Source organism: Rhizobium sp. BK650 (genome assembly GCF_014195325.1).
GTDB lineage: Bacteria > Pseudomonadota > Alphaproteobacteria > Rhizobiales > Rhizobiaceae > Rhizobium.
In genome coordinates this window covers 218,026-330,751 of sequence record NZ_JACIBK010000003.1, presented here as the reverse complement: position 1 = coordinate 330,751, position 112,726 = coordinate 218,026, and the positions used below count along the sequence as shown (strand labels likewise).

The window sequence follows — 112,726 nt, the reverse complement described above, 5'->3', positions numbered from 1 at the left end:
GCGCATAACGGACGCCTGGCGATGAATCTAAGCATCGATCCTGCGCATCCAAGAGAAAGCCCAAGCGGAAAATGGGAGGCGTGCGGCCATGAGCGTTTTGGACGAGGCGAAAGCTCAGCCCCGAATTGGCGTTTCCGGCGAACCGCGCGCATGGGTGACTGACATCGGCTTGCAGTCGACGATCATGGCGGCGGCAGCGGTACTCGGTCTCGCGGGCGCTTTCTTCCTTTTCCTAATGGATTTCGGTGAGGCGAGCCGGCTTGCCCTAGCGGCAAGCACCGGTGTTGCCCTTGCCTTTCTGTTGCTCGACATCGTTGCCAAGCTCAGAAACGGCGATTTTGGTCTCGACCTGATCGCCGCGCTCGCCATGGGCTCAACCCTCTGGTTCGGCGAATATCTGGCTGGAGCGATTGTCGCTTTGATGTATGCCGGGGGCCAGTTTCTGGAAGCCTATGCTCATCGGCGCGCCGACGAAGGCATGTCGGCGCTCCTGGCGCAGGTGCCGCGAACGGCACTTCGCCTGCTGCAAGACCGGCTGGAGGAAGTTGCCATTCCGGATATTGCAGTGGGTGATGTCCTAATGATCCGCAGGGGCGATGTCGTGCCCGCAGATGGCATGTTGCTGTCGGAAAATGCATCGATCGATCAATCCGTCCTGACCGGCGAAGCCTTCCCGGTTCCCCTGTCGAAGGGCGCGCGGATCGAAAGCGGCGCGACGAATGCAGGAGATGCGGTCGAGATCAAGGTAGAGAGCCGCGCCGAAGACAGCACCTATTCCGGTATCGTCAAGCTAGTCGAGGCGTCCAGGCGCTCCAAGGCGCGCATTGCGCGCCTCGCCGACCGCTATGCGATCATTTTTCTCCTCCTGACGCTGGCAATCGCGGCCAGCGCCGCCATCCTGTCCGGCGACATGGCGCGCATCGTCGCGGTTCTGGTCGTCGCAACCCCCTGCCCCCTGATCCTTGCCGTTCCCGTCGCGCTCGCTGCCGGCACCTCAAAGGCGGCAAAGGCGGGCGTGCTGGTGAAGGGCGCAGGTCCGCTGGAGGTATTGGCGGACGCCTCTGTCGCGGTCTTCGACAAAACCGGCACGCTGACGGCGGGCGATCCGGAAGTCGTCTCGATCGACGCGCCCGAAGGCGCAGACAAGATCCTGCGTTTTGCCGCCTCGCTCGATCAGGCATCGTCGCATGTTGTCGGGCGGGCGATCGTCAAGGAGGCGCAGAGGCGTGGGCTCGCGCTGTCACGCCCCACTGAGGTATCGGAGCTTGCAGGCGCCGGCATTTCCGGGCTTGTCGACGGCATCAGGGTGAGCGTCGGCGGCGACAATTACTTCACGCCGGACGACGAGCCCTCCCGCGCCGCCGGCCAGAAAGGCGGAAAGAAAGGCCGGATGCAGGCAAAGGTCTTCCTCGACGGCCGGCTTGCCGGCGAAATCGGTTTCGAGGATCGGCTGCGCGGCGATGCCGTCGACCTCATCGGAAAGCTGCGCAAGCTCGGTTTCGGCCGGATCGTGCTTGCGAGCGGCGACGAGCGAAGTATCGCCGCCGCCATTGCCGGTTCCCTGTCGCTGGATGCGGTCGAGGCGCGGCTCTCCCCCGTCGAGAAGGTCCAGGTCATCACCAGGGAACGGGCGGCCGGAAGGGTGATGATGGTCGGCGACGGCGTCAACGACGCCCCGGCGCTCGCAGCCGCCGATGTCGGCATTGCCGTCGGCGCCACCAATCTGGCGGCCGCCGCCGAAGCCGCCGATATCGTCCTGATCCGTAGCGATCTGAACAGGATCGCCGTCGCAATCGAAATCGCCAGGCGTTCCCGCGCCATCGCCGTCCAAAGCATTCTCGCCGGCATCGGCCTTTCGCTCGTCGCCATGATCTTCGCCGGCGCCGGCTTCCTGCCGCCGGTCACGGGCGCCCTGCTGCAAGAGGCGATCGATGTGGCCGTGATCGTGAATGCGCTCAGGGCGCTGCGCTAGCCAGTCAACGCTGAACCGATCAAGCTAGGCGGCGTGGACAAATCTAAGCCAGTATCTGGCGGTGGTGAGGTGGACCATGTCGGCATCCGGTGTGCTGGGGTAGGTCGATCAAAACATCATACGCCTTACAATCCGCCGCTTCGCCAATAGTCAGCAGCAAGCCCTTCAAAAATGCGCCATTCTGCTTCGGTGGGATCGCCACGGCTCAAACCTGCCTCCAAAAGGGAGCCTTGAATCAATCCTTTCCGATAGCGTCAAGCCAGCACGTTTCAAAATCTGCCTTGGTGATCGCCTTGGCCTGAAATTGCGGGTCTAGGTTGATCTCATTCAAAGGAGGAACGGGAACCTTACCGAGCCGCGTTCCACTGATCTCTCCTGCGTCGGAAGCATAGCCTACCCGTCCGTCAGACCATATTTCGACCTTCCGAACCTCCTCCCGATCCGCGTCAAGCTCGCTCCAAAGGTCTGCCGGATCATCAGAAGATGAATGAAGCCAACGGACGCGAATGTAGGAATATTGAGACATAACCAGAGATTGGCCTCATGCCGCACCGACCGCAATACCGGCGTAAAAGCAACACTCAAATTTGACCACGCCGCCTAAGCCTTGCCCAGATGTTTCGGCCAGAATGCCTGATGGACCGCGGCGGCTTCCTCTTCGAGGTTCGTCGGTCCGTCAACGGTGACGATGCGCGCGCCGGTTTGCAGCACCGCTCGGCTCGGCACGTTCAATCCGATCCCGGCGATCTCGCCAAGCCGCACTTCGGAGCACGCAAACACCATATGCCCGATGCCCGACCAGTAGATCGCCCCGGAGCACATCGCGCACGGCTCCGTGCTGGTATAAAGCGTACAGTCGGCGAGATCAGCAGTGTCGTAATGCTGCGCCGCCAGTTTGACCAGGTTCAGTTCGGCGTGGTTCGTCATGTCGCGGCCGGTGAAGACAGTGTTTTCGGCGCGCAGGATGACCTCGCCGTCTTTCACCAGCACCGAGCCGAACGGTTCGTCGCCGTTTTCCATCGCAGATTTCGAAAGCGCGATCGCCTCACGCAAAAACGGCTCGTGGTTCTCCATCAACCTCTCCCCCGGAACGGCGCCATCTTGACTTGAACCCGCGGGATTTCCAAGAGGCTGCCAATGCGGTTCAAGCGGGCGGTCCGCGCGCCGCAGCCCGGCCCTCTTCTTTACCGCCCCCGGACCTTGGTCCGTATCGGACGGATGCGTTTGCGTGCATGATCTGGAGTTAGATCGCAACGCTGGGGAGGACACTGTGATCTACGAAGAACGGAATGTTGCCGACAGTCCGAAAGAACGGACGCGCTTGAGAAGGACGCGGCCGACGCCCTCAACAGGTATTACCGACGCCCGATCGCTATCTGGTTTTCCTGGCAGCCAGGTCGGGAGCCCAATACGATCGATCTGCGGGCCACTCCGCAGGTTCTAGCTTAAGCAGAGGACCCAGGACCAAGGCGAGTTCCGTGACTTTCAAAACGGGCTGGGGAGAAAGCAGGCCGCGATCCGTCCGATCGCGGCCTCTGATGTTGACCGCCTCGATCGTCCTGCTCAGTGGGCGAGGAACAACGGCAGCTGGCACTCCTCGATCATCCTTCGGGTGACGCCGCCAAACAGGCTCTGCTGCCATCTCGGATGGTTGTAGGCGCCCATGACGATCAGGTCCGCATTCATATCCACCGCATGCCTGACGATGATCTGGTCGGCGCTCTTGCCCTCGCCGGCAAGGCGATCGACCTGCACGTTGACGCCATGGCGGGCAAGGTAAGCCGCGATATCGGCACCCGGTTCCTCGCCGTTGACGCCCATGCGGGCATCCGGATCGACCATGGTCACATGCACGACCGCGGCCTTTTGCAGGAGATCGAGCGACTCGCGGGCGGCCCGCGCTGCCTCGTCGCTGGAATCCCATGCCAGTATCACGTTCCTTGGCGAGGTGATGCTTGCTTGTCGCCCGCGATTGATCACGATCGGTGTCGGCGTCTGGAAAAGCGCGCCGTCGAAGATCCGCTTCTTGAGGCCCGTATCACCCACCACGTCGGGCCCGAGCAGCACGACATCGGCATAAAGCGCCCGCTCGGCAAAATCCTGGTCGGCCCATGCATATTCCGTGTAGAGATCCTGAACCTCGAAGGAGAGATCGGTCTGCGAAAGCGCCTCCTTGATTTTTGCAGCCGTCTCGATGAGGTCATCGATCTGCCGCTGTCGCTGATCGATCCAGACGCTCGAGAGCGCGGCGTCATATTCCCCCAGCGTCGGCGGCGCGCCGATGGAAACGGCAAGTGCGGTCAGATGAGCGCGCTGGGCCACGCACAAGTCGATCGCGCCCTTCAGATCCTGCTCGAATTTGCTGCTCTTCAGGATGCTCAGAACTGTCTTGATGGCCATGATGGCTGCCTCCGTGATCGATTGCCACAATCCTAGCAGATCGACCCGATGCGGTATTTGACCCGCATCAAGATCGTCCATGCGCGGTCCCGGCGGATGCGCCACCCCCCTGCCTCCACCAGCTCGCGTCACAGTATACCTTTGCTGGCGGTCTGCGAAATACGCAACTGTAAATATATTGAGTCCTGTTGCCGGAACCGTCAGAGCGGCCCCGTATCGGCCTCGAGTTCGAGCAGCTGCTCGATCGACTGGCGCTTGCGGATGAGCGAGAGCTTGCCAGCATCCAGCATGACCTCGGGCGCAAGCGGCCGCGAATTGTAGTTTGACGACATTGTCGCGCCATAGGCGCCGGTGTCGCGCAGGATCGCGAAATCGCCCGTCTCAGGCAGCGGAAGATCGCGGAACTCGACAAAACCGCCGTCCTGCTGGGTGAAAACATCGCCCGCTTCGCAGAGCGGCCCGGCAACAGCGATCGGCGAGACCGGCCCGGCAACCGGCGCTCCCTCAGGCGTGACGAAGACGATATCGTGGTGGCTGCCATAGAGGATGGGGCGGGCGAGATCGTTGAAGCCCGCATCCACGAGCACGAAATGCTTGTCGGCCACTGTTTTGACGGCGCGAACTTCGGCGACGAGTACCCCGGCGTTGCCGACGAGATACCGGCCCGGCTCCAGTTCGAGGCGCAACGGCCCGCCGGTGATCTTTTCGGCCTCCTGGCGCGTCTTGTTCCACGCGTCATAATATTCGGCAATATCGATTTCCGGGTCGCCGTGCCGATAGGGAAGCGAGAGCCCGCCGCCGGCCGAGATTGCCTCGAGCGGCCGATTGGCGCGACGCACGGCATCGAGCATGCTGTGGCAGACGCGATGCAGGTGCCGGTAATCGACGCCCGAGCCGATATGCATGTGAAGGCCGATCAGGGTCAGCTCGTATTCGTCGACGAGACGCAGGCAGTCCTCGAATTCCTCATGCCAGATTCCATGCTTGCTCGATGGTCCGCCCGTATTGGTCTTGCGATTGTGACCATGGCCGAAGCCCGGATTGATGCGAAGCCAGACCGGATGGCCCCGCCCTGCCCGTCCAATCTGCCTGATCATGTCGGGCGATCCGCAATTGACGGGGATCCGCAGCGCGATGACGCGGGCGAGCGTTTCCTCGTCGATGATGTCGGCGGTGAAGACGATCTCATGCGCTTCCGTTCCCGGCACGTAGCCCGCCCGCAGAGCCCGTTCGATCTCGCCAAAGGACACGGCGTCGACTGCAACACCCATCGAGCGCAGGAGACGCAGGATATGCGTGTTGCTATTGGCCTTCTGGGCAAAGCGCACGCATTCGAACATCGACAATTGCCTGACCCGCTCGCGGATCGGCTCGGCCTCATAGAGCCAGAGCGGCGTGCCTACGGCCCGGGCGGAGGTCAGCGCCGCATCGATCAGCTCGGATCGCAGGAATTCTGGTCTCATCGGAAATTGTCTTCTGTCAGGAATAGCTGGCCCAGTGTTTATGACATTCCCGGCTGCCGAGAAACCACAATTTCCTTTGTGACATCTTGATGAATATCAAAGCTCGGAAGCTGTCAGAAAACGGCGCGTATCCTACCGTATAATACGTTGGCGCATTCTGAATTAAGTCTGTGAGCTCCCGCCGAGAGGTGAGCCAGGAGGTTTGGCATGTTTGGCGTGTGGTATCCTTCCAATCTCGCGAAGTTCGATCTTGCGACACAGTTCGGCCCCGCCGGTATGGCCCTCGATTATGTCAGGGACACTGCCCAGCGCAGCGTTCTTTTCTGGGACGTCATGCGAAAGCGCGGCAATCAATATCGGCTCAGTTCCGAAGCGATGGCTCCTCATGTGCTGAGTTTCACGCCCGAAATACTGCTCGACGGGCGCACGCTGGAGCGGCCCGTCAACTATGCGCTGGTGCGCATCGTCCCGCCCAAGGGCGTCGAGATCGACGAGACCCGCCGGCCTTTCGTCGTGGTCGATCCGCGCGCCGGTCACGGGCCTGGTATCGGTGGCTTCAAGGCCGATAGCGAAATCGGCGTGGCGCTTGCCGCCGGCCACCCCTGCTATTTCATCGGCTTCCTTCCGGAGCCGGTCAAAGGCCAGACGATCGAGGATATTGCGCTTGCCGAAGCGATCTTTCTGGAAAAGGTGATCGCGCTGCATCCGGACGCCGATGCCAAACCTTGCGTGATCGGCAACTGCCAGGCCGGCTGGGCCGTCATGATGCTCGCTGCCGTCCGCCCGGAACTCTTCGGCTCGATCATCATTGCCGGCGCACCCCTGTCCTACTGGGCGGGCGAACGCGGCAAATATCCGATGCGCTATACCGGCGGCCTGCTCGGCGGCTCCTGGCTGACGGCGTTAGCCGGCGATCTCGGCCACGGCAAGTTCGACGGAGCCTGGCTGGTGCAGAATTTCGAGAACCAGAACCCCGCCAATACGCTCTGGTCCAAACAGTACAACCCTCTATTCCAGGATCGATACAGAGGCACCGCGCTATCTCGGCTTCGAGCAATGGTGGGGCAACCACGTCAACCTCAATGCCGAGGAAATCCAGTTCATCGTCGACGAGCTTTTCGTCGGCAACAATCTCGCCGCCGGCCGTATAGAGACTTCGAAGGGAGAAGCCATCGATCTCAGGAACATCCGCGCGCCCGTCGTCGTCTTCTGCTCCAAAGGCGACAACATCACCCCGCCCGCCCAGGCGCTCGGCTGGATCACCGATCTCTATGACAGCGTCAACGAAATCCGCTCGCACGGGCAGACGATCGTCTACACGGTGCACGAGAAGGTCGGCCATCTCGGCATCTTCGTCTCCGCCGGCGTCGCCCGCAAGGAACATGGGGAATTCTCCAGCAATATTGACCTGATCGACGCGCTGCCGCCCGGCCTCTATGAAGCGATCTTCGAAGCCAAGACCGACGCGACCGTCGGCGGCGATCTCGTCGAGGGCGACTGGATCATGCGCTGCGAGGAAAGGACGCTCGACGATATCCGCGCGCTCGGCTGCAACAATGCCGCAGATGACAGGCGCTTTGCTACGGTGGCAAAAGTCTCGGAAAATCAACCTGTCGCTCTACCGCACCTTCGTCCAGCCCTGGGTCCGCGCGATGGTGCCGGAACAGGCGGCCGAGCAGATGCGACAACTCCATCCGCTAAGGCTGCAATATGAGCTGCTCTCAGACCTTAACCCCCTGATGGCGCCGATTGCCGATCTTGCCGTCAGCGTAGAGGAAGAGCGCCATCCCGCGGCGGAGAACAATCCGTTCGTCGCCCTGGAGCAGATCGCCTCGCGCCAGATCGTGGCCGGGCTCGACGCATGGCGCGACGCGATCGAAGCGATGAGCGAGGCGACGTTCCTCGCCGTCTATGGATCGCCGTTCCTGCAAGCCGCCGTCGGCATCGATCCGGCGAGCGACAAGCCGCACCGGCGCGCAAGCAAGACCGCGTTGCATGCACAGGTGCTGAAAGCCAGGATCGAGGAACTGAAAGCGGCGATGAACAGGGGCGGCCTGCACGAAGGCATGGCGCGCAGCCTGCTCTATGTCGCCATGGCAAGTGGCGCAGCCGACGAGCGCGGCTTTGCCGCCATCCGCCGCATGCGCCGCTCCGAGGGCGGCATGCCGAAAATGACGCTTGCCGAATTCAAGGCGCTGATCCGCGACCAGTTCCTCATGCTCGTGATCGATGAACAGGCCGCCGTCGATGCGATCCCGCGTTTGCTGCCGGCGGATGAGGAAGAGCGCCGTCGTGCGCTGTCGGCGCTTCAAGGGGTCGTGAGCGCCCGCGGCGCCCTGTCCGGCAAGGCCGAGGAACGCTGGCAGAATATCGTCGGCCTCTTCAACGTTTCCGAAGCGCCGCCCGCAGCGCCTCTAGCGCCAGTCGCAGAGCCGGCAGCGGCGGAAAGCCCAAGCGCCAGCCCCAGGCCGATCAAGGCCATCAGGCGCGTGAAATAGCCTCCTATATCGCCTGACGCGGAGCATTTGAACGCATCGTTGAAGAGGGAGAAAGCACATGCCGGATTGGGAAAACCCGGGCGAAACCGGAAGGCACGAGAAATATGAACGGCTCATCGCCAAGGCCAGGCTGGCGCCCGAGATGACGACCGTCGTCGCCCACCCCTGCGACGAGTCATCGTTGCGCGGCGCGGTCGAAGCGGCCGAAACCGGGCTGATGCGTCCGATCCTCGTCGGCCCGGTTCAAAAGATGCGGACCGTTGCAGCGGCGCATGGCTTCGATATCTCGCCTTTCGAACTGGTCGACGCCCCGCATAGCGATGCCTCGGCCGCAAGGGCCGTCGAGATCATCCGCGAGGGCCGCGCCGAACTCCTGATGAAAGGCAGTCTTCACACGGATGAGCTGATGCGCGCAGTAACCTCTTCGGCGACCGGCCTGCGCACCGCACGGCGCATCAGCCATGTCTTCGTCATGGACGTGCCGCATCATGCCGAAACGCTGTTCATCACCGATGCCGCGATCAACATCGCCCCCGACCTCGATGCTAAGCGCGACATCATCCAGAACGCCATCGATCTCTTCATCGCAGTCGGCCTCGGCACGCCGCGCGTGGCGATCCTTTCGGCGGTCGAAACGGTGACCTCGAAAATCCCCTCGACGATCGAAGCGGCAGCGCTCTGCAAGATGGCCGAGCGCGGCCAGATAACGGGCGGCATTCTCGATGGCCCGCTCGCCTTCGACAATGCGATCGATCCGGAAGCCGCGCGCATCAAGGGCATCAAGTCCGAGGTCGCCGGCCATGCGCAGATCCTCGTCGTTCCCAATCTCGAATCCGGCAATATGCTGGCAAAGAACCTCACCTTTCTGGCGAGGGCCGATGCCGCCGGCCTGGTGCTCGGCGCGCGTGTGCCGATCATCCTGACGTCGCGGGCCGACAGCGTGCGGGCTCGCCTCGCCTCCTGCGCCGTCGGCGTCCTCTTCGCCGAAGCCCGCCGCAATAACGCGCCGATCCAAGGTGGTTAATGCCATGGACACGATCCTCGTCGTCAATGCCGGCTCCTCCAGCCTGAAATTCGAGGTCTTCGCCGCGGCAGACCTGCTGACGCGGCTCGTCAAGGGAAAGATGGAAGGCATCAGCACTGCGCCGCACCTGACCATCAAGAGCGCCGGCGGCGACCGGCTTGCAGATGAAGCCTATCCGCACGAGACCGTCCCGGATCTCCTGGCGGCGATGCGGCTCGTCGGACAATGGCTGCGCGAGAGACACCAGGGGCAGCTGATCGCTGTCGGCCACAGGGTCGTTCATGGCGGCCCCGACCATATGCGCCCTGTACGTATCGACGAAGAGATTCTCCGGGAACTGGAGCGCTACACGCCGCTTGCGCCGCTGCATCAGCCGAACAATCTCGCTCCGATCCGCGCGATCATGGAGCACCAGCCGCAACTCGCCCAGGTCGCCTGTTTCGACACCGCCTTCCATCGCGGCCATGACCCGATGACCGATCACTACGCCATTCCCGCCCATTATTTCGCCGAGGGCGTGCGGCGCTACGGCTTTCATGGCCTGTCCTACGAATATGTCGCCGGCAAGCTCGCCGAGGTCGCACCTATGACCGGCAAGGGGCGGGTCATCGTTGCGCATCTTGGGAGCGGCGCCTCGCTATGCGCACTCCATCAGGGAAAGAGCGTGGAGAGCACATTGGGCTTCACGGCGCTCGATGGCCTGCCGATGGGCACGCGCTGCGGGCAAATCGATCCCGGCGTGCTTCTCTACCTCCTGCAGGAGCGCGGCATGACGCCGGCTGAGCTGCAGGATCTTCTTTACAAGGAATCCGGCCTCAAAGGACTTTCGGGCGTCAGCAACGACGTGCGCGATCTCCTGGCAAGCGAAGCCCCGGGTGCCGCACTCGCGCTCGACCATTTCGTCCACCGCATCGGCTTCAACACCGGCGCGCTGGCCGCGGTGCTGGGCGGGCTCGATGCCTTCGTCTTCACCGCCGGCGTCGGGGAGAATTCGCCCGTCATGCGCGAGCGCATCACCAAGAAGCTTGCCTGGCTGGGCGCCAGGCTCGATCCCAGACGAAACGCTGCCGGCGAGCTGCTGATCTCGAGCGACGACAGCAGGATCGCCCTCTATTCTGTGCCGACCGACGAGGAATTGATGATCGCCCGGCACACATTCGCACTGATTACCGCGTGAGACGGCCCACAGCGCTATTGGGCCGGCAGGATCTTTTGACCGAACAGAGGGCTGACGATGATTCCGGATGTGAAGGCGAAACTTCTCGAAGGCAAGCGCGGGCTGGTGGTCGGCATCGCCAATGACCAGTCGATCGCCTGGGGCTGTGCCAGGGCCTTCCGCGCGCTCGGCGCCGAACTCGCCGTGACCTATCTCAACGACAAGGCCAAGCCCTATGTCCAGCCGCTGGCCGACGAGCTGGAAGCGCCGATCTTCCTGCCACTCGACGTGTCAATGCCTGGCCAGCTGGAGGCGGTCTTCGATCGTATTTCCGAACACTGGGGCGAACTGGATTTCCTCGTCCACTCGATCGCCTTTTCACCGAAGGACACGCTGCAGGGCCGCGTCGTCGATGTGCCGCATGACGGTTTCCTGAAGACGATGGACATTTCCTGCTGGTCATTCATCCGCATGGCCCATCTTGCCGAACCGCTGATGAAACGCGGCGGCACACTCTTCACCATGACCTATTACGGCAGCCAGATGGTAGTGAAGAACTACAACATCATGGGCGTCGCAAAGGCCGCCCTCGAAAGCGCGGTGCGCTACATCGCCGCCGAACTCGGCCCCAAAGGCATCCGCGTCCACGCCATCTCCCCCGGCCCGCTGGCGACACGCGCCGCCTCGGGCATTCCGGAATTCGACGAGCTGTTGAACAAGGCGCAGGAGACGGCGCCGACGCGCAGCCTCGTCTCGATCGACGATGTCGGCATGGCGACGGCGTTCCTGGCGCATGATGCGGCGCGGCTGATTACGGGTGATACGATTTATATCGATGGTGGGTATCACATTATCGATTAGGTCACTGGTGGGTGGCGTCGGGTCGGAGTTCCACCTGTGTCACACCAGGCCGACAGATCCTCAGGCAGGATTAACCATACGGCACGACCTCACTCTGCACGACCTCGCTTGGGGCACCCGCGCCCACACCAAACTCCCGTCATTCCTGTGCTTGTCACAGGAATGACGGAGAATGGAGGGACGCGCCGCCTCTTCAGCACCGCACTCCAGGTAAGCAAGCCTCCGCGAAAAGCGGCCATTAGAAATACGCACATCGGGCCGGCGAACGCCGAAACTCACCACCCTCACTCCTCCACCACCTCGATCTCCGGCCACCCGGCGAGCGTCAGCCGCAGGCGGCCACGGTCGGCGCGTTCGAGCGTGATCGGGCCTGCCTTTTCCTCCAGCCGCCGGCGCAACAGGATCAGCCTCGTTTCCAGATTGTCCTTGAAGTCGGGTAGCTGCAGGCGCCGGTCGCGGCGGATCTCGCGGTTCTGAAAATCCTGTTTGCCGGTGCGCACATAGTCTTCGAGGAAATGCAGGAGCAGCCGCCCCGGCACCCCGCGAATCAGATAGTCGTCATCGATGAAGAGCGAGCCGTCTCGCGGATAGAAGCGCACGGTGATGCGCCGTCCGGCGGGCACGCTGCCGGTCTGGCCGGCGGGAGGCTCCGCCTTTTCCCGCCCGTTCGTCTCCGCCCGCTCGCGTTCCTCGGACAGGAAGGAGAGCGCGGTGGCCAAATGCGCCGCGATGACGATCAGCGCCTCCTCGTCGCGGTGGCGGAAGGTGAACCGCTCGGTCGATTCCGAAAACAGCACGCCAACAAGCCTGCCCCGCGCCACAAGCGGCAGCGCGATCTGACTGAGCGGCTTGTCGAGAGCCGGAAGCGGGATCGGCGCCGCATCCTCGACGCCGGCCATCGCCCGCACCGCCTCAATGTAGCGCTGGCCGCGGCTGAGATCGGTGATCCGCACGTTGCGCCGCCGCTCGGCCGCAAGCCCGATAATGCCGCGCCCGGCCGGAACCTCGGCGCCGAAACCGAACTGGTCGTAGCCTCGGCTGGCGATCGTCGTCAGCCCGCCGCGTTCGCCATCCGGCACCAGCACCATGGAATGGCTGTAGCCGAAGAGCTCGCCCAGGCCTTCGAGCGTGGCGTCGAGCAGCGTTTCGGGATCGCCGCAATCCGACATCCGTGCAGTCAGCCGCGCTACCTTGCCCATCAGGTCGGGCAGGAAGAGCGGCTCTGGCTCGACCAGCGGATGGGCGGCTGGCACGGCCCGGCAGTCCTCCACCCGATAGATATCGACGGCGCGCAGCTTCATGATACCGCTCATCCGGCTTTCCAGGATCGCCAGATGGATCGCCACCCGCTCGAATGTCTCGCCCTCCGTCTCGGACCGCTCGAATACCAGGTCCAGCACGTGCTGCTGACCGCTGTAGCCATCGACCACCATCACGGTCGCAAGCCCGTTACGCGCCACATTGGTAGCGGTCTTGGAGAAAAACTGGTTGGAGAGCGCAACATGCGCCTCGTCGACGTAATGCACGTGCGAGAGATAGGAAATATTGGGCATTCCCTCGGCATCGGTGGTGGCGATGACGGAGGGAATGACGCCTTCGAAACTGTCCCGCAGCCTTTCGAGCGGAATCATGCGGTTGCTTCCGGCGTCAGCCTGCGCCCCGCGCCCGGCCCCGGCGTCTGCTCGAAGATCGCCTGCGGCTCGATCGTCAGGCAGACGAGGTCCTGGTCCGACAGCGTGCTGGAGAGCTGCATGCGGGTGACCCCGAGCGCCATCATGCGGGCGAGCTGTTCTGCGACATAGGCCTCTCCCCGTGCCCGCTGGGCCTCATCGGCCGTCCCTGCCTCCACGATCCGGCCCTTGATCTGGCAGGCCTTGTAATCGGTCGCCCGCACATAAGTCGTGGCAATCGGCCGGCCGGCCCGCGCCTCGCCAACGGCTCTCGGCCACTGGCTGCGGGAGGCGAGAAAATGCAGATGCCCGCTCTGCCGGTCGACGCGCACGCCCGAACCGCGGCCGATCATCGGCCGGCCGGCCTCGTCACGCGTCGCAAACAATATCATGACGGGACTTTCTATGAAGTCTGTGAGTTCCGGCCCGAGCAATGCTTTTCCCCCATGGCGGCCGATGATATTTATTTAGGATATTCTTAGCAATCGTCTCACTTGCTTAGGATGGTTTTAGGAAGCGTCTCGCAAAGGCCTCGGCTATCTCCTGCTCATCAGCCCGGCGCACATAAGGAGGCGCCGGCCGACGAGAGGAAAAACCATCATGAGCCATGAATTCTCGCTTGCCAGCATCCCCGATCTCAACGGCCGTTACGACATTTACGGCGCCATACACAAGGGCCTGCGCAAGGCCGGCTGCGACCTGCTCGGACGCCTCGGCACGGCCGATTTCCAGAATGTCGAAGAGACGGTCTTCCTGATCGACGACCTGCGCCATTATCTGATGCTTGCCGCCTCCCACGTGATGCACGAGGACGACAACATCCATGTGGCGCTCGCAGAAAAGGGCGTGTCGACCGTCACGCTGGACGAGCAGCACGACGACCACCGCACTGCCTTCCGCGAGTTGGAAGAACTTGTTGTCGACTGGGAAAAGGCCTGGCCGCTGCACAAGGCCGCCTGCGGGCGCAAGCTCTATCTCGCCTTTGCCGCCTATATCGCCGATGACTTCGCGCATATGCACGAGGAGGAGGCGGTCACCGGCCCTCTCCTGTGGCGCCACTTCAACGACCAGGAGATCTTCGGCATCGAGATGAACATCATCGGCTCCCTGCCGCCGGAAAAGAGCATGGCCTTCATGCGCATCATGATCCCTGCGATCAATCCGGCGGAGCGTGCCGCACTTCTCGGCGCCATGAAGAAGGATGCGCCGCCGGAAATCTTCCAGGCCGTCATCGACTTCGCCGTCCGTCCGGGGCTGTCGGCCGGCGATTTCGCCAAGCTTGCAGACGCGCTGAAGCTGGCCGCCTGAACGGCAGCAAGTGTGCGCCGGTGAAGACTGCTGCGGGCGGAGGACCGGGGGGCTCCGCCCGCAGCATCGCCGAAAATGTCTGGAAAAAAACCATGTGCAAACCAAACAGCGAGGCCGGCATCGCGGCCGCTTGTCCGCGCCGGGGCGACTGTCGCGGCTGCCCACATTTTACGTTCCGAGATGGCGAGGCAGAGGATCGGAGGGAAACGGCGCCGCAATCTCCCGACGCGAGCAAGGCCCTTCGACGCCCTGCTGCATAACGATCGCAGGCGCGCGGCACAATGCGGCGACGCTCTTGGTCCGAAGATTCCGATCAGAACCTCAGTGCATCCCGCCGATGCATAGCCGCCGTCCACCAGGATGCCTGACCTGTGGCGAATGCCGCCTCCGCACTAGCCAGCCAAGTCACGGCGCCGGCAATATCATCCGGATGGCCGATGCCGGCATGCGGCCCGGCGGTTTGCTGCATCCGGGACATGATGGCGATGCGGCTGACGCCGGATTATTGCACCACCATCGTCGGCTCATCCGTCTATTTCGAAAACAATCCGACGCCGAAGGTGCCGGCCGATCTTGCCGCTCACGGCTACATCTTGACGACGTTCTGGACATTTATCGATTTCATCACGGGAGCAAGGATGACCGACGTCAGCGTGAGGTTCTGCGCAGCTGAGGCGGCTATCCCGCTGTTACTGTGCCCCTACAAATCCCCAGGAGGCTGGATCGAGATATTCATGAGGCGGCTGCATTTCATCCATGTGCACAGGCCGACGCGTTAACGACACGATCCTAAATATCTCGCCGTCACCCCAACCAGACCAATGGTTGTCTATGAGCGGGATACCGTCCGAGGTCAGGCATTGCCACAGGCCCGCGTCGGCCGAGTCGGGCTGCCGGTCAAACCACGCGCAGTCCTCGCCGAGCAGGCGCTCCTGTTTTCCCATGTCGGCCATTCCATAGACCCCATCGAACCTACGGAAGAATTGACCTGGGTTCGCCAAAGAGCGGACGCCTCTGAACTCGCGTTGCCCCTTGGACAAGGAATATTGAAGACCTTGGTCTTCGCGTTCGTTCCAGACTGTGATCAGAATGAATCCATCCTCCCGACTGCGCTGTCGGAGCCACCAGGGATAATGCCGTAAAAGCCTCTCTTCGGATCTGTCGCTGACCAGCCTAGCATCAAAGTCGGGAGCGTTCGGCGTGTAATCCTCATAGCCCGACAACGGCTTCAGCCAGTTGCTGGCTGTGAAGAGCTGTAAGGGCGGTCGTATCGCCGTCTCGGGCACGGGGCCGCGCTGCAGCTCGACCAGCCGCGTCTCGGATGTCACCTCACCTCGGGAGAGGAGCACTTTCGTGGCGACCTCGATCCCATCACCGGTCAGGCAACTCAAATAGAAAGGCCCCGAAAATCCCTTCTGTGGCTTTCCCCGAATGAACTCACGCCAACGACACTGTTCACCGCCCACCGTCTCCACATCGTCGATTTCCTTCACTTCCCTGATGCCATAATAATCTTGGGACGGCTCGACCTGGCGAACCATAAACGACGTGATCTCTCCATCCTTCCTGTTCGCGGTCAAAATCACGTTCTTGAAGAAATGTCCGTAATAGACATCAGTTTCATCGCCTCTTTCCTCTTCGATATGGGTCCAGCCATTGTGATGCTGGACGATCCGCTGGCGCCCCCCCTCCTTCGAATAGTTCTCATGCACGATCATTCTTGCGGTGTAATCGGGCACGTCAGGACTGGTAAAAAACGGAATCTCGCTCGCACGCGCGGAGCCGGCCGCAATCGCAATGACGGAAAAAACAATCAATCTCTTCATCGATGCCCCTCGCCCACATGGCTTCAACAGCTATAGGTGGTAATATGGCAAAACGGGAGATTGAGTTCGAAATATTGGCGCAATGGCCTTTCTGACTCTCGTCAGCATACTGCATCGCCGGCCCGAAAATCGGAATGATTTTCGGAAAATCCAATGCGTAGATTCAAAGAGTTAGAGCGTCCTTTGCGCGCCCGTGGACGCAAGGCGCTCTAGCAGTTCGGGCGCAACTGTGCGGACGAATCCGATTCGGGAAGTCCCGACGCCGCACCGGTGCCGGACATGCCGTTACAATCGGGCGTTCCGCGGCCCATTCCATTGCCGGTGCCGGAGGGACCGCGCACGCCCGGATTGGTCGTATCGGGATCGGGGACCGTGCTGTTGGTGCTGTTCATATCCGGCGACATCGTATTGCCGATGCCTGTTCCGGTATCAGCACCGGCGCCACCGACGCCACTGGGATTGGTCAGACCGCTGCCGGACGCGCCACGAGCACCGCCTGCGCCACCGGCGCCAGGGACGAGCAGAACGCCGCCGGAACCGCTACCCGCGCCGGCTGCGCCGCCTCCGGTACCGCCTGCGCCACCGCCGACGCCTGTTGACTGCGCCATCGCGGAGGTGGCTAGCCCGATGGAAAGAGCGGATACTGTGATGAGCTTCAGAAGCATGAAAACCTCCATGTGCTTCAAGAGTCATCCGGCAAAACTTGGGGCTCGGCTCGAGGTTCCGTTCTCACGCATAAGTTTTGGCTTTGTCGATAAGCGGGTGCTGACGCGCGGAGGCCGCATCTGTCGCTGCCTTATCCGTCCGCCATTTCGCTGAACAGCCAATCCCGAAATGCCTTGACCTTCCTCTGGCGCAGCGCCCCCTCGGGATAAACGACGTAATATTTCCATCTGGACTTCAGGCCGAGGTCGAAGGGGCGTATCAGGCGCCCTGCAGCAAGGTCGGCCGAAACGAGCGCGCTTCTGCCGAGCAGCACGCCCTCGCCCTGCACGGCAGCCTCGACCGCGTAAGCGGCGGAATCGAACCTCAAGCCGCCGCTGGGATCGATATCGTCAAGGCCGGCGGCCTGGAGCCAGGTCGCCCAGTCGATGCGGAAATTGTCATGGATGAGCCGGTGAAACTTCAGATCGGCCGGCGACCGCAGAGGATGTTCGCCCTCGACCAGTTCCGGACTGCAGACGGCAAAGACCTCCTCGTCGGCAAGGAACTCCGAGACGACGCCCTCATAGTCGCCGGCGCCGAAGCGGATCGCGATATCGATCCCGTCCCGCAGGAAATCCGCAAACAGGCCTGAGGTCGAGAGCCGCACGTCGATGTCGCGGTGCGCGCGGTGGAAGCGATTGAGCCGCGGCACGAGCCAGCGGCCGGCAAAACCGTCCGATGTGCTGACATTGAGAATACCGGACGAGCGCGGCGCCGAGGCGACGACCGTCGCTGCGCCGATCCGATCGAGCGCGGCGCCGATATCGGCAGCATAAGCGGCCCCAGTCGGCGTGAGCTGGACAGACCGGGTTCCTCTCTGGAAGAGCCGCGTGCCGAGCTGCTCTTCCAGATTGCGGATCGCCCGGCTGATGGCCCCATGCGTCACATGGAGTTCGGCCGCGGCCTTCGTAAAGCTCAGGTGGCGGGCCGCAGCATCGAAAGCGGGAAGCGTGGTGAGCGGAGGAAGTCGGCGTGCCATCGTTTTACCTGTGAGTACTACTCACAAATACTGCAGGAATATTCGGTTGTCGTCCAGCCTCAATCAGCGCAACTTCGCCTTATCAGACAGGCCATTCGGCCTCTGACAGAACGAATCGAAGCAAGACGGAGGTTCCTGTGACCATCTCTCATACGTACGACGAAGCACGCGGCTGCATCGCGCCGATATCTCTACGCCGGCCCATTGCAGACATGGCAGGATTCATCGCCGCGGTCGGCGGACGAACCGCACGCCTGTTTGCAGCCCTGCGGCAGCAATGGACGATGCGGCAGATTGCCCGTTTTTCCGATCACCGGCTGCGCGACATCGGCTTCGAGCGCGATTGGGACGGGTCCATAAACCGGATGCAGGACCGGCCGGCAGCGGCTCGCTGCGGTTATTGAGGGAGAAGCGAAATGAAGATCTATCCCCATCTATGGTTCGCATCGCAGGCCGAGGAAGCGATGGAGTTTTACACGTCCATCTTCAAGGACTCGAAGGTCGGCGGCCGTATCGAACTTCCCGATCCCGAATTGTCGGTCGTCCGCTTCGAGTTGACCGGCCTGCCGGTCGCCGCTCTCAACGCCCACTCGCGCGTACCCTATAACGAGGCCTTTTCGTTCCTGATCGAGACCGGCGACCAAGCTGAGACCGACTATTACTGGAATGCCCTGACATCAGGTGGCGGCAAGGAACAGCCGTGCGGATGGCTGACGGACAAATTCGGTGTCTACTGGCAAGTCAGTCCGACGGCCTTGCTGCAGATGGTCGCCGATCCGGACAAGGAGAAGGCAGGGCGCGTCCTGCAGGCAATGTACAAGATGAAGAAAATCGTTATCGCCGATCTTGAGCGCGCCTATCGCGGGTAGAGAGTAATTCCAGCAAAAGTGCGTAGCGATTTTGGGAGTTATTCTGAACTCCGATTGGTCGTCAAAGCTCACACTGGCGCCGAGGCAGGAAAAGGCTGTTAGGGAAAACGACATGGTGAGGTGGCTGAGGCTCGCGTCAGTTTGACGCTGCTTCACAGAGGGGCACCGGACGCGGCGGCGGTGCGGGATGATTTTTAGTGTACTGGACGATAATCGGCTCGAGTTTCTCCTTCGCCCAGAAAGCAGGAGAGCCGATGTCCTTCAGGCAGGAAGAGTTCCAATACAGTCCGCTGCGGGCGGGAGATTGACCCGCTGCGACAGATTGCGAGACCGCCCTGATATCGCGGGACTCTGGATAGATGTAGAGTGTCGTCGGATTGTCTTTCACCATCGACAGAACCTGTGGCGTTTCTGCCGGCGACCAGCTGGTGCAGCCATCGCTGCGTCCGCCCGCATAGGTCACTAGCTTTCCAAGCGGAACGAAACCGTCACGATCGGCATAGGTACTTTCGGGCTTTTTCTGCATGCATATCCCCGAAACAAGGGCTGCAGCATGCCCACCAATCGCCCGCTGTCTGGCATTCGCCGTCTCCCCAATGCCGTCGAACTGCACGAATGATCGGGTGAGGACCGCTTCTCGATCGGCGGTTGTTCGGTAGTAGCCTCTGAAGGTCGTCTTGATCTCGCTCGTCAAATACGCTCCTCCGGCGGTAAGGTTGGAATCCAGCGCATTGCCGAAGTTTTTTGCGCATTTCCGGTCGTTCGAAAAGTTCACGACGCCCGGCAGATTGCGACCGCCGCCATGGCCGGCGGAGATCACGCGAAACGAATGTTCTGCCTCGCAGATCATGTAGAACCGCCCGCCCGATTGCCCGTTGCTCAGGTCGTTCGGCCGCGTTGCGTCCATGGCGAAATAGCAGGCGTTCTTCACTTTGCCTTCTGCGATTTGCGAGAGGTAAAGCGCCCGCGCACGCTCCAGCACCGGGCGCGCAATCTCGCCATTTCCTTCGCCGACGTGCTCCACGAGCCAGTCAGGGATCGGCGAGCTATGTTCTGCTGCGGATGCCTGCGCGGAAATCGATACCGCAATCGACAAGGAAAGAAGGCTGGCAAAGCCGGCGAGCGAGCACCCTTTGGGCACGGCACATTCTCCTGAAATCTGCACGACGCCTTTTATCGTCGAGGGAAAGTCATGATAAACTTTACACACGCTCATCCATTGTGGTTGAGAAAGACTTAACAGCGCAGTTCCAGCCGTATCGCGACGTCTTGTCAGCATCAGAAGCCGTCGATGCTATCGGTGCCTCCGAAATGTGCCATCGCGCGCATTTTCTCGCATGCGATGGCACTTCGGATTTTTGGGCGTCGATCAATGAATATGTCCGCCGAGTTCCGCTTCTGTCAGGCTGATAGCGCGTGAGCTCAGTAATTGAGCTTCGGGTACCAGTCCGTGCCGCGGCCGGCCGGCGTCATGTCCAGAATATTCCAGAGTGGTGCGATATCGACTGCGCCCCTGGGATCCTGGCCGGGGTCCGCCGCTTCGGCCGGCATCTCGCCATTGTAGAAGACGCGGACATCTCTCCCGTCCTTCTGGTAGACCGTGAACCCCGGATTTTCAGATCCGTTGTCGTTGAGGAGACCCAGGTCTCGGGCATAGTCGTCGCCAACGGTCTGGATAAAATCAAGGTTACGCCAGCCGCGTTCGATAGCGAAGGCGCGTTGCCGTGCCACCGGGCTGCGACCGATGATCTTGAAAGCGACCCGTTGCTTGATGTCCGCGCCGTTTCCGTTCGCTCCGCCGAGAAAGTTCGTGCACATGGGACACGGCCGTTCGCGCTGCGGGCCGAACATCCAGAAGTACGTTACAAGGGTATCATGATGCCCGAATAGGTCTACCAAGCCGACTTCGCTGCCGTTCTCGTCCCTGAAGCGATAGTTCTTCTCAACAACGGGGCCCGGAGGCAGGCGCCGGCGCTGCTCCGCAAGCCTGGTGAGATGTCGCCTGACTTCGATTTCCTCTGCAAGCAGGGCCGTCCTCGCCTCGGCGTATTGCGGAGTTTCGTTCGTGAACTTGCTCACACGTTTCGCGGCCAGTTCCTTCGCGGGTCTCAATTCGCTCATGTCCATGTGTTCGCTCCCTGGATCTATTCCGACCGTCTCACGATGCGACCGCCATTCGGCCATCTCATGCTTGTTGTCGGAAGTTGACGGGCGCGCATGATGGTTTTCCGCGCCCTCACTTGAAATAGACGTACGAGCCGATCCGTTCTCGACAAGAGCGTAATGTTTTTTTGGTTCAGCTCCGGTTGCCTAAAATTCAACCTTCTACCTGCAGGCATCCAGCTCCTCAACACGCCGTCACTGTCTTAAGTCCAACCTTGATCCTGGAGCCTTCGAGATGGACGACGGCCCTACGCCGTCAATCCGGACAAGGAAAAGGCGGAGCGGTTTTGCAGGCAATGTAAAAGATGAAAAAGATCGGTATCACCGACCTCGAGCGTGCTATCGCGGGTAGAGCAATTCGAGCAAAAGTGCGTAACGGTTTTGCGTCTAAACAAAGAGATAGAGCATTTTCGTAGTTCGGACGGAAATGCTCTGATTCGCGAGAGCGTGATCAATGGCAGTGCGCCGCGGGGCCCACGCGCCTTTCGATCACCGGCAGACGTCGATGGTCGATCGACAGAATATCGATGAGGTCGACGAGTTTGAACTGATGTTCGACGCCGCCGACATCGATACGAACCCGGCCGCCACTGATGTGTAAGCCCACGGCGACAAAGTTTCTTTCTTCACCCTCGTCCAATACGGAGACTATAAACAGAGGACCCTCCCTCTTTCGTTTATACCTATTGATAGAGCAGATCAGTGAATACTTTATTATTAGAAACCGATAATAGATATATTCGATACATTGCTATAATTCAATGCGCAGCCCCTCAGACATGCGCCGTTGTTCGGATGCGCCAATCACGGGACCGCACCCAAAAGCGCTCGCGTCTGGATCGCGGCAATTGCACCGCCCGCTGTTCAAATGCATGGCCATGTCCTACTAAGGGCGGTCACTATTGTCAGGGATAGCGCCGATGACGATACCCACGACACTGGCAGACTGGCTCTCTGCCGACCGAGCCGCTTTGCTGGTCTACGACATGCAGGTCGGGATTTACAGGCAGGTTCCGGGCGCGGAAGAAACCGCCCGCCGCATCGCCGAAATCGTTGCCGCCGCCAGACGCGCCGGAATGCGGATTGCCTTCTGCCGCCATCTTTCGCTGCCCAAACCCTGGATGGGGCTGTTTGCTACGCGCATGGCGATGGCATGGCAGCGCACCGACGATCCGGACGCCGTGAAACCCTGGTTCCTGCGCGACAGCGAAGCGGTCCAGATCATTCCGGAACTCCCCCCGCGGGAGCAGGATTTCGTCTTCGACAAGCTCGGCATGTCGGCTTTCGAGGGAACACCGCTGGAACTCGCGATGCGCGATGCCGGCCTTTCAGCGCTTGCCATCTGCGGCATTGCGATGGAAATCGGCATCGAACCGACCTGCCGCCATGCCGCCGACCTCGGCATCGTGCCGATCCTGATCGAAGACGCGTGCGGCTATGGGGATGCCGAGGCCGCCAAACGCTCCATCGACGGGTTGCGCTTCATGGGTGACGCCATCCTGACGAATACGCAGGAATTCCTGTCGGCAGTCGCTCGTCCGTAGCCGCGCCGGCCCGGACATCTTTGGGGCTTTACTGCGATTGCCGCGGTCGGATCAGCGCTGCCACGGCTATAGCCGTGGCGGTGACGCCACCCGCTGCGCAAAGCCAAAAGGCAAGACGTACGCCGCTCGCCAGATCGCCGGCGGACATCTTGCCCTCTGCGAAACCGGCATGGGCGTTGGCAAAGCCAACAAGGACGGCAAGACCAACTGCGTTGCCTATGTTCATCGTCGTGGACGCCATCCCTGATGCAACGCCCTGTTCGCGATCCGGTACTCCGGAACCGGCGATGATCCACATTGCGGTCCACACGACGCCCTGACCGATCCCCGAGACGAGCAGACCGGGAACGATGGCTGCGTAGCTGCTTTCAGGCCATGCCCCGCTCACCATGATAATGGTGCCCGCCGCCCCTACCAGCATTCCCGCGATCAATGTCGATCGCGCCGAAAAGCGTGACGCATAGCGCTCGCCGATTTGAGTGCCGGCAGCAATGGCAAGCGAGGGAACCAGGAAAGCAAGACCCGTCTCTGAGGCTGTGAAATGGTGGATATCCTGAAACAGCACTGTCAGAAAATACGGCAGCGCCCCAAACGTACCCATGTAGAGAAAGGTGATGGCCATGCTTGCCACCAGCATGCGATTGCCAAACAGCCTGAGAGGCATCAGTGGATCGCGACTTTGCGACTCGATGATCATGAACGCCAGCAGAAGAAGCGCCGATAGAGCGAAGGACCACAGAATCGGTGCGGCATTCCATCCGAACACCGGTCCCTGGACGAGTGCGAACACCAGCAGAGTGGCGCCTCCGGTAACCGCCAGCGCTCCCGGCAAGTCGAAGGAGCGGCCATGAGACACGCGCGGATCTCGCGGGATGACGAAAAAGGCTGCGACGATTGCAATCAAGGCAAGGAAAACATTGACGAAAAACACCGACGGCCAGCCAAAAGCGCTCGTTAGAAAACCGCCGGCAAGCGATCCAATCGTAAGACCGCTGGCACCGGCCCCTCCCCAGACCGCCAGAGCCCGGTTACGCGCCGCGCCCTCCGCAAACAGCCGGTTGACGAGCGAAAGCGTGGCAGGAAAGAGAAAAGCGCCGCCAATGCCTTGGATAGCTCGCGCTGCGATGATGACCGCGGGCACCCGAGCCAATCCCCCCACCAATGAGGATGCCGCATAGAGCCCGAGCGCCGTGATGAACAGCCGGCGTTGGCCGATAAGGTCCGCCGCACGTCCGCCGAATAGCAGAAAACCGCCGCAAAAGACCGTGTAGGCACTGACGACCCACTGCAGCGTCTGACCCGAAAAGTTGAGGCCTTCGCCGATCTTGGGCAAAGCGACGAAGACGATGTTGATATCGAGCGAGATGATCAACTGTGCAAATGCGAGGAGCGCGAGCGCAGCCGCCCGGTTGAAATTTGCCGTGCCGGTTCCGACCGATGATCTTTCTGCAATGTGGTCCATTTATCCTCTCCGTCAATTCTTTGTCGATCAACAAACAATGTGAGGCTTGCGTAGCCGAGTCAAGGCCATTATTTGTTGAGTGACAAAGATTGAGGTCGAAGATGGCAGGAAGGCCGCGGGAATTTGATCGCGACGAGGCGCTGGCCAAAGCCCGCGACCTCTTCTGGGAGCGAGGCTACGAAGGCGTCTCGATGGCCGATCTCGTCGAAGCCATGGGCATCGCTTCGGCGCGCATCTACGCCGCTTTCGAATCGAAAGAGGCATTGTTCCAGGAAGCGGTCACACTGTATGCCTCCGGCGAGGGTGGATTTGCCACTCGTGCGCTGGCTGAAGAACCGAATGTTCTCGATGCCTTCAAGCGGCTTCTGCGGGATGCGGTCCTGCTTTATACGCGTCCAAATCACCCGCATGGCTGCATGATCGTGATGGCGGCCACCAACTATACGATCAATAGCCAAGCCGTTCGCACGCGGCTCGGCCGATACCGGCGGGACCGCGCTGGATCCCTACACGAGCGTCTGAAAAAGGCGTCGGAGACAGGCGAGTTGAAATCTGATGCCGACCCCTGCGCGCTGGCCGAATTCTACGCTGCTTTTCTCCACGGCTTGTCGGTGCAGGCGGCCGACGGGGTGCCAAGAGAGATCCTGCTGTCTACATTGCCTCACGCTCTACTGCCGTTGAAGAGCGCCATGTCCGTGAAGGCTGACAGTCTCTGAACCGATTGCAGCCCGCATCACATATTGTCGATAGTCCGTTTTCCCAGCAAGCGGAGGCTGTTGCCCGCCGGACGCCAGGAGAGATTCTCATTTTTTCTCCTGCGAGGTCGCCATATTGCCGGAGCGCACGCCGCCCGTCGGCCGGCTGTCCAGTAGACGTGACAGCACATTGCGCTTCCTCCTGCGCGGGATGAGATCGATATCGCTCACCAGCTTTGCGCCGCCCTCACGCCGCTCCAATATAATCTTGCGGCTGTGGTAGGCTTCGAGCTCGGCGCGGTGCGCAACGCTGATGATGGTGACTTCGGGCAATTCGCGGATCACCATTTCCATCATCTTGTCCTGGCTCTTTTCATCGAGGGCGGAGGTCGCCTCGTCGAGCACGATGATGTCGGGATGGTGCAGAAGCAGCCGCGCAAAGGCGAGCCGCTGCTTTTCGCCGCCTGACAGGATTTGGTCCCATGGCGCCTCTTCCTCGAGCTTCACGTCGAGATAATTGAGCCCGACCTTGTCGAGCGCCGCCTTGATCTCCTCCAACGGCCAGCCGTCTGCGGCATTGGGATAGGCGACGGCGCGGCGCAGCGTGCCCGACGGAATGTAGGGCCGCTGCGGCAGCATGAACAACCGCCTGTCGGGATGGAAATCGACGCTGCCATGGCCCCAGGGCCAGAGGCCTGAAATGGCGCGCACCAGCGTGCTCTTGCCCGAGCCGGATTCGCCGGCGACGAGCACCCGCTCGCCGGGCTCGATCTCCACCCGGGTCTCCTTGACCACGGCCGTGCCGTCGTCGAGCGACACGGCGAGATCGTTGAGGCTCAGCATCGCCTCGCCTTTCGTTTCGCCATGCTGGATGCGCCCCAGGGCGTCGCTCTGTTCGGCGCGCTCCAGCCCGTCAAGCGACATCATCAGCGAAGCGACGCGCCGCGCACAGGCATTCCAGTCGGCAAGCCGCGGATAATTGTCGACCAGCCATCCGAAAGCGGTCTGAACGATGGCGAAGGCCGACGCTGCCTGCATAACCTCTCCGAGCGACATGTTGCCTTCGAGAAACTTGGGGGCGCAGAGCAGGACGGGCACGACAGGCGCGACCAGCATCGATCCATGCGACACGAAGGTCGTGCGCATATGCTGGCGGGCAAGCAGCGCCCATTGCCTCAAGACATTGCTGAACGTTTTGTCGAGGTCGCTGCGCTCTTCCTCTTCACCGCCGAGCAGCGCAATGCTCTCACCATTTTCGCGCACATGCGTCAACGTATAGCGAAATTCGGCCTCCACCTGGTTCTTGACCTCGGAAACCCGAACGAAATGACGGCCGATGACGGCAATCGTGGTCGAGGTGATGAGGGCGTAGAGCACCGCCGTGACGACCAGGAAGCCTGGAATGGTGACGGTCATGTCGCCGATCGGCAGGCTCAATGCTCCGCCGATCGTCCACAGAACCACGATGAACGTCGAGGCCGACAGGAAGGCCGAGATGACGCCGGCAATGAAATCGACGGGCGATTCCGTGGCGATCCGCATATCCTCGGATATGCGCGCCTCGGGATTCCTGTGATCGCCGCCGATGAGGTTCAGCTGATAATAACGGCCGTTTGCCAACCAGCGAGCAATTAGCGCGGTCGTCAGCCAGCGTCGCCACCGCCGCTGGATCATCATGCGGACATAGACCTGCGTGGTAACGAGGACGACGCTTCCGGCCACGAGCGGCAGAAAGACGGCGCTGAGATAATAGACAGTGCCGGCGTCGTGCCGCTCTATGGCGTCGAAAATTTTGCGGTTCCAGAGATTGATCCCATACTGGAAGCCGACATTGGCGCCGATAAGAACGAGCAGTGCGATGGTGCACGGCCACGCCCAACCATCGCCGCCGCGGCCCCAGTAACCCCGAGCGCTGATCCAAAACCGCCGCAGCAGATATTTCTTGCGCACCCGCTCAGCCTCCTCGGGCGTGAGCGTCGGATCGGGTTCGATAACGTCTGGCGGCGGCGCGGCCTCGGCAGCCGCCACCTTCCCCCTGCGCGTCTCCTCGGCACCATCGGCTTTGGCGCCGTCGACCGATGTCGAATGGGTTTTAGCGTCGGTCATGACAGCGACAACGGATGACAAATCGAAAGGTTTCACAGGCGGGTGGCGCCCTCACCCGCAGCATGAGTGCATGGGCCAATAGCCAGCAGCCCAAGCATAGGGTGTCCATGGCCGCCCCAAAACCGATTGCGATTTAAAACCGGCAAAGCTATGCTGAAACCGATTGCATGATGCAATTAGAACCGGGACTCAGGAGGAAGAGGCCATGGCCAAGCTCGTATTCGGAATGAACCAGTCACTGGACGGCTACGTGGACCATCAGGCATTTGCGCCTGGCCCCGCGCTCTTCCGTCACTTTATCGATCATGTGCGCAATCTCTCGGGCATCGTCTACGGCCGCCGCCTGTATGAAGTGATGCGCTATTGGGACGAAGACCATGCCGACTGGGAACCGGCGGGAGGAGACTTCGCGGCTGCTTGGCGGTACCAGCCGAAATGGGTCGTGTCGCGCTCGCTGAAATCGGTCGGCCCCAATGCCACGCTCGTCGGAGATGACTTCGAGCCGGTGATACGCGAGCTGAAGGCTCGGCTCGTCGGAGAGATTGGCGTCGGCGGACCGGATCTGGCGCGGAGCCTGAGCGACCTTGGCCTTATCGACGAATACCGGCTCTACCTCCACCCTGTTGTGCTCGGCCGCGGAAAACCGCTGTTCGCCGGTCCCCGGCCGCGGCTTCGCCTCGTGGCCAGCGATCGTATCGACGAAGACGTGATCAGGCTGACCTACGTTCCGGCCTGATCACGCAAACGAACTGCAGCGGCCGAAGCAATAGGCCGCTGTTGCAGGGCTATTTCAGCGGCAGGAACAGCTCCGCCACGACCTCATGGATCGGCACACCAGGGAAGAAGGAAAAATGCCGTTGGCAATAGATCGGGAAATCGCGCGCTTCCTCGCCGCTGGCCGGCAGCCAGTCCCGATAGAGGTAGAGTGCCGCGGGCTCCAGATTGTGGGTATCGCTGACGACGCGAATGACGGCGCAACGCCCGCCGGGGATCACGCCTGATTTCATCACCTCGTCATCGGCATCGATCGGCCGGTCCGTCCCCACGCACAGATCCATGCTGTAATCGGCGGGATTCGCAGGCGTCCTCGGGGAACGGAAGATGTTGAAGGTCGGGCTCGTCTCGGGTGACAGGCCGGCCGCCTTGCGCCAGGCTATGAACCGCTCGATGCTGGCGTTAAGCCCCGCCCGGTCGCCCCGATGCTCCAGGATCGCCACCGGCGTTTCAGGCACCTCGCGGATCGTCACGTCACTTTCTTCATAGATAATCTGCATCAGCTTGCTCCTTGCGTTTTCGAGAGGCCTGAAGGCCGCAAGCCACGGAGCCCAGTCTGGCGATTTCCGGAACGACGAAGGCGATTGCCCGAACCTTTGCCGAAAGGCGCGGGCGAAAGCATCCGGCGCACCGTAACCGGCGTCCATCGCGATGTCGGTGACGCTCTCGTTACCGTTCGCAGCCAGCCGGTGCGAAGCGCGCTTCAAACGGGCAAGCTGGACATAGCGATGCACCGACAACCCGAAGGTTGCGGAGAACTGCCGGTGAAAGTGAAATTTCGAGAAGGCTGCGATGCCGCTCAGTGCCTCCAGGTCCAGATCCTCGTCCAGGTGCTGGTCTATGTAATCCAGCACCCGCTGCATCCGGGCATGATAGTTTCGAAGCGCCGCCTTCATTATTCCGTATCCTCCGTGGCGGCACCAACTAAACGCGGGCGGACATGATGCGCTCGACCGATCTTGCGGTTTTACCACGGGTGGCAACCCCGCCGGCGCCGGCAGGGCAGATCAGGCCAGCAGCCCATGCAGAACGAGATCGAGATGCGCCTTCACATAAGCATCTTTGTCCAGCACGCGCCGCTCGTCGAAGAGGAGCTTGAAAAACAGGAAAGTGATGGCGGGAGCCACGACTGCGTCGGAAAACGCGGCCGGCGCCGAGCGGAATTCGCCAAGCCTTACGCCGTCATCGATGACAGACTGCAGTTGCATATCGAGGGGATCGATGAAGGCCTCGTGGTGCCTGTCGACGATCTGGGGGAAGCGCGAACCTTCGGCGATGATGAACCGCATCATCTCGCGCAATCTGCGATCGCTGATCATGAGATCGTAGATCTGCTCGATGGTCTTCTGCAACCGTTCCACTGCGGTGCCCTTCTCTTCGGTTACCCGCGTCAGAAAACCTTCCAGCGGCACCGAAATGTGCCTGATCATCGCTTCGAAGAGCTGCTCTTTCGTCTCGAAGTAGACATAGACCGTTCCCTTCGTGACCCCCACCCTGGCGGCGATGTCTTCGACGCGCGTCGCGATAAAACCGCGCTCGACGAACTCTTCGAACGCCGCCTCCAGGATCTCTACCGGTCGACGGGCCTTTTGCTCGGCGCGTGTCAGTTTTTTCGTATCGGGCATGCCTCACCTTGAGCTTTTTTCGTGGCTGGGCGTCAAGAAATTTTCATTGACTGATTGGTTAGTCAATATTATGCGTCTGCCGAACCAATGCAAGAGGTCAACCATGAAAACTGTCCTTGTTGCCGCCTGGCTGGGTGTGAGCGCAGCCGCGCTCGCCTCATGCGAAGAGCAAAACGCGAGAGAGGCAAGGCCGAAAAATGTGGAAGCCGTCGTGGCCAAGGTCACGCCGGCAGTCGAAACCAACGCCATAACAGGCGAGGTCAGCGCCCGTGTGGAAAGCGACCTGTCCTTCCGGGTCAGCGGGCGCATCGTCGAGCGTCTCGTCGATGTCGGCTCGTCGGTGAAGGCCGGTCAGGTGCTGGCACGCATGGACGCCGAAGAGCAGAAGGCCGATCTCGGCGTCGCCACCGCAAACCTGCAGTCGGCCATTGCCCAGCGAACGCAGGCCCAACTCGCCTTCGACCGACAGCAGAGCCTTTTCAGGACACAGGTTGCCACCCGCGCCGCACTCGATCAGGCCCAGGAAGCCCTTTTGACTGCCGAGGGCGGCGTGAAACTGGCACAGGCGCAATTCGATACGGCGCAGGACGCGCTCTCCTACACGGAACTGCGCGCCGATGCCGATGGCGTCATCACCGCCAGAAATGCAGAAGTCGGCCAGGTCGCTCAGGCAGCACAGCTGATTTTCACGCTTGCGCATGACGGACCGCGCGATGCCGTCTTCAACGTCTTCGAGTCCCTGTACCTCGGCCGCAACCTGGAAAGCACTGTCAGCGTCAGCCCCCTCTCGGCGCCGTCCCGCAAGGTCGAAGCCTCGGTGCGCGAAATCTCGCCGACGATCGATCCGTCGACCGGAACGATCCGGGTCAAGGTGGGTCTCGACCCAACGCCGGACATGCAGCTCGGCGCGCCCGTCGTCGGCTCCTTCCGCACGAAGGCGAAAGATGCGATCGAGCTGCCGTGGTCAGCCATGTCCTCCAGGAGCGGCCAGCCGGCCGTCTGGATCGTCGATCCCGCCTCATCGAGCGTATCCCTCCGCCCGGTCGATGTCTCCAACTATGAGACCGGCCGTTTTGCGGTACGCGCCGGTGTTGCACCCGGAGATATCGTCGTCGTCGACGGCACGAAATTCCTGCGGCCGGGCGAGGTCGTCACCTATGACAAGGAAGCGGTAGAATGAATATCCGTACCACAGCCGGCCTTGCGATCCTCGCATCACTGTTGCTGACCGCCTGCCAGAAGCAGGAAGAAGCCCGCCAAGAGCCGCCCCGCCCTGTTCTCTCCGTCGTCGTCGCGCCGACCGCGGCCTCCGCGCTGACCCTGCCGGGCACTGTCCAGGCGAGAATCGAGACGCAACTGGCCTTTCGCGTGCTCGGGCGGGTCATCGCGCGCAAAGTCAGCGTCGGCGATGTCGTGAAAAAGGGCGATGTCGTTGCCGCCATCGATCCGCTGGCGCTGGAGCTTGCGGTCAAAAGTTCGCAGTCGGAGCTTTCCAACGCCCAGGCGCAGTTGGCGAATGCCGCTTCCACCGAAGAGCGCCAGCGCTCCCTGCTTGAAAGCCGGTCGGGAAGCGAAGCGGCCTACGAAGAGGCCGAACTCGGGCGCAAGAGCGCCAGTGCTGCGGTCGCCAAGGCGCAGGCCAATCTGGACAAGGCCGAAGAGCAGCTGGGATATGCCCAGCTCCGGGCGGAATTCGACGGCGTAGTCACCGCCACGTCGGCCGAAGTGGGCCAGGTCGTTTCCGCCGGCCAGAGCATCGTCACTATCGCCCGCCCCGAACAGAGCGACGCGGTGATCGACATTCCCGTCGCAAGCTTCGACGGCCTCAAGGTCGGCTCGCCCTTCGAGGTCGCCTTGCAGCTCGACCCGACCATCCGCACGAGCGGCACCGTCAGGGAGATCGCCCCAGAAGCCGAATCCACGACGCGCACGCGACGCACAAAGATAGCGCTCATCGCTCCGCCGCCGGCCTTCCGTCTGGGATCCGTCGTCACCGCAACCGCAACCGTAGACGCCCAGCCGACCATCCTGCTGCCTTCCTCCGCCGTCCTCACGAAAGATGGAAAGCCTGTTGTCTGGGTGGTCGATACCGCCGCCGCCAAGGTTTCCATCCGTCCGGTCAGGATAGACGGCGACCTTGCCGAGGGAGGCTCCGTTCGCATCGCCGAGGGCATCAGCGCGGGCGAACGCGTCGTCGTTGCCGGTGTTCACAAACTCGTCGATGGCCAGGCCGTCAGAATAGACTGAGGAAAATTCTCCGTGAAAAAATTCAACCTCTCCGACTGGGCGCTCGAGCATCGTTCGCTCGTCTGGTATTTCATGATCGTCTTCATTCTGGCCGGCGCCTTTTCCTATATCAGCCTCGGCCGCGAGGAAGATCCCAATTTCACCATCAAGACCATGGTCATCCAGGTGCAGTGGCCTGGCGCATCGGCCGAGGAAGTGACCAAGCAGGTCACCGACCGCGTCGAAAAGAAGCTCGAAGAGCTGGAATCGCTCGACTACACCAGGAGCGAAACGGTGGCCGGGCAGACGACCATCTTCGTGGAACTGCTGCCGACGACCAAGGCCAAGGATGTCAACGCCATCTGGATGCGCGTGCGCAATATGATCGGCGACATCAAGGGTGATTTCCCGAGCGGCGTCATCGGGCCGTTCTTCAACGATCGCTTCGGTGACGTCTTCGGCAATATCTACGCCTTTACGAGCGACGGGCTGACGCAGCGCCAGCTTCGCGATCTGGTCGAGGATGCGCGCGCCAAAGTGCTGACCGTGCCTAATGTCGGCAAGGTGGACATTATCGGCGCGCAGGACGAGGCGATCTATCTCGAATTCTCGACACGCAAGATCGCCGCCCTCGGCCTCAACCAGCAATCCGTGATCGAAACGCTGCAGGCGCAGAATGCCGTGACGCAATCGGGCTTCGTCGATGCCGGTCCCGAGCGCATCGCCTTGCGGGTGAGCGGCCAGTTCACCTCAGAGGAAAGCCTGAAATCGATCAATCTTCGCGTCAACGACCGCTTCTTCCCGCTGACCGATGTCGCCACGATCAAGCGCGGCTATGTCGATCCGCCCTCCGCGCTCTTCCGCTATAACGGCCAGCCGGCGATCGGGCTTGCGATCGGCATGAAAACAGGCTCGAACCTGCTCGAATTCGGCGAAGCGCTCGACAAGGAGATCAAGCAGGTCACCGCCGATCTTCCCGTCGGCGTCGATGTCGAACGCGTCTCCGATCAGCCCGCCGTCGTCGACGAGGCTGTCTCCGGCTTCACGCGTGCGCTTTTTGAAGCGATCGTCATTGTGCTTGCGATCAGCTTCATCAGCCTCGGCGTGCGCGCAGGTCTGGTGGTCGCCATCTCCATCCCGCTGGTGCTGGCGATCACCTTCCTCGTCATGGCCTATAGCGGCATCTCGATGCAGCGAATTTCGCTTGGCGCACTGATCATCGCCCTTGGCCTTCTGGTCGACGACGCGATGATCGCGGTGGAAATGATGGTGGCCCGCCTGGAGGTCGGCGACGATCTCCGAAAGGCGGCAACCTATGTCTACACCTCGACCGCCTTCCCCATGTTGACCGGTACGCTGGTGACGGTCGCGGGCTTCATCCCCGTCGGCCTCAACAGCAGCGCCGCTGGCGAATTCACCTTCACGCTTTTCGTGGTCATCGCCGTTTCGCTCCTGGTCTCATGGGTGGTGGCGGTCCTGTTCACGCCGCTGCTTGGCGTGACCATCCTCCCGAAGACCATGAAATCGCATCATGAGCAGAAAGGCCGTTTCGCGCGGATCTTCTCATCGCTGCTCGGCCTGGCCCTGCGCTGGCGCTGGATAACCATCGGCGCGACGCTGGCGGTGTTTGCCCTCTCCATCGGCGGCATGAGCCTCGTGCAGCAGCAGTTCTTCCCCTCCTCCGACCGGCCCGAACTGATCGTCGACTGGAACCTGCCGCAGAACAGCTCGATTTCGGAGACGAACAAGCAGATGGCGAAGTTCGAAAGCGAGATGCTGGCCGGCAACAAGGATATCGACCACTGGACGAGCTATGTCGGCCAGGGCGCTCCACGTTTCATCCTCTCCTTCGACGTGCAGACGCCCGACGTCTCCTTCGGCCAGACCGTCATCGTCACCAAGGGGCTCGACGTTCGCGACAAGGTCAAGGAGGAGCTGCAGGCCTACCTGACGAAAACCTTCCCCGGAACCGACGCCTTCGTCAAGCTGCTCGACATCGGCCCGCCGGTCGGCAAGCCCGTGCAGTATCGCGTCAGCGGGCCTGACATCCAGAAGGTCCGTGAGCTCTCCCACCAGCTCGCAGGCATCGTCGGCCAGCATCCGCTGCTGTCAAACATGACCTTCGACTGGAACGAACCGTCGCGCGTGGTCAAGGTCGATGTGCTCCAGGACAAGGCACGCCAGCTCGGCGTCTCCTCGCAGGATATCGCCACGGCGCTCAACAGCATCGTCGAGGGCTCGGCGGCCACGCAGATCCGCGACGACATCTATCTCGTCAATGTGATCGGCCGGGCCCAGACCTCGGAACGCGGTTCGATCGAGACGCTGCAAAACCTCCAGCTTGGCGGCGCCAACGGCAACTCCGTGCCCCTGTCGGCGGTTGCGAATTTCCACTACGAACTGGAGCAGCCGACGATCTGGCGGCGCACCCGCATACCGACCATCACGCTGAAGGCGGCAGTCGTCGGACCGACGCAGCCAGCGACGATCGTCACCGAGCTGAAGCCGAAAGTCGACGAGTTCCGCAAGGGCCTTCCGAGCGGCTACCGCATCGTCGATGGCGGTTCGGTCGAGGAAAGCGCCAAGGCACAGGGGCCGATCGCTGCTGTCGCGCCGCTGATGCTGTTCATCATGGCGACGATCCTGATGATCCAGCTGCAGAGTTTCAGCAGGCTCTTCCTGGTCTTCGCCGTCGCACCCACCGCGCTGATCGGCGTTGTCGCGGCGCTGCTCTTCAGCAATTCGCCGATGGGCTTCGTCGCGATCCTCGGCATCCTGGCGCTGATCGGCATCCTGATCCGCAACTCGGTGATCCTCATCGTGCAGATCGAGCAGCTTCGAAGCGAGGGCATGCCACCCTGGCAGGCCGTCATCGAAGCGACGGAGCACCGGATGCGCCCGATCATGTTGACGGCGGCTGCGGCCACACTCGCGCTGATCCCGATCTCCAGGGAGATATTCTGGGGCCCGATGGCCTACGCGATGATGGGCGGCATTGTCGTCGGCACGCTGCTGACGCTGCTCTTCCTGCCGGCTCTCTATGTTGCCTGGTTTCGAATACCCCGCGAGGCCTGACAACATCGGGCCCGCCCGGATCATTCCGGGCGGGCCGCGTCCTGCTGACTGCGGTCGATGCAGCCATTGCCGGTACGCCGACGACGCCATCGGTCACCGCGCGGTAACCGATGGCGTCGCTTGCCGAGGGCCTATTTCGCGCCCGCAGCGGATTCGATGACCGCAGCCACCTCTTTGGCATGCGACGCCAGCGAGGAATGGCTGCCGTCGACCGTCGTGACCCTGGCCTTCATCCGTTCGGCAAAGAAGGCTTGAGCGTGCGGATCGAGGAGTTGGTCCTGTGCACTGAGAACGTACCAGCTCGGCTTGACATGCCATGCGGCGATCTTGGTGACCTCGTCGAAGGCGGTGTGATTAAGCGGCATCTGATGGGCTGCGAGATACGCGCCGACATCCTCGGGCAGGTCGGCCGCCACGGCTGCCGGGAAGGCTGCCGGGTTGATGGTCAGATAGCCCTTGTCGTCGGCCCGGATGGCCTTGACGCCCGCGGTCGCCGGTCCGCTTGCCGCGAGCGCCGAAACCGTTTCACCCTTGTCTGGCGCGAAGGCCGAGACATAGACCAGGGACGACACCTTGGCATTGATGCCGGCTTCGCCAATCACCACGCCCGCCCAGGAATGACCGACGAGAACGGTCGGCCCGTCCTGCGCATCGAGTGCCGCATTCGTGGCGGCGACATCGTCGGCAAGCGAGGTCAGCGGATTCTTGACGGCGGTCACCTTGTAGCCCTTGGCCGTCAGAATCGCGGCGACGCCATTCCAGCTCGTCTCGTCGACGAAGGCGCCGTGAACCAGCACGATGTTCTTGACGACGCCGGCGGGAAGCGTCGGCTGGGCGGAAGCCGGCGCAGCACCGAAAACGGCGGTGGACAGCATGAGGGCGGAGAAAATGAGGTTTTTCATCGGGGCTCCATTGGGTTGCACTTGCTGCGGGGTTGATTTCAATCCGGATAATCTGCAATATTCCTGACCATTGGCCGTTTTGGCAGAACCACCCGATTATTCTTCATAAGCATCTGTATGTTCAGTAGTTTGTTCGCTGAACACGGCCAAAACTTAGGATTTGAAACGATGAAACGCCATGACCCGAACCCCGCAAGTCATGCTCCATCGTCCGGAAATGCGGGCATGCTTGCGGCCCGGGTCGATCTCCTGTCGCAGATGCTGACGCTGATCAGGCTTGAGGGAGAGCTGGTGTTCGCGGCGGAGCTGACACAACCTTGGGCGCTGCGCTTCGAGCCCGGATCGGCCTATTTTTTCGTCGTTCTCGAGGGCGAACTGACGGTTCTGGCTGCCGACGGGCCACCGGTCCGCGCCGTGGCCGGAGATCTGGTCATGCTGCTGCGCGGCGCGGGTCATATCCTGAGCGACGGCGGCAATTCACCCGCGGCGGCGGTGAGCCGGCTGATGGGCGAGCAGTTCACGACCGAGCGGCTGAGCATGAGGCACGGCGGCGATGGCGCCCGAACCAAATTGATCGCGGGAGCTTTTCATTTCGAGAACGAGTCCATGCCATGGGTCGTCTCGTCGCTGCCGGCCGTGATCCACATCCCGAAGGCGGGAGGCCAGACGGCAACGTGGGCGGAGGGTCTCGCCCATTTCATGATGGTCGAGGCGCAGGAGGTCCATCCCGGCTCGTCGATCATGATCTCGCGGCTCATCGACGTGCTGGTCATCCGCATCCTGCGCACCTGGGTTCAGATGGAAAAGGCCGGTGATAGCGGCTGGCTGGGGGCGCTGGCCGATCCGCGCATCAGCCGCGCCCTGAAAGCCATTCACGACGAGCCGTTCCGGCGCTGGAGCGTGATCGAGCTTGCGCATGTGGCGGGCATGTCGCGCTCGAGCTTTGCCGAACGCTTCTCCGCGCTGGTCAAGGAGGCGCCGCTTTCCTATCAGAGCCGGTGGCGGCTGACGCTTGCGCTCGACCTGCTGCGCCAGGCCGATTCAAGGGTCAGCGACGTGGCGCGACAGGTCGGCTACGATTCCGACGCGGCATTCAGCAGGGCCTTCAAAGCACAGTTCGGCATTGCTCCGGTGCATGCCAGGCGCGCCACGCCGCCGGAGCGGCAGTCGAGCCTCATTCAATCCGACGGCTAGATTGAGGGCTCATCTGCCAACTCTGATTTAACGAGTCCCGACCCTGGCAGTCGAGCGCGGAGCCAGAGCTCTCAAGCGCCGCGCGGTCAGGCGATATAGGCTGCCAGTTCGTCCGGCGTGCCCATCGGAAAAGCCGCTTTCAGATAGTCGAGAAAGGCCGATACGCGCGTGCTCAGCAGCCGCCGCGAGGGATAAAGCGTCCAGAGCGCGATCTCCGGCACGTCGGCATCTCCCCAATGAACCAGCCTGCCGGCGGCAAGATCGTGACTGACGAGCGAGATGGGAAGGCGCGCGGCGCCCACGCCCATGCGCACCGCGTCACGCACCATGATCAGCGACGACAGTCTGAGCACCGGGTCTATGGCAATGTCCGACCGGCCGTCTGCTTCCCGGACATGCCAGACCAGGGCGGTCTGATCGCCTGTCCCGCGCACGACGGCCGGAACCGCCGAACCATCCGCCCGCCGGACAAGCGCCGGGTTTGCCACGACCACCAGCCGGTCGCGCAGGAAGATCCGCCCGACGAGGCTCTCATCCGGATCCGGATTGACCCGGATCACCAGGTCGTAGCCCTCCTCCACCATATCGACTGCCCAGTCCTCCGTCGTCACCTCGAGCCGGACCTCCGGGTAGGCGAGCGCGAAGCCGGCGGCGAGCCTGCCCATTGCCATCTGCGAAAACAGGAGCGGCGCGCTGATCCGCAGCCTGCCCCGCGGCTTGTCAGCGCCGGAGGCGATCGCAGCCGCCGTCTCGTCGAGCTCGGTCAGCAGGGCTCCGGTGCGCTCGTAAAGCGCCCGCCCCTCCTGCGTCAGCTTGAGGACGCGCGCTCCGCGCTCGAAGAGACGCAGGTCGAGGCTGGCCTCCAGCTCCGCAACCCGGCGCGAGAGCGTCGCCTTCGGACGTCCGGCGGCACGGGCGGCGCGACCGAACCCGCCATGGCGAGCCACAAGATTGAAATCGGCAAGCGCAAGCAGATCCATCTGTTCCACCCATGAGACGAACCGTCCAGATTAACGGTCTACCGGATCATTTCTGAACCATCCATCTTGAGGATGTCAAGCAACCCAACACGGAGTAATTGCCATGACCATCCTCGTTACAGGCGCCACCGGCACTGTCGGACGCAATGTCGTAGAACTGCTCGTAAGGCGCGGCGCCGAGGTGCGCGTTCTCGTCCGCGATCCCGCAAAGGCCAGTTTCTCTGCCGGCGTCGCCGTTGCCCAGGGCGACTTGCTCGATGTCGATTCCCTGCGCCGCGCCCTCTCGGGCATTTCCACCCTTTTCCTCTTGAATGCCGTAGTGCCGGAGGAATTCACGCAGGCCCTCGTCGCGCTCAACCTTGCCCGCGAAGCCGGAATCGACAGGATCGTCTATCTCTCGGTCATTCACAGCGATGTCTATGTGAACGTGCCCCACTTTGCCGGCAAGTTCGGCGTCGAGCGGATGATCGAGCAGATGGGCTTCGGCGCCACCATCCTGCGCCCGGCCTATTTCATCGACAACGACCGCACGATCAAGGACGTCATCGTCAACTACGGCGTCTACCCTATGCCGATCGGCGGCAAAGGCCTCGGCATGGTCGACACCCGCGATATCGCCGAGATCGCCGCAATCGAGCTGGTCCGCCGCGAACGGGCGGCGGCACCGCTGCCGTTGACCCGGCTCAATATCGTCGGTCCCGATGTGCTGACCGGCGCAGGAATCGCCGGCATCTGGTCTGATCTCCTTGGCCGCCCGATCGCCTATGGCGGCGACGAGACAGGCGGCTTCGAGCTGAACCTGCGGGAGTTCATGCCGGCCTGGATGGCCTTCGACATGCGCCTGATGGCAGAACGCTTCCTAACTGACGGCATGTTGCCGGAGGCCGGCGATGTCGAGCGGCTGACCGCGCTGCTCGGCCGCCCGCTGCGCTCCTATCGCGATTTTGCCGCTCAAATAGCCGCCTCCGTCTGACGGCGGCGGCCCTCAACCCAGCAAAGGAATATGACGATGATCTATTCAAGTGCCACTGTTCCGGTCAATCCGGAAGGCGAGACCCCGCTTACCCGCGCTGAGGCATGGCAAGGCCTTGTTCTCAAGGCCCGGGACGCGCGCCTGTTTCTGCCGCCGAACCTCTGCAGGGCTTGCGACGTGGTGGAAGAAAGCGCCACCCATATCGTGCGCGAGGCGACGATCGCCGGACAGGATCTGCGCGAAATCATCACCTTCGAGCCGGAAAGCAAGGTCACCTTCTTCCAGGCCACCGGGCCGCGCGAAGGCGCGATCGTCAACGAACTGTTCGAGGACGAGCAAGGCGCGCTGCAGCTGCGCTTCTACTGCTACCTCGGCCTGCGCGGCAAAGAACCGAACGGGCCTGAGGAACAGGCCGAACAGGCCTGGATGGACGGCGAAAAGGGCTACAGGAGCGCGCTTGTCTCGACGCTGAAGCGGACCCGCGAACTGCTCGCAGCGGGCAATCTGTGATCATCAACCGGAAACGACGGGACGGCCCCATGTCGGGCCTCCCGCCTCGCGAAAAGGAACGAAGCCATGAGCAATATCGAAACCGATCACCCGAAAATCCTGATCCTTGGGGCAACCGGCCCGACCGGCCGCCTGATCGTCTCTGAAGCGCTGGCGCGCGGCTACGATGTCACCGCGCTGGTGCGCTCGCCCGAGAAAGCAGCTGACCTGAAGGGCGCCAAACTCATCGTTGGAGATGCGCGGGACGAAAAGATCCTGCGCCAGGCTCTCCAAGGCCGCGACGCCGTCATCAGCGCGCTCGGCACGCCGGCGAGCCCCTTCCGCGAGGTCACGCTGCTGTCGACCGCAACGCGCGCACTCGTCGATGCCATGAAGGCCGAACGCGTCTTGCGCCTCGTCTGCATCACCGGCATCGGCGCTGGCGACAGCGCCGGACATGGCGGCTTCCTGTTCGACAGGCTGATCTTCCCGCTTCTCCTCAAGAAAGTCTATGCCGACAAGAACCGACAGGAAGCAATCGTAAGAGACAGCGGCCTCGACTGGACCCTGGTGCGCCCCTCGCTTTTGAACAACAAGGCCGGCGATGCACCGGTCCAGGCGGTGACCGACCTTTCCGGTTTTCATGGCGGCAGCATTGCGCGGGCGGCCGTTGCAGCCTTCGTTCTCGACCAGCTGCGTCAGGACCGCTGGCTGCACCAGGCTCCGCTGATCACGCAGTGAACTGATCTTCGCTTCTTTTCCGCTGTCCGCGAAAAGTACGGGAGATGAAGCGGCGGCTATCGCCCGACTGCCGCTCCCAGTTTCTCAAGCGCCTCCCGTACCCGCCCACGAGCGGCCTCCGGAAGGCCAAGCACTGGCCGCGGCGGCGCAAATCGGCCGAGGCCGAGGAGATCGGCAATGGTGTACATGACGCGGAAACTGCCGAATTCCTTGAACAGCACCCAGAGCGGCACGAAGGCATCGTCGATGCGTTTCGCCTCCTTGGTATCGCCCGCCTGCGCGGCTCGCGTCAGCCTCAACGCCTCGGCGGGTAGCAGGCCCGCGACCACGCTGTACCAGCCATCGGCGCCTGCCGTGAGCGCAGCCGCAGCGCCCCAGTCACCGCTGTAGCCGACCGAAAAACCGTCAGGCGTCACCGAGCGGAGACTTGCGATCTCGGTTGCGAAATCGCCACTCGCGGGCAGCGGCATCTTCACCGCTTTGACTGTGCCGAGCTTGGCAAGACGGGCGATCAGTTCGACGCTGAAGGTGAATTTCGTCGTGCCCGGATTGTTGTAGATGCAGAGCGGCAGCTGAGCGGCATCGGCAACGGCGGCGAAATGCTCGTAGACCTCGTCATCGGTGAGCGGCGTATAGGAGACCGGCGCCAGCAGCAGGCCGTCCGCGCCCAGTTCCCGCGCATCCTTTGCGAGCGCCTGCGCCTCATCCGTCCGGAGCGCCCCGACGCCGACGATGACGGGAATCTTGCCGCCGACAGCAGACATTGCCGTTTCCACCGCCCGGCGCCGCTCTCGGCGCGACAGGAAAGCGTAAGCGCCGGTGCTGCCGAGAAGGCCGATGGAATCGGCGCCGGCCGTTTGGATGCGGGCGAGCACTGCGGCGAGCGCACCGGTATCGACGACGCCGGAGGCATCAGCCGGCGTGATCGGAAAGGCGGAAAGGCCATGGAAAAGCGGCATCTGGAGTAGCCTTTATGCGCGTGACAGCAGCAGCTTCATGCCCGCCGCCCCGAAAACGAGCGCCAGCGTGCCCTCGATCCAGCGGCGCGCGTGGCGGTACATGCGGATCATCGGCGCGGTGGAAAAGACCAGCGCATAACCGCAGAAGATGGTGACGCTGAGAATGGCGCAGCCCGCAAGGATGACGGCGACGGTTGCCGGCGTCGCACCCGGCCCGAGGCCGAGCGTCATCGTCGCGATCCAGCCGAGCAGCGCTTTCGGGTTGGTGAGATGCATCAGGAGGCCGCGGCGATAGAGGCCGAAACCCGAGGCCTTGGCGGCATCGATCGCCCCGCCCTGCCTGTCGTCCGAAGTCATGGCGGATTTGGCGGCCTTGAAGGCGAGCAACAGCAGGTAGAGACCGCCTAATATTTTCAAGACAATCAGCGCCTGTGCGTATTGCGCCAGAATGGCGGAAACGCCGGTCGCCGCCATCGAGCCCCAGAAGAGCGAGCCGCTGACGACACCGGCGGCAATCATCAGCGCCGACTGGCGCCCCTGATGCATGGCGACCCCCATGATGCGCATGTTGCTGGGACCGGGGCTGGCTGCGGCGATGATATAGGCGGTGAAGACGAGAGCAAGGTGATGCAGATCGACGAACATTCCGATTTTCCTGAACTGTGCGCAGCCGTCACATGCCGTTCAAAAGCTTGAACGCGATCAGCCACATCACGAAGGCGATGATTGTTTCGAGAATGCGCCAGGAAACCGGCCGTGAAAAGATGGGCCGGAGCCAGGAAGCACCATATCCCAGTGAAAAAAAGAACAGGAACGAGCCCGTTGCGGCGCCGGCGGCAAAAGCCGGCTGATGCCCGGCAAAACGCGTCGAGATCGTTCCGAGCAGGATGACGGTGTCGAGATAGACATGCGGGTTGAGCCAGGTGAGCGCCAGGCACAAGGCCATGGTCTTGCCGAAGCTTGCCCCCGCCCCATTGGCAACCTGCAGCGCGCCCGAAGACCGGACGGCAGAATAGAGGCTTTTCACCCCATACCATATGAGGAATGCCGCCCCGCCATAGCGCATGACCGGATCGAGCCAGGGCATCAGGTTTATCACCTGCGCCAGGCTGGTGACGCCGACGATGATCAGGATCGTATCCGAGAGAGCGCAGGCCAAGCAGACGGCGAAGACATATTCGTTGCGCAGCCCCTGCCGCAGGATGAAAGCATTCTGCGCGCCGATCGCGACGATAAGGCTGAGGCCGACGGTCATGCCAGTTAAGTAGGTCGGGAAGTAAGTCGAGATGTCCATGATATCAGCGGGTTCCGTCGCGTTGTTGACACGCTCCATAGACGGATCGTCCGGATTAGGCTAATTAATCATCCTTACGTCAATTAAGCACAGCTTACCATGATCGATTATCCCGCCCTTCGCGTGCTGCTCGCCGTCGTCCAGACCGGCAGCTTCGAAAAGGCTGCCGCCCTCCTGAACGTCACGCCCTCTGCCGTCTCCCAGCGTATCAAACAGCTGGAAGAGCGAGTGGGTGCGGCCCTCGTCGTGCGCGGCACGCCATGCACGGCAACGGAAAAGGGCGACTGGCTCTGCCGCCACATGGAAAATGTCGGCATGCTGGAAAGCGAATTGCTCGAACATCTGCCTGATCTCACCGACCGCGACAGCCCCGAACAGCGCGTCACGCTGCAGATCGCCACCAGCGCCGATAGCCTCGGCGCCTGGTTTCTGGAGGCCATGGCGGATTTCTCGAAGAACTCGAATTACCTGCTGAACATTTCCATCGAGGATCAGGACCACACGGCCGAGTGGCTGGAGCGCGGCCGCGTCATCGCCGCCGTCACCAGCATGGAAAAGCCGGTCGCCGGCTGCCGCCGCTACTCGCTCGGCGCCCTGCGCTACCACGCGGTCGCCAGCCCCGAATTCGTCCGTCGCTATTTCCCCGACGGGGTCACGCCCGATACGCTCGCCCGCGCCCCTTCCTTCACCTTCAACCAGAAGGACCGCCTGCAGGCGCAATGGATCCGGCGCACGCTCAAGACCGACATCAACGTGCCGACCCACTGGCTGCCGGCCACGCAAGGCTTTCTCGATGCCGCCCTGTTCGGCATGGGCTGGGGCATGAACCCGATCCAACTGACCGAGGCCTACATCAAGGCCGGCCGCCTCGTCGAACTGATCCCAGGCACGCCGCTCGATGTCGTGCTCTACTGGCAGATCAGCCGGCTCGCCGCCGACCGGCTAACGGGCTTGACGCAGAAGGTGATCGAGGTGGCGAGGCGGTCGCTTGTTTGAGGGTGGGTAAGCCCCGCTGCCTTTCTGATGAAAAGCCCTCCACAAAGTCCTGCAGGTCGGCCGGCTCTATTCCCTCAAGATCGTGTCGCTCATCAAACGATGTCCATAGTCCGCGCACGGTCTTGTCACCCGCGGATCAAGCTCCTGAAACCAGCGTGTCGATTTCGGCCGGTCCCGTTCGATTAAGACGGAGTGCCGTCAGCCAGTCGAAGGAGAGACAAGTATGGTTGCCACCAAGCATTTCGAACAAGTCGAACGACAGCCGCCGCACCTCAGCATCGTGCGCACCGTGCAAGCCGTTTGGCTGCTGTTGAAGCGTCAGCGAAGGTACCGCCAAAGCGTGAACGAGCTCTCGCGGTTTGACTCTCGCCTGCTCCGTGACATCGGCTTGGAGCCCCCGGAGATCTCCATTGGAAAGATCGGAGAACGGGTTCCTCCTATCCGCTAGCTCCGGCGCAGAGGTGAATATCCAAGAAGAATGGCGAGCACGCAAAGCGAAGCGAACAAGAGCACTATGAGGCAGTGGTCACGCAGAGCAGCAGGCAGCTCGCAGCAGATAAGCAGAACTGGCAATATTTTTTGCTCTTTGTCGAATAGCGGTGTCCAACTTCGACTAACATCGACAGCACCATGGAGGAACCGGATGCGCTACCTTTGTCTCTTCTACGTCGATCAAACACTTGCTGATGCCGCCAGCAAGGAGGAATGGGCCGAGATCGACAGGGAGTCCTTGGCTTCCAATGAAGAACTCCGACGATCGGGCCACTATCTCGCCTCCAATGCTCTTGCCGACCCAAAGACCGCAAAGACATTGCGCGTTCGCGCCGGCAAGGCGAGTTGGACCGACGGACCCTTCGCAGAGACCAAGGAGCATCTGGGTGGCTTCCTGCTCATCGAAGCGAAGGACCTTGCGGAGGTAATGGAGATCGTGGAGCGGGACTCGCTTGCTCGGATGGGTGCGATCGAGGTGCGCGAGACCGCCGGCTTTTAGATTCGAAGTGCCCCGGCTACTTCCGCCGGCCATGCCGCTGCACGTTATGATGAGATCACACGAATCTTTTTCGCAGGCTTGTCCCCGCTGATGATGAGACACGCCCCAAAGAGCCGCGCTGGCGGCGCGAAGTGTGCTGATTGTCAGGGCCGGGAGAAGCGGGTCTCCCTAAAAATGTGCAGCGCCGCGTACTGGAGGAGCATGATGGTCTTGCCGTCGCGGATGCGCCCATCGGCGACCATCGCCAGCGCCTCCTCGATCGTCGGCTCCAGGCGTTCGATATCTTCACCCTCCTCCGCGTTGCCGCCGCCTTCGGATACCTTATCGGCGGCCGAATAGGTGCCAACGAAGAAGTGCACGCGTTCGGTCACCGATCCGGGGCTCATGAAAGCGTCGAAGACCTGCCTGACATCGGTGACGCGATATCCGGTCTCTTCCTCGACCTCCGCCTTGATGCGCTCCTCGGGTGTCGCCTTGTCGAGAAGCCCGGCGGGCGTCTCGATCAGAAGGTCGTCATATCCGTTGACAAAGGCCGGGTAGCGGAACTGGCGGGTGAGCAGCACTTTCCGTCGGTCCAGATCGCAAAGCAGGATCGTCGCGCCATTGCCGCGGTCGTAGGTCTCCCTGCTCTGCCTCTGCCACTCGCCGTCCGACCGGCGGAAGCTGAACACCGTCTTCTTTAGGACATACCAATCGTCCGAAAGGGTCGTCACCTCTTCGACGCGGATCCGATCTGCCACCGACATTCAAGTTCTCCGAATTGCCTTTGCACGAAAATGCACGAACTCTGCCCAACAACATCTTTCTCGGCATCTCGCCGCTGGACCGGGCATGCACGATGTTGCACGAAACATGAATTCGTGCAATATACGGCGCGTGATTTTTGCAGGAGTTATTATGCTGACAACCGAACGCAAGGCGCTGCTCCTCGATATTCTCGGCAAGGAAGGCCGCGTCGTCGCCAAGGAGGTCAGCCAGAAGCTTGGTCTATCCGAGGATACGATACGCCGCGATCTTCGCGAGCTTGCTGGCGAGGGTCTGCTTCAACGCGTGCATGGCGGCGCCCTTCCGGCATCCAAGGCACTGGGAGATCTTCCCACGCGCAGAAACGTCTCCACCGACGATAAGGCTGAGATCGCCAAGGTGGCGGCCGGCATGATACGGGAAGGACAGATCATTTTCCTCGATGGAGGCACGACCACCGTCAGTCTCGCGCGCGCCTTGCCGAAGGCTCTGAGGGCGACTGTGCTGACCCACAGCCCTGATATCGTTACCGCCCTTCTTGATCATCCGGCCGTGGACGTAGAGCTGATCGGCGGTCGCATCTTCAAGCATTCGAACGTAGCTGTCGGCGCCGTCGCCATCGAAGCGATCTCACAGATCCGCGCAGACCTTTACTTCATGGGCGTGACGGGAATTCACCCCGAGCACGGCCTGACGACGGGCGACCGTGAGGAAGCGGCGGTGAAACGCGCGATTTGCCGGCAGGCCGCCGAGACCATCGTGCTTGCCTCAAGGGAAAAGCTCGGCGCCGTCTCCGCCTACGGCGTTGTTAGCCTGCATGAAGTCGACGGGCTCGTCGTCGGCAGCAAGTGCCCGGAGAACCTTCTTGGTCCTCTGCGCGACTTGGGAATCCACATTATCGACACTTCGGCATGAGCAGGCCGCGCCACCAACCGCATCGAGCCGGATGACAGCGCTCCGGCTCTTAGCCCACCACTCCGCATTTCGACAGGATGTCATTGACGACAGCGGCGAGCGGCCGCGTAGCGTCGATACCAGTCGCATTTGCGGGAATATCCTCCTTCGTCGCGTGCACGCGCAGAACCAGATCCAGCTCGTCCGGCTTTCCGCCGAACTCGTCATCGCCTCTGCCGGCCAGCCGCCTCTTCAATGTATCCGGATCGACATCGAGAACGAAAACCCCATCGAACAGGTCGATGAACTGATGGAAGTTCCTCGACCCGCCGCAGAAGAAGGAGATCGGGTGGCTTCGATCGGCCGCAAGCGATCTGACCTTACCGACATCCCAGATATGATGCTTGTGCTTGAAAGCCACATCCAGACTGTTCATCTGAAGTACGGAACCACTCAATGGCTCGCCCGTCCGGGGATCGCCCTGATAGGCGAGCTCACGGTCGCCATGGACGACGTGGTAACCGCGCTGCTGCAGCTCGGTGGCGACCGAAGTCTTGCCGGTCCCGGAAACGCCTTCGATCAGATAGTTCCTGACACCCATTTCGCTCTCGTTCGATTATGGAGCCGGTGATATCAACTCGACGGTCGGGAAGTAAGCGCGGTAACGGCCGACATCGCGCGTCAGCACCGGCAGCCTCTGAACTGCAGCATGCGCGCCGATGAGAAAATCCGGCAGGACACCGGTCCGCGACCCGCCGGCGCGGCGATACTGCGTGAATACTTTTCCTGCCAGAAACAGCCCAGCGCGCGGGAAAGGCGCCAGGATCAATCCCGCTTCATCGATAAACGCATCAAGTTCTTCGATGCGTTCGTAGCGGACGGCGAGCTCCGCATAGATAATGTCATTGATGAGCAATGACCCCGCAAGACTGGCCGCTTCGAGCTGAGCTATCGACCAGTCGGCCCAGACCGGGTCGTTCGTCACGAGGTCGAGCAGGACGTGGGTATCGATGAGCGTCACGCATCACCACGGGTGAGCGCCATGATCGCATCGGTACTCAGGCCCGTTCCGGCATGCCCGCGAAGTTGCTCGAAGCGGCTGGCCGGCTTTTTCTCGTCAGCCCGCATCAGCACCACGCTGCCATCCGCAGCCCGATGAAAGTCCACCTTGCTTCCAGGCGTGATCCCCAGCAAGTCGCGCACCGCTTTCGGGATCGTCACCTGCCCTTTTGCCGTCACCGTTGTCGTCATGATCGCAAGCCTGTAATACCAGTCCATTATCAGGTATTACTTCCTTTCTCCAATTTCAAGTTCGGATGGTCCATCGCCAATCATCGCACCCACGCCGATTCGCTCCCTTTGAACCAAAGTCGAAAGGCGCGGATTCCCCGTTCGCGACGGCAACAGTCCCCGAAGTTACTGAAACCCTAACATATTGATTTACAAAGCCGTAGCATATGAGGTTTTTGTTGCTGCTCTGCAACAATCCGTCGCCTTCGGCACAGTCGAAGTCGCTTTACGATCAGCCGATCTTGCGACAGAGACCAAAGCGGCGCACAAAAGTACATCCTTAAATCGTATGTTTATATTAGAAACAACTTACAGAGGCGAGCATGGGCTCTGGCATTGTCAGCATGAAAACGTTTGAAAAAGGCTGTCTCTTCGCGAGCGTCAGCCTAGCTGCCCTTGCCATCGGATGCTTTCTCTCCTCGCCCGCATTGGCGGGCAGTTATACCGCCAGCAATGCCACCGAATTTGCCAACGCGGTTACAGCCGCCAATGGTGACCCCGATGGGAGCGCGACGATCACGCTGACGGGCAATATTACGGGAACCATTGCCACGCTGCCGAATGCCACGAAGCCGATCAGCATCAATACCAACGGCTTCACCATGACCGGCCTGCAGATGCTGACGAGCAATGGCAATACACTGACCTTCTCCGGGGCTATCGTCGGCAATACCAATCAACGCGGGTTCTCGTTCAATAACGCCACTACCCCTTCTTCGCTGATCAACAATGGCTCGATCACCGGCGGCGTCAACGGAGGCAGCCTCAACAGCGCAGGCATCCAGTTCGCCGGACCGGGCTCATTCACCAACTACGGAACGGTGACCGGCGGAGCCAGTGCGGGAGCTGCCCTCGGCGGCCATGGAATCGCGGCGACTCGAGCCGTCACCATCACCAATTATGGCCTGATCCAGGGAGGAAGCAGCGTCACAGGTGCTGGCGGCGTGGGCGTCAATCTGGGTGGGTTTGCGACAGTGGCGAATCCGGCCTCCCTGATCAATAGCGGCACGATCCGCGGCGGCAATGGCGCCACCACGACAGGCGAAGGCGTGCATCTTCTAACCGGCGCCACACGCCTTGAGAATAACGGCTTGATCGCGGGTGGCAGCAATTCCCCTGCGATCGGCGTCCAGCTCCCGGACGCTTTGATCGTCAACAGCGGAACCATTCAAGCCGGCGCCGGGGCGGCCGACGCCATCCACATGAACACCGCGGCAGGCTCCATAACCCTGGAGCTTCACGCGGGCTCCAACATCATCGGCAATGTCATCGCCAGCGCCACGCTGACCGATACGCTGCGCCTCGGCGGCACCGGCAGTGACAGCTTCGATGTCTCGAAGATCGGTGCCGCCCAGCAATACCGCAACTTCGACACGTTCGAGAAGACCGGCAGCAGCACCTGGCTTCTGACCGGCAACGGCACGGTGGCGACGAACTGGACGATCTATGACGGCACGCTGCTTGTCGGCGACCATAGCGCGCCAGCAAGCGTCATCGGCAACATCACCAATTTCGGCAGGCTCGGCGGTAGCGGAACCATCATCGGCGATGTCAGCAATTCCGGCATGGTCGCCCCCGGCAATTCGATCGGTACGCTGACAATATCAGGCAACTATACCGGCAATGGCGGTACGCTCGATATCGAGAGCGTGCTCGGCGGCGATGCCTCGCCGACCGACCGCCTCGTCGTCACCGGCAATACGGCAGGCACGACCAATGTGCGCGTCACCAATCTCGGCGGCGGTGGCGCGCAGACCGTCGAGGGCATCAAGATCGTCGATGTCGGCGGCACCTCGGCCGGAACATTTTCACTGCTCGGCGACTATGTCTTCCAGGGCGATCAGGCCGTCGTCGGCGGCGCCTATGCCTACCGGCTGTACCAGAACGGCATATCGACACCTGCCGACGGCGACTGGTATCTTCGCTCGGCGCTTATCGATCCCGCCGGAGCGGTGATCGGACCCGTCTACCAGCCGGGCGTTCCCCTTTACGAAGCCTATCCACAACTGCTGCTCGCCCTCAACGGATTGTCGACGCTGCAGCAGCGCCTCGGCGGCCGCTATTGGCCTGGAGATAGCGCGGCGGCATCGGCCAGAGGACCTGACAATGTCTGGCTGCGCACCGAGGGCATGCATGCCGGCATCGAGCCGGACAAAGGCACGACCGTCGATAGCTACGATTACAACCTGTTCAAGCTGGAGGGCGGTCTCGACGGCGAGCTCTATCAGGACAAGGGCGACCGGCTGATCAGCGGCCTGACCGTCCATTACGGCACGATTTCAGGCAGTATCGACTCCCTCTACGGCAATGGCGATATCGACGCATCAGGTTTCGGACTCGGCGCCACGCTCACCTGGTATGGCGACAACGGCTTCTATGTCGACGCCCAGAGCCAGGCCACCTGGTATGACACCGACCTGAAATCCGATCTCGTCGACGGCGCCATGGAAAGCGGCAACAACGGCTTCGGCTATGCGCTGAGCCTCGAGGCCGGCCGGCGCTTTGCAGCCTCCGGCCCATGGTCGATCACGCCCCAGGCACAGCTCGTCTATTCCTCCGTCGATTTCGACACGTTCAACGATCGGTTCGGCGCACGTGTTTCGCTCCACGACTGCGACAGCCTGCTCGGCCGGCTCGGCGTAGCGCTCGACCGCGAGGAAAACGTCCAGCGCGCCGACGGCCAGACGGCGCGGGCGAAAATCTACGGCATCGCAAATCTCTACGGCGAGTTCCTGGATGGCACTGCAGTCGATGTCTCCGGCTCCGGTTTCGAAAGCAAGAACGATCCGGTCTGGGCTGGCCTGACCCTCGGCGGCAGCTACAGTTGGAGTGAGGAACGGTTCTCTCTCTACGGCGAAGTCGCCGCAAAATCCTCGCTGAAAGACTTCGGCGACAGCTACGCGCTCAGCGGCACTGCCGGCTTGCGCGTGAAGTGGTAAAGGCGGACGCGTGAAGCCCCCTCGTCCGCCCTTCGGGCATTTGACCGGGGTCGAGCCGCGGGTCTCCTTCACCGCATGGCCTCTGCTATCCGCAACAAGGCTGAATAAATGATCTCCGGATCGCTCGGCGCAACGGCGTTTCGGGCCAGCGCTTCGGCATCAGCGACAATCTGGTGAGCCGCGCGCAATGCCGACCGCCCGGCCGGCGTCAGTTCCGTTGTCAGGACTCTTCCATGGACCGGGTGGGCTGTTCGCGTGACGAGACCATCCCGTTCGAGTGTCGCGATGATGGACTGCATCGTCTGCGGTGTCACGAAGGCCCGCCGCGCCAGCTCCGCGCTCGACAAGCCCGCGCTGATCTCGAGTCCCGCCAGGACCGAATATTGCGGAGTCGTCAAGCCGATGCTTCTGAGTTCCGTGTCGAGATGGCCTCGCAGCGCCTGTTGCGCCCGCTTCAGCGCATATCCGAGCGAGCGGTAGGTATCATCAACAGGCGGATCGATCAGGCTGGACATATCAGGGCCCTTACATTATATCAGGGCCCTGACGATACAGCGTCGGGTATAAAAAGGAAAGATAGCTCATGCCTCGCCTCATTGGACCGGATTTCATCGGAATCCAGACGAAGGATCTGGACGCCGCACGGACCTTCTATCAGGACATTGTCGGGCTCACGCCGGCGGCAAAAGCTCCTCCGGGAGCGGTCGTTTTCGAAACGCAGCCTATCCCGTTCGCCGTCCGCACGCCGATCGAGGACCTTGATGATAAGGACAGGCTCGGGGTCGGCATCGCGATCTGGTTTGGCTGCGACGACGCTGACGAACTGCACGCTCATCTCAGCGAGCGCGACGTGCCCATCGCTTTCCCGCCGAAGGACGGTCCGTTCGGGCGATACTTCGCCTTCGTCGATCCGTTTGGCTATACGATAACGGCGCATACCGTTCCGACATCGTAGTTGAAACCGGGCGACACCGGTCACCGCGATGCGGCCGGCCTCACCTCCGCACCGTCAATAACATAGGTCGCGTAGCGATGGTCGCGGATCAGGCTTATCTTTTGATCCCGCCATTCTATCAGCATGAAATAGGAAGGGCCGTTAGACGGTTCGGCCGATACCAGCAATATTTCCCGGCCTTCCAGCCACGCCGGTTCGAGCCTGACCTGCGGATATTCGGCATAATAGGTGAAAAAGCGGCCGACGTCGGCAGCACCTGCGATTTCCGGCCGCCGCGCCTGACGAAGCCTGACATCGTCGGCCAGCAGGCGGCGCAGAGCGTCCCAGTCCCGGGCGTTGAAGAGCGCTGCAAAATTCAGAGCCTCCGGGCTTGGCGGCGGCGCAACCTCGGACCGCACATCGGAGACGGTGCGCAATCTCGCCCGACCGCGCGACAGATGCGCCTTGACGGCATCAACGCTGAGGTCCAACAGCGCTGCAATGTCCGCAAGCGACTCTCCCAGGACATCCTTGAGGATGACGGCGCTGCGTTGCGGCACCGGCAATTCTGCAAAATGGCTGAGCGCGACCCGCACCGTGTCTTGCCGGATCAGCGCGTCCTCCGGGCCGATGGCGCTGATATCGGCGAGATCGAAGGCCGTCTCAAGGGGTTCCGCTCGGCGCGTGCTGCGCTGGCGCAGGGCATCTACGGCTCGGTTATGGACGACGCGAAAGAGCCAGGGGCGCAGCGGCGTGCCCGGCGGGATCGGCTCAGCCCTTGCAAATACTCTGGCGAACGCATCCTGGATCACGTCCTCGCCGTCGATGACCGACCCGACTAGGCGGGAAGCATAGCGATGCAGTTCGGGGCGAAGCGCGTCCGCCTCACTCGCCAGGGCGGCAAGCAGGGTTTTCCTCTCTTCGGCGTCGAGAGCAGCCTCTTTCGTCATTCGATGACCGTCACACCCGTATCCCCGCGCACAGCGTAGATCATGGCGTCGGCGAGATCCGTCCTGCCGATCAGGTCGGCGACCGTATCACCGAAAGCCCGCGGCGTCATGTCGGGCCAGGTGGCGGCCTGCTCGGCAAATGTCCGGCCCGCCTTCTGGGCATAGGCCCTAATGCCGGTATCGCCCACACCGGTTCCGACGAACATCTGCCGGGGAACGATGACCCGGAAGCGCAGGCCAAGGCCGAGTTCCGCCGACAGGCCCTCGGCATATTTTGCAATGAACCACTGCGCGCGCTTGGCGCCTGCATAGCCGCCCGATAGCGGCGACCCCTGCACGGCGGCTCCGCTCGAGACAATGACGACAAGCCCGCCCGCCGTCATCGGCAGGGTCAGGGCGGCCTGTACCCAGTGAAGTGCAGCCTTGACGTCCACATTCCAATTGGTCGTGAAGGCCTCCCAGCCAATCCTGTCGATCCGTTCCATGGGCGGCTCCGCACCGGCATTCATGACGACGATATCAGGCCGCGTCTCTTCCATGATCCGCCATGCCGCGTCGACATCGGTTGCATCGGCCGATATGGCGGTGACCGCCGGTCGCTCAGCCGCCCCTCGCACGGCATCGACGTTTCGGGCGACCACGGTGACGTCGGCCGCGCGTGCCACAAATGCCTCGGCAAGTCCCTTCCCCAAGCCACGGCTCCCGCCGACGACGACAATTCGCTTTCCTTCCAAATCCATCTCTCATTCCTCATTCGGGTCGGACCGCTCGACGACGGTCGCAACAACGACGTTTCAAGGAGGTGAAAAGAGTCATCGGCATCTGCGATTTGTGGGGGTTGACGTTAAAAAAGCCTGGCTCGAACCCGGTTTTGGCTGATCTTGCGGAGGGGAAAAGAGAGCGTGGTCAAAATCCCTCCCCAACCCCTCCCCACAAGGGGGAGGGACTAACCTGGGGGCACCCGCCTCGCTCCCACGGAAACGTCAAATGCAGGGAAAACGCGTGCGGCAGATTGAGCCCCTCCCCCTTGTGGGGAGGGGTTTGGGGCGGGGTCTTTTGAGGTTGGGGAGGGTTCTTAAGAGGTCCTACTCTCGAAAACCTCGGCCAGCACCCGTGTCCCCATATCCGCCTCCGCCTCGGAAAGGCCGGAGAAACCGAACAGCAGCCGCGACCGATCGGTCGATACCACGTTCATGCGCGACAGCGGCATCACCACCACGCCTCTCGCCAGTGCCGCGGCGGAAACCGCCGTATCGTCGTCCCAGCTGCCCGTGCTCCTGACCGTGAGATTGATCCCCTGGTCCGGCAACAGCACCGCGACATGCTCGGCCAGCCGCTCCGCCAGAAACGCTGCCAGCATGTCGCGCGAGGCGCGAAGCCTGTCTCTCAGACGCCGCAGATGCGCCGGAAAATAGCCCTCCTCCAGGAAATCGGCGATCACCCGCTGCTGGAAGCTCGGCGGGCACCGGTCGACGGCGGGGCGCACGGCGCGGAAGGCGGGCACGAGATCGGCGGGGATCACGAGATAGCCGATGCGCAGGCTCGGCAGCAGCGCCTTGCTGAAGGTGCCGGTGTAGAGAACGCGGCTCGCCTTGTCGAGCCCGTGCAGCGAGGCGATCGGGTGGCCCTGATAGCGGAATTCGCTGTCGTAATCGTCCTCGATGATCCAGCAATCGTTTTCCTCGGCATAGGACAGCAGCCCGAGCCGGCGCGAGAGCGAGAGAACGGAGCCGACGGGATACTGGTTGGAAGGCGTCACGTAGAAGGCGGCGGGCGGCGCGATCGTACCGTCGCGCAGCCGCGCCATGTCGATGCCATCAGCGTCGACCGGCAGGCCGATCACCTCGATGCCGTTCAGCACAAGGCATTGGCGAGCCGGCGGATAACAGGGGTCTTCGACGATGGCCTTATCACCTGGCGTCATCAGCACGCGAAAGGCAAGGTCGAGCGCCTGCTGCGTTCCTGCCGTGATGAAGATCTGCTCGGGGCTGCAGCGCACCCCGCGCGAGACGGCAAGATGGGCGCTGACCGCCGCTCTCAGCCGCGGGTCGCCCTGGATATCGCCGTAACCTTCGAAGGCATAGTTCATGTGGCGGACGGCGATGCGGTTCAAAAGCCGCGCCGTGCGCTCGTCATGGGCGATGCGGCCCGTGACGAATGGCAGCGCCTTTTGCGGCTCCAGGCTCGGCCCGCGCGTCAGGATATTGGTGGCAGCGACTGAGACGCCGCGGCGGGCGGGCGGCGCTCCCTTCCCCTCAAAGTCACCGATGCGAGACACGCCCTCCGGGATCGCCGAGGCGATATAGGTGCCGGAGCCATGGCGGGCGACCGCAAAACCCTCCGACATCAGGATTTCATAGGCCTCCGCAATGACGCCGCGCGAAATTCCCCATTCCGTTGCGGCAAGCCGCGTCGAGAGCAGCCGCTGCCCGGCAGCCAGCCGCCCTTCCGCTACGGCATTCCGTAACGAGAGGTAGAGCTGTCGCGGCAAAGGCGCCGATGACGAGGGATCGATATCAGGCCGGAACGCCGCCGATGGCGCTTCGCGTCTTCTCACAACAGTCATCGGCTCTCCCGCAGCCATTCAAGCGGCTTATTCTCATGGTCGATCGCACCACACGCGATCTAAGTGGCCTACAGGATCATGGCAAAGTGGCTCTGTCAAATGGATCATAATTGCTTCTAATATGAGCCACTTTCTAGAAGGATTCGCATTGCAGTGCCTGACGGAGACGACATGAACCAACCCAAACTCGACGTGCCCTATTTCAGCCAGTGGGAGTCACCCGAGATGACCCTGCCCGTCCTGGCGGAAGGCGCGACAGCGCTTCACCGCGATCCGCTGTGGAAGAATTCCGGCGCCGAGACGATTGAGGAATATGCGCGTTGGGCGGTGAATATCTGCGGCATGGCCTGCCTGAAGATGATACTGGCCGCGCGCGGCGAGGCGCATCCGATCCTGTCGCTCGCAAGGGCCTGCACCGCCTATGGCGGCTATGTCGTCAATGAGGCCGACGCCTCGATCAAGGGGCTGATCTATGCGCCCTTCGTGACCTTCGTGCGGGAACGCTTCGGGCTTGTGGCCGACGTGCGGACACAGGTGCAAGCGCAAACCATTCCCGAAATCCTAGCGGAAAACAGCTTCTTCATCGCCTCGGTCAGCAGCACCATCCGCTGGCCGGAGCGCGAGCCGCCGGCCAAGGGCGGCCATTTGGTGCTGGTGACGGCGGCGGATCAAGAGAGCGTGCGCTTCCACAATCCGTCCGGCCATGAGCGCGCCACACAGGCCGATGTCACCCTGCCGCTTCCCACCTTCGACCGCTTCTTCGCCAACCGAGGCATCGTGGTCAGCTTCTGAAATGAGGAGAATAACTTGAGCCCTTCACACACCAGGCTGCGCATCGCCGTGCTCTTCGGCGGCCGTTCCAGCGAGCACGACGTCTCCGTCATGTCGGCCACCAATGTCATGCGCGCCCTCGATCCCGAGCGGTATGACGCCCTGCCCGTCTACGTGGCCAAGGACGGCCGCTGGCTGCAAAGCCGCTTTGCCGACGGCGAACTTGATAAGCCCTCCTCCGGCACCGAACTCTGCCTCGTGCCCGGCGGCCATGGCCGGCTGCTCTCGATCGCGCCGGATGGAAAGGCATCCGAAGCCGGCAGGATCGACATCGTCTTCCCGGTCCTGCATGGCCTGCATGGGGAGGATGGCGCCGTCCAGGGTCTCTGCCAGGTGGCGCGCGTGCCGCTTGCCGGCTGCGGCATTCTCGGCTCGGCAACGGCGCTCGACAAGGATATCGCCAAGCAACTGCTGAAGGCGACCGGCCTGCCGGTGGCGCGCTCGGTGACGCTCGATCAGGAGAGCCCGCCGGCGCTGGAAACGCTGGAAGCCGCGCTCGGCCTGCCGCTCTTCATCAAGCCGGCCCGCCAGGGCTCCTCCGTCGGCGTGCGAAAAGTATCGGGCAGCCAGGAATTCGCCCCTGCCCTTGCCGAAGCCTTCAGCCACGACAGCAAGCTCATCGCCGAGGAATTCATCGCCGGGCGCGAGATCGAATGCAGCGTGCTGGAAGATGTCAAAGGCGGCCTCTTCGTCTCCCGCCCCGGCGAGATCGCGCCCGCCGAAAGCCACGGCTTCTACAGTTACACCGCCAAATATCTCGACGAGAACGGCGCTGCCCTGAAAGTGCCCGCCGAGCTTCCCGCCGACGTCGAAGCCAGGATCCGCGACATGGCCGCCCGCGCCTTCCGCGCACTCGGCTGTGACGGCATGGCCCGCGTCGATTTCTTCCTGATGGAAGACATGCGCTTCGTCGTCAACGAGGTGAACACCATTCCGGGCTTTACCGATATCAGCATGTATTCCAAGGCGATGGCCGCAAGCGGTGTCGCCTATGCCGAGGTCATCGACAAGCTCGTGGAGCATGGTCTGGCGCGGGGGGCATGAGAGAAGAGGTTGCGCCGCAAGCTTCTCCACGCGGGATGTTGTCGTTCTGTCCTTCTGGCCGCGACGACGCAAAGCCAGCTTCCACAGGAAGATGACATGCTCCCTGAATGCCTGGACAGATTGGCAGATATCGCGTGATACTGATAGCACCCTCGTACGATCTGCCGAAGCCACTTCGCCTGCTCGCGAATTGGCCGGTTTCTTAGCCTTCGCAGCCGATCCTTGATCTCTCGCAGCTTTGCTCTCATCCGGTCGCAGCGCGATTTCCGCAGAAGCATGAACTGCCCCCGCCTAGACTTGCCGCAGATGTGGGTAAAGCCGAGAAAGTGCGGCGGTGAATGCCCAGCTTAGGTGCTATTTGAACATTTCTGCACAGAAGGTTCCGTCGCAATCTCAACGAGCGCGTCCGCTTTGCCTCATCCGGCCATCGTTTCCTTCAATAGATGCCGATACGGGCGAGCGGCACCTCTTGCAACCGCCGCATCGGCGAGCGCAGTGTAATGCAACATCTCGCAAGCACTCCAGGTCTCGAACTCGTCGACGAAGTCGGCGCTCAGATGTTCGAGAAAACCATAGCGGTCAGTAGAAAAATCACCCGAATCCCTAAGGCCGCGTAAGACGTTTGCGACATGGGAAGAAGAGGTATCGTAACGCTTCGCCAGCGCGTTGGTTGAGAGCGTGATCGGGCTCCTGCCCTCGAGCCGCCGGTAATGCGCAGCCATCAGTGTTACCAGGAGTAGATAACCGCAGTCCCTCGAGGCAAGGCTGAGAATTGTCGGAAAAGGATGGATGACCGTGCCGTGTACCCTGACGAACCGAGCGCAGTGACAAATGACGTCTGCGAGCAGATCAGGGTCGCGGGCCACCTGCCCTGCCCGCAAGGGCTCCCCCGTCAAAATGCCTTCGGCTTGTATGTAGGCAAGCATGGAGCGCCCGATCTCGCGGATGATTTCAGGCGAAGGCCGCAGAAACTTGACTCGCCTGTCGCTGCCAAGGCTCTCGACCGTTACCAGGCGACCCGCTTTGAGCGCGTTCACGAGGTTGACGGTCTGACGGGGGCTTAGCCCGGATTGCTTCTGCAGTACCGCAGCCGTTGGATGGGCTTCCCCATATTGCTCCCACGCAACGTAATTGTGGATCAGAAGATAAGTGGCGAAGTAGCGGCTAAATTGGTTGAGGAGCTTCCAGATGGGCCAACCTTCGGGCGCCGGCTGGCTCATCGAATCGCAATAATGGGCAACGGCCTGGCGAAACCGCGGATGGTTCTTGTGTTTCGCTGCGGACGCAATCAGCTTCGCAACTTCGTGCGAAACCGCAAACTCGCTCTTCAAGTCGTATCCCATCCCGCTCCGCCGATCCACGATGTTAGTGGAGTATCATCTAGCGCATAGCATCGCGAACCGGAACCGGTACTTTCACCGGAAGACACCTGAATTCAGGGTGTTATCGCCTGACACGCCCTCCAAAAACTGCAGAAACATGCAACTTTTGCGAATGTGCGCGTCGGCCTCCGACGCTAGGGTCCGGCCGAACAAATTACTGACAGCCCCGTATCCCGGAAGCCCATGAAGCTCATCACGCGCCGCACCTACGCCTGCTTGCTTGCAGGCGTTTCCGCACTTGCCGCATCGCGCGCAAGCGCCGACGAAGTCGTCACCGGCAACAAGACCATCTATAACGGCAATGAGCTGAGCGGCTTCACCTGGCTCGATGGCGGCCATCTCAGATACGGCACCGTCGACGTCGAGGACACCTTGCAGGGCGAGCTCATCGTCGGCGATGGTGATACCGGCGCCCTCTCCGTCACGCCGACATCGACCATTCACGTCAACTTCAGGCAGTTGCTCAACGGTTCCACACTCAATCTCGGAACAGCGACAGATACCGGGAAGATCATCGTCGACCACGTCCAGATCTACGGCGCCTCCGACCCCACGAAATACAATATAAACGGCGGTACCGTCGTCGCCAATGCAGGCCTTTTCCTCGATTACCATGAAGTCGGCATTTTCAATGGGGCGACTCTGGAAATGGGAGCCACCTCGCGCGCGAGCCTCGTCAATCTCCACGGCGACGGAACGTTCGTGGCCAACGGCGCCGACGTCAATGTCTTTGGCGGCCTGTTCGACGGCACCATTCAGAATGTGGGCGCTCTCAGTTTCAGGCAGATATCTTTGATGGGAGTCCCGACCAGCGCCACGGCTGCCCTGCGCGGCCGTTTGATCGATGTTGGTTCCCTTTATGTCGGAGGCCCGATCACTCTCGATACGACCGATAGCGACATTGCCGCCGATCTCTCGCTCATCGGCTCTATCGGCGTCGACGGCACGATGGATCTTGGCCTGAACGACGCAACGCTTCACAATCTCTCGGGCGCTGGCCTGATCGGTACGGCAGGGAAAGTGACCGTCGCCTATTCGAACTACGCGGGGCAGGTACAGGCCGGCCAGGGCATAACCTTTATCGGCAACAACAACTTGTCGGGTGCTCTGATTGGCAACGTCGACATTACCGCCGGAGCCTCCCTCTTCACCACCAATGCTTCCGCCTTCAACAGCGCCACGGCGCTTACAGTCGACGGGTCCTACTGGATGCAGGAAGGCACCACAGTCGGAACGCTGGTGGGCAGTGGCTCCATCAACCTCGGCTTTGGCGAGGCTCTTTCCATCGTCGGCAACGCCGCCTCCAACTTTTCGGGACGCATCAGTGGTGGCGGTTCGCTCATCAAGGATGGCACAGGCACGCTCACCTTGAGCGGCGCCAATACCTATTTCGGCGGCACGACAATCCTGGCGGGAACATTGATTGGCGATACGAACAGCATACAGCGCAACATCGCGAATTATTCCGGCGTGCTCCAGTTCGACCAGGCTTTCGACGGCGAGTTCTCAGGCAACATCATCGGAATGGGCAGACTGGTGAAGTCGGGAACCGGCGAGTTGAAACTGACGGGACAAAACGGCTACTTCGGTGGCACCACCATTTCAGGCGGCGCACTTTCCGTCTCCAGCAACAGCATCACCGGCAACATCGTCAACAACGCCACGCTGATCTTCGACCAGGATTTCAACGGCGCCTTCGCCGGCGACATATCCGGCACAGGCGATTTCGAGAAGCGGGGAAGCGGCAAACTTACGTGGACGGGAGACGGCACCTATACGGGAGCGACTGACGTCGTGGAGGGAACGTTGTCGGTCAACGGCAGCCTCCTTTCTCAGGTCACCATCCATGACGGAGCCTTTCTCGGCGGCAACGGCACGATTGCCTCGTTCAGCGCCTCGGGCGGCGGCACGGTCGGACCTGGAAATTCCATCGGCACATTGACGGTGGCGGGCAACGCCGATTTTCACCCTGGCTCGATCTACGCCGTCGAAGTCGACGGCGCCGGACGCTCCGACCTGATCAATGTCGGCGGTATCCTCACCATCGCTCCGACTGCAGGCGTGGCCGTGAGGCCGGAAAACGGGATCGATACCGGTGTAACGTATAGTTCGCCGCTCACCTATACGATCGCAACCGCCGCCGGCGGCGTCTCGGGCGCCTTCGGCTCCGTCACAGACAGCTTCGCCTTCCTCACATCGTCGCTGAGCTACGATCCGACCAACGTTTATCTTACCCTTACGAGAATACCGTTCTCGTCCCCTGGCGGCACGACAAACGAGACCGGGGTGGGCGGCGCGATCGACACAATCGGGCCTGGCGCGCTGTCCGACGCGCTGCTCTTCGTCACCGACGACGAGCGCGAGGCGGCTTTGCGATCGCTCTCGGGAGAAATCCATGCCTCGCTCCAGCGCAGCCTCGTCGATGAGAGCAGCCGCTACAGCGGTGCCGCACTTTCGCACCTCTTCGACGAGAGAAGCGGCCCGTTCTGGTCCGTTGCCTATGGTGGCCGCTCCCACTACGCCGCAAACGACGATGCTAGCGGCTTCAACGGGTCCGGCGGCGGACTGATCATGGGCGCAGACCTCGTCCGTACGGAGGAGGCGACGACCGGCCTCATGGCGGGTTACAGCAACGCCTCCGCCAATCTCGACCAAACCCCCTCGAGCGCCACGATCAACGGTGTGCATTTCGGCGCCTATGGCGCTTTGCGACTGGAGGACACCTCCGTCCGCTTCGGTGGCCTTTGGAGCGGACACGATATCGCAACCAGACGAAAGGTCGAATTCACATCGCTTTCGGAAACGCTTACAGCCGACTACGATGCGACGACGTCACAGGCTTTCGTCGAGGCCGCCCAGCGCCTGACTTTCGGCGACCTCGACCTCGAACCCTTCGTCAACGGCACCCTCGTCTACCAGAATACGCCGTCATTCGAGGAAGATGGCGGCGTGGCCGCATTGCATGGCCAAGCCGACAGCATTCTCAATACGTTCCTGACTGTGGGCACGCGCTTCGATCAGGCGCTTGTCGACGAGAAAGCGAGATTGTTCGGGGAGGTCGGCTGGCGCCATCTGTTCGGCGAGCCCTCTTCCAGCGCTGTTGTCGCCTTTGACGGCAGCCAGGACTTCAGTATCACGGGCGTCACTTCCGCCCGCGATTCCGCCTTCGTCAAGCTCGGCGCACGGGTTCAGCTGACCTCCTCCTTCTCGGCCGATCTCTCCTATGACGGCAGCTTCTCCTCGGGCCCGGACAGCCATTCGATCAAGACGGGCCTCAGCCTCAGCTTCTAGGCCGGTGATCGCAGCCACCCCACCTTGCGGCGTCTGTTGCAAGTTCGAGTTTGATCAAGATGCTATGGGCCGAGACCACCAGCGGGAGCCATTCATTCAGCGTGTTGGGGGCGTCTCGGCGGTGGGATGCAGGAATCCGCCGCCACTTGGAGGAAGAACAATGCTTCTTGACGGCCGATATTCCTCGACGGCGGCGACAACGCCGAGTCCTTCTCCGTAGCGTGGAAGCGAAAGCGTCGCCATAAACGCCTGCCTGCAAGTCGAAGAAAACGGTGCTAGCTGGAGGAGCTGTCGCTTTGAACGCGCGAACGTCGGTAATGCCGCTTAGCCTTTGCTAGATTTCCGCACTCCACCGCATACCGATCCGACAGGATCCCTCGAAAGCAAAGAAGCGTATCGCAGCTTTCAGCATAGCGGTCGCGCGGAAAACGCGGGATTCGCGTCACACGAGGACGTGAGGAAGGGTAGCCGCAGGAGCGTCAGCGTGAGTGGCCCGAAGGAGACGCGGGACCGACTGGCCCGCGACCGACGCGTCTGGCCGTTCGTCGGCTCGTCGCTGCTCGTGCCAATAATCGCCGAACCGTCGTCGGAGGGTGGGCGCCGGCCGGATTCGGGAATCAGGTTGACGAGCCGGCTCCGAATATTCGGCATTCGCCGGCATCGCTCACACCGTTCTGGTTGCTGTCGCGCCAGCTCCGGACGCCGTTCCAGCGGCCGCAATGTCCCGATTACTCAATTTCTTAGGCGTAGCGATGTTTTAGGTCCCGCACCCCTGATCAAAGCAGGTCTCTGCTTTATAGTCAGGCCCATCAAAGCACCATTCTCCGCAGCTTTCAGTTCCGTCAAAATCCGTCGGACCGTGCTTTCCCCGAGTCCGATAGTCAACGCAATCTGTGCTGTTGACTTGCCCCGCTCCTTCATGTTGAGGATTTTTTTCCTAATCGATTGCGTCGCTTTCGGTCGACGTCCACCTTTCCGGCCTGTCTCCGCCTGGCCTGCCTTGACGCGCTCGGAAATCTGCTCGCGCTCAAACGCAGCGAGTACAGCGGCTGCCTCGATAAAGGTTCGACCGCCTGATTTCGTATCGATCCCCTGCGTCAGGGATGCGAAATCGATACCTTTTTCTCGCAGCTCGTCGATGAAGAGAACAATATCGACCACGCTCCGGCTCAAACGGTCCAATTTCCAGACGACAAGCTGATCGCCCGGCTCCAGCAGATCGAGGACCTTCTTCATCTCCGGTCGTCTTCGAGGATTGATGCCTGCGGGCACCGTGTCGATGAAGATCGTATCACAGCAGGCCTCCACAAGTGCCTGTCGCTGCAGCTCCGGACTTTCCTCGGCCGTGCTGACCTGTCCGTATCCAATCTTCTTCATTTGCGGTCTCTTTTCCGACATCTATAACATGTGATTCTCGGAAAGGTTCCGAGTATCGCATTTTACCGCCCACCCCAATATCTGCGGGCTAGGCTCAGGACTCGTTAGAGCCAGAAAATGACGGCTGCAGCGATGCAGATGGCTGAGAAGAAGGTGTGGGCGCATCGGTCGTAGCGAGTTGCGATGCGGCGCCAGTCTTTGAGTTTTGCGAACAGGTTCTCGAGCTTGTGACTCGATCGTCTCCGTCGACCTGTCCGGCTCCGTTTCGACTAACGACGGAGCGCGTGCCCCGGCAGCCGGCCTTTGCCACAAGCCGCACGGCGGGTTCTTACTCCGCCGTGCGTATATTTCCGGATGTCGGAACGATCGTTGCGGCGATCGGACGACCGCCGCAACAGGTATGGTTACAGGAGGAAATCGTCCGCCCCCAGGTGGACGAGGCCGTGCAGCTGGATCTCGAAGTCGTGAATGCCGTCGCCGTTCAGGTCGCCCTGGATAACGGTCGTATCGTTCGAGGTTCCATCCCTGTCGTCATAGTGCCAGGCGAGCGCGCCGGCCTTATGGTCAAAAAGGGCATTCTCCTGTGCCTGGAAATGGAAGGTTCCATTGCCCGCCGCAGAGCCGTTCGCATCGATCGCCGCAAGGTCGATCTTATCGACGCCGTGCTGGAAGTCGGTGATGAAGTCGCGGGTCGCGCCCGACCCGGCTTCCGCCGCTGTCTTGAAGATAAACGTATCTGCGTCGGCGCCACCGGTCATGATGTCCTTTCCGGCACCACCGATGATGAAGTCCTTGCCGGCGCCGCCGTTCAGGTTGTCTGCGCCTGCACCGCCGTCCAGCTTGTCCGCACCAGCCCCGCCAACGAGAACGTTGCTACCGCTATTGCCGGTCAGCACGTCGTTATAGCTGGAACCAATCAGGTTTTCGATGCTGATCAGCTTGTCACCGGTGGCATGCCCGCCCGATGCGGCCCCGGTCGCCAGATTGACGTTGACCGCTGTGGAGCCCGCATAGCTGGCCGTGTCGTTGCCACTGCCGCCGTCGAGCGTGTCAGCACCGGCGCCGCCCGTCAACACGTCATTACCGCCAAGACCCTTGTAGGTTTCGTTGCCGCCGTTGGCCTGACCGTTATGCGGCATGATGTCGTTGCCGTCGGTGCCGGTATAGACCTTCGTCCCCGTGGTTGGCGTCGACGGTTGCGTCGGCGTGGTTGGCGTTCCAGAGCCGGTACCCGGATCCGTCGGTGTAGTTGGTGTAGTTGGCGTAGTCGGCGTGCCCGAGCCGGTGCCCGGATCCGTCGGTGTAGTCGGCGTGGTCGGCGTGCCCGAGCTGGAGCCGGATTCGTAGGCACCGGCATCGACAGTTCCAACGACGCGGTGGTCGCCGTCCAGATCGACAGAGCTCAGGCCGTACTTGGCGGTCCCGTGGTCGATTGCGGTCGAACCGGAGCTGAGGTGGAAGTTGTCGCTCGCCGCCCCTACGAATTTGGGGTCAACGCCAAGCTGGTTGCCGTCCGCCGCGCTCGGCATGGCGTTGCCGCCATCGGTCTTGACCGAGGCCTCGCCGGCCTTGCCGTCGTAGGTGACGTTGTTGGCCCAGACGACGTTCTTGTTGACGTAGCCGTTAGTAGACGTGTTGTCGATCGCAGTATTGTCCTTGTTCACCGAGGGGTCGGAGACTGCGATATTGTTGACCCAGGTGTTGTTGCTCGATGCCGAGTTGCTGAGCTCACCGCGCCAGGTGCCGCTGTTCTGCGTGTCCTGATTGTTGTGGTATGCGGTGTTGTTCGACACAGTGACGGAGTCGCTCCAGGTAACCTGGATGCCTTTGCCGCCGTTACCGTAGACGAGGTTGTTGTCGACCAGGGTCTTGTATGTGTAGTTCGGATGGCCGTCCGCCTGGGTGCTCTGGAAATCGTCGATGATGATGCCATTGCCATCGGTGTGCTCACCCGACTTGGTGACGTTGTCGTGCGAGATGTTGTTGCGCACGATATTCCGGTAGCCGTTCGTCGAAGTATCGCCGGTGATGTTCCGGTTCTCGTAGAGCGAGATGCCCGAGAACCAGCCTGACGATGCGTTATGGAAGGTCTCGTTCCCCTCGACCCTGATAAAGTCCGACCAGTTGAACTGGATGCCCGACTCCCCGGCGTCGTGGACCGTGTTGTTGAGAACCGAGACGTGATGGACGTTGTTGGCTTCGATACCGTCGCCGTTGCCGCCCTTGATGTCGAAGCCGTTGATCGTCACATAGTTGCCGTTCACGCTGACGGCGTTATAGGAGCCTGCCGGCGGCCGGATCAGTGCCGCGCCAGGCACTTCCGAGCGCAGCGTGATGTCGCCTGCGGCCGAGCCGCTCTTGTCGATACTGATGGCCTCGTTGTAGGTCCCCGGCTTCACTACGACTTCGTCGCCAGGCTTGAGGTTCGCCCCCATCGCCTCGCTGATCGTGCGAAATGGAGATCCTGCACTGCCGTTACCGCTGTCACTGCCGGTTGTCGCTACATAGTATGTTGTCATGATCTTTTCCCTCAACCCCAGCATTGCATTTACCGGTTAATACTTTTGGTTAACCGGCGGTTACGGCGGGGGGTTATAGGGTGACATTTCGGAGTAGGCAACAGCAACGCGCCGGTAAGTACTTGAGAATAATAGCCATATTGCTGCCACAATATCAAAATCGATCCGAAGTTACGGTTTGTAATACTTATTGAATTTCGAACCGGCCAAAATGTGGCAGTATTAATGTCCCGTTCCCCGCGAATTATTCTTTCTGCAACTAAAGCGACATGCTTCCATTGAAAACAATGGAAAAATTCGATAGGCATGGCTGGATTCCTCCCCCCAATGGCGGAATCGACATTTTTTCTGAAATTAGCAATTTTTTGCCCACGCCACCCACAAAATACGCGGTCTTTTGGCACGATCCCCAACATTAGAGCGCGAATCACAGCGCTCGCGTCACCCCGGCCGCGGCGAAAACGCGTGCATTTGAGATGAGGCGTAAATGGGAGCCGCCGCCGGTCCTCAGGCACCGAGGATTTCATTCACCAGCAATAGCTTTAAACCACAGATCAATCGGAGATACGGATCGGCGGCACGACACGGAACTTACCGAGCCTCCTGCCGCATGCGATAGGATCGCCCGAGTTGCATTCCCTCACTCGAACGCCCTATTTCCAGGCAGGCTCGTTTTTCTTCTCGTAATCGCCGAACGCCTTCTTCAGCCCGCCCAGCACTTCGGCTGCGGTCTCGAACATGGCCTTCAGCTGCGGCTCGTCGACATCGACGATATCTTCCCGCAGATGGTCCATCATCTCCTGAAGGCGCACCTGCATTTTCTGCGTATGGTGACGCGGATCACGATCGGCTTTGCTGACCATCGGCAATCCCCTGTGGTTCGGGTTTAGTGAACCGCCATTCGTCTGGCGATTGCAGGCCAAACTTTCGACCACCGGTCCCGGTTCCCGATATCGCGCACCAAGGCTATAGGGTCTCGCCCGAACTCGCCGTCACAACACGTATCCGTGCGTCCATCGCCTGTTCCTGCCCGTCGCCATGTTCGCGGTCGTCGGCGGCCCGATGAGCATCGATTGCCACCCTCGGCAGCGCCGTGTTTGCTGCATCTGGTCATCGATCCCGCCTCCCGTTAGTAAGGCTTCGACTTGCACATTCCAGGGGGATTCGATGACGAAAGAAGCGAACGGGATCATCGGCACATGGTACATCGATGCCGACGCGGAGGATAAGATGGCCGACGGTCATGCGCCGATCTGGCGCCATCTGATCGACCTCATCGTCGAACGGGACCTCTCGCAGAAAGCCGTTCTCGACTTCGGCTGCAATCAGGGCGGACTGCTCAGGCATCTCTATGCGATGAGGCCATTCCGCAAGGCGCTCGGCATCGATATCGCCGAGGCCTCCGTCGCCAAGGCGGAGACGCTGACGGGCAATCTGCCGATCCAGCACCAGGTCGGCGGCCGGCTCGAAGGCTGGATCGAGGAATTCGATCTCGCGATCAGCCACGAGGTCATCTACCTCGTTCCTGATATCGACGACCACGCAGCCGACATCTTCAAAGCGCTGAAAGCCGGCGGCGTCTATTACGCCGTCACCGGCTGCCATACCGACAACCCGCTCTGGCCCAAGTGGCGGGAACTCGTCGCAAACCGCACAAACACCGTCGTCCAGGATCGCTCGATTACCGATTACGGCCGCGCCTTCGAAAAGGCCGGCTTCACGGTCTCCGCCCGCAAGCTCGAATATCCGGGCTTCATCCCCTTCGTCGCCGACGGATGGACGCCCGATTTTGCAGAGGCGCTAGACTACTACACGCAGACGAAGATCGTATTCAGGCTCGTGAAGAGTTGATGTGAGCTTTCAGGCGCGTGCGGCGGTCCTCTGCAGCCGCGCGAGCTCGACGTCGAAATGGGGGCGTGTTCCGTCGGCGACCTGCACGAAGCGTCCCCTCACCTGGAAAATATCCTGAATCAACCTGCCGGCCGCAAGATCCTCCGGAAGGCCGTCGAAACGCAGCCGCCCCTTTTCGAGCACCGAGATCCGGTCGCTGACCGCAAGCGCCTGATTGATGTCGTGGATCGCCATGACGATCGTGACACCCCTTTCGCGGCTGAGGCGATGAAGGAGGTCGAGAACTTCGACCTGGTAGCCTATGTCGAGAAACGAGGTCGGCTCGTCGAGGAGGAGAATTCCGGCCTCCTGTGCCAGGGCGACAGAGATCCACGCGCGTTGCCGCTCGCCGCCCGAAAGCTCCTGCAGGCTGCGGTCTGCAAGAGCCGAAAGCCCCGTGCTCTCGAGCGCCCAGTCGATCGCCCGCTCATCGGCGATGGTGTAGGAACGGAAGAGGCCGACATGCGGATACCGGCCCTGGCGAACGAGTTGCACGACGGTCATCTCGTCGGGCGCGGTCGGTTGCTGAGGCAGGAAGGCGAGCTTTTTTGCAAGCGTTCGCCGCGTCATCGAGGCAACCGGCTCGTTCGCGATGCGTGCATGGCCGCTGGCGGGACGTATCAAACCTGCAAGGGCTTGAAGTGCCGTGCTCTTGCCCGACCCGTTCGGCCCGATCAATGCGCGCACCTCGCCCGGCTCCAGCGAAATCCGGAAGTTGTCGAGGGCCCTGCGCTCGCCATACATGACCGAAAGATCTGAACAGGATAGCGGCATTTGCGGGCTCACGTGGTTTTGCGCAGCAGGACGAGGAGAAGCGGAACGCCGCACACCGCGGTGACGACACCGATCGGGATTTCTTCGGCCTGCCCGAGAAGCCGTCCGATCAAGTCGCCCGATGTCACGATCGCGGCGCCGAGCAGGATGGTCAGAACAAGCGAAAGCAGGAAGTTCGTGCCGGCGAGGAAGCGGGCGAGATGCGGAACGATCAGCCCGACGAAGACGATCGGCCCGACAGAGCCGACCGCGCTCGCCGCCAGCACGCAGGAGACGAGCAGCGCCACCGAGAACTGCCGCCGATACGCGAGCCCGAATGAACGGGCCACCGTGCCATCGAACTGAAGAAGCGTCAGAGGGCGATAGATCACCGGCAGCATGGCAAGGCCTGCGACCGTGAACGGAAGCAGGAACAGCGCGTGATCCCAGGTGCGCGCGTAAAGGCTTCCGGCGAGCCATTCGAGAATGATCTCGATGCGTTCCGAACCCCAGCCGGATATGAGGCCGATCGCAAGCGCGTGAAGGACTGCGCCGACCGCCACGCCGCACAAAGTGATGCGCAGCGCGCTCAGGCCGAGCCTGAAGGCAAGCAGGTAGATCACGCCCCCGGCGAGAAGTCCGCCGAGAAGTCCCGCCGCGGGCAGCCATTTGATCGGAAGCTCGGCCAGCGTGTTCGATCCGGGATGAAAGATGTAGACGGTGAACATCAGGAAGACGGTGACGGAGAATGTCGCTCCCTGCGAAACGCCTATCAATGAGGGATCAGCGAGCGGATTTCGCGTTATCGTCTGGAGGAGAAAACCCGCGAGCGCAAAATGAATGCCGGCCAATATGCCTGTGGCGATGCGCGGCAGGCGGATATCCAGGATGATCGACCGCGCCTCGGGCGATCCCTGTCCGGAAAAGACGTCGATGACATCGCCCATCGGAAGGTCTGCAACGCCGAAGAATATCGCCGCGCTGATCGAGACGAGCGTCAGACAGGCCAGAAGTGCAGCCATCGGCAGCGTTGCCCGCCCGCCCGCCGCAAGACCGCCCGCCGCAACACCGCTTGTCGCAAGACGCTCGATCATCGGCCAACTCCGAGCTGTATGCGGCCGCGCTGGACGAGATAGATGAAGACCGGTCCGCCGAGCATGGCAGTCGCGATTCCGACGGGAAGCTCGCGCGGCACGGCGATGCTGCGACAGATGACATCGGCCGACACCACGATCAGCGACCCGATCGCTGCGCAAAGGCCGATCTCCCAGCCGGTGCCGCGTGGCCGCAGAAGCCGCGCGATATGCGGGGCTGCCAGGCCGACGAAGCCGACAGGCCCGGCAATGGGCGCCACACCCGCCACCGGGATGACGGCAAGGACGAGGATGACCGGCTTCCACAGCCCGAGCTGCAGGCCCATGCCGGCCGCAGCGTGATCGCTGAGCATGAACATCCCGATGACGCGGCGCGCAAGAAGCGCACCGAGGACGCCGGCCAGCGTCCACGGGAGCATGTATGCCAGATGCGACCAGGTGCGGCCCTGGAAGCCGCCCGACACCCAGAACAGCAAAGAGGCCGACTGCGGCCCGGTGAGGAGCAGGACATAGGTCGTTATCGCCCCCAGGAAGAGCGATATGCTGATGCCGCCGAGCGCAAGCTGCAACGGCCGGCCCTGGCCACCCCGCGAGACCCAGAAGGTAACGGAGGCCGCAGCCAGTCCGCCGGCAAGCCCGATGAACGGATAGGAGACGGGAGAAACCGAGGGAAGAAAAACGAAGGACCAGACGATCGGGGCAACCGCGCCGGCCGTGACACCGGTGATACCCGGATCGGCCAGCGGATTGCGCGTCAGCGTCTGCAGAACATATCCCGACACCGCCAGACCGGCACCGGCGGCCGCAGCGGCGAGGCTGCGCGGCAGCCGGAGCGTCCAGACGAGGATCGAGTCGATCTTCCCGTCCGGCGCCAGAAGAACCCGGATCGCCGTCCCGACCGAAAGCGGCCGGGCGCCGACCAGCAATCCGATGACGAGGACCAGCATCGAAGCAGCAATGAGGAGCCCGATCGTCATACAGGATTGCCGAGGGCTCATCGCCTGCCTGTCACCGTTACTTCTGCGCTTCGGCAGGAATGATCTTTGCCGCTTCCGCGCGCACGTCGACCGCCGGGAACGTGTCGGGATAGAGATAATGGGCAGCCTCGCGCAGCACGATCTCGCGCGCGATCGGGCCATTGGTCTCCACCCACTGATCCCCGACATAGAAGACGCGGTTGTTCTTGACCGCCGTCAGCTGCGACCAGATCGGATTGCCCTCATGCGGACGATCGGGGCCGGAATCGTAGATGAAGAGCACCTCGGGATCCTTCTCCAGCATCGTTTCCAGGCTGAGATCGATGCCGAATTCGCCGCCGGCATCCTTCGGCCCGGCGATATTGTCCCCGCCGATCGCGTTCACGATCGAGGCGGCGGTGTTTTCATTATGGAAGGCAAAGGGTGTCGCGCCGCCCCACATGATCGCGTAGCGCGGATGCACGTCCTTCGGCGCCTTGCCGGCAAATTCCGCCAGGTGCGCGGCAAACGCCTTGTTCAACTCCACGCCGCGCTCCGGCTTGCCGAGAAGTTTGGCGACTTCGGCGATCTCGCGATCGCTCTCCTCCAGAAGCTCCATGTTGTAGGCGACATAGGGCGCGATCTTCTCGAGCTGCGCCGCGCTGCCGACGGTGTAGCGACGGATCGCGATGATGATGTCGGGCTTGGCCTGCGAAAGCAGTTCGAGATTGGGCTTGGCCCGCTGGCCGATCTGCTTCATCTGGGAGGTCAGCCCGAGCAGGAAGTCAGGCTCCCGGCCCGCGGTCATATAGGTGCTCGCCACCGGTTTGACGCCAAGTGCCAGCGCGACGTCATCAGCGAAATAGGAGATGGCGGCGATGCGTTTCGGCTGGGCCGGAACCTCGACGGTAACCCCGCGATCGTCCTTGATCGATATCTTGGCGCCCTCGTCCGCGAAACTCGCGCCCGACATCAAAAATGCCGTCACGCCAACCATATATGCGAGTTTTTGAATGTAGCGTGTCACCGCTGAGCCTCCCCGAGATAACGTTGGGGAGGATTAGAGGATAAAGCGGAGAATTTCAATCATGATTTAGCGTGATCGGCAACGGAGGGCTCCGGTCGTACATTTCAAAGACCCCTCCCGATGCGCGTCTGCATTTTCCGCATGGCATACGATCGACTCTTTGCTGTCGCCACCACCGCCCTAGCTTATCCGAAGGAGGAATTAATATGGCCACTGTCAGCGTTCGTTATATCGTCGACGACGTCGATGCAGCGATTGCCTTCTATACGCAAGCGCTCGGCTTTACGCTCACCATGCATCCGGCGCCGAGCTTCGCCATGCTCGCCAGAGGGGATCTTCGCCTGCTCGTGAATGGAACGACGGGGCCAGGCGGCGCGTCCCAGCCCATGCCGGATGGACGCCGGCCCGAACCCGGCGGATGGAACCGCATCCAGCGGAGGTCGACAATATCGAAGACGAGGTCGCACGCCTGCGCGGATCAGGCGCGAAGTTTCGCAACGAGATCGTCGCCGGAATGGGCGGCAAGCAGATCCTCGTCGAAGACCCCGCCGGCAACCCGATCGAATTGTTCGAGCCGCCCAAGAAGTAGCTGAAGCAATTCGGCTCAGGCAGCGCGGATTGCCGTGACTGCGGGCCGTACAACGGCGATCCGAAAGCGCGAAACGATCTCTTCCAGCGCCAGGACCTGCTCGTTGAGCCCCTTGCAGGCCGAGTTGGTTTCCGCCGCCATGGCGGAATTGCGTTGCGTCACTTCGTCCATCGCGTGAACCGAGCTGTTGATCTCGCCGATCGCCGAGGACTGCACGTTCAACGACGTGACCACCGCATCGATCAACTGGCCGACATGCTGGACCCTGGTCTCGATATGGGAGAGCGCTTCGCCCGTTCGGTTGACGAGCGCCACGCCGGAGCCGACCTGGTCCGAAGATGTCGAGACCAGAACCTTGATCTCCTTGGCGGCGTTGGCCGAGCGGGAGGCAAGTTCGCGCACTTCCTGTGCCACGACGGCAAAACCCTTGCCGGCTTCACCCGCGCGGGCTGCCTCGACACCGGCATTGAGCGCCAAAAGGTTGGTCTGGAAGGCGATGTCGTCGATGACGTTGATGATCGAGCCGATCTGGTCCGACGAACCCTCGATCCGCTGCATTGCCGCGATTGCCTCGCGCATCAGGTCGGCGCATTGCAGCGCAGCCTTGCTGGTCTCATCAGTCATTCGGCTTGCCTCGGCCGATTGTGACGAGGAATTGCCGACGGCCGAGGTGATCTCGGTAAGTGCGGCCGATGTCTCCTCGATGGTGGCTGCCTGCTGCTCGGTCCGCTTCGACAGCGCCTCCATGGCGCCGGCGATATCCTGCGAAGAATGGCGAAGCGTGCTGGTCGCGCCGGAAACGGAGTCGATCGAGCTGGACAGCGTATCGACGCTGGAATTGAAGGCGGCGCGAAGCTCTTCGTAGGCGGGCGGGAACCTGGTATCGATGCGGAAGCCGAGATTGCCGCGCGACAGTTCATCGAGCGCCCGGGTAAGTGTGTGGATCACCGCGTCACGCGCGCCTTCCTCGGAAGCGCGGTCCGAGGCCAGCTGCCGCTCGCGGATCACTTCGGCTTCCTTGGCCGCCGCCTCGCGCAGGTGCGCTTCGCGGCGTTCGAGCGAATTGGTGCGGAAGACGACGACGGCCTGCGCCATCTGGCCGATCTCGTCGTTGCGCTCGGCAAAGGGCACGTCCTGCGAGAAGTCGCCATTGGCAAGGCCGCTCATATAGCGCTTCATGCCATCAATGGGCAGAATGGCGCGGCGGCGGAAGAAATAGAGCCCGGCGAGCAGCAGCAGGAAGGACGCGAGCGAGGCCGCTGCGGCGGCCGAGGTCCATGTCATGATCTCATCGGCAGCATTCTTCTCCTGCCCCTTGAGATAGGTATCGGAATTGACCACCAGCTTTTCGACAGCATCCTGATGTTCGTGGAAGGCGGTTCTCAGCTTGACCATCGGTTCGGCCGCGGCGCCGCCTTTCCCGGTTTTGAGCGCCGGAATAACGTCCTCGTCCATCACCTTCCAGAAAATGTCGCCCTTGGCGACCACGTCCTTGTTGAGCTCGTCCTTGAGCGGCTGCGGCAGGTCGGTTGTCTGCCAATAGGCGCGGCGATCGTCATAGGCTGCCTTCAGCGTCGCGATCTTGGCGAGGTTGGCATCAACAAGATCGGGAAAGTCGTTGGCCTCATGCGACAGCATGTAGGATTCGACCACGAAAAGCGGCGGCGGGAGGATATCGGCGATCAGATCCTTGCCATAGACGATCTGCTCGTAGATCGGTCCGTTGACCTTGAGCCGTTCGAGCGCGGTCTGCTGCAGCCCAAAGGAAGCGAACATGCCGACGGAAACGGCGATGCCTACGACGGCGAGATTTCTGGCAATGGTGAGCTTCATGATCGATCCCCGATATGCGGCAAGCCGCCGTTTGCGCGCTCGATCCACCTCCCGAGCGAGCACATGTCCGGACCGTAATATTGTATGGTAAATAAATAGTCTCGATTGCCATGCTATCTTTAACATCGAGACGACAGGAAATATTATTTGTCAATTCCAACGTCAGCGCCGCCGTAGAAACCGATTTCTTTCTTCGGCGGCGGAAATTCATACTTGATGCTCTCGGCAAGCGACGCAATCGCATAACAACAACGCGGCGCAACGTCACGGGCGCCCTAGTTCGACGGCGCGGCCGCACTGGTGATGAAATCCGCCACCTCCTGCGGATGCGAAAGCATCACGGCATGGCTGGATTCGATTTCGACGGTCTTGGCGCCGGCCCGCGCTGCCATGGAGCGTTGCTGGCTGGGCGGGATCATGTGGTCGTTCTTCGTCACCATGAAGTAGGTAGGCTTCTCCTTCCACGCCGGCGTGGTGATTTTGGTCTGCACCGCGCCGAGCCCCCAGGGAACCTGAGATGCGGCCATGAACTTCGTTTTGGCGGGATCGACATCGGCTGCGAAGGAGGTTGGGAACTTCGCAAAGTCTACCAACAGAAAACCGTCGCTTGGCGGAAGCAGCGGCGCCTTGTCTTCGCCCGGCGTCGGTGCCGTGCCGATGTCGTAGACCGACTCGCCGGCTTGAAGCGCGTATGCGGCGAGGTAAACCAGGCTCTTGACCTTTGGCAGGCTGCCGGCCTCGGTAATGACGGCGCCGCCGTATGAATGGCCGACAAGGACCACCGGTTTGCTGGCTCGGGCGATAACCTGCCTGGTGGCATCAACGTCACCCTGCAGGGTAATCGTGGGGTTCTGGACGGCCAGCACCTCGTAGCCCTCGGCAGATAGGATGTCGTGAACGGCCTGCCAGCCCGAGGCATCGACGAACGCACCGTGCACCAGCACGATGGACACGGGTTTGTCAGCTGCATGGCCGACGACGGCGGAAGCGGTTGTGATCATGACGGCGAGCAATCCTGTTATCACGCTTTTCATCAGAGTTCTCTCCCTAGAGCAATTCCAGCAAAAGTGTGCAGCGATTTTGCGTCCGGAATTGCGTAAAAAACAAAGAGATAGAGCATTTTCGTGGTTCGAAGAAAAACGGAAATGCTCTGGGTTAATCGACCTCGACCGGGTCGAGGGTGATCGGTGTCCGGTCGGCGAGATCGCCGATCCGGGCGGCATAGTCCTTGAAGTGCGGGCTATCGCGATGGGCGGCGACGGCCGCGTCATCGACATAAAGTTCGTCGAGCACCAAGCGGTCCGGATTGGCCTTGTCTCGCCAGATATCCCACCGCAGATTTCCGGGCTCGGCCCGGCTGCGTACTCGCATTGCCGAGAGAAACGCTCCGAGTTCGGATGCCTTGTCAGGGTGCGCGGTCAGGATACCTACGATCTTCACGTGAGTGGACATGGTTCATCCCCATCTTGGACGTGACCCATCTTGGATGTGAGTTGGACAAATGCCGGCCGCAGTCTGCAACCGGCGAACCGGGCCGAAGTGCGGCCCGGTTCACAAACTCACGCCCGATCTCCCAGAGCAGCGAGCAACTCTTTTGCGAGCGGTGCCGCCGAGGCGGGATTCTGGCCGGTGATGAGGCGGCCATCAACGACAACATGAGGTTCCCAGTTGGAGGCAGACGAGTAATCGGCGCCTTCCGCCCTCAATGCGTCCTCGAGTTCGTAGGGTACGTCTTCGCGAGCATAGTCAAATTCCTCCTTTTTCGAGAAGGAGGTGAGCTTCTTGCCGCGCACGAACGGCGCGCCGTTGCCGAGGTCCACGCCGAGCAACGAGCACGGCCCGTGACAAACGGCACTCACGAGCTTGCCGGTTGTCCAGGCGCGCACGACGGCCTTCTGGACGTCGGCATTTCGCTGGATGTCGACCATCGGGCCGAGGCCGCCGGGGATCAGGATCGCGTCATAGTCCGCGGCGTCCACCTCGGATAACTTGCGGCTGTGATTGAGGCGACGAAAGGCCTTGCTCTCGAGAAATCCCTTCTGTGCAGGATCCTTCTCGTCATAGGCGTCATACGGCGTCCATCCCCCAGCGGGTGAGGCAAATTCGATTGCAATCCCGGCCTTGTCGAGCACATCGTAGGGATGAGCGACCTCGGCGAAAAAGAAGCCGGTCTTGCGACTATGTGGGCCAATTACGGATGCGTTGGTGACGATGAACAAGACATGTTTTGTCATGGCTCTCCCCAATTGAATGACAATAATGCCGGAGATTCCGGCTGAGGGCGGATTCAGGCTAAGGGCGTCCGCAGTCCCCTTTGGGCAGCGACGCGTGACATGGCCTGGAGGCAATCCGGTCCCGATCCGCCGCCTCATCACCGCCGCTTGGCATCACAGGACACTTGGTCGGTGCCCTCTGATCGCGTTTTAATGCTATATTGACAGCCGGCGGGAGCTTGGCATCCTAGACTGCGCCAATACATCTGCGCCGTCGAATTCTATTACTGACATTTTAATACTTGGCCGCCTGGGCGACCGCCGTGTTTCTATCGAGCAGTCAGGGCCACGCCCTTTCCGCAAACTATCAATGCTCGTGAGCGCCGAATTTTTGCTTATGCAGCCAATCTACATGTGCATGCCATCTGCCGCCCGTTAATTGAGGTAAAATCTGGTTATCAGCTCCGCCGCTCCGACCCATGCCAGCCACTTCGCCCCTCGCCGGCTTCGACCATGAGGACGGCGCGACCTTTCTCTGATCTCGTGGCCTTCATCGAAGGAAAAAGATTGTGACGAGCGACCTTGCCGAGCGGCCTTCCCGGTCCTTCTCCTTTGGGCCTTTCGTGCTTATTCCAGAGCGCCAGCTGCTCTTGCAAGGCAATGCCCCGGTTCGGATAGGAGGCCGCGCGCTGGACATCCTGACCGTCATGGTCGAGCGCCCGGGCGAACTGGTGAACAAGAGCGAGTTGATGGCGCGTGTCTGGCCGAACGTGGTTGTCGATGATGGCAACCTCAAGGTCAACATGGCGGCCTTGAGACGAGCCCTCGGCGACGGGGTTGGGGCCGCGCAATACATAGCTACCGTTACCGGCCGGGGCTACCGGTTTATCGCGCCAGTCGCGGTCAATGGATTGCCTGGCTTGGCGCCATCCTCGCCGGTCGCGGCAATACGCCGACACAATTTGCCGATCGCGACCACAAGTGTCTTCGGGCGGGCTGATGCGATTGAAGGCGTCGGACGCGATTTGGAGGCATCCCGGCTGGTTTCGGTCGTCGGTGCCGGCGGCATCGGAAAGACAACGGTTGCGCTGGCCGTCGCCGAGCAGAAGATTGGGAAGTTCGGAGACGGCATTTGGCTGATCGACCTGGCGCCGTTGAAGGATTCGTCGTTTGTGCCCTTTGCCATCGCGAGTGCAATCGGTCTGGCAACGCACTCTGCGGATATGCTGGCTGCCTTGGGCAGCTATCTCCGCGATTGCGAGATGCTCCTTCTGTTCGACAGTTGCGAACATATCATCGAAGCGGCGGCCTTCTGTGCGGATCGGATACTGGCCGAAGCGCCACGCATCAGGATTCTCGCCACCAGCCGGGAGCCGCTCCGCGTGAGAGGCGAACGCGTCCGCCGACTAGCGGGGCTGGACGCGCCGCCTGCGTCGTCCGACTTGAAAGCTGCCGAAGCGCTCACGTACCCCGCCATTCAGCTCTTCGTGGATCGCGCGACCGACAGGCTCGAGTCGTTCGAACTGAGCGACGCCAATGCAGTGACGGTTGCCGAGATTTGCCGGCGGCTCGATGGTCTTGCGCTGGCGATCGAACTTGCGGCGACGCGCGTCGATTCTTTCGGCACGGACGGATTGCTCGCGCATCTGGACGATCGATTTCGCCTGCTGAGCGGGCATCGCGCCGGACCCGAGCGCCACCGCACGCTGACGGCGGTGATCGACTGGAGCTATGATCTTCTCTCGCTGGGCGAATGCGCGGTCATGCGCAGACTGTCGGTCCTTGCCGGTTCGTTCAGCCTCGACGCGGCCTGCGCCGTGGCCGGTGAAGGCTTCGAACGGGTGCGGGTGATCGATGACGTGGCCAACCTGGTCGCAAAGTCTCTGCTTTCGGTGGATGTCGTTGCCGACAAGCTTGTCTATCGCCTGCTGGAGACGACGCGCGCCTACTGTCTCGAACGGCTGCAATCGAGCGGCGAGGAGGAGATCGTCCGCCGCCGTCATGCGGAGCATATTTGTGCGGTCCTGGAGCGGGCAGCGAGCGAGTGGGCCTTGCGCCCCGCCCCGGAGTGGGCACGCGCCTATGGAGGCGTCCTCGATGACCTTCGATTGGCGCTGGATTGGGCCGGCGGGGCCGCCGCGGACGGATCGCTGTACATCCGTCTCTCTGTCGCTGGCTGCCTGCTCTGGAACCACTTTTCTCTTACCGAAGAATGCCGCGTCCGCGTCTCGCGGGCGCTCGAGGAACTCGACGCGGCCGGACTTGTCGGAACCGCGGCCGAGATGCAGCTTCAGGTGTCGTTCGCAGGCGCGACGATGTTCATGCGCGGCGCCATCCCCCTCGCCCTCGACGCCATGCGACGGGCGCTGGACATTGCCGTTCGCATCGGCGACATCGATCATCAGCTCCGTTGCCTGCGGATGATCGGTACATATCAGCTGTTCGGCGGCGAACACGATGCCGGAATAGCAACGCTTGAGACCTTCGTTTCAGTCGCCGCCGCGGCGGACCCTTCCGCGCTGCCGGCCGGCGAAACGCACTTGGCGGTAGCCGACTTGTTCATCGGCCGGCTTGAAAGCGCCCGGCAGCAGATCGAACGTTTCTACGGCAACTACTTGAGAGACTCCAACGATCCGCGGTTCGCACGTTTCCTGTACGACAGGAATGTCGACGTCGGGAATATCCTGTCGCATATCCAGTGGCTCACGGGTTTGCCCGACACGGCCGCTCATACTGCAGAAGTGACAATTGGGCTAGCGAGAGAAACCGGGCATGAGCTTTCGCTGAGCAATGCACTCGCATGGGCCAGCCTGACCTTCCTTATGATAAGGCATTATCAGGAATGTGGCCGCCTTGCCGCGATGCTCGACGATCAAATCGTCCGGCATGGCATTATCATCTGGCGGCCGGTTGCAACCTTCTGTCGCGGTGCAGTGGCATGCGCTGAGGACGATACGGCGGCCGAAGGATTGGCTCTGCTCGAACAAGCTGTCTGGGAGTTTCGCACTATCAGGCATCTGGTGCGGTTCCCCTTCTATCTCGCCGGCTTTGCGGACGCATTGGCCAAGCGCGGCCGCCAGGCGGACGCTGCCGCCATCATCAAGGAGGCACTCGATTGCGCCCGCGCACAGAACGAGCAGTGGTGCGTTCCGGAGCTTCTTCGCATCCGGGCCTCTATTCTTACGGCCGAGGCCCGGCCCGATGAAGCGGAGACGCTCCTTGTCGAGTCGATGTCGCTCGCCCTGGAAATCGGCGCGCTGTCGTGGCGATTGCGATCAGCCTGCGATCTCGCAAAGCTCTGGCATGTCTCGTCGCGGGCGCAGGATGCGCGCAGAATGCTGCAAGCAGTTTACGCCGAATTCACCGAAGGCTTCGAAACGCACGACCTTGTCGCCGCAGCCGACCTGCTCGCCTCGTTGGCGCATCTTTAGGGGTGGTAAGGCATTGCTAAAGCATGTCGCGCAGAAGTGTGCAGCGGTCTTGCGACCACGACATGGGCAGAGCATGCTGCCCAGTCGGTTTGGTCCCATGTGAGATAGGGCAGTCCCCAAATTTTAATTCGGGATGTCGGCATCAGTCTCGCTCGAACGTCCTTGGGGAATATCAAGACCGCCCGCCCCGGGCCTCCGCCTGCCTGAACGAGCTTTTTTGCATCAATAATCCACCCGCACAGCGAATTCCCGGTTTGGAAAAAGACCACAGGAGATAAACGTGTCTGTATCAGTGCTCTTCATGTCCATGTCACTGGACGGGTATATCGCGGGACCGAACGATGAAGTGGGCAATCCCGGCGGCGACGACTTTATGCGCTTGCACGAGTGGTACGGGGATTTTTCCCGACCGGCCGGACCACTCGGACAATTGTGGGACGAATGGAATGGGCCGGGTGCGATTTTGGCCGGTCGGCGAACCGTGGAGCAGGTCGATCACTGGGGCGGTGACAATCAAGGCGTCCCGATCTTCGTACCCAGTCACAGGCCGCCCGGGCCATCCGTCGCGAATTATCCGTTGGTCAAATATGTGAGCGACGGGATCGCGAGCGCAATGGCGCAGGCAAAGACCGCCGCCGGGGACCGGGACGTGTTGGTGCTTGGCGCGTATACGGCGCAACGGGCGCTGGAAGCTGGCGTGCTCGACGAACTGCAAATACACCAGGTTCCAGTCTTGTTTGGATCGGGCCGGCGACTGTTCGACGTCTTACCATCGCGCATCGAGTTGGAGATCGTTCGGGTGATCGATACACCCGAGGCCACGCACATCCGCTACCGCGTCCGCCGGCCATCGTGATCAGTCGTCGGCAAGCGGCGGTCCAGTGAAGCGAAGGCGATGCCTGCCGGCAGATTCCGCGATGCGATCCATATCCTGCGGGATTTGGAACTGGCCCGCCGCCATATCGGCAAAAAAGCCTTCGAAGCCGCCCGGCGTCAGGATCACCAGATGCCGCGAAGGCATGCTGCCGATGACCCTGAAGGTATGCTCCATTCCGCGCGGCACGAAGACGGTCTCACCCGCCTGCTTGATAAAGGTCTCGCCCTCCACCCAGAATTCGCAGGATCCGGAAATGAGGACGAAGGTTTCATCCTCTCTTTCATGGATATGTCGCGGCGGTCCGCTTCCAACGGGCGAGAGGCTGTCGACGATGGACATCGCCCCGCCAGTTGCTGCAGCCGTAAGAATAGTCCGATAGGTCACTCCCAGCCACTCAATCGTGTCCGGGCATTCAAGTAGGTCGATCATCGTTTCCTCCTGCCGTCAGAATGAAACGAAAGCGCTTTCGTCTTGCAGTTTCTAGCACCGCCTCCATTATTAAAAAAATCGTTTGATGAAATAGAAGCTATCGGTGAAATGAATTTCGCGACCTTTGATCTCAATCTTGTGCGCGTGCTCGACGCCTTGTTGCGGGAAGGTTCGACTGTGAAAGCCGGCGAGAAACTGGGAATGTCCCAGTCAGCGGTTTCCGGCGCACTTTCCAGATTGCGCCATGCCCTCGGTGATCAGCTGTTCGTCCGCCATGGCCAAGGATTGCGCCCGACCGATTATGCAAGAGGTTTGGCCATGCCCCTTCGTGAGGCGCTCGACAGGATGGAGGCGCTGTTGAGCAGCACCTCTTTCGATCCTGGCAGCGCCAACCTCACCTTCAAGCTGGCAGGCAGCGACTTCTTCGCGGAGATGCTGATGCCGCGGCTGGCACGAGAGATACACCAACGTGCGCCTGGTATTCGGGTGCAGTTGGTCGACCTGGTGCCGAACAGCTACATCGACTCTCTCGAGCGGTATGAAGCCGACATGGCTCTCATCCCGGATGCAGAGTTTCCAGATTGGATCGACCGGCGTCCGCTGTTCCGATCATCCTTTACAACGATCGCTCGCAGAGGAAACGGCGCGATTGAAGCGGCCGGAATAAAGCCGGGTGAAACCTTGCCGATCGATCTGTTCTGCGATCTCGGACACATCCTCTTCTCGCCCGAAGGAAAAACAAAAGCCATGGGCGATGCGGCACTCGCCAAAATCGGGCGATCCCGGAAAGTCGTCATGACCGTTCCAGTTTTCTTTGGCGTCTGTCGGGCTGTGAGCGAGAGCGATCATATTGCGCTCGTCCCGCGCCAGTTGGCGGAGCGCTTGTCTGACCTTTTCGGGTTCTCGCTTTATATCCCTCCCATGCCGCTTCCGCCGGCACTCATTGTCGGCGTATGGCACAAGCGCGCGACAGGGAACCCCGCCCATCGTTGGATTCGGAACCTGATCGCCGAGATATTGCTGCCCCTCAATGTCGGAGAGCAGGCACTGCCGACCGAAACGCGCTGAGGTGCTTCGCTCAGCCTGCGTTCGACTGTTCCGGCGGTCGTCCGTAGGCGCTGAGAATGGCCTGGATCAGACCGGGAAAGCGCCGATCCACTTCCTGACAGCGCGAATGGTTGCGCATCTCCACGCCATGACGCTCGCCGCGGATAAGGCCGGCCTCGCGCAGCACCTTCATATGCTGCGACAGCGATGATTTGGGAATGACGCGGCTGCCGAGATTGGCAAGCGCAGTACATGTGCCGCTGGAGCCAAGGCCCGCGATTTGCGCGAAGATCGCCACGCGCTCCGGATCGGAGAGCGCGTAAAGGATCGCTTCCGGCTTCAGATCCTCGACGGCTGGGTGAAAGAGCGGTCTCATGAATTTTTATATAGGGCTACTTGATATCATGATCAACAGTTCCGAATTTCTGAACTACGGAACGAAGCCGTCACTCCCGGCGGCACTCCGGTCGAAAGGAATTGATATGTCTAAGCTTGCTGGAAAAGTCGCCGTCGTGACAGGAGCCTCCAAGGGGATCGGCGCTGGGATTGCCAAGGCGCTCGCCGCTGAAGGCGCAAAAGTGGTGGTCAACTATGCCTCGAGCAAGGCCGGCGCGGACGCTGTCGTCGACGCGATCGCTGCCGCCGGCGGCAAGGCCGTCGCGGTCCAGGGCGATGTGTCGAAGGCGGAACAGGCACAGGGACTGGTCGACGCCGCGATCAAGGAATTCGGCCGTCTCGACGTGCTGGTCAACAATTCCGGCGTCTACGAATTCGCAACGATCGAAGAGATCACCGAGGAACATTATCACCGCCAGTTCAACGTGAACGTTCTCGGCCTCCTGCTGACGACCCAGGCCGCCGTCAAGCATATTGGCGAGGGCGGCAGCGTGATCAACATTTCCTCCGTAGTGACCAGCCTCGCCCCGCCCGCCACCGCCGTCTATACCGGGACCAAGGGAGCCGTGGACGCCATCACCGGCGTGCTTGCCAAGGAGCTCGGTCCGCGCAAGATCCGCGTCAACGCCATCCTCCCTGGCATTGTCGAGACCGAAGGCGCGCACGCCATAGGCGTCATCGGCTCCGATTTCGAGCACACCGCCGTGGCTCAGACCCCGCTTGGGCGTATCGGCCAACCCGATGATATCGCGAGAATCGCAGTCTTCCTTGCTTCCGACGACGCCGGCTGGCTGACCGGCGAGCGAGTGACTGCCGCCGGCGGTTTCCACTGATCGTCTATCCCGGATGCGTGCTCTTCGTGGGGCACGCACCCAGCCTCCGGCTGCCGGTGCATGGGACGGCTTTCGACATGCGATCAGTCCGGAAACTCTTCCCAGACCTCGGCATAGGCCTTGAAGCCGCTGCGCTCGTAAGTGGCCTTGGCTTTGGGATGATCCCAGGTGTCCGTGTGGAGCCAGACGCGCTCAGGCCGATCGTTCCATATCGCCCTGAGCGACCAGTCCAGCAGATAAGGTCCGAGACGACGGCCCTGGACCTCGGGAACGAGGCCGAAGTGTTTCAGCTCCACATCCTTCTCCCCAATGCCCGTGAACTCGCATAGCCCGACTGGCCGTCCTTCGTGCCGCAAAATGTAGAGAGCCGTGGAACTGCTGCACAGGAACGCAAGAAGCCCTTCCCTCGTCATCCGCAGACGCTCGTCCCACTGCAGGGGCATCCCGACGGACCGATAGAGCCGAAGATAGTCCTCTGCATCCGGACACTCCTTCGCGATCCCGGCCTCCGCAGTGGGAGACGACTGCGCAGGCCCTCGCGGCGGCGCGAGCTGTTCCATATAGGTGATGAGAAGACGGACCATAAATGTGGGAACCCCTGAAATCGATATCTCATATCGACTGACCAGCGATACAGCCGAACATCCGGAAATCATGGAACGCGTCTTTGAACCATGCTTTCTGACGGAGCGTCCCCTCATACCGGAACCCGGCCTTTTCCAGAACGCGGTCCGATGCCGTGTTGCCGGGCAGCGTCCATGCCTCGATGCGGTTCAGGGAGAAGTGATCGAATCCGCATTTCGTGACGGCTTTCACCGCTTCGGTCATCAGCCCCGTCCCCCAGACCGAAGGGTGTATTTCGTAGCCAAGCTCGGCCCACTTCCAATGCCTGTCGATGCGGTTGAACCTGATAGCGCCGAGAACCCGGCCCGACATGCGATCTTCTATGATCCAGGCGCAGCCCTTTCCTTTGGCGTAGGCCTCGCACATCCATTTCATCGAGCGTCGGGCCTGGGCTATTTTCGGAGCATCCGGCAAATCGGAAAAACGGGTAACCTCCGGGATCTGAAGCAGCCCGTGGAAATCGTCGCAGTCGCCGATATCGGGCGAGCGCAGGCTCAACCTGTCTGTCAGAAGCAGAGGGAAACCGTTTTCCTGATGTGGCATGGCAGGATCAGGACGCCTGGGATTTTCGGTAGGCCGCAACGATCTCTTCGAGCGGCACCCCGTCGAGCATGGCGCCAGGCATGCGGCAGTTGGAAAAGGTAACACCGGAGAGATTGATGTTCTGGAATTGCGATCCGGACAAATTGACGTCGTTCACGTACCAGCCGGTCATGTTGCTGTCGTTGAATTTGGCGCCGGAAAAGTTGATCTGGTTGAACCATGTTCCCGTAAGATTGGCGTCGTTGAAACGTGATCCCGACAAGTCGGTGTCGTTGACGTCAAGCCTTTGCGTCGTCCGATGCAGCATGATCTCATCGCCGACGACTGAGAAGAGAAGCGGCTTGTCGCCCGCATCCTGCCCGACCGCAGCAGAAAGCGTGTTCCAATCCTTCACGCCAAATTGCTTTGCAATCAGTTCCAGGCAATCGCCGTGGGACAGCTCTATCCTGCGATCACTGAGGGCCTGCCGCAGGGCTTTCGCCATGCCCTTGATACCAAGTGTCCTAAGCATTCCAGTTCCTCCAGGGCAATCAAAACGTCAGAGCTCACATTGCTGACCGACTGCCGAAGGGCTGGAAGTCGAACGGGGTATCAAAAAGTGTTTTCACCATACCAGGTTTGGCGTGAGCGGCGGGCAACACAAGGCCTTGGCGAATTACTACCTGCCATTGCGCGATTGTCAACAAGGCGGAAAGGCCTGCGCTGGCGATCGTGTCGCCATCGCCATCGCCAACGCCGGCGCGGTGAACTACTGTTCGAAAATCCACGCGCTCGAAACAGGGGAATTTTCATATGGACGACGGCTGGAAGGTGCTCGAAACGAGGACGATCCTGCAGGATCGATGGCTGAATTTACGGGCCGACGATTGCCTGACGCCTGACGGGGTGACGATTTCGCCTTATTACGTGATGTCCTATCCCGATTGGGTCAATATCGTTGCGATCACCCCGGACGATCGTCTTCTGCTCGTTCGCCAATATCGACACGCGGCGGCTAAGTTCTTCCTGGAAATACCGGGAGGCGGCCTCGACGAGCGGGACACCGACACTGAAAAGGCGGCCCGCCGCGAACTGGAAGAGGAAACCGGATACATTGCCCAAAACTGGCAATTGATCAGCAGCTTGTATCCAAATCCGGCCTCTCACACGAACCGCCTTCACACCTATCTCGCGACCGGCGCCGAGCGCCGATACGAGCAACGCCTCGACGCCGGGGAAGAGGGCCTGACGGTTCACGCCCTTCCCATCGCAGAAGTACTGGATGGATTGCAGACCGGCCTGATCGGCCAGGCCCTTCACGTATCGTCCATCCTCCTGGCGCTGCAGACGGCCGGGCGGCTAAGGTAACAGCCAAGCGCTCCACGAAATGGGAACGGCGAAGAGCCAGGCGGCCCTTGAGAAAAAGACCCCTCCCCAACCCCTCCCCACAGGTGGGAGGGGCTGACCCGGCCGCGCCGCCTCGCTTCTTCCGAAACGTCGAAAATTTGGAAAGCGGGTGCGGCAACTTAAGCCCCTCCCCCTTGTGGGGAGGGGTTTGGGGCGGGGTCTTTCTTCGGTCCAAACCGGCTACATCCAGCAAAGACCAGCGAAGAACCAGCCGGCCTCACGCCTCTCCTGCGCCGAGCGTGAGAAGAAGCTCGTCCAGCTGCTCGAACTGCTCGGGCAGCCCGCCCTCCGCCCCGGAATTCGCGTCGAGCGCTTCCTTCGAAGGATAGACTTCGTGCACTACCAGCAGCGTCTTTCCATCCTTTTCCTCGAAGGTGACGGTGGTTACAGAACCGTCTTCACTTTCCTCATTGGTCCAGACGAGGCGCGCGTTCGGTATCACATCGAGATACTTACCGAAGAATGCCATGGAATTCGAGGCATCCTGGCCGAACTCGAGACGGTATGTGCCCCCGGTGCGAACGTCCATGTCGCAGGAGAGCAGCGGCACTCCTATCGACTTCGGCGCCCACCACCGCATGAACAGTTCGGGCGTCGTCCATGCCGCAAACACGATGCGCGCGGGAGCGTCGAAGGTTCTCGTAACGACCACTTCGCGCTCGGACTTCCGCTCCACTGTCGTGGGGTTCTTCTTAAGGTCAGGCTTACTCTCCATCGTCCTTCTCCTTCTGTTTCAGTTCCTCGACAAGATTGTCCAACGCATCGAAGCGGGCGTTCCAGAGTTGGCGGTAGCTCTCGATCCAGCCCGCCTCCTCCTCCAGCCGGCGCAGGCCGAGCCTGCAGGTGCGCACGCGCCCAATCTTCTGTGTGGTGACGAACCCTGCCCGCTCCAGAATGCCGACATGCTTCTTCATACCCGTCAGCGTCATATGAAATTTTTCGGCAAGATCGGTAATCGAAGCATCCGCACGCCCGAGCTGCTCCAGAACGCCGCGCCGGGTGGCGTCCGAGAGCGCGGCGAACGAGGCATCGAGACGAGCTGTCGAATACTGAACCATTTGGTTCAGTTTATAATCCAGAGATGCGCGGTGCGCAAGTGGACCGGCCGGCCTGCAATCCAACCAGCACCTCCGCAATGGGAAGGGCATGAAGGGTCAGCCCCCCGCAACGCAGGGCAGGCAAATCAGGCGGAGACTATGACCACGGGCTTGCTCCAGACGGTTCCGGCTATTCCTGCGCTGTCGAAATCGCGATTACGGGCTTCGAGCGGGCCGTCGAGCATGTGGATGCCGTCGTGCGCGATCTGCGCGAGCGATCCGATGTGGACCAGAACCGGCTCGTCATCGCCGGAGTCTCACGCGACGGCATCCTGTCGATCGCAATGCGGGCATGCGCCCGGCGATCTCCATTGCCCAGAAGGGCGCAGCCCTATTTCTGCTGCTGCGCCGGCGGCGGGGCGCCGATCTTTTCCAGAACTTTCTTGGCGAGAGCAGGATCGCTTTGTGCGGCCGTCAGAATCGACGAGTATTCCTCGACAGAGATGCCGTTAGAGGCTTCGACGGTATCGACCATCTGCTTTTTGGCTTCTTCCTGCAGCTTTTGCTTCGCAGCCTCGTCCTTCGTCGCGCCGATTTTGGCCGAATATTCCTGCCTGACCTTGTCGACCTGCAGATAGGCGACGGCAAAGGCCTCGATTTTCTGATCGCTGACGGGGGCGGCTGCACCATTGCCGCCCGCCTGCCCCTGCATCGGTGCCCGCCCTTGCGGCTGCTGTTGCGCCTGGGCTATATCCTCGGCGGATGCCGGGCTGAGAGCAAGCAGGCTGAAGACCACAGCGGTCATCGTTGCGACTTGTGTGTAACGAGTGATCATAGTCATTCCTTTTCACGTGCATGATTTGATCGGCAGCAGGACCGCCTCGGTCGATCGCTCAGCCGCTAGGGCCTGGCGAGGTCGCAACGATGGACTGTTAAGAGGGCACGGTGCGGCGGTAGCGGGGCAATTTGCTGACGATTGAGCGGCAGCTTTGTGACTACCGACATGCCGGCCGGGCGCGGATAAATCCGGTGCGAGTGAAAATTCTCCCGTTCTTATCAAGTGCACCGACTTTGAGGAACATCCGTGTCATCGGGATCGCAATAGATGGCGCTTTCGCCCGTCACGTCTGCGTTCGCCCTCTCATACCGTCGCCTACTTCTTTTGGAGCAGAAATGTACGGAACGATAATTTTCCGTACGCGAGGATAAGGACAATTGCGCCCCATGGCTGTATTTAAATAGCCACGGTCAATTCCTAAAGACAGAAAGAGACCAGAATATTTCACCTTCCAGCGCCGCGTATGGACAGAGCAATTCCAGGTGAAACGGCAGGAATTCAACAAGAAACACGGAAATACAAGGAGGGCAGCCATGAACTGTCCGGGAAATATTCGTGCGTGTTCTGCATAGGCTTCAGCCTATTGCGGAGCCTCTTCGTCACACAACCCGCAGCCGCTAAAAAGAATACTTATAACCGGCTGTACAGGCCTCCTCGATCTCTCAGCTGGGGGGAGAATTGAGGCGATCAATGGCAAGGCCATGTGTGACGAAGCGAGGGGTTGCGCGCAAGCTCAGGCGCTTGAGTCGATGCGTATGAGCCTGATGCCGACGCGCAACCCCATTTTATCAACTCATCTATCGAACCTGAGAATTCTGATGCGAGCTGCCCTCTCATGGGCAAACGGAGGCTAAGATGATCACGACGGAAGACCAGAACCACATCGAACTGAAACAGACTGCGAACTGCAGAAGGGACGTCGAAATCGCAATGATGGGAATGCTCACCAATCTGCAGAAACATGGATGGTCGGCAGCGGAGCTGGCACTGGCGCTTGCGGATGCCTCCGAAGAGCTCGTCATGCTGATCGCCAGCAAGACGGTGAGATCGAATTAAAGCACGTCGCGCAAAAGTGCGTAGCGATTTTGCGGCAACGACATGCGTAAAAACTGACGGAAGCGGCGAGTTTGTCGTATCGCATTGCGATACGACGCCGCTGTTTGAACTTGGCAGCGAAACCCGTGGCACCTCTATCGCGATTGCTGCGAAATCAGTCCTTCCTCATGAGCTCGCGCCCGATAGGTTTGGCGGGCTCGCTGCGTAAAACGATCGCAGTGTTGACCGAGCCGTAGCGGGCAATGGCGTCGACGATGCTTTCCAGCTTCGCCGGCGAAGGCACGATGACTTTCAGGTGAAAGCAGTCTTCTCCAGTCAGCCTGAAAACTTCAATAACCTCAGGCATTTCCGAAAACTGCTTCAAGCAGGTCTTGATGTATTCGTGCGTGGTGCGCAGACGGATGATCGCCATCATCCCAAGCCCGACCGAGGTGGGGTCGATGACAGCCTTGTAGCCGCTGATGATGCCGCGTTCTTCAAGCCGCTTCAGACGTTCCGATGCTGCCGGCTGCGAGAGGCCGACCCGTCTTCCAAGTTCGGAGACGCTGATGCGCCCGTCGCCCTGCAGGGTTTCGATCATGGCAATGTCGGTCGGGTCGAGCTCGGCACGACTATCGAAATATTTCGCCATGAACTTTGAATCCATCGGTTTGCGGTGAACTTCTCCGATGAATGCCAATTTATCCACGTTGAGTAAACGGTCATGTTGGCGCGGTAATCGAGAGAGGTGACGCATGACCGAAATCATCCATCTGCCGGGCATCGGCAATTCCGGAGATTCCCATTGGCAAAGCCGTTGGGAGAGCGCCGATCCCTCCATCCGCCGTTTTGCCCCTGCGAGTTGGGACGAGCCGGATCTCTCCGATTGGATCGCGGCGCTGGAGCAGGCCGTGCGTGCAGCGCGAACGCCGCCCGTTCTGGTGGCTCATAGCCTGGCCTGCCTGCTCGTCGCACATTGGCATCAGGTTTCCGATCTGCCGATCAAGGGGGCAATGCTGGTCGCCGTGCCGGATCCCGCGTCTGCGGCTTTTCCCGCGCAGGCGGCAAGCTTCGCCGAGGTACCCCGGAAGCGCTTTCGATTTCCCTCTCTCATCGTGGCAAGTACCGATGATCCCTATGGTTCGCTGCCCTATGTCGAGATGCGGGCAGAGCAATGGGGAAGCGAGTTGAAGGTGATCGGCGCGGCCGGCCATATCAACGGCCAAAGCGAACTCGGCGATTGGCCGGAAGGCCTGACGCTTCTGAGAAGCTTCGAAAGCCGCCTGTAGCCGCGTGGCCGGCAACGCGAAAAGACCCCTCCCCAACCCCTTCCCACAGGTGGGAGGGGCTTAACTTGCCGCACTCCGCTTCCCCATATTCAGCGTTGCGGGAGGTGCGAGGCAGTGCTCAGGGTTAGTCCCTCTCCCTTGTGGGGAGGAGTTGGGGAGGGTCTTTGCCCGGTCCACCGAACTGCCCTGCCCGCAGGTTTCATCGCTGGCTGAGGCGGCGTGCAGCTACCAGATCGACCACCGCGCCGGCTTCAGCCGACCGGGCGCTGTGTCGATGTTCGCCTGCCCCGCTCGCACTGCCCCCTACTTGAAACTGGTTGACCAGCTCGCGCAGGCGCCCTGCTTCCGAAGACAGCGACGCGACGGCTGCGGTCGACTGTTCGACCATTGCCGCATTCTGTTGCGTCGACTGATCCATCTGGTTGACCGCGGTGTTGATTTCGGCGAGGCCGGTCGACTGTTCACGTGCCGCGGTGGCGATGGCGTCCATAACCTGATTGATCTGCGCGACATAATCGCCGATCGATTTCAGCGACGCTCCGGTCTGGAGAACGAGTTTCACGCCATTCTCGACTTCGGCCGACGACTGCTGGATGAGCACCTTGATTTCCTTCGCCGCTTGAGCGGCACGCTGCGCGAGCTCCCGGACCTCCTGCGCCACGACGGCGAAACCCTTGCCTGCCTCGCCTGCGCGGGCCGCCTCGACACCGGCGTTCAATGCGAGAAGGTTTGTCTGGAAGGCGATTTCATCGATCACGCCGATGATGTTCGAAATCTGCTGCGAACTGCCTTCGATGCGCCGCATCGCCTGCTCGGCTTCCGATACCACGGTTGCCGAATGCTGCGCGCTGGCATTGGCTTCCCTTGCCACGTGACGCGCTTCCTCGGTCCGCTTGGTCGCGGTCGAAACCGTCGACGTAATCTCATCGAGGGCCGCCGCGGTCTCTTCGAGCGAAGCCGCCTGCTGCTCGGTCCGTTTCGACAGGTCCTGGGCACCCGAGGCGATCTCGCTGGTGCCGTTATCTATGCTGTGCACCGTCTGCAGGACGGCACCGATCGTTGCCCCCAATTGGTGCAGCGAGGCGTTGAAGTCCTGGCGCAGGGCTTCATATTCCGCCGCGAATTGCTCGGAAAGCTGAAAGGATATGTCGCCTTCCGACAGACGCCGCAGTCCCTCACCCAGCGCCGTCGTCGCAAAGCGCAACTGCTCCGCCTCGCGCTCGGCCCGCTGCTGAGCCGCCGCGCGCGCCGCTTCGGCTTCGCTCCGCGTTGCCGCAGCTTCCCTTTCGAGCCTCACGACATTGAGCGCATTCTGCCGGAAGACTTCGACGGCACCCGCCATGTCACCGATCTCGTCGGCGCGACCGGCATAGGGGATATCGCTGTCGAGATCGCCGGCTGACAGCCGTCCCATTGCTGATGCGATCCTGCGGATCGGAGCGGCAATTCCGAAGATTGCGAACATAATGCCCGCCGCGGCAATCGTCACCGCAAGCGCCGCAATCACTGCCGTCTGCGTGAAGGCCGAATTCGCCGAAGCGCTGCTCGCATCCACGAAACCTTCCGCCTGGTTGAGGATGAACTCGACGAGATCGCCGATGCGAGCAGTCACCACCCTGCCCTGCGGCTCCATCACATCCTGGAAGAGGTTTGCGGCGTCGGATGGCTTGCCGCTGGTCTGCAGGGAAACCATCTGCTTCGCCAGGTCTTCGAATTTGGAGAGCTCGGGCTTAATCTGATTGATCAGTTCACGCCCCCGCTCGGTGCGGACGCCGTTTTCATAGTCGAGGACGAACTTGTCGAGGGAGGCGGCCGCAGCGGTGATCTGTTGCTTGCCGTCGCTCTGGTCTTCGGCCGTCACATCCAGGAGGAAATCGGAATAAGCCAGCTGCAGATCAAGAAAACTGCCCTTGATCTCGCGCGCCGTCACGAGCCGCTGCATCCAGAAGTGACCGATCTGCTCCGCGTGCGAGCTGATCGTCGAGATCGTACTCAGCGACACATAGGACAGACTGATAACGAAAATGCTGATGGCAGACAGCGTCAGAATAAGGGCCTGCTTGATACTTGGGCGTTTCATGCGAGTCTCCTATCGCAGTGGCCGGACCAGCTTGCCGGCCGATATGAAATCTCACCTCGCATTGATAATTTAGTCTTAACTAAACCTCGTCCCTGCTTCATTTTCCGCTAACGCGCGGCTGGCTGTAACTTCTGCGTTCATTCTGCTGCACCACAATTTCCGGATCCACAAACCCCGGTATTAACGGCACCGCAAGGTGCAGCGGCCGCTAGAAACTGATGATGCGCGAATTTCCGCATGCGCATGATTCGTCATCACGGCAGCAGCAATATACTGCCCGCCGCCCTGCCCGCTTCCATCTCTTCGTGCGCTTTCGCCACATCCGCCAGTCGGTATTCGGCCGCGATCTCGCAGACAATGCCCCGCTCCATGGCGGCGACGGCAGCCCCCGCCGCCTCGCGATAGCGGTCGAGATCGGTGCTCCAGGCCATGATGCTCGGATGCGAGAGCGATTTGCCCGGCCGAAGCTCTTCCACGGCACCCGCGGAATGGGGCCGGCGGCCTGGCCGATGGTGATCGCCGTGCCGAACGGGCGCACGGCGCGGATGCTCTTCAAGAGCATGTCGCCGCCGATGCCGTCATAGGCGACATCGACGCCGTTTCCACCAGTCAGCCGCTTGACCTCCGCGACGATATCGGCCCCTCGCCCGACGATCAGGTGATCGGCGCCGTAGGATGCGGCAAGCGACGCCTTCTCGGGCGAACCGACCGTGCCGATGACGGTGGCGCCGAGCGATTTCGCCCATCGCACGAGAATGCTGCCGAGCCCGCCGGCGGCGGCATGGATCAGCACGGTGCTGCCGTCGCCGACACTGCAGACCTTCTGCAGTAGCATATAGGCCGTCATGCCCTTGAGCAGCGAGCTTGCCGCCACCTTCGCCGAGACCGCATCTGGAAGCTGGATTGCCCTTTCGGCGGCGATGATCCGGCTGGACGAATAAGCGCCGGCCGGCGGGCCGCCATAGGCGACGCGGTCGCCTGGCGAGAAGCCGGTGACATCGCCGCCAACCTCCTCGACGACGCCTGCCGCCTCCACGCCGATGACGGCGGGATAGGAGGGCAGCGCGTAAAGCCCCTTGCGGTGATAGATATCGAGGAAATTGGTGCCGATGGCCTGATGGCGGATTTTGATTTCGCCGGCGCCGGGAGACTGCGGCAGCTGACCCTGCAGGCTGAACTGGCTGACATCGCCGGGAGCGTTCAGCAGGACGATCTGGTCTGTCTTCGTCTGGTCTGGCATTGGTCGTTTTCCTTCATGGGGATGCGTTATGGAGGAAACTAGGCCGTAGCCTCATGTGTGAAAATTCCCTATTGTCGCACAATGATTGGGAAGAAAATCACACAGATAGCCAATTTCACACAGATAGATTGGGACGATCTCAGGCATTTCCTGGCGCTGGCGCAGGCGGGAACCTTTCTCGGCGCAGCAAGACAGATCGGCGTCGAGCACGCGACGATCAGCCGGCGCGTCGCAGCCCTCGAGAAAAACCTCGGCCGCAAGCTCGTCGACCGGCGCGGGCGGCGCATCGTGCTGACCGCTGAGGGCGAAGAGGTTGCACGGCACGCGGCGAATATCGCCCAGCAAACGGCTGTTATCGAGCAGCTTGGCCGCACGAGTGCCACCGACACGCGCGGCCATGTGCGGATCAGCGCCCCGCCTGCGCTTTCGAGCGTGCTTCTGGCAAAACCCATTGCCGCCCTCAGACGACAGCATCCGGGCATCGAGATCACACTGACTGGCGAAAAGCGCTTCGCCTCGCTGAACCGCCGCGAAGCCGATATCGCGGTGCGCCTGTCGCGGCCGGAAGACGGCGATTATGCCATCACCAAGCTCGGGGAAATCGCCTTCCACCTCTATGCATCGAAAGCCTATCTCGAAAGCGTGCCGGAGGCGCAATGGACCTTCATCGGCTATGACGAAGGCATGAACGCCTCGCCCCAGCAACTGCGCCTCTTCGAGCTCGCCGCCGGCCGTCCGATCGCCATCCGCTCCTCTGTTCTTGAGTTTCAAGCTGCCGCCGCAAGATTCGGCGGTGGCGTCGTCATGCTGCCTGATTTCGCGGTGCCGGATGGGGATGGGCTTGAGCGGATCGAGGACGAAAACCCGCTGACGCGGGAAGTATGGCTGGTTGTCCACGCCGAGATCAGGGACGTACCGGCTGTGAGAGTGGTGATGGAAGCGCTGAAGGGGGCGTTTTGAGATGTAGCAAGGACGTAGGAGGAACCATCCTCACTGCGGACGGCGGCTTGGACACCTGAAAGGCTCGTCAAAACCCCTCCCCAACCCCTCCCCACAAGGGGGAGGGACTCTTCGTGGCACCCACCTCGCCCATTTGAAACGCTGAGGGTGTGGGAAGCGGTGCAGCAAATTAAGCCCCTCCCCCTTGTGGGGGTCCGAAGGACGGGTCGAGACCCGTGGCTCGACCCCGGTCACGTTTGGGGCGGGGTCTTTTTACGAAATCGAAGGACTGAACTTCGCCCGGGTTTGCCCATCGTCTCACCAGCCCGCCCACCAGATCACTGCACATGGCAGCTGGTCGTTCTGCCCGGCGCCTCCAGTTGCGCATCGTTGCCTTTGATCCAGAACAAGACTTTCCCATCCGTATAACGCGCACCGGAGCCAGACAGGCCCTGCGGCAGGCGGAAGCTCTGCCCGCCCGTGGTCAGCAGCACCTCGCTCGGCTCGCTCACGAAACGCGCCGTCGCCCCCTCGCCGTCATCGCAGCGATAGATGACCGCCGCCTTGTCCTCGGCAGATGCCGGCGTGACGTTCATCAAAAGCACCGCACCTGCCAATGCAGATACACTGCTGTTCATCCTGCTCATGCCCGTCTCCCTCGGTTGGAAATTGCGTGAGCGACCCGAGCCACCCGCACTACGACCTGCTCGACCTCTGGGATTGCCGGCAGGATGACCTCTGGAAAAAGATGGCACCAGCTGTCGAATTCGCGCCCGCTTGCGCGTCATCTTGTCAGAGACGTCAAGGAGAACAGCCATGACGATGACCACGACCGCTTTCGAATGCCCGCTGCAATTGCCTTGTTTTTGTCACTACCTTGACATGTGTTCTTTACAAAGGCAACCTACTATAGGTAAGGAGATGGAGGATAGGCCATGAGCGAGATGACTGCATCGGACATGCTGAGAGATCCGCTGATCCGCCAGGTGTTGCGGGCCGACAGGATCAGCCTTGCCTCTTTCGCAGCGCTGCTCGACGCCGCCAGCCAGCGGCAGGCCCGTCGCGCCGCCGAAAACGCGGCTCCGCGGCCTGCAGCTCCGGAGGCCTGGAGCGGCGAGGCTCTTTCCACCGTTTGACATTCCCCTGCCCGATCAGGGCTACCTTCGGCTCGCCCTAGCCAGGCGGGCTTTTTTTTGCGCCGTGCCCGACCGCGCCAGGCCACCCGGTGGCGATCGGGGCGGCGTTGTTGACCAGACAGGGGATGTACACCTGCAATGCATTCACAGGCGGCAGCTTCTCAATGCAAGCTACAGGAATTTGCCACGGTCATGATTGAAGCTTCACGCGATTTTGCAAAAGATCGGTGATTGCCGCGGCCAGAAAATCAGCGACACGGCGGATGCGGGCGCTGGTGCGCACCTCCTCGTGCATGACCAGCCAGACCGGCATCGGTGGCATGAGATCGATTGGCACGCGCTCCAGCGTTGGAACTTTGTCAGCCAGCATGACCTGAGCGAAGCCGACGCCGAGACCCGCGAGCGTCAGGTTCCAATAGACCATTTGATCGTCGCATCTGATGGGAAACATGTTTCTCTGAACAGGCTGGCCATTGGCCGCAAATACTTTCAGAATGACTTCGCTTCGATCGAAGCCGATGATGTCGTGCTCCAGAAGATCCCGCATCGTGGCGATGCGGCCACGCTTGTCGAAATATGACCTGGCGCCATAGAGGCCAAGGGGCGCATCCCCGAGCTTGCGCGCGATCAAATCGCCATGTGTCGGATCGGCCATCCGAATAGCGATGTCGGCGTCTCGTCGGAGAAGATTTTGATTTGTGTCCGAAGCGACCAGTTCGATCTGAATACTCGGCTCAGCCTGTCGAAGCTCGGCCAGGATGGACGGCAGCCACATATTCGCGACCATGACCGAGCTCGTCACGCGTACGGTGCCTGTCAACTGTTGCGAGCGGCCGAATGCCTTGAGGGCCAAGGCTTGAGCAGCTTCCCCCATGTTCCTGGCGTCGCTGATGAGCCCGAGTGCGGCTTCCGTCGGCTCGAGCCCACGTGCCGTACGGACGAACAGTGTCACACCAAGCACGCCCTCCAGCTCACGAACATGGCGACTGAGCGTGGGCTGAGCCACCTTCAAGCGCGAAGCTGCAGACGAAAGCGATCCGGATTCCACGACCGCCAGAAATGTTCGCAGCAAGGTCCAGTCTAGTCGCTCCATGCTCTCCCCAAACCGATACTAGGCTGCGATTTTCCCGACATGTCGGCGCACGGGCTATGCAAAACTGTATAGGTCGCATCCATTTTTAGCCAGTCCAAATTGTTCCAGTCCTGTCTAAGTTTAGGTTAGCTCCTTCGATGAGCTGTTGAAAATGTTTAGTATTCATCGGGTTTTCGTCCACTTACGGGAATCGCGCCAAATATCTCAAAGAGCAGATCACGGTTGATGCTTGTATAAAAAGAGTAATTCCGCGCTACGGCGCGTTGAAGAGGATGTGAAGATGAAAGTTGTATTCAAAGACGACCATTTCGCATTTGAACTCGTCAGAAACCTCGGCTTTATGTACTACGGAGGATCTGACCTCGGGGAAATCGTAGCCACCGGCAGCAAGATCAAGGAAGGAGACTTCGAGAACTGGTTTGACGAATGGGACAAACGCGCCCGGCGCACATTGTCTCGTGCCGACGACAGTTTCTCTAGGGGGCACCTGGTCAGCGCTCGCGAGGCCTATCTGCGCGCATCGACGTATTTTCGGATGGCTGAATTCTATCTCCACGGCAATCCGGATGATCCGCGGATTATCTCAGAATCCCGAGCTTCCCAGAAGGCTTACAACAAGGCCGCGGATCTCACGGGTCCCACATGGGAACGGGTTGAAATCCCTTATGACAACACGACGCTCCCTGGCTACTTCTACAAGGTGGACAACAGCGGCGAACCACGGCCCACCATCATTTTTCACGGTGGTTTCGACTCCAGTCTCGAGGAGCTGTTCTACTACGGCGGTGCGCCCGCCAATAGGCGCGGGTTCAACTGCCTCACCTTCGACGGCCCGGGACAAGGCGCCCCGATGCGTGAACAGAAGCTGCCATTCCGGTATGATTGGGAGAAAGTCGTCACTCCAGCCGTTGACTATGCGTTGTCGCGATCTGATGTCGACGGTTCCAATCTCGTCCTTATCGGCATGAGCCTCGGCGGCTATTTAGCAGCTCGTGCGGCGGCATTTGAACATCGTTTCCGCGCCTGCGTCTTTTTCGACGGGGTCTACGATTTTCATGAGAGCCTGCACAAGCTCTTGCCGGCCGATGCGATCGCGGCTTTCGAAGCAGGCGACTCCGACCGTTGTCAGGAAATCGTCGAGGCAGCCATGCCTCACAGCACTCCCCTCCGTTGGGCTGTTACACAGGGGACCTGGTCACTTGACGTAAAGACGGTTGCGGACCTTCTGGAGATCACCAAGGCCTACACCATCAAGGACGTTATCAAGCAAATCAGATCTCCGTGCCTGGTTCTGGAAGCCACGGGAGACATCTTTTTTGTGGGCCAGCCGCAGCGTGTTTTCGACGAACTCACGGCTCCGAAGAAATTCGTGGCGTTCACGGAAGAAGATGGAGCGGAAAACCACTGCCAATCCGGCGCCCTTGCGTTCAAGGATCAGGTCGTATTCGACTGGATCGATGAGACATTGAAGTCGTAAGCCGTTCAGGTCAGGAGGCGGGCGAAGGTTTGATGAACCTTTTGCCCATCCGACACGGTGAATCAATCCAAAATCAGGAGGCACCAATGGAGCACGTCAACAGCGGGCTGGGCGGACGCTTGCCGCTTTTCAGACCAACGCCGGCAATCGCGAGGCGAGCATCGCCAAGCTTAAAAGGCTGAGGGAGGAGAATCGGCAGCAAGTCGACATATTCTGCTTGCCGCATGGGCCTGGCGACGGCGTCAAACATTGCGGCTACAGATAGTGCGGCCTGCCAAGGCTAGGAACAAATGCGAACCGCCGGGGTTCATGCCTCACATGACAAAGGAGGAATCTCATGGACCATAGCAATCATGTTCGGTTGGCAGCGGATGAACTCACGCCAGTAAACCTCGAAGGTGCTACCGTCTACGGAGCCAATGACGAGAAGGTTGGAACGGTAGATCACATTCACGGAACCAGTCTCGCAGTCATAGACGTCGGCGGCTTCCTTGGGATTGGAGCCAAACCGGTCGCCGTCCCATTCAAAGACTTCGACTGGATGAGAGATGAGGACGGCGTCGTGCATGCCGTGACGGGCTGGACCAAGGACCAGCTCAAAGACATGCCCGAGCACCGGGATTGAAGCGTCGCCCGGCCCAAGTGCCGGGCTTTCCGCTCCGCCGGATTACATTCTGCATTGTTCTTGTGTGGGGGAAGGAATGGAAGCGCAAAAGATGTTTTTTGACAGAAGCGACTGGGTGCCTAACAACCAGACGCTTCCGGTTATCGTCTATCGCGAAATCTTCATCTGCGATGACGGGTGCGAGGAGTTCGCGCGCCTATTCACCTCGCACGGATGGGAAGGTATATGGCGCGATGGGGTTTTCGATTATCAGCACTATCATGCAGGCGCTCACGAAGTGCTTGGGGTCGGAAGAGGAACGGCCAAGCTGCTGATCGGCGGCCCTACCGGTAAAGTGCTTGAGTTGCACCCGGGAGATTGTCTCGTCCTTCCAGCGGGGACGGGACATCAAAAACAGGGCGCGAGCAGCGACTTTCAAGTGGTCGGTGCCTACCCTCCAGGCCAACACCCCGATATTCAGACAAGCGCTGCGACCGCAGAACTCCTCAAAAAGATCGCCGAGGTTCCATTGCCGGAAACCGATCCGGTGCAAGGCGCCTCTGGCCCGCTGTTTGAAGCTTGGCATCTGGGCGACAAGCAAGCAACCGATTCAGATATCGCTTCGGCAGGAAAAAGCGGTTGAATGTTTTGACGGTATCGCTCTTGTTTGCCTGTCTTGCCAGCACCCAGGCGGCCTCCTCGTTCTGCGCACGGGCCCGTCAAAGGGAGCCATGGTGTAGAAACGAGTAAGCGAAGCCGATCCGACGCTTGTCTGGCGAAAAAGCCAATCACCGCCGCATATCCAGCGTCTTGCCCGCAAGATCGCCCGGCGTCTTGCCCGCAAGATCGCCCAGCATCGCCAGCGCAAGATCGCGCGCGACATGGTGCGGCATATGGCCGACGCCGTCGAGCAGTTCGATCTTTGCCGAAGGATGCCTCTCCTGCAGCCAGTCGAGATGCCACAAGGGCTCGATGACCCGGTCCTCGCGTCCGAAGAGGATGGAGAGCGGCAGATCGGCCGGCAGGCTTTCGAGCGGCTGCATGTCGCCGTTGAAGGCCCAGAGTTCCTCGGCCATGGTGGCGATCGAGGCGGCATTGACCATATGCATGGCCGGCAATGTGGAAAGCCCCGATGTCACCGGATTGGGATAGGAAGAAGCGCGCAGGCCGCGCTCGAGGAAATAGGCCGACCAGCGGGCAATCACATGCTGGCGGATGACCGGGCCGACGAACGGCGCCATGGCGCTGCGCAGAACGATGAACGGCTTGAACGGAACGGGCCGGCAGCAGGGCGAGATCAGAAACAGGCCCTTCACCAGATCCGGCCGGCGGGCGGAAAGATGCAGCGCCGGCGCACAGCCGATCGAATGGGCGGCGAGCACCACCTCCTTGAACTCCAGCGCCTCCAGGAAGCGCTCAAGCCAGAAGGACTGGCCAAGCGGGCCCCGCTCGCCGGCGGGCAATGCCTGGCTGAAACCATAGCCCGGCCTGTCGGGCGAGATGATGTTGAGCCCGCTGCCCGCAAACGGCATCATCACCTCCTCGGCGATACTGCCGCAGCCATGCAGCAACACGACGGGATTTCCGTCTGCACTTCCGCTTTCGAGCATATGGATCTGCTCGCGACCGGTTTCGATGATTTCGCCGACCTGAGGGGAAGCGGCCGGCGGAGGAAGAGGCTGCCCGTACTTCATGACCCGCAAACGCAAGCGCGCGGAAAACGTTCCCCTCGCCGCCTGAAATCAGGCTGCTTTCAGACGGTTAGAGCATGGCGATCGGCCTGCAGCCGCGCCCATTCGTGCTAGGCAAGTTCCAGCCGCTTGGCGAGGAATTCTCTATCGGTGAACAATTCCCAGACCCGCTCCGCTTGCCCCACGCGAAAACGATTTCCATCATCCCGTGTCGGATTCCCGCCCGTTCGGCCGTCTTCCAGGCGGCTAGATCATGGAGAACTGTCATGACGATTACCATTACTGCCTTCGAACGCTCGCCCGACCGCGGCAGGGGTCTTGCGCGCGACATGCGCGTTCGCTGGGCGCTCGAAGAGGTGGGTGAGCCCTATGAGGTCCGCCTCGTCTCGTTCCAGGCGATGAAGCAACCCGCCCATCTGGCGCTTCAGCCTTTCGGGCAGATTCCGACCTATGAGGAAGGCGATCTCGCCCTCTTCGAATCCGGCGCGATCGTCCTGCACGTCGCGGAACACTATCCGGGCCTGCTGCCGGACGATGCCAATGCCCGCGCCCGCGCCATCGCCTGGCTCTTCGCCGCCATCTGCACGATGGAACCCGTCATTGTCGACCGCGAAACCGCCAGGCTCGAAGAGGGCAAGGAGCCCTGGCACGAGGAGCGCCTGGCCTATGTCCACGAGCGCATCCGCAAACGGCTCGGCGAACTTTCCGCTCGGCTTGGCGCTGCCGAATGGCTGGACGGAAGTTTCAGCGCCGGCGACCTGCAGATGATCTCGGTACTCCTAAGGCTGGAGGGATCGCCCCTGCTGGACGAATATCCGAACCTCTGCGCCTATATCGCGCGCGGACAGGCACGCCCTGCATATAAGCGTGCCTTCGAGGCGCAGAGGGCGGTGTTTCTGGCCGCATTGGCTGGCGGGCAATAGTCCCGATCGGCCGATGGACGGCGAGAGCCGTGACCGCTTTGCGTTAATAGCGTCATGCCAGGCGTTCGCGTCCCCTTGACTTCGCGCGACACGCGCGCACACTTCGGCTGCCGCGGTATTGTGTATCGCGGTATCGCGATGGGGCCATCGTGGACTGGGGGGCAGAAGACCCCAGCCCGTCTGAACGACGTGAGGTGCGCGATGAACGATAACCGGACAAATTTCTTCGGGATCAGCGGCTACTTGGCTCCGGAGGAAATCAAACTGCTCAGGAATGTCTACCAAGCCATCGCCGACCAGCCATGGTTCACGTCCGACAGAAATGCCCGCGACCGTTTCGCGGCACACATGCTCGAGATGTATCGACGCGGACTCGTTGTTCCGGAAAAATTGCGCGATTTCTGCATGACAGTGGCTCGAGCAAAATACTCCGAGATTGCCTGCGCGGATCACCCGTTGACAAACCGTCGCGTCCTCGTCGTTGAGGACTGCTGGGATCAGGCGCTTGAGATGGTCCGTGTTCTCTCGCATTGCGGAGCAGCCGTCGTCGGCCCCGCCTCGAATGTCGTTGACGCAATGTGGCTGCTCGACAAGCGACGCGTGGACGGAGCGCTTCTGGACGTCCGACTCGGTGGCGAGAAAGTATTCCCGGTCGCGGAAAGACTTCGGGACGAAGGCGTGCCTTTCGCGTTCATCACGGGGTATAATGATCACATCCCCAAAAGCCTTGGCACTGCGCCGCGAGCAATCAAACCGATGACCCCGGAGCAAATAACCGGTCTGGCAACCACGATGGTGCTCTGATCGGTCAAAGCCGACTGACGGCCTCGACGATCTGTATCATTGAGATGGGTTTCTGAAGACGCGGAACGTCCCGCATATTGTCGGGAATGACTTTGGCGTCGTATCCGGTCAGGAAGACGAACGGTATTCCCTGGCTCCTGAGCACTGCCGCTATTTCAAAGCGCGCACCGCCGCCGCCGAGGTTCAAATCAAGGACCGCATACGTGGGTTTGGTGGTGTCGAGCAGCGCCAATGCCATCTCCTCGGTCGGACACGGCCCGAGAACGTCTGCCCCGGCACTTCGAAGCGCGGAAGCGATGTCGGCGGCCATATAGTATTCGTCTTCGACGACAAGAATGACGCGGTTCTTGAGATCAGGTGCTCCGGTCATGTCGAGGCTGCCCCCGCGAATGGTGATGGGCGCCGGCGCGTCGGTTTCCAGGATACTTTCACCGTCGGTCAGCGGGATTTCCAAATGACATCTCGCCTGAGCGTTTTGGATGGTGACCTTGGCATTGCCTCGCAGTTCGTAGGGAATTTTCCCCTCGATAAGCTCACTGCCGAAGCCGCGTCGGGTCGGCGGATCACGCAGCGGCGCGCCCTCCTCGGTCCAATCCAGGATTAGCCAGTTCGTACCGCGCTGATCGAAGGTCGTCCACCGCACGGCGACCTTGCCGTTTTCAACGGAGAGCCCCCCATATTTGAGCGCGTTCGTCGCAAGCTCGTGGAACGCGAGCGTGAGCACTTCGACGATCTTGGGAGAGACGGTGATGTCGGGACCGACGAGTTCATATTGGCCATGGTGGTGGGCCAAAGCGCCAATCTCGTTTTCGATGACGACCCTGAGCGACTCGCCGGCGTTGGCATTGCGCGTGAGCAACGTCTGAACTCTGGCGAGAGCAAGGAGCCTGCCCACTAGCGCGGATCGATAATCCTCGACCGAAGCTGGACCGTCGGCGCTTCGGTTTGCCATAGAGCGGATCATGCCCATGATGTTCCTGACGCGGTGCTGCAACTCAGCAAGAAGGACGCCTTGATGCTCAACCGCCAACTTCATCTCGGTGACGTCTTCCGCAATGCCGCCAACGCGCACCACGTTTCCCGTCTCGTCGTAGAGCGGAAAGCCTGTATCCCTGATCCAACGGAATGAACCATCGTTCCGCCGAATGCGGAATTCATGGACGCCCGGCTCGCCGTGGCGCGCCTGCCTGACGTGGTTCATAGCCGTGTCCCGGTCCTCAGGTACGATCATCGCGGCCCAGCGCCTGATGTCGCCGAGGAAAGTGTCGGGTGCGGTGCCATAGATTGTCGCAATGGCCGGGCTGACGAACTCCATGTTAAGCGTCTCGGCGTCCCGCATCCACAGCGCTGCTGCGGAGGCGTTGGCGAACTGCTGAAACCGCTCCTCGCTGTCGCGCAACGCCGCTTCGGCGCGGGCGCGCTCGATAAAATCGGCCGCCTGACGAACCAACACGTCAAACAGTCTTAGTTCATGTGGCTCTGGGCGGTGAGGATTGCGCCAGTGGGTGGAGATCATCCCGATGATCTTGCCGTCACGTCCGATGAGCGGTGTGGACTGAACGGCGACGATTCCGCTCCCCTTCCAGTAGGGCATATTATCGGATGTGCGGGTCAGCTCGTCCGTCGTCACATCTTCGATGATCACGCGCTCACCGTGGCTTAGCGCCGCACCACAACTCGATCCGGTTGCAACCGACACCCGTTGCCAGAAATTTTCGGCTTCCGGGCTGAAGTTCCGGGACGCTATCAGGCGCAGTTCGCCCTGCTCCTGGTCCATCAGCTGGATGCTACCGAAGTCGGCGCCCAGGATTGCGATCGCGGTGCCGACAATCTGTTCGTAGAATTGAGAGCCGGTATCCTGGATGAGCTGGCCGCTCAGCGCCTGCAGGCTTTCGGCAGCGGCCAAGTCGGCCGCCAACCTCGCCTCGCTTTCACGCAGGGCGATCTCGGCACGTTTGCGTTCGGTGATGTCATAGAACACGCTGACCAGCCGCCTGCTTCCAGAGCCGCCGATGCGTGCTGTAGAACTATGAATCCATCGACCCGTGGGTTGGTGCCACCTTTCAATTTGCTCGGCCTCTCCGGTTTCAACCACCCGACCAAATGTTTCAATCCAATATGGCTCCGTTCCAGGCATTACCTCGCTAGCCAGCTTGCCTGCGACATCCTTCAATCCGCTCTGCTTTTCATAACCGGCATTCGCCTCGAGAATCTTCCAATCGACAGGTCTGCCAAGGTCGTCATAGATCATTTCAAAGATGCAGCAGGCTTCGATCATCGTTTCAAAGACTGCACGAAACTTTGCGTCGCTCTCGCGCAAGACTTCGTTCCCACCCCCGCCGTCCGCGAGGACTTGCTGAAATTCCCCTGCATCAGCCATCGCAAAGCTCCTCGCGTGGAACATCGCCCACGAAGTCCATAAGCTGCATCGTATCACACTAACTAGCGGTCGCTGGGCTCTTTCAGAAAAGCCCAAAAGGCTAACTGCCAACCGCTGCATAACGCGGCGAATCGAAAGAGGAGGCCGCTTCAGGCCGACGCATGGCGAAAGCCACAGCCAATTCGCGGGGTAATGAGGGCCACCCCCTGACATCGAGGAGCGCCGCCCCAGACCGGGCGCTAAGCTTCCGGCGAACACGATCAGCGCAAGCAGCGTAATATTCGTTGCCGAGATGCCGGGTGCGAACTGGTCGCTGAGGAGCAGCGAGACGACGAAACAATATTTCCACTGGCCCGGTCAAAGCGCGTGTGTCAATCTTTTGCAACCGACAAGGCGCGTGGCGGTGAAGGTGGCACATGTCGACAATCGAGCTCCCGGGACTGCTGTCTTTCACCATAGCGATCCTCGTGTTCTTCGCCGGCGCGCATCTCAATCGGCTCATCCCTGCCCTTACCCGCTGGAGCATCCCGGAGGCGGTCACGGGCGGGCTCCTGGCAGCGCTCGTCACGCTCGTCGCCTATGAGTTCTTCGGCATCGAGATCAGCTTCGAGCTTGCCGCACGTGACCTGCTGCTGCTTTACTTTTTCACCGGCGTCGGCCTGAACGCGCGGATTTCAGATCTCCTTGCCGGAGGCAAGCCGCTTCTTATCCTGCTCGCCCTCACGCTTGCGTTTCTAGTAATCCAGAACCTCCTTTCCATGGCGGCGAGCGAAGTGCTCGGTCTTCCGCAAGGCATGGCAATCCTTCTCGGTTCGATCTCGTTGATCGGCGGACACGGCACAGCGATTGCCTGGGCACCGATCGTGTCGAGCCGTTTCGGTCTCAGCAATGCTCTCGAAATCGGCATAGCCAGCGCAACGCTCGGCCTCGTCATCGCCAGTCTCATCGGGGGACCGATCGCACAGTATCTGATCGCCCGGAACGGCTTGAGCGGCCCCAAGGACGAGGAGCTGACGATCGGCGTGTCGCGGGACGCCGTTGTCGGCCAGGAAGACGATGTCAGTTACATCAGTCTGTTGCGCACATTGCTCGTCACAAATATTGCAATCATCATCGGCTACGCCCTGCACGAGGTTATCCTCGAAGCCGGAATCAATCTGCCGCTGTTCGTCGTCTGCCTGCTGGTCGCCATCGTGATGACGAACAGCATTCCGATCCTGGCGCCGCACTTGCCCTGGCCGGCACACACCCGCGGCCTGGCGCTCATATCCGATCTCTCGCTCAACGTATTCCTGGCGATGTCCTTGATGAGCATGCAGCTGTGGAGCCTGAGCGGACTGGGCCTTTCGCTCGCTATCGTGCTCGCGGTACAGACGCTTGCTGCCATCGTCTACATCATCTTCGTCGTGTTCCCGGCCATGGGGCGTAACTACAATGCCGCGGTCATTTCAGCAGGCTTTAGCGGGATTTCGCTCGGAGCGACCCCGACGGCAATAGCCAACATGACGGCGGTCACCAAAATACACGGAGCAGCAACCGTCGCATTCATCATCCTGCCGCTCGTCTCCGCATTCTTCATCGATCTGGCCAACGCAGCAGTGCTCGGTTTCCTTGTCCGGTGATTGGTCCTGCATCCCGGGATGCAGCTGCTAGACCCTCATCGCCTGGCGGGCTCGTCATCCCCGGCCGTTGAACGACACGCTTGAATGCGAAACTGCTGAGGTCCCAGAGATCGCCCATCCCCCGCCGCAAGCTGAAGCTTCTGCAGGGGCTGCCCGTTCAGGCTGTCCACGACTGCGTAATCCAGTTCTCCGGGTTCAAAGCAATGCTCCTCCCCCCATTGCCAGAGAGCGACGAGGACTACGCTGAGGTCGTAGCCTTTGGGCGTCAGAAGATAGAGATGGCTGAGGGCGGAGTCAGGGTCCGGCTCTACCGTGAAGATCCCCTCCTCCACGAGCTTTCGCAGGCGAGCCGACAAGATGTTCTTCGCAAGCCCGAGGCTCTTCTGAAACTCGGAAAATCGCCGAAGCCCCTTGAAAGCCTCTCTGATGATGAGAAGCGACCACCAATCTCCGACGGCTTGCAGAGAACGCGCGATCCCGCACTGGGCGTCCCCCATGTCAGTTCGCTTGCCCTTCATTTTTCCGCCTTTCGTCCGAATAACGGTTGCAAAGTTAAACCATATGGATTTAGATGTCGATAGGTTTCAAACTTAAACCTTTACGATCATCACGAACCGGAGGGTCTTGACGTGACCGACCTATTGGATCTGGCAATCGAAGCGCATGGCGGCCTGCAACGCTGGCAGCAGATCGAGCGATTGCATGCACATATCAAGGTTGGCGGCGCGGTCTGGCATGTGAAGGGCTGGCCGGATGTCTATGCCGACATCCGCACCTCGATCTCCACCCACCGTCCGCACACCGAATTCACTCCCTTCCTGCAGGAAGGGCAGCATTGCGTCTGGGAGCCGGAGCGAACGGCTGTTATCGCTGACAGTGGTGATATCATCGAGCAACGCGCAGCGCCGCGCTCCTTCTTCGAAGGACACACGATCCCCACGCCCTGGGACCGGCAGCATCTGATCTATTTCACCGGCTATGCCATGTGGACCTATCTGACGACGCCGTTCCTCTTCGGGCTTCCCGGTTTCAGGACGCAGGAGATCGAGCCGTGGCACGAGGAAGATGAAATCTGGCGCCGGCTGAAGGTAACCTTTCCCTCAACAGTCCCGAGCCATTCCACCGTGCAGACCTTCTATTTCGATCCGGACGGTCTGTTGCGGCGCCATGACTATAGCGTCGATATCATGGGCGGCACCAGGAGCGCCAACTATGCAAGCGATCACAAGAGTTTCGCCGGCCTGACGATGCCGACCAAGCGGAGGGTTTACGCGACCGGTGCGGACAACCGGCCCATCCTCGATCGTGTCGCCGTCTCGATCGACTTGCTCGAGGTCAGCGTCGAGCCGTAGCGGCCGCCGGCAGCACCGTTGTTTTCGATCGCATCGGTATTTTCCATGCCCGCCAGAGCGGACGCCTCGCTTGCAGTCAGGAATTCGCTTCGTTGAATGAAGGATCTGCGGAAATCTCGCAGACGACACCATCCGCGTTATAGGAAATAACCGACTGGCCATTCAGCTCGGAGGCAAGCAGGCGCTCGATCAGAAGCGAACCGAAGCCCTTCCTGGCGGGAGGGCGCACAGTCGGTCCGCCTCTTTCCATCCAGCGGAACCTCAGCCCCGAGCCATCCTGCTCCCAAGCGATCGAAACCCGTCCGTCCGGCACGGAAAGCGCGCCATATTTCGCGGCATTTGTCGCAAGCTCGTGAAGCGCCAGTGAAAACGCCACGACTGTCTTGGCGGGCAGCAGGACCGGGCCTCCCCTCACCTCGAATTTCTCGGACGCAAAGGGCGAAAGCGCCTGTTCGACCACCGAGCGCAAATCAGCTTTCTGCCATCCGCCGTGGGTCAGCAGATCATGAGCCCGGCCGAGAGACGCCAGGCGCGCGCCGAAGGTTTCGACGTCGGCCTGGTTCGCCTCGCTTCGCCCGAACGTCTGCCGCGCAACCGCGCTGACGGTTGCAAGCACATTCTTGACCCTGTGGTTAAGCTCGCCGACGAGCATCGCCTGGAGCCGCTCCGCCTCTTTGCGAGCCGAGATGTCATGAGCTATTTTCGAAGCGCCAACTGCATGTCCCGCACTGTCGAAGATCGGCGAGACGCTGAGGAGAACATCCACCAGCCCTCCATCCTTTCGCACCCTGACCGTCTCGTAGGGCTCGACGATCAGGCCGGCAGCGATCCGCCTGAGAATGGCCGGCTCCTCATGCTTGCGGTCATCGGGGACCAGCATGAGCACCGATTGCCCGATCACCTCGGCTTCGTCATAGCCGTAAAGCTTCTTTGCCGCCGCGTTCCAGCTGGTGATCCTCATGTCGAGATCGATGCCCATGATCGCATCGTTCGAAGAGGCGATCATCGACGCCAGATGCGCCTCCACCTCGCGGACCCGCTTGCGCTCGGCTATGTCAACGATGATCGCAGCGGCTTGGTTGATCCGGCCGGTTTCGTTGCGGATAGGAAAGACCGAATTTGCCGCCCAGACGAGTTCGCCGTCCTTGCGGACATAACGCTTTTCGATATCGAAGCTCTCGCCGGTCTCCACCATGCGCCGGTAGAGCCGCAGAGTTTCGGCGCGGTCCTCCTCGAACGTGATGTCCTCGATTGTCATGCCCACAAGCTCTTCGGCGGAATAGCCGACCAGCTCGCATAAGCGCTGGTTTACGCTGAGGATCCGTCCGCCCAGATCGGCCTGTGCGATACCGGCAGCAGACTGGGCGAAAATCGCTTGCAGGCGTTGCTCGTTTTCCCGCAATGCGGCTTCGCTGCGGACCCTGTTCGTCGTCTCGTTGACGATGCAGAAAACACCGCGAACATGCCCCTGCTCGTCACGGACCGGCGAATAGGAAATGTCGAAATACACGGTCTCCGGAACGCCATATCGCTCCAGGTAGAAGGGGCGGTCCTTGGCGGCAACGGTTTCTCCGCTATCGAGGACACGGCTCAAAAGAGGCTCGAGATCGTCCCAAAGCTCGCTCCAGTTTTCCCGCGCCGGCCGGCCGAACGCCCGTGGATGCTTATGGCCGATCGTCGGCGCATAGGCATCGTTGTAGAGTGCCACGAAATCCCTGCCCCAGAACAGGACGATCTCGGCCCGCGAGGGAAGCATGATATCAACGGCGGATTTCAGGCAGTTCGGCCATTGGTCCATCGGCCCGAGACTGGTCCGCGACCAGTCCGTTGCGGAGAACAACCCAGCCATTTCTCCGCCCATGATCGATCCTTTGCCCCCGGACATCTTCCCAACGCGATTTCTTGCGCAATTCAGGGGCTTATGCCAGCCCTTTCAATCCGCCAAAGTAAAAATTTAGTGCGCAACCAATGACGCGCAAGGGCGTGCAAGAGCGAAGGCAATAAAGTGTGGCTGACGGGACGCACCCTGGCGCTGCGCGGCCGAGAAAGCACCTGCTGAAATTGCATCGACCGCACCCAATGGCCTGTGGCCGGCAGCGCCTGTGAAAGCTGCGAGGCGTGTCGCATGCGTCCGGATCGGTGGGGCACTTCAATGCGCCCGCGATCCGTCCTCTTCTTGCTCGGCCGCCGGCACGACGATGCCGGAATAGAGCACAGGTGATCCGCTGTGATCGCGAAATGCCCGGCCGAAGGCCTCGACCATCCGATATCGGCCGTCCCTGCCCTGGACGCGATACGTGCTCTGCTGTGCGATATCGGCGACGAGCACCTCCGAGATCGTCTTCGCCAGCTGCGGCCGGTCGTCGGGATGCACACGCGCGAGATAGTCTTCCAGCGGAAGGCCATGCACGGTGGCGGCGGGATCGAGGCCGAAAAGCTCGGCAAGCGCACTATCTGCGAAAACGAGGTTCTTCACGACATCCCAAGTATAGATTCCCGCATCGCAGGCTGCTTCTTCGAAAGCCTCGAACGAATAAACGGCCTCGCCAGTCATTGCCTGCATTCCCCCTGCAATTTTGTCGGGCGAGACTAAATGTCTGTTGCGCAACCGCAAGGTAGGGGAAACCACAATAGTACATCAATGCAGACAAATGTTCCTCCCGGCGCCGATTCGGATATCGCGGCGCCGGCGAGACCGGCGGCGGGCAGTTCGACCGCATCGCCGCCGGCGCGCTTTAGAGAATTTCGAATATATCGTACTCGACGCCACCGGCGCGACGGCCACCTTGCGCGACCGCGACAATCTGGTTGAGCCACTCATGCCTCGGCGCAGCCGTCTCGAAATAAGGTGTCGTCCGCAGATAATACTCCGAGGGGTCGACCTCATCGCCTTCAGCGAGACGCTTGTCGACGGCCTCAGAGGAACGCCTGACGCCGCGATAGGTCATCAGGATCAGGCCGCCGTCGTCGGCTGTCAGCAGGAGCCTGACATCCTGCTGGAAGGTGCCGTCCGCACGCCCGAGCAGAAGGTCAGAGCCGATCTGCGGCGAGACCTCTCCGTTTAGCCGCTCGCCCCGGAAATGTCCGCCGGACACGGGAAAAATCCGGCGGCTGCCGGCCGGCGTCCGGCCGAGATCGATCGCCGGATGAAGTGTCAGGAAGAGTGTCATTAAGTGGCGAGATTGCAGGGACATTTGAGATCACCTATTGTTTGCGCGAGCCCTGAAGCGCCGGATAACCAGTTCCGCTGCCGCGCGCCGGGTCTTCAAACTCTAGCCGAAGGCGCCCTGCCCCCAAAACGCGCTTTGCTTAAGATATTCACAAGCAAAACTGATCGAGAGAGAAGAGACCATGCGGCCGCCACTGGAGTCCCTGCGAATTCTGGAAGCCTGCGTTTCCGCCTCCAGCTTCGCCCGCGCCGCCGAACGCCTGTGCCTGACGCCTGCGGCCGTCAGCCTGCGCATCCGCACGCTGGAGGCCGAACTTGGCCAGCCATTGTTCGTGCGCGCCGGGCGGCGCGTCGTGCCGACCCCTGCAGCTGCCCAGCTGGCTCTCCGAATTCGCCAGGCCTTGGATGGGATCGCCGGCGCGCTCGATGAATTTCAGGCGGCGACCCCGCCGCTCAGATTGACGGCGCCGCCGACATTCGCCTCGCGCTGGCTGGCGCCTCGGCTGGCGCGCTACCCCTTGTCGGGAGGAGCGCAGATCGAGCTCGACGTGTCCGCCGATATTCGCGATCCCGCCGCGTTCGACGTCGCCATCAGGACGGGACGCGGCGGCTGGGACGGGCTCGACGAATACCGGCTGGCACCCGTCGAAGTGACGCCCATGTTGTCGCCCGCCCTGCTCGGAACGCGCACGCTGGACGTGCCGGAGGCGCTGGCCGATTTCGAGCTCCTGCCGCATCCCGATTGGTCGGCATGGTTCAGGGCCGCTCGTTGGGATACGCCGCCGGCGCTCCGATTTCTATCCGTCGACTATCCCACCCACGAGCTGGACGCCAATGCGGCCGTGGCAGGCGCGGGTGTGGCGCTTCTATCGCCATTGCTGTTTCGCCCGCTTTTGGAAAAGGGTCTTCTGATCGCTCCTTTTCCCTATGTGCTGAGCGGGCCGTCCTGGCATTTCGCCTTGATGCGTACAGACGACCCTCGCCTCGCACCCCGGCAACTCTGCGCCTGGCTTCACGAGCAGGCTCACGAGCCAGGCGGAAGCTAGGACCCCGCCGGTCACGTTGCGAAGTAGCGCGTCGGTGTCGTCCCGAGCGCCTTCTTGAACATCACGATGAAGGCGGTGACGGACTCGTAGCCGAGGTCGCTCGATACCCTCTGGACCGTCGCGCCGCTCGCGAGTTCGCGCAGCGCAATGACGAGGTACAGCTGCCGCCGCCACCGGCCGAAGGTCAGCCCCGTTTCCTGAACCATCAGCCGCTTCAGGGATCGCTCGCTCATGGCAACGTGGTCTGCCCATTCCGCCAGGGTGCGGCGGTCGCCCGGCTCCGCCGTCAGCGCTGCGGCGATCATGGCGATCTTTGGGTGGCTGGATACCGGCAGCTCCAGCCCCTCTTTCGGCATGAGCGCCAGTTCGTCCAGCAAGACCCGCACGAGCCGGCCGACATGGTCATCAGGCGTATAGCTGGCTTGTACATCCGCAAGCCGGAGGATCATCTCGCGCAGCATCGGCGATACGGACAGCGTGCAGCATTCTCGCGGCAGCGCCACAGCGTCAGGTTCGACGAACAGGTAGGACAGGCGGGCGTTGGAGGTGACCTGGTTGCTGTGCGGCACGCCGCCCGGGATCCAGACCCCGCAATCCGGCGGGACGATCCAAAGGCCGTTTGCGGCCGTGCAGGTCACGGCCCCGTGCAAGGCAAGGACGAGCTGCCCCTGCCGGTGCTGGTGTTGCGGCACCTCGGCTTGGTAGTCGCTGAAGTCGACACGAAAGGCGACCGCCGGGCGATCCGACCGGTCGGGATCGAAGTCTATGCTGCAGGGGCGCCGCGTCCTGGCGGATTGGCCTGATTTGGAGATCATATGGCATTATCTCCAAATTCGCATGCACTGCAATTCGCTACAAGCAGACATCAACAACCCGATGGAGACTATCATGCGAATTGCAGTCGTCGGCGCAACCGGCAGGATCGGCGCCCAACTCACCCGGAACCTGCTTGGCGCAGGACATCAGGTAAAGGCCCTGTCGAGGGGCGGTCCAGCCCTTCAGGCACTGGTCGAAATCGGAGCAGAGCCATTCCTCGGAAGCTTTGACACGGGCGCGGGAGAGCTCGGCAAATTCTTTGCAGATGCCGATGCCGCCTTCCTGATGGTCAAGACCGACTGGAACAACATTGAAGGGCACTACCCCGCAGTTGCCCAGCGCTTTGTCGATGCGCTCAGCAATTCTCCGGTCAAGCTGGCTGTGAGCCTGTCGGCCATGGGATCGGACGTGAAAGGCAAGACCGGCCATTTCGAATGTTTCTACCATCTGGATGAGAAGCTGAACGAACTTGACAATATCGACCTGGTCCATCTGCGCGCTGCATGGTTCATGGAGAATGCGCTGGCGTGGACGGCGCCGGTCGCCACATATGGTCGGATCGCCTGGTCCTGTAAGCCTGATCTGAAGATGCCCTGGGTGGCGACGGATGACATTGCATGGCTTGCGGCCAGAGAACTGATCAATCCGACGGGCAGGCACCGGGTGATCCGCGAGGTCGGCTCGGAAGATATCTCGATGAATGAATTGGCCGCGCTCATCGGCAAGGAGATCAGCCGGCCGGTGGAGTACCGCTACATCGAGAGAACGCGCAAGGATGTGGAAGCCGAATTTGTGAAGCGCTTCGGGACGTCAGAGCTATGGCACGACGACACCCTGACCGCCGACGCTTTGAACGATGGCCTGATCCGGTTCCACGGCGACCACGAGGTTCGCCCGCCGATGCCGACCACGATGGAAACGTTCATCAGAGAGGTCTGGAAGCCGCGTTACCTGGAGGCGGTTGCGGACGAACACGAACCGGAGACATTTCAGATGTGGAGCGCAAGGGGCTAGAGTAATTCCAGGAAAAGTGGGAACCGGTTTCCGTCCGGAATTACGAAAAACAATAAACTAGAGCGCTTCCGCCGATTCCGCTTTAGTCGGAAGCGCTCTAGTAGGATTTCCGCTTGATGCTGAGCTTCCCGTTGGAGAGAAGGCGAAGCTCGGCACCGGCCCATTGGTAACTCTTCCTGGCCAAGAGGACGGCCTGTGGGGTTTGAACCTCAGTATATGCCGGCGACCGCTTCGGCTGCCGGACGGCGGTTTCTCAGCAGGAGCAGGACGAGAATGGCGCTTGCGGAGCAAAGCAGGCACAGGATCAGCACCGCCCTGCTCCCGAGACCGGTCATCAGCGAAATCAGCACCGGAGGAGAGATGGCCGAGATCCAGTTCAAAGGCAGGGCGATCCGCGAGAGCGCCCTTGCGAACTCACCCTTGTCGTAGAAGACGAGCGGAATGGTCGACCTTGCGACGGCGAGCGCACCGCTGCTGACGCCGTAGAGAACCAGGAAAACGGCGACGAGGACAGGCGAACCTTGCGCACCGATGAGAAT

106 protein-coding genes and 4 pseudogenes (1 of these 110 cut by a window edge) are annotated in these 112,726 nt (G+C 61.2%); 48 read left to right on the top strand and 62 right to left on the bottom strand.

The window, feature by feature from the left end; translation table 11 throughout:
• Positions 1–184 precede the first annotated feature (184 nt).
• A complete protein-coding gene (locus tag FHX15_RS09820; protein ID WP_246778930.1) occupies positions 185–1,972 on the top strand; it encodes a heavy metal translocating P-type ATPase in 1,788 nt (595 codons plus the stop codon).
• 235 nt (positions 1,973–2,207) lie between these two features.
• On the opposite strand, the gene FHX15_RS31735 is transcribed toward FHX15_RS09820, so the two are convergent.
• The 4 genes from FHX15_RS31735 to lysA all read right to left on the bottom strand — a co-directional run bounded on the left by FHX15_RS31735 (position 2,208) and on the right by lysA (position 5,835).
• Positions 2,208–2,498 carry a DUF6881 domain-containing protein gene (locus FHX15_RS31735; RefSeq protein WP_409527004.1) on the bottom strand — a complete coding sequence of 97 codons (291 nt, stop codon included), beginning with the start codon at positions 2,496–2,498 and terminating at the stop codon, positions 2,208–2,210.
• A 74-nt stretch (positions 2,499–2,572) separates the two neighbouring features.
• The gene (locus FHX15_RS09815) at positions 2,573–3,046 is read right to left on the bottom strand and encodes a nucleoside deaminase (RefSeq protein ID WP_184396137.1); all 474 of its coding nucleotides are present in this window, start codon (positions 3,044–3,046) and stop codon (positions 2,573–2,575) included.
• A gap of 489 nt (positions 3,047–3,535) precedes the next feature.
• Positions 3,536–4,372, bottom strand: a complete 837-nt coding sequence (locus tag FHX15_RS09810) for a universal stress protein (protein ID WP_184396134.1) — start codon at positions 4,370–4,372, stop codon at positions 3,536–3,538.
• Between the two features lie 200 nt (positions 4,373–4,572).
• A complete protein-coding gene (gene lysA / locus FHX15_RS09805; RefSeq protein WP_184396131.1) occupies positions 4,573–5,835 on the bottom strand; it encodes a diaminopimelate decarboxylase in 1,263 nt (420 codons plus the stop codon).
• Positions 5,836–6,111: 276 nt separating this feature from the next.
• Between lysA and FHX15_RS09800 the strand changes: the two are divergent.
• The 4 genes and pseudogenes from FHX15_RS09800 (at position 6,112) to fabI (ending at position 11,374) form a co-directional block, all read left to right on the top strand.
• A pseudogene (locus tag FHX15_RS09800) lies at positions 6,112–8,333 on the top strand (DUF3141 domain-containing protein).
• A gap of 58 nt (positions 8,334–8,391) precedes the next feature.
• Positions 8,392–9,357 (top strand): phosphate acetyltransferase, encoded by a 966-nt coding sequence (locus tag FHX15_RS09795; RefSeq protein WP_184396128.1) that lies wholly within the window; start codon positions 8,392–8,394, stop codon positions 9,355–9,357.
• Positions 9,358–9,361: 4 nt separating this feature from the next.
• Positions 9,362–10,534, top strand: a complete 1,173-nt coding sequence (locus FHX15_RS09790) for an acetate/propionate family kinase (protein WP_184396123.1) — start codon at positions 9,362–9,364, stop codon at positions 10,532–10,534.
• 57 nt (positions 10,535–10,591) lie between these two features.
• Complete coding sequence (gene fabI / locus FHX15_RS09785) at positions 10,592–11,374, top strand: enoyl-ACP reductase FabI (protein ID WP_184396120.1); 783 nt, start codon at positions 10,592–10,594, stop codon at positions 11,372–11,374.
• A 284-nt stretch (positions 11,375–11,658) separates the two neighbouring features.
• Here fabI and FHX15_RS09780 read toward each other — a convergent pair whose 3' ends face one another.
• Both FHX15_RS09780 and FHX15_RS09775 read right to left on the bottom strand, forming a co-directional pair.
• Positions 11,659–13,005: a GAF domain-containing protein gene (locus tag FHX15_RS09780; protein ID WP_184396117.1), complete on the bottom strand. Its 1,347-nt coding sequence runs from the start codon at positions 13,003–13,005 to the stop codon at positions 11,659–11,661.
• Positions 13,002–13,436: a hypothetical protein gene (locus FHX15_RS09775; RefSeq protein ID WP_246778912.1), complete on the bottom strand. Its 435-nt coding sequence runs from the start codon at positions 13,434–13,436 to the stop codon at positions 13,002–13,004. Before FHX15_RS09775 ends, FHX15_RS09780 begins: the two co-directional genes overlap by 4 nt.
• A gap of 208 nt (positions 13,437–13,644) precedes the next feature.
• On the opposite strand from FHX15_RS09775, the gene FHX15_RS09770 reads away from it, so the two are divergent.
• The gene (locus FHX15_RS09770) at positions 13,645–14,352 is read left to right on the top strand and encodes a hypothetical protein (protein WP_184396111.1); all 708 of its coding nucleotides are present in this window, start codon (positions 13,645–13,647) and stop codon (positions 14,350–14,352) included.
• 689 nt (positions 14,353–15,041) lie between these two features.
• Here the strand turns inward: FHX15_RS09770 and FHX15_RS09765 are convergent.
• From FHX15_RS09765 to gcvA, 3 genes are all read right to left on the bottom strand, one after another.
• Entirely contained in the window at positions 15,042–16,178 is a 1,137-nt protein-coding gene (locus FHX15_RS09765) for a hypothetical protein (RefSeq protein WP_184396108.1), read from the bottom strand.
• Positions 16,179–16,387: 209 nt separating this feature from the next.
• A complete protein-coding gene (locus tag FHX15_RS09760) occupies positions 16,388–16,843 on the bottom strand; it encodes a hypothetical protein (protein WP_184396105.1) in 456 nt (151 codons plus the stop codon).
• Between the two features lie 131 nt (positions 16,844–16,974).
• Positions 16,975–17,862, bottom strand: coding sequence for a transcriptional regulator GcvA (gcvA, locus tag FHX15_RS09755; RefSeq protein WP_184396102.1), 888 nt, complete (start codon positions 17,860–17,862; stop codon positions 16,975–16,977).
• Between the two features lie 137 nt (positions 17,863–17,999).
• Between gcvA and FHX15_RS09750 the strand changes: the two genes are divergently transcribed.
• The gene (locus FHX15_RS09750; protein WP_312861810.1) at positions 18,000–18,266 is read left to right on the top strand and encodes a DUF1127 domain-containing protein; all 267 of its coding nucleotides are present in this window, start codon (positions 18,000–18,002) and stop codon (positions 18,264–18,266) included.
• A gap of 12 nt (positions 18,267–18,278) precedes the next feature.
• Positions 18,279–18,731: a VOC family protein gene (locus FHX15_RS09745; protein WP_184396100.1), complete on the top strand. Its 453-nt coding sequence runs from the start codon at positions 18,279–18,281 to the stop codon at positions 18,729–18,731.
• Positions 18,732–18,867: 136 nt separating this feature from the next.
• On the opposite strand, the gene FHX15_RS09740 is transcribed toward FHX15_RS09745, so the two are convergent.
• Both FHX15_RS09740 and FHX15_RS09735 read right to left on the bottom strand, forming a co-directional pair.
• Positions 18,868–19,872: a hypothetical protein gene (locus FHX15_RS09740; protein ID WP_184396097.1), complete on the bottom strand. Its 1,005-nt coding sequence runs from the start codon at positions 19,870–19,872 to the stop codon at positions 18,868–18,870.
• 281 nt (positions 19,873–20,153) lie between these two features.
• Positions 20,154–20,858 (bottom strand): DUF899 family protein, encoded by a 705-nt coding sequence (locus tag FHX15_RS09735; RefSeq protein ID WP_184396094.1) that lies wholly within the window; start codon positions 20,856–20,858, stop codon positions 20,154–20,156.
• Between the two features lie 490 nt (positions 20,859–21,348).
• Between FHX15_RS09735 and FHX15_RS09730 the strand changes: the two genes are divergently transcribed.
• Together FHX15_RS09730 and FHX15_RS09725 are read left to right on the top strand one after the other, a co-directional pair.
• A complete protein-coding gene (locus tag FHX15_RS09730; RefSeq protein ID WP_184396091.1) occupies positions 21,349–21,495 on the top strand; it encodes a hypothetical protein in 147 nt (48 codons plus the stop codon).
• A 319-nt stretch (positions 21,496–21,814) separates the two neighbouring features.
• Complete coding sequence (locus FHX15_RS09725; protein ID WP_184396090.1) at positions 21,815–22,438, top strand: cysteine hydrolase; 624 nt, start codon at positions 21,815–21,817, stop codon at positions 22,436–22,438.
• Between the two features lie 28 nt (positions 22,439–22,466).
• Here FHX15_RS09725 and FHX15_RS09720 read toward each other — a convergent pair whose 3' ends face one another.
• The gene (locus tag FHX15_RS09720; protein WP_210290643.1) at positions 22,467–23,900 is read right to left on the bottom strand and encodes an MFS transporter; all 1,434 of its coding nucleotides are present in this window, start codon (positions 23,898–23,900) and stop codon (positions 22,467–22,469) included.
• A 101-nt stretch (positions 23,901–24,001) separates the two neighbouring features.
• Between FHX15_RS09720 and FHX15_RS09715 the strand changes: the two genes are divergently transcribed.
• Positions 24,002–24,616, top strand: coding sequence for a TetR/AcrR family transcriptional regulator (locus FHX15_RS09715; RefSeq protein WP_184396088.1), 615 nt, complete (start codon positions 24,002–24,004; stop codon positions 24,614–24,616).
• 87 nt (positions 24,617–24,703) lie between these two features.
• Here FHX15_RS09715 and FHX15_RS09710 read toward each other — a convergent pair whose 3' ends face one another.
• Positions 24,704–26,701, bottom strand: a complete 1,998-nt coding sequence (locus FHX15_RS09710; RefSeq protein WP_184396086.1) for an ABC transporter ATP-binding protein/permease — start codon at positions 26,699–26,701, stop codon at positions 24,704–24,706.
• A gap of 205 nt (positions 26,702–26,906) precedes the next feature.
• Here FHX15_RS09710 and FHX15_RS09705 point away from each other — a divergent pair, with 205 nt between their 5' ends.
• Complete coding sequence (locus tag FHX15_RS09705) at positions 26,907–27,437, top strand: dihydrofolate reductase family protein (RefSeq protein WP_184396084.1); 531 nt, start codon at positions 26,907–26,909, stop codon at positions 27,435–27,437.
• A gap of 49 nt (positions 27,438–27,486) precedes the next feature.
• On the opposite strand, the gene FHX15_RS09700 is transcribed toward FHX15_RS09705, so the two are convergent.
• Positions 27,487–28,371, bottom strand: coding sequence for a GyrI-like domain-containing protein (locus FHX15_RS09700; RefSeq protein WP_184396082.1), 885 nt, complete (start codon positions 28,369–28,371; stop codon positions 27,487–27,489).
• Positions 28,372–28,482: 111 nt separating this feature from the next.
• Complete coding sequence (locus FHX15_RS09695) at positions 28,483–29,100, bottom strand: TetR/AcrR family transcriptional regulator (RefSeq protein ID WP_184396080.1); 618 nt, start codon at positions 29,098–29,100, stop codon at positions 28,483–28,485.
• Positions 29,101–29,203: 103 nt separating this feature from the next.
• On the opposite strand from FHX15_RS09695, the gene FHX15_RS09690 reads away from it, so the two are divergent.
• From FHX15_RS09690 to FHX15_RS09680, 3 genes are read left to right on the top strand one after another with little or no spacing between them, the layout of a single operon-like run.
• The gene (locus tag FHX15_RS09690; protein WP_184396077.1) at positions 29,204–30,280 is read left to right on the top strand and encodes an efflux RND transporter periplasmic adaptor subunit; all 1,077 of its coding nucleotides are present in this window, start codon (positions 29,204–29,206) and stop codon (positions 30,278–30,280) included.
• Positions 30,277–31,347, top strand: coding sequence for an efflux RND transporter periplasmic adaptor subunit (locus FHX15_RS09685; RefSeq protein WP_184396074.1), 1,071 nt, complete (start codon positions 30,277–30,279; stop codon positions 31,345–31,347). The genes FHX15_RS09690 and FHX15_RS09685 overlap by 4 nt, the downstream gene beginning before the upstream one ends.
• 12 nt (positions 31,348–31,359) lie before the next feature.
• The gene (locus tag FHX15_RS09680; protein WP_184396071.1) at positions 31,360–34,401 is read left to right on the top strand and encodes an efflux RND transporter permease subunit; all 3,042 of its coding nucleotides are present in this window, start codon (positions 31,360–31,362) and stop codon (positions 34,399–34,401) included.
• Between the two features lie 131 nt (positions 34,402–34,532).
• On the opposite strand, the gene FHX15_RS09675 is transcribed toward FHX15_RS09680, so the two are convergent.
• On the bottom strand, positions 34,533–35,303 hold the full coding sequence (locus tag FHX15_RS09675; protein ID WP_184396069.1) for an alpha/beta fold hydrolase: 771 nt from the start codon (positions 35,301–35,303) through the stop codon (positions 34,533–34,535).
• Positions 35,304–35,471: 168 nt separating this feature from the next.
• Here FHX15_RS09675 and FHX15_RS09670 point away from each other — a divergent pair, with 168 nt between their 5' ends.
• The gene (locus FHX15_RS09670) at positions 35,472–36,497 is read left to right on the top strand and encodes an AraC family transcriptional regulator (RefSeq protein WP_184396066.1); all 1,026 of its coding nucleotides are present in this window, start codon (positions 35,472–35,474) and stop codon (positions 36,495–36,497) included.
• Between the two features lie 86 nt (positions 36,498–36,583).
• Here FHX15_RS09670 and FHX15_RS09665 read toward each other — a convergent pair whose 3' ends face one another.
• A complete protein-coding gene (locus FHX15_RS09665) occupies positions 36,584–37,477 on the bottom strand; it encodes a LysR family transcriptional regulator (protein WP_184396063.1) in 894 nt (297 codons plus the stop codon).
• 103 nt (positions 37,478–37,580) lie between these two features.
• Here FHX15_RS09665 and FHX15_RS09660 point away from each other — a divergent pair, with 103 nt between their 5' ends.
• From FHX15_RS09660 to FHX15_RS09650, 3 genes are all read left to right on the top strand, one after another.
• Complete coding sequence (locus FHX15_RS09660) at positions 37,581–38,450, top strand: SDR family oxidoreductase (RefSeq protein ID WP_184396060.1); 870 nt, start codon at positions 37,581–37,583, stop codon at positions 38,448–38,450.
• A gap of 36 nt (positions 38,451–38,486) precedes the next feature.
• Positions 38,487–38,960 carry an AtaL-like protein gene (locus tag FHX15_RS09655; RefSeq protein WP_184396057.1) on the top strand — a complete coding sequence of 158 codons (474 nt, stop codon included), beginning with the start codon at positions 38,487–38,489 and terminating at the stop codon, positions 38,958–38,960.
• Between the two features lie 66 nt (positions 38,961–39,026).
• Positions 39,027–39,680: an NAD(P)-dependent oxidoreductase gene (locus FHX15_RS09650; protein WP_184396055.1), complete on the top strand. Its 654-nt coding sequence runs from the start codon at positions 39,027–39,029 to the stop codon at positions 39,678–39,680.
• A 56-nt stretch (positions 39,681–39,736) separates the two neighbouring features.
• Here the strand turns inward: FHX15_RS09650 and FHX15_RS09645 are convergent, their stop codons facing one another.
• The 3 genes from FHX15_RS09645 to FHX15_RS09635 are packed head-to-tail and all read right to left on the bottom strand — an operon-like array spanning position 39,737 to position 41,933.
• Positions 39,737–40,639, bottom strand: coding sequence for a dihydrodipicolinate synthase family protein (locus tag FHX15_RS09645; RefSeq protein ID WP_184396053.1), 903 nt, complete (start codon positions 40,637–40,639; stop codon positions 39,737–39,739).
• Positions 40,640–40,651: 12 nt separating this feature from the next.
• The gene (locus tag FHX15_RS09640; RefSeq protein ID WP_184396051.1) at positions 40,652–41,284 is read right to left on the bottom strand and encodes a LysE family translocator; all 633 of its coding nucleotides are present in this window, start codon (positions 41,282–41,284) and stop codon (positions 40,652–40,654) included.
• 28 nt (positions 41,285–41,312) lie between these two features.
• Complete coding sequence (locus tag FHX15_RS09635; protein ID WP_184397115.1) at positions 41,313–41,933, bottom strand: LysE/ArgO family amino acid transporter; 621 nt, start codon at positions 41,931–41,933, stop codon at positions 41,313–41,315.
• 99 nt (positions 41,934–42,032) lie between these two features.
• On the opposite strand from FHX15_RS09635, the gene FHX15_RS09630 reads away from it, so the two are divergent.
• The 3 genes from FHX15_RS09630 (at position 42,033) to FHX15_RS09620 (ending at position 43,920) form a co-directional block, all read left to right on the top strand.
• A complete protein-coding gene (locus FHX15_RS09630) occupies positions 42,033–42,929 on the top strand; it encodes a LysR family transcriptional regulator ArgP (RefSeq protein ID WP_184396049.1) in 897 nt (298 codons plus the stop codon).
• A 223-nt stretch (positions 42,930–43,152) separates the two neighbouring features.
• Positions 43,153–43,377, top strand: coding sequence for a DUF1127 domain-containing protein (locus tag FHX15_RS09625; RefSeq protein ID WP_184396047.1), 225 nt, complete (start codon positions 43,153–43,155; stop codon positions 43,375–43,377).
• Positions 43,378–43,572: 195 nt separating this feature from the next.
• A complete protein-coding gene (locus FHX15_RS09620; RefSeq protein ID WP_184396045.1) occupies positions 43,573–43,920 on the top strand; it encodes a YciI family protein in 348 nt (115 codons plus the stop codon).
• Between the two features lie 143 nt (positions 43,921–44,063).
• On the opposite strand, the gene FHX15_RS09615 is transcribed toward FHX15_RS09620, so the two are convergent.
• Positions 44,064–44,666 (bottom strand): NUDIX domain-containing protein, encoded by a 603-nt coding sequence (locus tag FHX15_RS09615; protein WP_184396042.1) that lies wholly within the window; start codon positions 44,664–44,666, stop codon positions 44,064–44,066.
• 151 nt (positions 44,667–44,817) lie between these two features.
• Between FHX15_RS09615 and FHX15_RS09610 the strand changes: the two genes are divergently transcribed.
• Positions 44,818–45,579 (top strand): DeoR/GlpR family DNA-binding transcription regulator, encoded by a 762-nt coding sequence (locus FHX15_RS09610; RefSeq protein WP_184396040.1) that lies wholly within the window; start codon positions 44,818–44,820, stop codon positions 45,577–45,579.
• Positions 45,580–45,628: 49 nt separating this feature from the next.
• Here FHX15_RS09610 and FHX15_RS09605 read toward each other — a convergent pair whose 3' ends face one another.
• From FHX15_RS09605 to FHX15_RS09595, 3 genes are read right to left on the bottom strand one after another with little or no spacing between them, the layout of a single operon-like run.
• Positions 45,629–46,159 carry an AAA family ATPase gene (locus FHX15_RS09605; protein WP_184396037.1) on the bottom strand — a complete coding sequence of 177 codons (531 nt, stop codon included), beginning with the start codon at positions 46,157–46,159 and terminating at the stop codon, positions 45,629–45,631.
• Positions 46,160–46,174: 15 nt separating this feature from the next.
• Entirely contained in the window at positions 46,175–46,579 is a 405-nt protein-coding gene (locus FHX15_RS09600; protein ID WP_184396034.1) for a type II toxin-antitoxin system VapC family toxin, read from the bottom strand.
• Positions 46,576–46,809, bottom strand: a complete 234-nt coding sequence (locus FHX15_RS09595) for an AbrB/MazE/SpoVT family DNA-binding domain-containing protein (protein ID WP_184397113.1) — start codon at positions 46,807–46,809, stop codon at positions 46,576–46,578. The genes FHX15_RS09600 and FHX15_RS09595 overlap by 4 nt, the downstream gene beginning before the upstream one ends.
• A 383-nt stretch (positions 46,810–47,192) precedes the next feature.
• Here FHX15_RS09595 and FHX15_RS09590 point away from each other — a divergent pair, with 383 nt between their 5' ends.
• Entirely contained in the window at positions 47,193–49,787 is a 2,595-nt protein-coding gene (locus tag FHX15_RS09590; protein ID WP_246778911.1) for an autotransporter outer membrane beta-barrel domain-containing protein, read from the top strand.
• A gap of 68 nt (positions 49,788–49,855) precedes the next feature.
• Here the strand turns inward: FHX15_RS09590 and FHX15_RS09585 are convergent, their stop codons facing one another.
• Positions 49,856–50,302: a MarR family winged helix-turn-helix transcriptional regulator gene (locus FHX15_RS09585; protein WP_184396031.1), complete on the bottom strand. Its 447-nt coding sequence runs from the start codon at positions 50,300–50,302 to the stop codon at positions 49,856–49,858.
• Between the two features lie 68 nt (positions 50,303–50,370).
• Between FHX15_RS09585 and FHX15_RS09580 the strand changes: the two genes are divergently transcribed.
• Complete coding sequence (locus FHX15_RS09580) at positions 50,371–50,742, top strand: VOC family protein (protein WP_184396029.1); 372 nt, start codon at positions 50,371–50,373, stop codon at positions 50,740–50,742.
• Positions 50,743–50,762: 20 nt separating this feature from the next.
• Here FHX15_RS09580 and FHX15_RS09575 read toward each other — a convergent pair whose 3' ends face one another.
• The 3 genes from FHX15_RS09575 to FHX15_RS09565 all read right to left on the bottom strand — a co-directional run bounded on the left by FHX15_RS09575 (position 50,763) and on the right by FHX15_RS09565 (position 54,237).
• Positions 50,763–51,671 carry a sigma-70 family RNA polymerase sigma factor gene (locus FHX15_RS09575; RefSeq protein WP_184396026.1) on the bottom strand — a complete coding sequence of 303 codons (909 nt, stop codon included), beginning with the start codon at positions 51,669–51,671 and terminating at the stop codon, positions 50,763–50,765.
• Complete coding sequence (locus FHX15_RS09570; RefSeq protein WP_184396023.1) at positions 51,668–52,411, bottom strand: SDR family NAD(P)-dependent oxidoreductase; 744 nt, start codon at positions 52,409–52,411, stop codon at positions 51,668–51,670. Before FHX15_RS09570 ends, FHX15_RS09575 begins: the two co-directional genes overlap by 4 nt.
• A 335-nt stretch (positions 52,412–52,746) precedes the next feature.
• Positions 52,747–54,237, bottom strand: coding sequence for a PLP-dependent aminotransferase family protein (locus tag FHX15_RS09565; RefSeq protein ID WP_184396020.1), 1,491 nt, complete (start codon positions 54,235–54,237; stop codon positions 52,747–52,749).
• 171 nt (positions 54,238–54,408) lie between these two features.
• Between FHX15_RS09565 and FHX15_RS09560 the strand changes: the two genes are divergently transcribed.
• On the top strand, positions 54,409–55,029 hold the full coding sequence (locus FHX15_RS09560; protein ID WP_184396016.1) for a C39 family peptidase: 621 nt from the start codon (positions 54,409–54,411) through the stop codon (positions 55,027–55,029).
• Between the two features lie 15 nt (positions 55,030–55,044).
• A complete protein-coding gene (locus FHX15_RS09555; protein ID WP_184396013.1) occupies positions 55,045–56,112 on the top strand; it encodes a D-alanine--D-alanine ligase family protein in 1,068 nt (355 codons plus the stop codon).
• Between the two features lie 416 nt (positions 56,113–56,528).
• Here the strand turns inward: FHX15_RS09555 and FHX15_RS09550 are convergent, their stop codons facing one another.
• A complete protein-coding gene (locus FHX15_RS09550; protein WP_184396010.1) occupies positions 56,529–57,443 on the bottom strand; it encodes a hypothetical protein in 915 nt (304 codons plus the stop codon).
• 234 nt (positions 57,444–57,677) lie between these two features.
• Here FHX15_RS09550 and FHX15_RS09545 point away from each other — a divergent pair, with 234 nt between their 5' ends.
• Positions 57,678–60,785: an autotransporter domain-containing protein gene (locus FHX15_RS09545; RefSeq protein WP_184396008.1), complete on the top strand. Its 3,108-nt coding sequence runs from the start codon at positions 57,678–57,680 to the stop codon at positions 60,783–60,785.
• A gap of 732 nt (positions 60,786–61,517) precedes the next feature.
• Here the strand turns inward: FHX15_RS09545 and FHX15_RS09540 are convergent.
• The 4 genes and pseudogenes from FHX15_RS09540 to FHX15_RS09525 all read right to left on the bottom strand — a co-directional run bounded on the left by FHX15_RS09540 (position 61,518) and on the right by FHX15_RS09525 (position 65,544).
• Entirely contained in the window at positions 61,518–62,162 is a 645-nt protein-coding gene (locus tag FHX15_RS09540; RefSeq protein WP_184396005.1) for a recombinase family protein, read from the bottom strand.
• Between the two features lie 104 nt (positions 62,163–62,266).
• Positions 62,267–62,401, bottom strand: a pseudogene (locus tag FHX15_RS09535) (IS5/IS1182 family transposase); the annotation flags it as partial.
• A 165-nt stretch (positions 62,402–62,566) separates the two neighbouring features.
• The gene (locus tag FHX15_RS09530; RefSeq protein WP_184396002.1) at positions 62,567–64,681 is read right to left on the bottom strand and encodes a choice-of-anchor Q domain-containing protein; all 2,115 of its coding nucleotides are present in this window, start codon (positions 64,679–64,681) and stop codon (positions 62,567–62,569) included.
• A gap of 653 nt (positions 64,682–65,334) precedes the next feature.
• Positions 65,335–65,544, bottom strand: coding sequence for a hypothetical protein (locus tag FHX15_RS09525; protein ID WP_184396000.1), 210 nt, complete (start codon positions 65,542–65,544; stop codon positions 65,335–65,337).
• Positions 65,545–65,848: 304 nt separating this feature from the next.
• Here FHX15_RS09525 and FHX15_RS09520 point away from each other — a divergent pair, with 304 nt between their 5' ends.
• Entirely contained in the window at positions 65,849–66,532 is a 684-nt protein-coding gene (locus FHX15_RS09520; protein WP_184395997.1) for a class I SAM-dependent methyltransferase, read from the top strand.
• Between the two features lie 9 nt (positions 66,533–66,541).
• On the opposite strand, the gene FHX15_RS09515 is transcribed toward FHX15_RS09520, so the two are convergent.
• The 4 genes from FHX15_RS09515 to FHX15_RS09500 form a co-directional block, all read right to left on the bottom strand.
• Positions 66,542–67,345: an ABC transporter ATP-binding protein gene (locus FHX15_RS09515; protein WP_184395994.1), complete on the bottom strand. Its 804-nt coding sequence runs from the start codon at positions 67,343–67,345 to the stop codon at positions 66,542–66,544.
• Positions 67,346–67,353: 8 nt separating this feature from the next.
• Positions 67,354–68,346, bottom strand: a complete 993-nt coding sequence (locus tag FHX15_RS09510; RefSeq protein WP_184397109.1) for a FecCD family ABC transporter permease — start codon at positions 68,344–68,346, stop codon at positions 67,354–67,356.
• 68 nt (positions 68,347–68,414) lie between these two features.
• Positions 68,415–69,416 carry a FecCD family ABC transporter permease gene (locus FHX15_RS09505; protein ID WP_184395992.1) on the bottom strand — a complete coding sequence of 334 codons (1,002 nt, stop codon included), beginning with the start codon at positions 69,414–69,416 and terminating at the stop codon, positions 68,415–68,417.
• A gap of 16 nt (positions 69,417–69,432) precedes the next feature.
• Positions 69,433–70,347, bottom strand: a complete 915-nt coding sequence (locus FHX15_RS09500; RefSeq protein WP_409527007.1) for an ABC transporter substrate-binding protein — start codon at positions 70,345–70,347, stop codon at positions 69,433–69,435.
• Positions 70,348–70,607: 260 nt separating this feature from the next.
• Between FHX15_RS09500 and FHX15_RS09495 the strand changes: the two are divergent.
• Positions 70,608–70,990 (top strand): annotated as a pseudogene (locus tag FHX15_RS09495) (VOC family protein).
• Between the two features lie 15 nt (positions 70,991–71,005).
• On the opposite strand, the gene FHX15_RS09490 reads toward FHX15_RS09495, so the two are convergent.
• The 4 genes from FHX15_RS09490 to FHX15_RS09475 all read right to left on the bottom strand — a co-directional run bounded on the left by FHX15_RS09490 (position 71,006) and on the right by FHX15_RS09475 (position 75,057).
• Complete coding sequence (locus FHX15_RS09490) at positions 71,006–72,823, bottom strand: methyl-accepting chemotaxis protein (RefSeq protein ID WP_184395990.1); 1,818 nt, start codon at positions 72,821–72,823, stop codon at positions 71,006–71,008.
• A 275-nt stretch (positions 72,824–73,098) separates the two neighbouring features.
• Positions 73,099–73,857, bottom strand: a complete 759-nt coding sequence (locus tag FHX15_RS09485; RefSeq protein ID WP_184395988.1) for an alpha/beta hydrolase — start codon at positions 73,855–73,857, stop codon at positions 73,099–73,101.
• Between the two features lie 121 nt (positions 73,858–73,978).
• On the bottom strand, positions 73,979–74,275 hold the full coding sequence (locus tag FHX15_RS09480; RefSeq protein ID WP_184395986.1) for a putative quinol monooxygenase: 297 nt from the start codon (positions 74,273–74,275) through the stop codon (positions 73,979–73,981).
• Between the two features lie 107 nt (positions 74,276–74,382).
• Positions 74,383–75,057: a type 1 glutamine amidotransferase domain-containing protein gene (locus FHX15_RS09475; protein ID WP_184395984.1), complete on the bottom strand. Its 675-nt coding sequence runs from the start codon at positions 75,055–75,057 to the stop codon at positions 74,383–74,385.
• A gap of 548 nt (positions 75,058–75,605) precedes the next feature.
• Here FHX15_RS09475 and FHX15_RS09470 point away from each other — a divergent pair.
• Positions 75,606–78,467: an ATP-binding protein gene (locus tag FHX15_RS09470; RefSeq protein WP_184395982.1), complete on the top strand. Its 2,862-nt coding sequence runs from the start codon at positions 75,606–75,608 to the stop codon at positions 78,465–78,467.
• A 292-nt stretch (positions 78,468–78,759) separates the two neighbouring features.
• Entirely contained in the window at positions 78,760–79,323 is a 564-nt protein-coding gene (locus FHX15_RS09465; protein WP_184397105.1) for a dihydrofolate reductase family protein, read from the top strand.
• Here FHX15_RS09465 and FHX15_RS09460 read toward each other — a convergent pair whose 3' ends face one another.
• The gene (locus tag FHX15_RS09460; RefSeq protein WP_184395980.1) at positions 79,324–79,773 is read right to left on the bottom strand and encodes a cupin domain-containing protein; all 450 of its coding nucleotides are present in this window, start codon (positions 79,771–79,773) and stop codon (positions 79,324–79,326) included.
• A gap of 42 nt (positions 79,774–79,815) precedes the next feature.
• Here FHX15_RS09460 and FHX15_RS09455 point away from each other — a divergent pair, with 42 nt between their 5' ends.
• Positions 79,816–80,841 carry a LysR family transcriptional regulator gene (locus FHX15_RS09455; RefSeq protein ID WP_246778910.1) on the top strand — a complete coding sequence of 342 codons (1,026 nt, stop codon included), beginning with the start codon at positions 79,816–79,818 and terminating at the stop codon, positions 80,839–80,841.
• A gap of 10 nt (positions 80,842–80,851) precedes the next feature.
• On the opposite strand, the gene FHX15_RS09450 is transcribed toward FHX15_RS09455, so the two are convergent.
• Entirely contained in the window at positions 80,852–81,196 is a 345-nt protein-coding gene (locus tag FHX15_RS09450; RefSeq protein ID WP_184395977.1) for a helix-turn-helix transcriptional regulator, read from the bottom strand.
• Positions 81,197–81,302: 106 nt separating this feature from the next.
• On the opposite strand from FHX15_RS09450, the gene FHX15_RS09445 reads away from it, so the two are divergent.
• Complete coding sequence (locus FHX15_RS09445; RefSeq protein ID WP_184395975.1) at positions 81,303–82,049, top strand: glucose 1-dehydrogenase; 747 nt, start codon at positions 81,303–81,305, stop codon at positions 82,047–82,049.
• Positions 82,050–82,132: 83 nt separating this feature from the next.
• Here FHX15_RS09445 and FHX15_RS09440 read toward each other — a convergent pair whose 3' ends face one another.
• Genes FHX15_RS09440 through FHX15_RS09430 form a run of 3 tightly spaced genes read right to left on the bottom strand, consistent with a single transcriptional unit; the run spans position 82,133 to position 83,727 of the window.
• Positions 82,133–82,633: a GNAT family N-acetyltransferase gene (locus FHX15_RS09440; protein ID WP_184395973.1), complete on the bottom strand. Its 501-nt coding sequence runs from the start codon at positions 82,631–82,633 to the stop codon at positions 82,133–82,135.
• A 28-nt stretch (positions 82,634–82,661) separates the two neighbouring features.
• The gene (locus FHX15_RS09435; protein ID WP_246778909.1) at positions 82,662–83,171 is read right to left on the bottom strand and encodes a GNAT family N-acetyltransferase; all 510 of its coding nucleotides are present in this window, start codon (positions 83,169–83,171) and stop codon (positions 82,662–82,664) included.
• A gap of 52 nt (positions 83,172–83,223) precedes the next feature.
• Positions 83,224–83,727 (bottom strand): pentapeptide repeat-containing protein, encoded by a 504-nt coding sequence (locus FHX15_RS09430; protein ID WP_184395969.1) that lies wholly within the window; start codon positions 83,725–83,727, stop codon positions 83,224–83,226.
• 281 nt (positions 83,728–84,008) lie between these two features.
• Here FHX15_RS09430 and FHX15_RS09425 point away from each other — a divergent pair, with 281 nt between their 5' ends.
• Positions 84,009–84,563 carry an NUDIX hydrolase gene (locus FHX15_RS09425; RefSeq protein ID WP_184395967.1) on the top strand — a complete coding sequence of 185 codons (555 nt, stop codon included), beginning with the start codon at positions 84,009–84,011 and terminating at the stop codon, positions 84,561–84,563.
• Positions 84,564–84,819: 256 nt separating this feature from the next.
• On the opposite strand, the gene FHX15_RS09420 is transcribed toward FHX15_RS09425, so the two are convergent.
• The 3 genes from FHX15_RS09420 to FHX15_RS09410 form a co-directional block, all read right to left on the bottom strand.
• A complete protein-coding gene (locus tag FHX15_RS09420; RefSeq protein WP_184395964.1) occupies positions 84,820–85,317 on the bottom strand; it encodes an SRPBCC family protein in 498 nt (165 codons plus the stop codon).
• Positions 85,307–85,660 (bottom strand): ArsR/SmtB family transcription factor, encoded by a 354-nt coding sequence (locus tag FHX15_RS09415; RefSeq protein ID WP_184395962.1) that lies wholly within the window; start codon positions 85,658–85,660, stop codon positions 85,307–85,309. The genes FHX15_RS09420 and FHX15_RS09415 overlap by 11 nt, the downstream gene beginning before the upstream one ends.
• Positions 85,661–86,030: 370 nt before the next feature.
• Positions 86,031–86,480 (bottom strand): DUF4168 domain-containing protein, encoded by a 450-nt coding sequence (locus FHX15_RS09410; protein WP_184395960.1) that lies wholly within the window; start codon positions 86,478–86,480, stop codon positions 86,031–86,033.
• 852 nt (positions 86,481–87,332) lie between these two features.
• On the opposite strand from FHX15_RS09410, the gene FHX15_RS09405 reads away from it, so the two are divergent.
• Positions 87,333–87,533: a hypothetical protein gene (locus tag FHX15_RS09405; protein ID WP_183735913.1), complete on the top strand. Its 201-nt coding sequence runs from the start codon at positions 87,333–87,335 to the stop codon at positions 87,531–87,533.
• A 154-nt stretch (positions 87,534–87,687) separates the two neighbouring features.
• Here the strand turns inward: FHX15_RS09405 and FHX15_RS09400 are convergent, their stop codons facing one another.
• Positions 87,688–88,164, bottom strand: a complete 477-nt coding sequence (locus FHX15_RS09400) for an Lrp/AsnC family transcriptional regulator (RefSeq protein ID WP_184395957.1) — start codon at positions 88,162–88,164, stop codon at positions 87,688–87,690.
• Positions 88,165–88,267: 103 nt separating this feature from the next.
• Here FHX15_RS09400 and FHX15_RS09395 point away from each other — a divergent pair, with 103 nt between their 5' ends.
• Positions 88,268–88,801, top strand: coding sequence for an alpha/beta hydrolase (locus FHX15_RS09395; RefSeq protein ID WP_184395954.1), 534 nt, complete (start codon positions 88,268–88,270; stop codon positions 88,799–88,801).
• A 199-nt stretch (positions 88,802–89,000) separates the two neighbouring features.
• Here the strand turns inward: FHX15_RS09395 and FHX15_RS09390 are convergent, their stop codons facing one another.
• Positions 89,001–90,881 carry a methyl-accepting chemotaxis protein gene (locus FHX15_RS09390; RefSeq protein ID WP_184395952.1) on the bottom strand — a complete coding sequence of 627 codons (1,881 nt, stop codon included), beginning with the start codon at positions 90,879–90,881 and terminating at the stop codon, positions 89,001–89,003.
• A 254-nt stretch (positions 90,882–91,135) separates the two neighbouring features.
• Positions 91,136–92,121: pseudogene (locus tag FHX15_RS09385) on the bottom strand (quinone oxidoreductase family protein).
• Between the two features lie 57 nt (positions 92,122–92,178).
• On the opposite strand from FHX15_RS09385, the gene FHX15_RS09380 reads away from it, so the two are divergent.
• Positions 92,179–93,081, top strand: a complete 903-nt coding sequence (locus FHX15_RS09380; RefSeq protein WP_409527003.1) for a LysR family transcriptional regulator — start codon at positions 92,179–92,181, stop codon at positions 93,079–93,081.
• A 317-nt stretch (positions 93,082–93,398) separates the two neighbouring features.
• Here FHX15_RS09380 and FHX15_RS30780 read toward each other — a convergent pair whose 3' ends face one another.
• Complete coding sequence (locus FHX15_RS30780) at positions 93,399–93,707, bottom strand: MliC family protein (RefSeq protein ID WP_210290642.1); 309 nt, start codon at positions 93,705–93,707, stop codon at positions 93,399–93,401.
• A 288-nt stretch (positions 93,708–93,995) separates the two neighbouring features.
• On the opposite strand from FHX15_RS30780, the gene FHX15_RS09370 reads away from it, so the two are divergent.
• Positions 93,996–94,196 carry a hypothetical protein gene (locus FHX15_RS09370; RefSeq protein WP_184395948.1) on the top strand — a complete coding sequence of 67 codons (201 nt, stop codon included), beginning with the start codon at positions 93,996–93,998 and terminating at the stop codon, positions 94,194–94,196.
• A 190-nt stretch (positions 94,197–94,386) separates the two neighbouring features.
• Here the strand turns inward: FHX15_RS09370 and FHX15_RS09365 are convergent, their stop codons facing one another.
• Entirely contained in the window at positions 94,387–95,289 is a 903-nt protein-coding gene (locus FHX15_RS09365; protein ID WP_184395946.1) for a LysR family transcriptional regulator, read from the bottom strand.
• Between the two features lie 280 nt (positions 95,290–95,569).
• Here FHX15_RS09365 and FHX15_RS09360 point away from each other — a divergent pair, with 280 nt between their 5' ends.
• The 3 genes from FHX15_RS09360 (at position 95,570) to FHX15_RS09350 (ending at position 98,013) form a co-directional block, all read left to right on the top strand.
• Complete coding sequence (locus FHX15_RS09360; RefSeq protein ID WP_184395944.1) at positions 95,570–96,766, top strand: alpha/beta hydrolase family protein; 1,197 nt, start codon at positions 95,570–95,572, stop codon at positions 96,764–96,766.
• A 337-nt stretch (positions 96,767–97,103) separates the two neighbouring features.
• Complete coding sequence (locus FHX15_RS09355; protein WP_184395942.1) at positions 97,104–97,391, top strand: PRC-barrel domain-containing protein; 288 nt, start codon at positions 97,104–97,106, stop codon at positions 97,389–97,391.
• A gap of 76 nt (positions 97,392–97,467) precedes the next feature.
• Positions 97,468–98,013 carry a cupin gene (locus FHX15_RS09350; RefSeq protein WP_184395940.1) on the top strand — a complete coding sequence of 182 codons (546 nt, stop codon included), beginning with the start codon at positions 97,468–97,470 and terminating at the stop codon, positions 98,011–98,013.
• A 145-nt stretch (positions 98,014–98,158) separates the two neighbouring features.
• Here the strand turns inward: FHX15_RS09350 and FHX15_RS09345 are convergent, their stop codons facing one another.
• Positions 98,159–99,064, bottom strand: a complete 906-nt coding sequence (locus FHX15_RS09345) for an alpha/beta fold hydrolase (protein WP_184395938.1) — start codon at positions 99,062–99,064, stop codon at positions 98,159–98,161.
• 263 nt (positions 99,065–99,327) lie between these two features.
• Between FHX15_RS09345 and FHX15_RS09340 the strand changes: the two genes are divergently transcribed.
• Together FHX15_RS09340 and FHX15_RS09335 are read left to right on the top strand one after the other, a co-directional pair.
• Positions 99,328–99,984, top strand: coding sequence for a glutathione S-transferase family protein (locus FHX15_RS09340; protein WP_184395936.1), 657 nt, complete (start codon positions 99,328–99,330; stop codon positions 99,982–99,984).
• Positions 99,985–100,185: 201 nt separating this feature from the next.
• Positions 100,186–100,788, top strand: a complete 603-nt coding sequence (locus tag FHX15_RS09335) for a hypothetical protein (protein WP_184395933.1) — start codon at positions 100,186–100,188, stop codon at positions 100,786–100,788.
• Positions 100,789–100,792: 4 nt separating this feature from the next.
• On the opposite strand, the gene FHX15_RS30775 is transcribed toward FHX15_RS09335, so the two are convergent.
• On the bottom strand, positions 100,793–103,264 hold the full coding sequence (locus FHX15_RS30775) for a PAS domain S-box protein (protein ID WP_210290641.1): 2,472 nt from the start codon (positions 103,262–103,264) through the stop codon (positions 100,793–100,795).
• A gap of 320 nt (positions 103,265–103,584) precedes the next feature.
• Here FHX15_RS30775 and gltS point away from each other — a divergent pair, with 320 nt between their 5' ends.
• Positions 103,585–104,790, top strand: a complete 1,206-nt coding sequence (gene gltS / locus FHX15_RS09325) for a sodium/glutamate symporter (protein WP_184395929.1) — start codon at positions 103,585–103,587, stop codon at positions 104,788–104,790.
• Between the two features lie 35 nt (positions 104,791–104,825).
• Here the strand turns inward: gltS and FHX15_RS09320 are convergent, their stop codons facing one another.
• Positions 104,826–105,308 carry a winged helix-turn-helix transcriptional regulator gene (locus FHX15_RS09320; RefSeq protein WP_184395926.1) on the bottom strand — a complete coding sequence of 161 codons (483 nt, stop codon included), beginning with the start codon at positions 105,306–105,308 and terminating at the stop codon, positions 104,826–104,828.
• 111 nt (positions 105,309–105,419) lie between these two features.
• Between FHX15_RS09320 and FHX15_RS09315 the strand changes: the two genes are divergently transcribed.
• Positions 105,420–106,142, top strand: a complete 723-nt coding sequence (locus FHX15_RS09315; RefSeq protein WP_184395922.1) for a hypothetical protein — start codon at positions 105,420–105,422, stop codon at positions 106,140–106,142.
• Between the two features lie 76 nt (positions 106,143–106,218).
• Here the strand turns inward: FHX15_RS09315 and FHX15_RS09310 are convergent, their stop codons facing one another.
• The 3 genes from FHX15_RS09310 to FHX15_RS09300 form a co-directional block, all read right to left on the bottom strand.
• Positions 106,219–108,003 (bottom strand): PAS domain-containing sensor histidine kinase, encoded by a 1,785-nt coding sequence (locus FHX15_RS09310; RefSeq protein ID WP_246778908.1) that lies wholly within the window; start codon positions 108,001–108,003, stop codon positions 106,219–106,221.
• Positions 108,004–108,291: 288 nt separating this feature from the next.
• The gene (locus FHX15_RS09305; protein WP_184395916.1) at positions 108,292–108,696 is read right to left on the bottom strand and encodes a PAS domain-containing protein; all 405 of its coding nucleotides are present in this window, start codon (positions 108,694–108,696) and stop codon (positions 108,292–108,294) included.
• Between the two features lie 181 nt (positions 108,697–108,877).
• Complete coding sequence (locus FHX15_RS09300) at positions 108,878–109,336, bottom strand: DUF3237 domain-containing protein (protein ID WP_184395913.1); 459 nt, start codon at positions 109,334–109,336, stop codon at positions 108,878–108,880.
• A gap of 157 nt (positions 109,337–109,493) precedes the next feature.
• Between FHX15_RS09300 and FHX15_RS09295 the strand changes: the two genes are divergently transcribed.
• Positions 109,494–110,357: a LysR family transcriptional regulator gene (locus FHX15_RS09295; protein ID WP_184395910.1), complete on the top strand. Its 864-nt coding sequence runs from the start codon at positions 109,494–109,496 to the stop codon at positions 110,355–110,357.
• Positions 110,358–110,368: 11 nt separating this feature from the next.
• Here the strand turns inward: FHX15_RS09295 and FHX15_RS09290 are convergent, their stop codons facing one another.
• On the bottom strand, positions 110,369–111,172 hold the full coding sequence (locus FHX15_RS09290; RefSeq protein ID WP_184395907.1) for an AraC family transcriptional regulator: 804 nt from the start codon (positions 111,170–111,172) through the stop codon (positions 110,369–110,371).
• Between the two features lie 73 nt (positions 111,173–111,245).
• Between FHX15_RS09290 and FHX15_RS09285 the strand changes: the two genes are divergently transcribed.
• Entirely contained in the window at positions 111,246–112,187 is a 942-nt protein-coding gene (locus FHX15_RS09285; RefSeq protein ID WP_184395904.1) for an NmrA family NAD(P)-binding protein, read from the top strand.
• 209 nt (positions 112,188–112,396) lie between these two features.
• Here the strand turns inward: FHX15_RS09285 and FHX15_RS09280 are convergent, their stop codons facing one another.
• On the bottom strand, positions 112,397–112,726 hold the 3' end of the coding sequence (locus FHX15_RS09280; protein ID WP_184395901.1) for an MFS transporter. It continues 876 nt past the right edge of the window; only the last 330 of its 1,206 coding nucleotides appear in the window; the start codon falls outside the window, past its right edge — the gene reads right to left on this strand; the stop codon is at positions 112,397–112,399.

Bases quoted from the DNA above. Each gene is read 5' to 3' on its own strand.
- FHX15_RS09515 (WP_184395994.1), bottom strand. From the start codon at position 67,345: ATGCCGCTATCCTGTTCAGATCTTTCGGTCATGTATGGCGAGCGCAGG.
- FHX15_RS09475 (WP_184395984.1), bottom strand. From the start codon at position 75,057: ATGACAAAACATGTCTTGTTCATCGTCACCAACGCATCCGTAATTGGC.
- FHX15_RS31735 (WP_409527004.1), bottom strand. From the start codon at position 2,498: ATGTCTCAATATTCCTACATTCGCGTCCGTTGGCTTCATTCATCTTCT.
- FHX15_RS09305 (WP_184395916.1), bottom strand. From the start codon at position 108,696: ATGACTGGCGAGGCCGTTTATTCGTTCGAGGCTTTCGAAGAAGCAGCC.
- FHX15_RS09655 (WP_184396057.1), top strand. From the start codon at position 38,487: ATGATCTATTCAAGTGCCACTGTTCCGGTCAATCCGGAAGGCGAGACC.
- FHX15_RS09345 (WP_184395938.1), bottom strand. From the start codon at position 99,064: ATGAAGTACGGGCAGCCTCTTCCTCCGCCGGCCGCTTCCCCTCAGGTC.
- FHX15_RS09615 (WP_184396042.1), bottom strand. From the start codon at position 44,666: ATGTCGGTGGCAGATCGGATCCGCGTCGAAGAGGTGACGACCCTTTCG.
- FHX15_RS09810 (WP_184396134.1), bottom strand. From the start codon at position 4,372: ATGGCCATCAAGACAGTTCTGAGCATCCTGAAGAGCAGCAAATTCGAG.
- FHX15_RS09735 (WP_184396094.1), bottom strand. From the start codon at position 20,858: ATGGACATGAGCGAATTGAGACCCGCGAAGGAACTGGCCGCGAAACGT.
- FHX15_RS09650 (WP_184396055.1), top strand. From the start codon at position 39,027: ATGAGCAATATCGAAACCGATCACCCGAAAATCCTGATCCTTGGGGCA.
- FHX15_RS09775 (WP_246778912.1), bottom strand. From the start codon at position 13,436: ATGATATTGTTTGCGACGCGTGACGAGGCCGGCCGGCCGATGATCGGC.
- FHX15_RS09545 (WP_184396008.1), top strand. From the start codon at position 57,678: ATGAAGCTCATCACGCGCCGCACCTACGCCTGCTTGCTTGCAGGCGTT.
- FHX15_RS09645 (WP_184396053.1), bottom strand. From the start codon at position 40,639: ATGCCGCTTTTCCATGGCCTTTCCGCCTTTCCGATCACGCCGGCTGAT.
- FHX15_RS09715 (WP_184396088.1), top strand. From the start codon at position 24,002: ATGGCAGGAAGGCCGCGGGAATTTGATCGCGACGAGGCGCTGGCCAAA.
- FHX15_RS09525 (WP_184396000.1), bottom strand. From the start codon at position 65,544: ATGGTCAGCAAAGCCGATCGTGATCCGCGTCACCATACGCAGAAAATG.
- gcvA (WP_184396102.1), bottom strand. From the start codon at position 17,862: ATGGCACGCCGACTTCCTCCGCTCACCACGCTTCCCGCTTTCGATGCT.
- gltS (WP_184395929.1), top strand. From the start codon at position 103,585: ATGTCGACAATCGAGCTCCCGGGACTGCTGTCTTTCACCATAGCGATC.
- FHX15_RS09295 (WP_184395910.1), top strand. From the start codon at position 109,494: ATGCGGCCGCCACTGGAGTCCCTGCGAATTCTGGAAGCCTGCGTTTCC.
- FHX15_RS09485 (WP_184395988.1), bottom strand. From the start codon at position 73,857: ATGAAAAGCGTGATAACAGGATTGCTCGCCGTCATGATCACAACCGCT.
- FHX15_RS09460 (WP_184395980.1), bottom strand. From the start codon at position 79,773: ATGATCGACCTACTTGAATGCCCGGACACGATTGAGTGGCTGGGAGTG.
- FHX15_RS09710 (WP_184396086.1), bottom strand. From the start codon at position 26,701: ATGACCGACGCTAAAACCCATTCGACATCGGTCGACGGCGCCAAAGCC.
- FHX15_RS09560 (WP_184396016.1), top strand. From the start codon at position 54,409: ATGAACCAACCCAAACTCGACGTGCCCTATTTCAGCCAGTGGGAGTCA.
- FHX15_RS09565 (WP_184396020.1), bottom strand. From the start codon at position 54,237: ATGACTGTTGTGAGAAGACGCGAAGCGCCATCGGCGGCGTTCCGGCCT.
- FHX15_RS09440 (WP_184395973.1), bottom strand. From the start codon at position 82,633: ATGGTCCGTCTTCTCATCACCTATATGGAACAGCTCGCGCCGCCGCGA.
- FHX15_RS09720 (WP_210290643.1), bottom strand. From the start codon at position 23,900: ATGGACCACATTGCAGAAAGATCATCGGTCGGAACCGGCACGGCAAAT.
- FHX15_RS09405 (WP_183735913.1), top strand. From the start codon at position 87,333: ATGATCACGACGGAAGACCAGAACCACATCGAACTGAAACAGACTGCG.
- FHX15_RS09520 (WP_184395997.1), top strand. From the start codon at position 65,849: ATGACGAAAGAAGCGAACGGGATCATCGGCACATGGTACATCGATGCC.
- FHX15_RS09395 (WP_184395954.1), top strand. From the start codon at position 88,268: ATGACCGAAATCATCCATCTGCCGGGCATCGGCAATTCCGGAGATTCC.
- FHX15_RS09450 (WP_184395977.1), bottom strand. From the start codon at position 81,196: ATGAGACCGCTCTTTCACCCAGCCGTCGAGGATCTGAAGCCGGAAGCG.
- FHX15_RS09770 (WP_184396111.1), top strand. From the start codon at position 13,645: ATGAGCCATGAATTCTCGCTTGCCAGCATCCCCGATCTCAACGGCCGT.
- FHX15_RS09430 (WP_184395969.1), bottom strand. From the start codon at position 83,727: ATGCTTAGGACACTTGGTATCAAGGGCATGGCGAAAGCCCTGCGGCAG.
- FHX15_RS09795 (WP_184396128.1), top strand. From the start codon at position 8,392: ATGCCGGATTGGGAAAACCCGGGCGAAACCGGAAGGCACGAGAAATAT.
- FHX15_RS09705 (WP_184396084.1), top strand. From the start codon at position 26,907: ATGGCCAAGCTCGTATTCGGAATGAACCAGTCACTGGACGGCTACGTG.
- FHX15_RS09290 (WP_184395907.1), bottom strand. From the start codon at position 111,172: ATGATCTCCAAATCAGGCCAATCCGCCAGGACGCGGCGCCCCTGCAGC.
- FHX15_RS09595 (WP_184397113.1), bottom strand. From the start codon at position 46,809: ATGACGACAACGGTGACGGCAAAAGGGCAGGTGACGATCCCGAAAGCG.
- FHX15_RS09685 (WP_184396074.1), top strand. From the start codon at position 30,277: ATGAATATCCGTACCACAGCCGGCCTTGCGATCCTCGCATCACTGTTG.
- FHX15_RS09335 (WP_184395933.1), top strand. From the start codon at position 100,186: ATGAACGATAACCGGACAAATTTCTTCGGGATCAGCGGCTACTTGGCT.
- FHX15_RS09480 (WP_184395986.1), bottom strand. From the start codon at position 74,275: ATGTCCACTCACGTGAAGATCGTAGGTATCCTGACCGCGCACCCTGAC.
- FHX15_RS09700 (WP_184396082.1), bottom strand. From the start codon at position 28,371: ATGAAGGCGGCGCTTCGAAACTATCATGCCCGGATGCAGCGGGTGCTG.
- FHX15_RS09500 (WP_409527007.1), bottom strand. From the start codon at position 70,347: ATGTCGGGCGCGAGTTTCGCGGACGAGGGCGCCAAGATATCGATCAAG.
- FHX15_RS09605 (WP_184396037.1), bottom strand. From the start codon at position 46,159: ATGGGTGTCAGGAACTATCTGATCGAAGGCGTTTCCGGGACCGGCAAG.
- FHX15_RS09690 (WP_184396077.1), top strand. From the start codon at position 29,204: ATGAAAACTGTCCTTGTTGCCGCCTGGCTGGGTGTGAGCGCAGCCGCG.
- FHX15_RS09425 (WP_184395967.1), top strand. From the start codon at position 84,009: ATGGACGACGGCTGGAAGGTGCTCGAAACGAGGACGATCCTGCAGGAT.
- FHX15_RS09400 (WP_184395957.1), bottom strand. From the start codon at position 88,164: ATGGCGAAATATTTCGATAGTCGTGCCGAGCTCGACCCGACCGACATT.
- FHX15_RS09360 (WP_184395944.1), top strand. From the start codon at position 95,570: ATGAAAGTTGTATTCAAAGACGACCATTTCGCATTTGAACTCGTCAGA.
- FHX15_RS09575 (WP_184396026.1), bottom strand. From the start codon at position 51,671: ATGACGAAAGAGGCTGCTCTCGACGCCGAAGAGAGGAAAACCCTGCTT.
- FHX15_RS09780 (WP_184396117.1), bottom strand. From the start codon at position 13,005: ATGATTCCGCTCGAAAGGCTGCGGGACAGTTTCGAAGGCGTCATTCCC.
- FHX15_RS09660 (WP_184396060.1), top strand. From the start codon at position 37,581: ATGACCATCCTCGTTACAGGCGCCACCGGCACTGTCGGACGCAATGTC.
- FHX15_RS09665 (WP_184396063.1), bottom strand. From the start codon at position 37,477: ATGGATCTGCTTGCGCTTGCCGATTTCAATCTTGTGGCTCGCCATGGC.
- FHX15_RS09610 (WP_184396040.1), top strand. From the start codon at position 44,818: ATGCTGACAACCGAACGCAAGGCGCTGCTCCTCGATATTCTCGGCAAG.
- FHX15_RS09505 (WP_184395992.1), bottom strand. From the start codon at position 69,416: ATGAGCCCTCGGCAATCCTGTATGACGATCGGGCTCCTCATTGCTGCT.
- FHX15_RS09420 (WP_184395964.1), bottom strand. From the start codon at position 85,317: ATGGAGAGTAAGCCTGACCTTAAGAAGAACCCCACGACAGTGGAGCGG.
- FHX15_RS09340 (WP_184395936.1), top strand. From the start codon at position 99,328: ATGACGATTACCATTACTGCCTTCGAACGCTCGCCCGACCGCGGCAGG.
- FHX15_RS09630 (WP_184396049.1), top strand. From the start codon at position 42,033: ATGATCGATTATCCCGCCCTTCGCGTGCTGCTCGCCGTCGTCCAGACC.
- FHX15_RS09390 (WP_184395952.1), bottom strand. From the start codon at position 90,881: ATGAAACGCCCAAGTATCAAGCAGGCCCTTATTCTGACGCTGTCTGCC.
- FHX15_RS09585 (WP_184396031.1), bottom strand. From the start codon at position 50,302: ATGTCCAGCCTGATCGATCCGCCTGTTGATGATACCTACCGCTCGCTC.
- FHX15_RS09580 (WP_184396029.1), top strand. From the start codon at position 50,371: ATGCCTCGCCTCATTGGACCGGATTTCATCGGAATCCAGACGAAGGAT.
- FHX15_RS09415 (WP_184395962.1), bottom strand. From the start codon at position 85,660: ATGGTTCAGTATTCGACAGCTCGTCTCGATGCCTCGTTCGCCGCGCTC.
- FHX15_RS09815 (WP_184396137.1), bottom strand. From the start codon at position 3,046: ATGGAGAACCACGAGCCGTTTTTGCGTGAGGCGATCGCGCTTTCGAAA.
- FHX15_RS09675 (WP_184396069.1), bottom strand. From the start codon at position 35,303: ATGAAAAACCTCATTTTCTCCGCCCTCATGCTGTCCACCGCCGTTTTC.
- FHX15_RS09355 (WP_184395942.1), top strand. From the start codon at position 97,104: ATGGACCATAGCAATCATGTTCGGTTGGCAGCGGATGAACTCACGCCA.
- FHX15_RS30780 (WP_210290642.1), bottom strand. From the start codon at position 93,707: ATGAGCAGGATGAACAGCAGTGTATCTGCATTGGCAGGTGCGGTGCTT.
- FHX15_RS09745 (WP_184396100.1), top strand. From the start codon at position 18,279: ATGAAGATCTATCCCCATCTATGGTTCGCATCGCAGGCCGAGGAAGCG.
- lysA (WP_184396131.1), bottom strand. From the start codon at position 5,835: ATGAGACCAGAATTCCTGCGATCCGAGCTGATCGATGCGGCGCTGACC.
- FHX15_RS09350 (WP_184395940.1), top strand. From the start codon at position 97,468: ATGGAAGCGCAAAAGATGTTTTTTGACAGAAGCGACTGGGTGCCTAAC.
- FHX15_RS09820 (WP_246778930.1), top strand. From the start codon at position 185: ATGGCGGCGGCAGCGGTACTCGGTCTCGCGGGCGCTTTCTTCCTTTTC.
- FHX15_RS09790 (WP_184396123.1), top strand. From the start codon at position 9,362: ATGGACACGATCCTCGTCGTCAATGCCGGCTCCTCCAGCCTGAAATTC.
- FHX15_RS09370 (WP_184395948.1), top strand. From the start codon at position 93,996: ATGAGCGAGATGACTGCATCGGACATGCTGAGAGATCCGCTGATCCGC.
- FHX15_RS09320 (WP_184395926.1), bottom strand. From the start codon at position 105,308: ATGAAGGGCAAGCGAACTGACATGGGGGACGCCCAGTGCGGGATCGCG.
- FHX15_RS09625 (WP_184396047.1), top strand. From the start codon at position 43,153: ATGGTTGCCACCAAGCATTTCGAACAAGTCGAACGACAGCCGCCGCAC.
- FHX15_RS09445 (WP_184395975.1), top strand. From the start codon at position 81,303: ATGTCTAAGCTTGCTGGAAAAGTCGCCGTCGTGACAGGAGCCTCCAAG.
- FHX15_RS09670 (WP_184396066.1), top strand. From the start codon at position 35,472: ATGAAACGCCATGACCCGAACCCCGCAAGTCATGCTCCATCGTCCGGA.
- FHX15_RS09640 (WP_184396051.1), bottom strand. From the start codon at position 41,284: ATGTTCGTCGATCTGCATCACCTTGCTCTCGTCTTCACCGCCTATATC.
- FHX15_RS09490 (WP_184395990.1), bottom strand. From the start codon at position 72,823: ATGAAGCTCACCATTGCCAGAAATCTCGCCGTCGTAGGCATCGCCGTT.
- FHX15_RS09695 (WP_184396080.1), bottom strand. From the start codon at position 29,100: ATGCCCGATACGAAAAAACTGACACGCGCCGAGCAAAAGGCCCGTCGA.
- FHX15_RS09730 (WP_184396091.1), top strand. From the start codon at position 21,349: ATGGCAGTGCGCCGCGGGGCCCACGCGCCTTTCGATCACCGGCAGACG.
- fabI (WP_184396120.1), top strand. From the start codon at position 10,592: ATGATTCCGGATGTGAAGGCGAAACTTCTCGAAGGCAAGCGCGGGCTG.
- FHX15_RS09760 (WP_184396105.1), bottom strand. From the start codon at position 16,843: ATGCTTCTGAAGCTCATCACAGTATCCGCTCTTTCCATCGGGCTAGCC.
- FHX15_RS09620 (WP_184396045.1), top strand. From the start codon at position 43,573: ATGCGCTACCTTTGTCTCTTCTACGTCGATCAAACACTTGCTGATGCC.
- FHX15_RS09570 (WP_184396023.1), bottom strand. From the start codon at position 52,411: ATGGATTTGGAAGGAAAGCGAATTGTCGTCGTCGGCGGGAGCCGTGGC.
- FHX15_RS09365 (WP_184395946.1), bottom strand. From the start codon at position 95,289: ATGGAGCGACTAGACTGGACCTTGCTGCGAACATTTCTGGCGGTCGTG.
- FHX15_RS09310 (WP_246778908.1), bottom strand. From the start codon at position 108,003: ATGGGCGGAGAAATGGCTGGGTTGTTCTCCGCAACGGACTGGTCGCGG.
- FHX15_RS09540 (WP_184396005.1), bottom strand. From the start codon at position 62,162: ATGAAGAAGATTGGATACGGACAGGTCAGCACGGCCGAGGAAAGTCCG.
- FHX15_RS09530 (WP_184396002.1), bottom strand. From the start codon at position 64,681: ATGACAACATACTATGTAGCGACAACCGGCAGTGACAGCGGTAACGGC.
- FHX15_RS09725 (WP_184396090.1), top strand. From the start codon at position 21,815: ATGACGATACCCACGACACTGGCAGACTGGCTCTCTGCCGACCGAGCC.
- FHX15_RS09510 (WP_184397109.1), bottom strand. From the start codon at position 68,346: ATGGCTGCACTTCTGGCCTGTCTGACGCTCGTCTCGATCAGCGCGGCG.
- FHX15_RS09300 (WP_184395913.1), bottom strand. From the start codon at position 109,336: ATGTCCCTGCAATCTCGCCACTTAATGACACTCTTCCTGACACTTCAT.
- FHX15_RS09410 (WP_184395960.1), bottom strand. From the start codon at position 86,480: ATGACTATGATCACTCGTTACACACAAGTCGCAACGATGACCGCTGTG.
- FHX15_RS09635 (WP_184397115.1), bottom strand. From the start codon at position 41,933: ATGGACATCTCGACTTACTTCCCGACCTACTTAACTGGCATGACCGTC.
- FHX15_RS09590 (WP_246778911.1), top strand. From the start codon at position 47,193: ATGAAAACGTTTGAAAAAGGCTGTCTCTTCGCGAGCGTCAGCCTAGCT.
- FHX15_RS09285 (WP_184395904.1), top strand. From the start codon at position 111,246: ATGCGAATTGCAGTCGTCGGCGCAACCGGCAGGATCGGCGCCCAACTC.
- FHX15_RS09765 (WP_184396108.1), bottom strand. From the start codon at position 16,178: ATGAAGAGATTGATTGTTTTTTCCGTCATTGCGATTGCGGCCGGCTCC.